Here is a 94,732-nt window from a genome sequence, read left to right as displayed (position 1 = left end):
GATGAAGTTAACATTATTAAATCTACTCATTTAGTTAAAGTGACTGATTTTAAATGAAAATCAGAATAGTATTCACTTAGTTTTACAAAAATCATTGCCCGAGAATACTGTTTTTACTGGGATTAAAATTAAGTACCCTAAATCAATGTTGTTTGGAAATATTAAGTGTTGAGGTAATGTCAATGGTGTTTATTCTTATCCATCATCAAATATTGAAAATGCTAGTTTAGTTCCATTATTATCAATGCCAATGAAACTAGTCCTAATGTACGAATATTTCAGTATTGATTTACCGAAAGTTTTTTACCATGAAGTATCGCCCAAAACTATATTCAAGGTAAAGATATTTTAGATTTAGTAAATAAGAATGGTTTAGAAAAAGTTTTATTAAATTATTTAACATATCGTTATAATTATGATAGAAAATTTCAAGGGGAAAATACGATGAAAAAGGTAATCCTAACAATAAAGCAGCTGAACTACGTCAAAAATTTGAAGGACAAAAACCCGAAGATGTTATTGATGGTTTATTTGAAAACTGAAAATTAGATAATTCTACATCTATTAATGATCAATCTGTTAAAAGATTTAAACAAATTATTTATATGCTTTCAAATTATACGTATAGCAAATATGCCATTAATAAAGGTTATAATGATGATGTTAAATTAATTGCTCCATATTATTTTGAATTAATATCAACCCCTAATTCAACAACAGAAATAGGATATGATTATTCGAACATTGTAAAGTTCAATTAAATTCATTATATTTTAATTTTAGTGATAACGCCCCCATTCCACCTGAACCAATAAATTATTGACAAAAGTTTATGCAAATGATAAACCATTTAATACAGTTGATAATAAGTATTATTTTGTTGTTTGAAAAACTAATAACTGAAATATTACTAAGTTTAAAAATAATACTTTAATAAATAGATGACATCCAAGTATTGAAATTGACAGTAAAAATGAAGATGAAAATTATAAATTAAATTTAGAATGAATAAGGGGACATGGAACAATCGTTATTCGCTCTTATAGTGTTATAAGTGATTGACCTGCTCCTAGATTTAAAACAATTTATCGATGAAATGGTATTGATGAACCTCTTAAACCTCAAATTATCCAAATACAGGACAAATTACAGATTGAAATTTAAAACAACAAAATAACATTAACAATGATGATAATGAAATTAAAATAAATTCTAAAAACAAAGATATTTCAGAAAACCCTATTTATAAATTAGAAGCAAATTATTTTAATTGATTATCAATAACAAATGAATTAGAAACAAACAATATTCCTTCTCTTATTCCAGCAGAAATTAAATTATCTGATGGCGAATATGGTAAATATTTAATTAGTTTAATTGTTTCTAATAACAAAATAGAAGACTATTTAGACTATTATTCACAACGATATAGATTACTTTATTCTAAAACATTTTGAATGGATATGACTAAAAATTTAGTTGTAGATAATATTAAAATAACTTATGATAAAAAATTATTTAATTTAAATCAAATTGAAATATCTGGTATATGAGGTTATGGAAGCTATGATATAAATATTTTTATTGAAAAACCAAATGAAAAAATTATTGAAGGAAAATATATAAACTTAGAATTAATCGAAAAAAACACAAATTGGAACTAAAGTCAGCGGAAAAGATAGAGATACATATTTACAATTAATAGAATTTAATGTTTGATATTTATATAAAAATGGTATTGAATATGAAAAATCTTATTCAAACATTGCGGTTGTTAATTTTCTAAAACAATCAAATAGTGTAATATTTTTATATCCATCAGTAAGAGAACAAATTAATATTGATAATTTACAACTATTTAATAAAAACAATGAAAAATTATCATTAATTACATTAGAAATATAAAAAAGTCATTTTAATAAATGACTTTTTTATTAATTAACTTTTATAATACCATCTTTACCAACAATTAAATTGGGCATATTTGTATCTAAATTTCATCGATAAATTGTTTTAAATCTAGGAGCAGGTCAATCACTTATAACACTATAAGAACGAATAACGATTGTTCCATGTCCCCTTATTCATTCTAAATTTAATTTATAATTTTCATCTTCATTTTTATTGTCAATTTCAATACTTGGATGTCATCTATTTATTAAAGTATTATTTTTAAACTTAGTAATATTTCAATTATTAGTTTTTCATACAACAAAATATCATTTATTATCAATTTGATTAAATGGTTTTTCTTGTGGTGCTATTCATTCTAAAATACCATCTTTTGTATCTATTTTGTATTTTTCTTTTTGTTTTTTTAATTGTTCTTCACTATATTGTGATGTATTACAAGCAACTAAACTGGTTGTACTTGTTCCAATTAAAGTTATTGTTCCTAAAAGACTTAATATTTTTTTCATATTTATCTCCTTTGTGTTTTTTATAAATTTTGATAATTTAATTAAAAATAGGAATAAACTCAATTTATTCCTATTATAAGAAATTTTAATTATTTATTATTTAATATTCTTATATTTAAAAGAAAAGCCATTAAAGCTGGAGAAATTCTACTAGAATTATCATTAACATGATCTCAAATTTGCACACCATTATTCATATTATTTACTCGTCTTATAAATTCTTGACTCATTGAACCTCAATTAGTTAATAAATTTGAGAAATAGCTTCTCCATGAAATAGGATTATTATTACGTTGAATCGTACTAATTATATTGTTAAATCTAAGTGATTCTGAAGTAGCTAAAATTATACGCATTAAATTTGATGATATATTTATTCTTTGTTGATTGCTATTATTAAAAGATGCTAAAAATCGAAAAGAACTAAATAATGATTGTGAAGAAATATTAAGATCTCCATCAGCGATTAAATTAGTATAACTTCCTCCAAAATTTAAATTAACATTAGTTAAATGATTAATTCCTAAATTTGTTCTATAAGTACTATCTGAAAAATAATAATATGTTCCATCAGCACTATTTTGTCTACCATTATCTTCTCTTAATATAAATCCTTGAAGATATAAATTTGATCTATCAAAAACTAATTCAACAGTATTATTTAAACTAGATAAACCTTGAAATTGTATACCTATAATAAAATATCCATTTTGGTTAGTTAAACGGTAAGTGCCGTTCGTTCTGCCAAATTGTTCTATTATTCCTTCTCTATTTAAATAATCTACAACACTAATTAAAGAATCATAATATTGACTAAGATTGTCATCTCATTCATCTATTACTAAATTTGGTGCATAATTATTTTGATTATTATTACTTGTTCGTCTAACTAATGGTCTAGTTATTAAATTAGGAAATTTTTCTATTAAAATATTTGGCTCTCACAATTTATCATTCATTATTATAAATTTTTCAGTATGAGGTCCGGTTGAAAGATTTCATACACGATTATTTAAATTATTTTTATAATGAAAAATTGTTGAATTTGCTTTTTCTGATCAAATATCAATAGAATAACCATTTTTATAATCAATACCATTTTGTAAATTATATTCTCTAATAATATCATTTAAAGATTTATTTTTATTAATAAAAATTGTTTTAACAATATTTTTATTTTCATCTGTAATACGAATAGTTACTGAAGTATCAAATTTATTATCAGCATATCCAAAACCACCAAATTCAATTTTTTTTGATAAAACATTAAAATCAATTCTTCCTCTTGATGGTCCCCATCCTCATTCTTCATGATTATCTTGAAAAGATATTCTTGTATCTGAATTATTGTAAGGATAACTTATATTAGCAACCAATGTTGGCATTGTAGTTCCACTAATAGTTAATACACTTAATAAACTTAAAAGTTTTTTCATTTCGTTATTTCCTTTATTTAATCTTGCAAATTTTTATCAAGACCTATTGACATTATATATATATATATATATATGCAAGTCAAGCATTTTTAAATATGTTTATTTTAGAAAGGAGGTGAATATATGTTTATTATTGTGATTATACTGCATTAATCTGGGCTCGCGGTGATTTTCGATAGTTTTGTGAAAAATAACTTAAAGTTTAAAAAAACTTTTGCCGCGCTTTTCAAAATACTTGGGAAAAATTCTAAGCGTTAAGCGAAGAATTTTATAAAGGTTCCCAAATTTGTTTGAAAGAATCTCAAAAATTTTTTTAACTTGTAAGTCATTTTATCACAAAAATTTAAGAAAATCAACCGCTCGCCCAATTCCTGCAAATGATTTTTTATAGTCTTAATGATATAATTAAATTATTTAAAGAAAGGAAGTATATTTAATTTATGTATAAAAAAGGAAATAAAGTTAATGTTAAAATAACAAACGTTACACCTTATGGTGCTTTTTGTAGAGCAGAAAAGGCTGATGGTTTAATCCATATTAGTGAAGTTTCAGATTACTTTGTTAAAGATATTAAAGATTTTTTTGATATTGGTGATGAAATTGAAGTTGAGGTGTTAGATTTTAATACAGTTAGAAAACATCTTAAATTAAGTTATAAAAATTGTCATCCTGAACTATTGAAAAATGATGATGGTAATGAAATACAAGAAAAATCACCTAGTTTAGAAAAGTCATTAAATACCAATTATTTAATAAATAAAAAGTAAATAAAATTTATAAATGTTAGAAGGTTTTAAAAACCTTTTTTATATTCCCATTTTAAAACGATATGGATAAGAACCATAAAACAAAGCATCATATGGGTCATGATACATTTTACTATCGGGTGTGTTTGTTTTGGTGTCACTAAATCTTAGTTCACTAATGCATTTATCTAAAAATGGAAAGTTATCTAATGTGCCATATATTTTGCCTTGAACAAACATTTTTCTTATTCATGTTACACGATTTATTATACCTGCTTCTTTATTAAGGGATGTCTGATGTTTTTTGGCTTTAAACATTTTAATTTTATAACCCAAATAAGGATAAATATCTTCTTGTAATTTTTGCATAAAGTCGTGGGCATTAATATCATAATGAAATGTAGCATATTCAAAATCATCAAATTTATCAAATGTATTAATTATTCATTGTCCATAATATTCAACTATTTCATTTAAATTCATTGTGTTTTTAGGTGTAACAACATTTTCTTCAATTAAATATTTATCATATTCATTATTTTCATTAATTTTATAACCACTAAATAAAAACACTGTATGGTCTTCACTACCATTAGCATAATCCACACCAATTGAATAACTATCAAATTGATACTGTTTTGTATTGGAATTATAAAAATCTTGTAAATTATACTCTTTAATATATTTACGATAATTTCGTAAAACATAAATACTGGGGTCATTATCGTTATATTCAAAACCGTAGTATTCAAGTTCAAATAAATCAGGTCGCCCTTCTTTATTTGCTAAAACAAGTTTTTTAGTAATATCAGGTATTTTATTTCATACAGAACCCATTGTTAATCGTAAATTAAAAATACCCAAACCATTAAATGCTTGTTTGTTTTCTGAATATACTTGGTTATGTTCTTTTAAAATATTTTTAATTCTTTCATTTAAGGGTAAATATGGGGTTACAAATTTTTCATAAAATACATGGTATTTATCAAAAGGATTAAAAGTAAATTGATTAGAATATGTTTTATGAAAATATGTTGTTACTGTTATATGTTGTTTTGCTATGTTATCTCATTCTTGAAATGTCCAAGATAATTCTTTTACAGGAATAGAATTATCTAGATTATATTGTTCATTATTATTTTCATCGGTATATTTTTCATAAGATACTTTTAAACTTTTAGAACGAAACATTGAAACTCTTAAATTATTATATCTTTTATCTAATTCTTTATCAGTTAAGATTTCTTTTTCTTCGGCATGTATCATTTCATCTGTTCACGCCGATATAATACCGCTACCTTTACCAACTTTACCCATAATTTTATTACCATTAGCATAACCCGCAAAAGCAATGCGAACACCACTAGGAAAAACAATCTCGCCGCCTTCTTTAACATTTTTAGGTCAAACAATACCATTTTCATTGTCGGGTCCTATATCAATCCCATATTTATCATATAGATAATTACAGACATTAATTGTATCGCCAAATGTAGTATCTTCGTGGGTGTTGGCATATCTTCGTAAAATATTAGATGAAGCATCTGTAAAATTACAAGCAAAAAATAATTTTTCTGCTAAATGATTTCATGTTTTATTAGTACCACGCCCCGCTGAAACAAACTTAAAAAAAGTTGGCGAAGTAAAATATCGGGCATAACTATCACCAACAAATTCTTTAAATACTTCTCAATCAAAACCAAAATTATAGTCACTAAAATTCAAATCATATTTTTTATTTAAATGTTCATAACTAGTAATTCGTTTTTTGTTATTAATTTTTGTAAAATCCTGCATTTTTCATGTACCCCCATTTTGATAAAATAATATTAAGTATTAAATATCATAATTTATTAACTAGCATAATTTAAAATATTTTTTTAATTAAGAAAGGAAATTATAAAATGGAATTAAAACAAAATTTATTAGGAAATTATAAAGAAAATAAAATAATAGAAACAAACAATGAAACTAAAAATTTCTTGATTGAAAGAGATAATGAGATATTTAAATTATATCAACAAGGAAAAATATTACAAGGATATAAGGTTGTATCAAAAATACCAAAAACAATTAAAACAGAAGATGGAGATATAAATTTAAAAAGACGAAGATATGTTAAATATGATGAAGAAAAAAATGAATATATAAACCACTATCCTTTGGATGAAGAATTAGGTTTAAAAAAATACCAAAGAAATGAACAAAATTTAATAAATAAAATTACTTCATTTTTAGGCGATGGAAAAAGATATAAAGATATTTTAGATACTGTCGAAAACGCTAATCTTAGTGAAAGAACAATATCTAATATTTTTAAAAATGCAGATTTAGAAGAAACCGATTACATTAGTAATAAAAATAACAATAAAATTAAAATTCCAAATAATGTTTTATATATTCAAATTGATGGGGCATTTGAACCTATGTGAGAAAATAAAAAAAGAGTTGAAAATAAAATATTTCTTTCAACTATGCATGTTGGTGTTGATGAAGAAAAATCAACAAAAAACAGAAAAAAAATGAAAAAGAAAAAAGGCGTTTTTCAAATGATGAATAAAAATCATAAGAATAAAAATGATAAATCTAATATTGATAATTTTATTGATAAAATTTTTAAATCAATGGATACTTATGATATTAATGAAGATACTAAAATATTAATATTAAGTGATGGTGAAAAACAAATTAAAAAAATTTATATAGCAATAAAAGCAAAAAATAAAAAAAACACCGTATCATATAGTTTAGATAAATTTCATTTAGTAAAAAGATTTAAAGAATTATTCCCAAATCGTAAGAAAAACCAAATTCATAGATTAAAATATAAATTATCAAAAATATATTTTTTTACTGGAAATTATGAAGTATTATTAGATTTTTTAATGTGTCATTTGCCCTATGTTATTGATAATAAAAAGAAAATTTTATTAGAAACTATTGAATTAATTAAAAATAATAAAGAAGGAATTGAAAATCAAGCATTAGAATATAATATTGGTTGTCACATGGAAGGTGATATATCACACTACATTAAGGCAGTTAAGGGGCGTGGCGCGAAAATATATTGTAAAGAAAAATTTATCAATATGTTAATTGCTTCAATGTTAAGACTTAATAGTAAAACAAATGAAGAAAAAATTGATAAAACTAATAAAAATAAAGAAAAAATTGAATTTAATATATTTAATTTAAATCAATCTAAAAAGCAATTTTTATCTTTATAAAAAATAAAAAACCTTTTAAAATTAGTAATAACTTTAAAAAGTATTTTTTAGTGTATCAAAATTCATAAATTTATAAATTATTTATTCAAATAAAAATTATGTTTTTAAAAAAGTTGAATTTTTTATAAATTTTGTTATCATTTAATTATAAGCGAAACTTAATTTGTTTCTAATTACTTAATTTTATTAAAAACCTCAAAATAATGTATACTACCGGGATTTTTGATTCTTTAAATAAAGCATAATCATGTTTTTTTCCGAGCGAAAAACTTGTTGCAATAATTTTTTTGGTTTCTTGTTCGATAATTACTTGTGTTTTGATCGTGTGTTTTTTCTTTTTACCAGAATAAGATTGTTTTTGTCTTTTTTTGGGCGTTGGATTGGAGTTTCGGTAGCATCAATAATAATAGTTTTATCATTAAAATAATCATTTATTAGTGCTTTTTTACCAGCAAGTTGTTGAAAATCAGAGTTTTTAATTAAAATATCTTCAATTCACTTAATATTACGATAACAATTAGCCTCACTAATATCAAAACTTTTACCAAGATGAAAATAAGTCTGATATTCTCGTCAATATAATAAAGTCATCAATAATCTATTTTCTAATGATAATTTATTAGTTTTACCACCTTTTTTAAATTTTTCTATTTCAGCAACTTTTAAAATATCTAACATTTTATTAAAAGTGGATTTTTTTATTCCTGTTAATCTTAACCATTCTCTATCATTAAGAGTATTAAATTTATTATTGTTCATATTTTTATGTCCTCATAAATTATATTTTATAATAATATTTTAATAAAAAAGGGTATCGCAAGAAGTCTATTAAATGTTATTACAAATACTGATTTAGGTGAACTACCTAATGATAACTCAGAAACAATTTTAGAAGTTATTCAAGAACTAAACGATATAGATATAAACCAAATACGAATTTCTTTTGCTCGCACTAATAATAATGGCAGTCAATCATGAATAATTCAACCAACTAGCGCCAATTCAATTTATTATGGTTCAAGAACTATTCATTTTCGTACTCATATTTTAACGCAGCAAGATTTAGATGAAATTTTAGGATCTCCATTAGAAAATGTTATTACAAACCCCGAATTAGGCGAACTACCTGATAATAACAAAGCGACCATTCTTGCTAAATTAAAAGAATTAAACCCCAAAATTACTAATATATATGATAATTTAGAAGTAGCAAATATTACCCCTAATTCAGCAATAATTACAAGTAATAATAAATATTATGGAGAAATAGAAGTAACCTTTACCATCAATAATAAAAGAAAACAACAATCCAACAATAACAACGGCGATGATTATCCCAATAAACGCCACAAAACAAATTCCACAACCACCCCAAAACCAGAAAATTCTAAAATAAGTGAAAACAAATTATCTAGTAGTTTAATAACAAAAAACATAAATTTAAATTGAAAAATAACTGGACAAATAACAAATGGTAAAAAAACCGAAATCAAACAAATAAATTTAATTAAATGGTCAGATTTTACAAATAATTTAAAAGAATTTAAAGAAAAATATAAACATATCAAATTTAATGATGTTATTGCACAAACCGACATAGTACACTATCAAACCGAGCGGGAGCTCAAAATGGAAAACGGCAATCTCAACGCCTACCCCGACTTAATCATCACAAAAAGTAATGATAGTGAAATTTATGTTGCATTTGAACGAACCCAAAAATCACCAAGTCGTTTTAAGAAAAAATTAGACGAACACACCAAATGACTACGCAAGGGCGGGCAAATATATTGAATTACCCCAACGCACAAACACTCGCCAATTGAATTCAACGCCAAATCGACAAAGATGACTTTAAAACAGAAAATCAAAAAGTCATAATTTGAAATACACAATAATTATGCTTGACAAGAATTAAACACCTACGAAATATGAAACAACTTAGATTAATAGACTTCTTGCGATACCCTTTTTTATTAAAATATTATTATAAAATATAATTTATGAGGACATAAAAATATGAACAATAATAAATTTAATACTCTTAATGATAGAGAATGGTTAAGATTAACAGGAATAAAAAAATCCACTTTTAATAAAATGTTAGATATTTTAAAAGTTGCTGAAATAGAAAAATTTAAAAAAGGTGGTAAAACTAATAAATTATCATTAGAAAATAGATTATTGATGACTTTATTATATTGACGAGAATATCAGACTTATTTTCATCTTGGTAAAAGTTTTGATATTAGTGAGGCTAATTGTTATCGTAATATTAAGTGAATTGAAGATATTTTAATTAAAAACTCTGATTTTCAACAACTTGCTGGTAAAAAAGCACTAATAAATGATTATTTTAATGATAAAACTATTATTATTGATGCTACCGAAACTCCAATCCAACGCCCAAAAAAAGACAAAAACAATCTTATTCTGGTGAAAAGAAAAAACACACGATCAAAACACAAGTAATTATCGAACAAGAAACCAAAAAAATTATTGCAACAAGTTTTTCGCTCGGAAAAAAACATGATTATGCTTTATTTAAAGAATCAAAAATCCCAATTTTAAAAAATACCAAATTAATAGTTGATAGTGGTTATCAAGGAATACAAAAAAATCACAATAATGTTCTAATACCTACAAAGAAAACAAAGAAAAACCCTTTAAACAAAGAACAAAAGCAATATAATAGACTAGTTTCAAAAATGAGAATTATTATTGAAAATATTTTTGCTATTCTTAAAAAATTTAAAATTATTACAGAAAAATATCGTAATCGAAGAAAAAGATTTGGTTTAAGATTTAATTTAATTGCCTCAATTTATAATTTACAATTATTATATTTAACATAAAATATTTATTTAAAATTAAATAATTTAAATAATAAATTAATTTTTCGTTGTGGAAAAATATTAAATTTTTAAATAAAAAACATAATTAATTAAAATTATATTTTTCTATTAGTATCTTTTTTACAAATATTTGCAATTTTTTAACAAGTAATGCAAGAAGTCTATTCTTACTTCACACCTTATATATTGTTATTTTATCATTTTTATAAAAATTATTGTCATAAAAAAAGATAAACATTTGTTTATCTATTTTTTTTGTTTTCTTCAATTAATCCATCTCTAATTTTTTTCTCATATGCAATGCAACCATCAATAACAGATGTTTCGGCATTTTTAGCAATACGAACTGGAATTTGGAAATAATCTGATAAAAATTCTTTAATTCCTGCGATTTGTCCACAGCCACCAGTAACTAAAATACCGTTAGCTACAGCATCACCAGCTAATTCAGCGGGTGTTTGTTCTAACACTTCAGTTATTAATTGTGTAATTGATGAAAAAACACTTATTAATAACTTTCTAATTTCTGAATCTAAAATTTCCGCTTCTTTTGGCATTCCTGTTACAACGTCTCTTCCAAAAATAATCATTTTTTTGTTTTCTTTTGTTTTATATAATGATCCAATTTGTTTTTTAATTTGTTCTGCTGTCACAACGCCAATTGAAATTGTATGTTTAGCGCGGATGTATTTTAAAATTTCTTCATCAATATAATTTCCGGCTGTTTTAATTGATTTGCTTTTAACAATTCCACCAGCTGAAATAATAGCGCAACTTGTTTTTCCACCACCAATGTCTAAAACAAAAGTTCCTTTTGGTGCAAAAATGTTTTCTCCGGCTCCTAGAGCAGCCATTAATGAATCTTCTTCAATTTTAACAAAATCTGCACCAATATTTTTACACATTTGGATTATTGCTCGTTTTTCTAAGTCTGTAACATTTTTTGGACATGCAATTAAAACAATAGCATTCTTTCATAAGTCAGCCACCTTTGCTTTTTTTCCTATTTGCTGAATAAATTCTTCAGCAATAGCTAAGTCTGTAACTGCTCCATTACGTAATGGTGTATAAATTTCAATTTTATCATGAGTTTTCCCAATTAACTTTTTAGCATCATATCCTAATGCAATTAGTTTATTAGTTCCAATTTCATATGCCATTACTGATGCTTCGTTGAAAATAATACCTCTCCCTGCAACATAAGCGATCGAATTAGTTGTCCCCAAATCTATAGCGATAAATTTACGAGGTGGCTTTGGTGAGATGTTGAATGTATTTTTCAATACGTCTGATATTGCCATCTTTAAAATGTCTCCTTCCGTTTATTGCTTAGTTAAAAACATAGCAATAATAAATAACATAATAATTTTCTTAAATATTAAACCCCTTAATAGTAATAAAAAATTCAATATCAAGTAATTTTATTATATATAAAATTAAGAGCAATTTGCAATTAAAAACAACAATTTAATTTTTTTTTTTTTTGGTGTTTTGTTTTATTTTATGCTCTTGTTAGAAAAAAAAGTATAATCTTAATATACTTTTAATTTTTATGCAATTTTGTATTCATTTGCTTCTAACAATTGGATTCTTTCAATTACAGCACCTAAGTTTTTTTCATATGTTTTAGCGCCATCAATTACACACATTAACGGATCATTTGCAGCTTTTACTTTTAATTGGAAAATTGATTCAAAATATTTAACAATTCCACGAATTAAAGCTCCGCCTCCACAAATTGTAATTCCATTTCTAATAACATCTCCTGCTAATTCAGGTGGTGTTTGTTCTAATACTTCAACTAATAAGTCTGTAATTCTTGAAAATGGTGCTAATAAAACGTTTTTAATTTCTTCAGGTTTAATCATTACTTCACGTGGTAATCCAGTAATAATATCACGCCCAAAGGCACGAACTGGTTTTTCATTAATTATTTTAACTAATGCTCCAATTTCTTTTTTAATTTGTTCGGCAGTTCTAATTCCAATTAAAACATTATACTCGGCACGAATGTATTTCTGAATTTCTTGATCTAAGTGTTTTCCAGCAACTTTAACTGATTTTGAAATTACAATATCACCTGCTGAAATAATTGCTATATCAGTTGTTCCTCCACCAATATCGATTACCAAGTTTCCTTGTGCTAATCCGATGTTTAAACCAGCTCCTAATGCTGCTAGTTTAACTTCTTCTTCAACTAAAACGTAACTTGCTCCCATATCTTTTGCGATTGCTCTTAAAGCACCACGTTCTAATTCTGTAACTCCACTTGGGCATGCTAATATTACTAGTGAATTTTTTCAAATTCCTGATAATTTTAATCTACTAAAAATGTGTTTTAATAAATCTTGGGCAGCATCCATATCTGAAATAACGCCATCAACTAAAGGTGTTACCATTCTAATATGTTCATGTGTTTTTCCAACCATTTTGTATGCTTCGTTCCCTAAGGTAATTAATGAGTTACTTAAGGTGTCATATGCCATCATTGAAGGTTCGTTATAAACAATCCCTTGTCCTGAAACATATGCTACTGTATTAGCTGTACCTAGGTCTAGAGCTAAAAATGAGTAATCTTTTCCAAATTTATAATTAGCCATATTTCTTTTTGCCTCCTACTCCTATATTTAAAATTTATCATTATTTTAATATAACAGTCTAGTATAATTATACTATAAAATTATGATAAATTAAACCAAAAAGATTTTTATGGGGGAAAAGGCGACAGTGGGAACATTCATTATTGTAGAAGGCAAAACAGATGCGGCAAAATTGAAAAGCATTTTTCCTGATCTTAAAATAATTGAAACTGGGGGGAGTGGAATTACAACAGAAAAGTTAGCATTAATTAAAAAAATTAGTTTACATAATAAAATAATAATTTTTACCGACCCTGATCATTCTGGTCAAAAATTGCGACAAATCATTAGTGATTATTTAGACAATAATTGTATTCATACTTTTATTGATAAAGTTGATGCAATTAGAGGAAAAAAGGTGGGGGTTGCAGAAGCTTCTATCTCCGCAATTAAAAATAGTATTAGCAATCTTATTACCTTTAGTAACAAGACTGGTGATAGTTTATTATGAAGTGATTATATTAATCTTGTTGATTCAAAATTAAAACGTCAAAAAATTATTAATTATTATAATTTATCTCTCATAAATAATAAAACAACATTTAAATATTTAAACTATATGAATATAACAAAAGATGATTTAATTAAAACTTTAGAGGAGAAATAATAATATGAAAAAACAAAATCAGGAAATGTGGGCAGAAGGAATTATTGCCAAAAAAAGTAAAGGCCAAAATTTTTTAACAAATTCTTATTTTATCAATAAAATTGTTAATAGTGTATTTGAATTTCCAAAAACCAATATTTTAGAAATTGGTCCGGGGATAGGAGCTTTAACCAATGAAATTTTATTAAAAGCAAATAAATTTGTTTGTGTTGAAATTGATCCTGATTTAGTAAAATATTTAACAGTAAAATTTCAAAATCAAAATTTTAAAATTATTGAAGCAGATATTTTAACACTTGATTTAGAAACATTGTTTGCAACTGAATTTCCAGATAATAATCCAATTAATATTATTTCAAATATTCCTTATTATATTACTTCTCCAATTATTTTTAAATTATTAAAAATAAAGAATCCAAAAGTAAAAGAAGTTGTTTTAATGATGCAAAAAGAAGTTGGTGATCGAATTATGGCTCAACCAAATTCAAGGGCGTATAATAATCTTTCGATTGTTTGTCAACTTTATAGTGATATTGAAAAAGTTTGTTTAGTTGGACGCAATAATTTTGTTCCTGTTCCTAAAGTCGATAGTGTTGTTCTAAAATTTAAACTAAATCGAAAATATCCTGATTTAAAAAATGAAGAAGATTTTATTGTATTTATTCGAGCAATGTTTGCGACAAAGCGAAAAACAATCTTAAATAATTTAGCAACTATTTTGCATAATAAAACATTGGCACAAAATATTTTATTAAAATTAAATTATTCTTTAACTTTACGATCAGAAAGATTAACCTTAAATGATTTTTATTTATTATATAATGAAGTTAAACAAAATGAGAAAGAAGGTCAATAATGCAAATTAAATCATATGGTAAATTTAATTTAACATTAAAAGTTTTTCGTAGAAATCGATGAAAAAAAATGCATCGAATTCAAAGTATTATTTTTCCTTATAAATTAGAATATGATATGCTTGAGGTTTTGCCTTATCAAGGCGTACAAACAATTTTTACTTGTAATAAAAAAGAACTTGATTGAAATAATAATACTGTTTTAGATGCTTATCATAAGTTCTTGATAGTATTTCCTAAATTTAAAACAATTTCGTTACATATTAATTTAATTAAAAACACAACAATTGGTTCCGGTTTAGGTTATTCGGCTAGTAATGCTGTTGCTGTTATTAAACTAATTTGTAATTTTTTTAAGATTAATTATTATTCAAAAAAAGTTAAAAAGTTAATTAAAAGTCTTAGTTCAGATGCTTTATTTTTTTACTTAGAAAGACCAGCAATTATTTCTGGCTGTGGTAATAAAATTACATATTTAACATCTAAACAAATTAAAAAATATGAAATTCCTAATCTTAAAGTTATTGATTCAAAAATTTCATCAATTACAAAAGATGTTTATCAAGAGTTTGATTATAATTATAACTATTATAAAACAAAGAAAAATACTAATACCTACTATAATATGCTGCAACAACCTGCTTTTAAAATTAATTCAAAGTTAAAAAAATTTTATATGACTTTAAAAAAAGAACACCAAAATGTTATGCTATCAGGTAGTGGGGGTGCTTTTTTAGTATGATAAATTAATTTTTGTAAGGTACCATACACATTTAAGAATTTAGCATAATACCGCGTAAAAGCGGTTTTTTACGTTTAAGAAGGAGAAATGTGATATGGAAAAAATTAACAGTATTATTAAACAAATAGAACAAGTAAAACAAATATGTGGTGATGATTTTAAAAAATGACCTAACAAAATGGCACATGAGACATTAAAAATGGTTTATGAAGAATTAAAAGAGGCAATTGATAATGGCAAAATATTGTAAAAAATGTCAATGTCCAGTAAATACGATTGATAGCGATTTATGTTTATTTTGTAAGGGAGGATACTAATAATGGCAAAAACAGTTATACAAATAAGCCAAGAGCAACAAATATATTTACAAGAAAGTTTAAGCAATAAAACATATAAAGATGTTTGTGATGAATTTATTGAATTATGTAAAAAATTAAGTTTAGATGATTATGAAAAAGGTAAATCAATGATGGAACATTTTAATAATTTTATCAATGCACAAATAGTAGGAAAACAAGAACTTTTAACTTGTCAACATTAGACTTCTTGCATTACTTGTTAAAAAATTGCAAATATTTGTAAAAAAGATACTAATAGAAAAATATAATTTTAATTAATTATGTTTTTTATTTAAAAATTTAATATTTTTCCACAACGAAAAATTAATTTATTATTTAAATTATTTAATTTTAAATAAATATTTTATGTTAAATATAATAATTGTAAATTATAAATTGAGGCAATTAAATTAAATCTTAAACCAAATCTTTTTCTTCGATTACGATATTTTTCTGTAATAATTTTAAATTTTTTAAGAATAGCAAAAATATTTTCAATAATAATTCTCATTTTTGAAACTGGTCTATTATATTGCTTTTGTTCTTTGTTTAAAGGGTTTTTCTTTGTTTTCTTTGTAGGTATTAGAACATTATTGTGATTTTTTTGTATTCCTTGATAACCACTATCAACTATTAATTTGGTATTTTTTAAAATTGGGATTTTTGATTCTTTAAATAAAGCATAATCATGTTTTTTTCCGAGCGAAAAACTTGTTTCAATAATTTTTTTGGTTTCTTGTTCGATAATTACTTGTGTTTTGATCGTGTGTTTTTTCTTTTTACCAGAATAAGATTGTTTTTGTCTTTTTTTGGGCGTTGGATTGGAGTTTCGGTAGCATCAATAATAATAGTTTTATCATTAAAATAATCATTTATTAGTGCTTTTTTACCAGCAAGTTGTTGAAAATCAGAGTTTTTAATTAAAATATCTTCAATTCACTTAATATTACGATAACAATTAGCCTCACTAATATCAAAACTTTTACCAAGATGAAAATAAGTCTGATATTCTCGTCAATATAATAAAGTCATCAATAATCTATTTTCTAATGATAATTTATTAGTTTTACCACCTTTTTTAAATTTTTCTATTTCAGCAACTTTTAAAATATCTAACATTTTATTAAAAGTGAATTTTTTTATTCCTGTTAATCTTAACCATTCTCTATCATTAAGAGTATTAAATTTATTATTGTTCATATTTTTATGTCCTCATAAATTATATTTTATAATAATATTTTAATAAAAAAGGGTATCGCAAGAAGTCTATTATTATTTGCAATTGATACTAAATTACTTTTAAATCTTCTAATTTCATTTTCATCTGAAAACTTACTTTTTATTCAATCAGTTGCTACATCTGTTCTTAAAAAATCAACAATATTTGTCATATTATTTTCCTCCTTTATTTATTTTAAAATTAATACCTTTAATACCAATTAATTTAGTATCTGTATTTGTATCTCATTGTGCTTTAATTGTGTTTTTAAATAACTTCTCATCAACAATTAAATATTTAATTAATTGCTTTAATTCATATTGATTAGCATTTTCTAAAAAATCATTATTAATTCCAATTACTTCAATATCTTTAATTAATAATTTTTCTTTAATTATATTAATACCAACTTTTTTAAGTTGTTTTGGATCAAGTGATTTATCAATTTGCTCAATTTTTTCCATGACGCGAACTTGTTCATCTTGAATTTAATCTATATCAAGACCCATATCTTCACTTAAATCATTAGCTTCTTCAATTAACACTTGTTTTTTTAATTCTTCTTCTTTAAATAATTGATCTTGCTTTATAAAACGAGCTTGTGTCATATTATTTTTAATTTCAATTTTATGATTTTGTAAATAATTTTCAAATGTAATAGTATTAGTACGAATTCGATTTAATTCATCTTTAAAATTTTTAATTAATTGTAATGGCTCACGAAATAATATATCAACTTTATCCATTGCAGCTGGCATATCTTTTAAATGAATATTTTCATATTGACTAGTATTTCAAAGATTACGATGTCGCATAATAAAATCTGCAAACTCCTCTCCATTTTCATCAATTCATTTTTTAATAGGTAATGCTAACATTGATAAGTTTTTAAAATCTGCTCCCGTTATTGAAAATGGGTATATTACATTTTTAATAGTATTTTTAACAATATCACTCATAATTATTCCTCTTTAACAATTTTCAATCGTAATAAATTTTTAATTCACTTGTTTTTGAAAAATTAAAATATAATTCTGATAATGTTAATATGTCAATAGAATTATCTTTTCAATAACACTTATATTTTTTATCTTTTCCTTTATTTCAATTTACACTAATAAATGTTAATCAAGCATTTTTTATATTCATTATTTCATTCTTCCTTTACTATCTAATTCCATTTTGAATTTACATCCATTTTTTGGTCTTTTTTTTCTATTGGTTTGATATGCAGATGTAATTCATAACAATATTTACAAAGACAGTGTTTTTCTAATTCCATAATTTCTTTATCTTTTTCTTCAAGTTTTTCTTTACATTCATACGAGACTTTTTGAACAATATCAGCATATATTTTTATTGATTCTTCGTGTGCTTGTAAAATATTATTTAATAAATGATAATAATTAATTTCTTGGTTAAATCAACCAGTTTCTTCATCTATATTTTCTTCTATTAATTCTTTAACTGTTTTATTCATTATCTTCTTCCTTACTTGGAATGGCAAGGGTTTTTTGGAAAAATTTTATGTAGAGTAAAGATTTTTATATTAGACTTCTTGCATTACTTGTTAAAAAATTGCAAATATTTGTAAAAAAGATACTAATAGAAAAATATAATTTTAATTAATTATGTTTTTTATTTAAAAATTTAATATTTTTCCACAACGAAAAATTAATTTATTATTTAAATTATTTAATTTTAAATAAATATTTTATGTTAAATATAATAATTGTAAATTATAAATTGAGGCAATTAAATTAAATCTTAAACCAAATCTTTTTCTTCGATTACGATATTTTTCTGTAATAATTTTAAATTTTTTAAGAATAGCAAAAATATTTTCAATAATAATTCTCATTTTTGAAACTAGTCTATTATATTGCTTTTGTTCTTTGTTTAAAGGATTTTTCTTTGTTTTCTTTGTAGGTATTAGAACATTATTGTGATTTTTTTGTATTCCTTGATAACCACTATCAACTATTAATTTGGTATTTTTTAAAATTGGGATTTTTGATTCTTTAAATAAAGCATAATCATGTTTTTTTCCGAGCGAAAAACTTGTTGCAATAATTTTTTTGGTTTCTTGTTCGATAATTACTTGTGTTTTGATCGTGTGTTTTTTCTTTTTACCAGAATAAGATTGTTTTTGTCTTTTTTTGGGCGTTGGATTGGAGTTTCGGTAGCATCAATAATAATAGTTTTATCATTAAAATAATCATTTATTAGTGCTTTTTTACCAGCAAGTTGTTGAAAATCAGAGTTTTTAATTAAAATATCTTCAATTCACTTAATATTACGATAACAATTAGCCTCACTAATATCAAAACTTTTACCAAGATGAAAATAAGTCTGATATTCTCGTCAATATAATAAAGTCATCAATAATCTATTTTCTAATGATAATTTATTAGTTTTACCACCTTTTTTAAATTTTTCTATTTCAACAACTTTTAAAATATCTAACATTTTATTAAAAGTGGATTTTTTTATTCCTGTTAATCTTAACCATTCTCTATTATTAAGAGTATTAAATTTATTATTGTTCATATTTTTATGTCCTCATAAATTATATTTTATAATAATATTTTAATAAAAAGGGGTATCGCAAGAAGTCTATTCAATTGGTGTTAAATAATTTAATTTGCTGTGAATTCGTACATTATTGTATCAATTAACATAGTCAAATAATTCTAATTTAAATTGTTCAATATTTTTAAATTTTCTGTTTTTAATTAATTCTGTTTTTAAAATTTTATAGGTTGATTCAGAAACAGCATTATCATAAGGACAGCCTGGTTTACTATAAGATTTTGCAACATTGTTTTTAGCTAAAAGATTGTAAATGATATTGTTATTAAATTCGCTGCCTTGATCAGTATGAAATATTTTAATATTATCTAAAGAAAAACTAAGCTTTTTAAAAGTATTTTCAACTAATTTGGCATCTTTATGAGAACTAACATCATAACCAATAACTTCACGATTAAATAAATCAATTAGAAAGCACACATAATATCATTTGCTATTGATAGCAACTTGTGTTAAATCACTGACAACAACTTCATGTAGTTTATAATTATTAAATTCTTGATTTAACAAATTATGATATTTGTATATAGCGTTTTTGTTACTTTGATGTTTATATTTAAGTTTTGTATAATTGGAAATTAAGTTATATCTTTGCATTATTTTACTAATTTTTATTCGTGATAATAAAATATTTTGTTGTGCTAACATAACTTTAATTTTTCTTGTGCCATAATTTTTACGACTTTTTAAGAAAATAATGATAACAGCATTATCAATAGTATGGTTTGATTTAGGATTATTTGATTTCAATTGATAATAAAACTTTGATCTAGGAACTTTTAGTGTTTTGCATAAATTAGTAATTGCATATTTTTCTTTGTTGTTTTTAATAATTACTATTTTTTGCCTATTATCAGTGTGGCTTGCTTTAAAATATCATTTTCCATTCGTAATTGTTTAATTTCTTTTCTTAGATGAATTAGTTCATTTTCTTCTGGGCTTCGATTATCTTTTGCTTTAAATGAACCAGAATTATTGAATTCATGAATTCATTTTCAAACTGTTGATTTACCGACCTGATAGTCACTGGACAATTGTTTTGCTGTTTTACCTGTTTTATAAAGACTAACAATTTGTTGTTTAAATTCATCGGTATAATGATTCTTTGCCATAATTACACCTCCATTTATTAATTTAATTATAATCCTTACTCCACATTATTGTTGTCCAATTTATCTTAACCCATCCATACTATTTAATTTCTCATATTTTGAATTGTCTTTTAATTTAATAGTTATATTTTTATCTCCTGTTATAAGATTCATTTTATTAACAATATAATCAAAATCTTCTTTATATAATTGTTTATCTTCATAATTATTTAATAAATGATGTAATCTTTTAATATCATCTATTTTTAATTTATTAAGTTCATATAAATTTTCAATTATTTTATTTTTTTCAATAATTTCTTTTTCTAATTTTTTAATTTTATCTTCTAAATGCATTTTATTAATTGTTTTAATTTCTATATTTGACATATTATTAATATCTTTCATTGTCATTTTGTTCATCCTCTTTACTTTCTAATTTCTCATATTTTAAATTATATGAATAATAATTCTTCTAATTTATTTCTTATAGCAGGTGTATTTGATAATGTTGTATTTCAATTTATATATAAGCAATTTGCACATCTTACATTAATATTTCCGGTAATATCACACATACTAACTATCTTAGTTAAATGTTTACACCCTGCATTGTGTTGTGTTTCATCCATTATTCTTGCTCCTTTTTATTTTTTAATTTGTCATAATCTGAATTTTCTTTTAAAACTCATATTTCTACATAATTTTTATAACTACCACTTATATCATGATAACCCACAGCAACATTATTTAGTTCAAAATCTTCTTTAAATAATTGTTTTTGTTGTAATTCATAATTATTAGATACAAGTTCCTCTCATTTATTTTCTAAATTTTTAATAGACTTCTTGCGATACCCTTTTTTATTAAAAATATTATTATAAAATATAATTTATGAGGACATAAAAATATGAACAATAATAAATTTAATACTCTTAATGATAGAGAATGGTTAAGATTAACAGGAATAAAAAAATCCACTTTTAATAAAATGTTAGATATTTTAAAAGTTGCTGAAATAGAAAAATTTAAAAAAGGTGGTAAAACTAATAAATTATCATTAGAAAATAGATTATTGATGACTTTATTATATTGACGAGAATATCAGACTTATTTTCATCTTGGTAAAAGTTTTGATATTAGTGAGGCTAATTGTTATCGTAATATTAAGTGAATTGAAGATATTTTAATTAAAAACTCTGATTTTCAACAACTTGCTGGTAAAAAAGCACTAATAAATGATTATTTTAATGATAAAACTATTATTATTGATGCTACCGAAACTCCAATCCAACGCCCAAAAAAAGACAAAAACAATCTTATTCTGGTAAAAAGAAAAAACACACGATCAAAACACAAGTAATTATCGAACAAGAAACCAAAAAAATTATTGCAACAAGTTTTTCGCTCGGAAAAAAACATGATTATGCTTTATTTAAAGAATCAAAAATCCCAATTTTAAAAAATACCAAATTAATAGTTGATAGTGGTTATCAAGGAATACAAAAAAATCACAATAATGTTCTAATACCTACAAAGAAAACAAAGAAAAACCCTTTAAACAAAGAACAAAAGCAATATAATAGACTAGTTTCAAAAATGAGAATTATTATTGAAAATATTTTTGCTATTCTTAAAAAATTTAAAATTATTACAGAAAAATATCGTAATCGAAGAAAAAGATTTGGTTTAAGATTTAATTTAATTGCCTCAATTTATAATTTACAATTATTATATTTAACATAAAATATTTATTTAAAATTAAATAATTTAAATAATAAATTAATTTTTCGTTGTGGAAAAATATTAAATTTTTAAATAAAAAACATAATTAATTAAAATTATATTTTTCTATTAGTATCTTTTTTACAAATATTTGCAATTTTTTAACAAGTAATGCAAGAAGTCTAATTAATTTATCTTTTTTAACAATTTCGTTTTCATGTGGTTGTATAATATCATCTAAATTAACATCATATATTTCTTTAACTGTTTTATTCATGTTTTATTTCCTCCAAATTCATATCCATAATTAAATTATCAATATACTCATAAGCACTATCTTCTGAATAACATTCTTCTAATGCTAAATTAAATAAATCTTCCTCTGTATAAAGTTTGCCTTCTTCATCTTTTCACATATTATTCATATCCTTGTCATTTAATATTTTCATTTTCTAAATCAATAATAGTTGTTCTAAAAGAAGAGTTTTCTTCCGCTGTAATTTTTGCTTCTTCTAATGTATAAAAAAATAAAGTATTTGTTGTATATTTAGTATTAATTACTAATAAGTATCTTTTATTCATAATTTATCACCTCGTAATCTGCTTCTTCATCTTCTAAATAATCACTAATTAAACCTTTAACTTCATTAATTTGATATCTTTTCAAATTCAAGTCAAAATTTATTGGCAACAAAACATTGCCCATCCATCGTTCTTCATTACCAAATTTAAGATATAAATTTAATTCTCAATTTTCATTATCACTATCAATTTGTGCATAAATAATATCTTTATTACTAATTTTTAATGCTTTATTATTAATTCATTTTTCATTTAAGTAATCACTAATACAATATGACATTTTTAATTCCTCCTAATTCTGTTTACCTAATGCTCAATGTTCATCAGTCATATCTTCAAATGATACTGAATAACTTTTAAGCATTAATTGATTTAATTTATTAATTAATTTTTTATTTAACTTTTTCATTTTTATTTAATTCCTTACTATTTTCTATTCTTGCTCTTTCATTAGCACGCTCAATTTTTTTCTTATGTAATTGCTTTTTACTTAAAAACTTTCAAGGTTTTTTATTTAATTTGTTCATAAATACCTCCGTTTGTTTAATAATAGACAGTTGTTTTTTTCTTTTGGCACCAGAGAGTTTTCTCTCTCTTCTTCCGCACCATTTCAGGTCAAAGCGTTCAGTTTTTAAAATAAATTTACTTGCATCTTGAAGAGCCTAATGCTATACGCAAATTTATTTATAAAGTCACTATCTCTATTTTTTATTGTCGTTCGATATTAACCTTGGACTTATCACGACTATCGTTTAGTTCTAATGAACCAACGCCGATTTACATTTTTCCTCATACACTATTTCAGTACTTGCCTCGGATGGCTGTGAGAATGAGTTTAAACTCATGTTCTTATGGAAGCACTTAGTTATTAAAATAACCGTCCCACTCTGCATTAAGTTGTTTTATAAAATCAAAGTTTTAAAAAACCAGTTTCATAATCAAACATAATTTTTGAATTTTCTAAGCGTTTATAAAATCGCTTTTGGTTTTTATCTTTTACTTTATTCAATAAATTTCTATGTTTTTCACAAGTTCATAAAACTTTATTTGATACAAATTCTTCGGTAATGAATGATATTGATTTATAGCAATCATTAACATCACATATTTTTTGTTGTTTAATTATCATTACCTCCTTTTAGGAGTTGTTTTATTTCAAATAAAAAAACAACCCTAACAAGAGTTGTTTTTTGGAGTTTCATCGTACACGATGCCATATAAATAACTAAATTGTAAAATTAATTACAAAAATAAAAAAATTTTTATAAAACTTTTTTTATTTTAAATTATTAAATTTGTTTTAGTTTTAAAAATCATATAATTAAAATTACTCTTTTGCTTTTTCTACTAATTCAATTTCATGTTGTAATTCTTTACTCATTAACTCTTTAGTTAAATATTCAGCCGTTGTTGGTAACTCTAAATCAATCTTTGAGAAATAAGATATTTCAATAACTCCCGTTTCTAATATAAAGTCAAAAACATGACCACCAGTATCTTTTGTTGCACTAATAAAGTGTAAATGGAAACCATGCACCCCTAACGTATTTGCAAAAGCAGGTGTCCAAAAGCCAATAATATCACCTATTACATTTTTGCTTGCAACTACCGCTTGATGAGCAGTTGCTTGTAACAATGTTGGATATGGTTTTTCTTGACGTGAAACTGTTCGTGTTTTCATTTCTAAAAATGAACCATTAATTTTAATTCCATAAAATAAATTAGAACTTGGTAAATTTTCAAGAATAATTTTTTGAACTGTTTCATAATTACTTTGTTGTGAAATAACAATTTTTTTATGTTGTTCAAAAAAGCCACTGAAGCAAAAGGTGTTGTCATATCTAAATTAACTAAATTAACCTTTCCATCAGCTTTTAATTGATAAGAATGACCATCTAAAACAACTAATTCACCATCCAAATGATCGAAAGTTCCTAAACCAAAATCACCTTGTTTTAATAAAGTGTGAAAATCAAGCACCCCATCAAAGTTACCAGACGCTAGACTTGTAATTGTTGAAAATTGATAAATTGTCCCATATTTTTGACTCATAACTAATAAATCTCTTTCTCTAATAATGTTTTTCCTAATAAAATATTTTCACTATAATCAACTGGGATATCAACAACAACTGGTTTATTAGCAGCAAAAGCTCTTTGCAAGACATCTTCTAATTCGCTTGGATGATTAACTCGCATTCCAATTACTCCAAAACTTTCAGCATATTTAACAAAATCAACTGGTCCCAATTCAACTCCTGATGTTCGGTTGTATTTCATATTTTGTTGAAAAGCCACCATATCAAAAGTTCCATCAGTTAAAATTAAATGAATAATTGGTAAATTTAAACGTACCGCAGTTTCTAATTCCATTGCTGAAAATAGAAAACCACCATCTCCTGACATTGAAATTACTTTTTTGCCAGGACGAACTAATGCTGCTCCAATTGCTCATGGCAAAGCAACTCCTAATGTTTGCATTCCATTACTAAATAATAATGTTCGCGGTTCATATGAACGAAAATGACATGCCATTCATATATACAATGACCCAACATCAACAGTGACCGTCATATCATCACTAATTAATTTTCGAACAGTATGAATAATATGTAACGGATGTGTTAAATCTGATTTTTCACTATGCTTTAGATTTTGACCATCTTCTAATTTTAATTTTAAATTATCTAAAATTTTATTTTCGTTTGCCGCTAATGATAACTTATCAAACCCAGCAGCAAATTTTTGAAGCGTCTTAGCAATATCACCAACAAGTTCTAATGTTGGCTGATAGTAATTATCAATATCAGCAATCACTTCATCAATATGAATAATTTTACTATCTTTATTTTTATTTCATACTTTTGGATCATATTCAACTGGATCATAACCAATTGCAATAACTAAGTCAGCACAATCTAACAGGATATCTCCTGGTTGGTTTTTAAATAGTCCAACTCGACCATAAAAATGTTGTTCTAAGTCTCGTGAAATAACTCCCGCCGCTTGAAAAGTTTCAACAACTGGCAATTTTGTTTTTTCAACAATTTTACGAATTGCAGCTGTTGTAATTGCGTCAGAAGAACGCATTCCCAATAATAGAACTGGCAATTTAGCCTGCTTAATTTCAGCAATTAAACTAATAATTTTCTCATCATATGCTGAACCTAAAATCATAATTTGATGAAAGAACTAACGCCTCATGCTGAATATCTTCGGCATTGAAAATATCTTGGGGTAACGAGACAAAAGCAGCCCCTTTTCGTCCTGTTGTTGCTTCTCGAAAAGCATTCGCCAATGCTTCTGAAATATTATTTGGATGAACTACTTCTTTACTATACTTTGTAATTGGTTGAAACAAAGCAGCATTGTCCATTGCCTGGTGTGTTCTTTTTAGACTATCTTCGCGACCAACATTCCCGGCAATCGCAACAACGGGATCACCTTCAGAGTTAGCTGTCACCAAACCTGTTGCAAGATTTGAAGCCCCCGGCCCACTTATAACTAAAACAACTCCTGGCTCACCAGTAATTCTTCCAACTGCTGCCGCTATAAAAGCAGCATTTTGTTCATGCCTTGTTAAAATTAATTCCGGACCACGATCAACTAAAACATCAAAAACCTTATCAATTTTAGCTCCTGGAATCCCAAAAATATATTTGACATTTTGGTTGATTAAAGTATCAACCACAATATCAGCACCTGTTTTTTTATTTTTACTCATTTCTATCCCTCCTGAGTTCTATAGTAAATATAACACCAGTATCATTTAACAATGAAACCTCAGAAAAAACATTTCAGATTTGAAATGTTTTTTAAGCTTTACCTTTGCAACCAAATCATGCTGTTAATTCATCAAATGTTGTTTTGATTGCTTCATAACCTGGCTTCAATAATTTACGTGGATCAAACCCTTTCCCATTTTCTGGTTTATCTTTCCCCGCTTCAATATATTGTCTTGTTGCCGCAGCAAAGGCAATTTGTAATTCAGTATTAACATTAATCTTGCTAATTCCTAATGAAATCGCTTTTTTAACTTGTTCTTGCGGAATACCACTTCCACCATGTAAAACCATTCCAATTTTAGCAGCGGTTTGAATATCTTCTAATGCTTGAAAATTTAATCCTGGCCATCCTGTTGGATAGGGTCCATGAATATTTCCAATTCCTGCTGCTAAGAAATCAATCCCTGTTGCAACCATTTCAGACGCTTCTTTTGGATCACCGATTTCACCAGTACCAACAACACCGTCTTCTTCACCACCAATTGTTCCAATTTCAGCTTCAACTGAAACGGCATTTGGTTTGGCATAAGCTACCACTTCTTTTGTATTTATCACATTTTCAGCAAACGGATGATGACTACCATCATACATTACTGAAGAAAATCCAGCATCAATTGCCTTTTTACAACTTTCTACTGATTGACCATGATCTAAATGTAATGCTACTGGAACCGTAATTTCCAATGAATCTAATAACGCATTAACCATTGCAACAACTAAGTTATAACCTCCCATATATTTAATTGCTCCTTCTGAAGCACCTAAAATAATTGGTGTATTTGTTGCTTGTGCCACTTCTAATAATGCTTTGGTTCATTCTAGATTATTAATGTTAAAATGACCAACCGCATATTTATTCTGGTGTGCTTTTTTAATCATTTCACTAGCATTAACTAGTTTTTTATGATATTTTTGTTCCATAATTTTTTCCCTTCTAAATATAAAATCTCACGTTATTATTATAAACTTTTTATTATAAAAAATCGTAACAAAACAAAGCATTTTCTTAATTTTATCCAATTTACCAAAACTTACCAAAAAAAGTAGAAAAAAGTAATGATTTTTAAAAATTTTACTCACTTTGCAAAATCCTATGTTATTATGAAATTACTATATGGCAATATATAGTAAACAAACAGAACTTATCATTACCTGATGGATGGGCCTCCTAAGAGGTAATACCCAAAGATAGGTATCCGTTAGTAAATAGTTTTTTCTAAAGGGCACTCCTTATCAAAGGAGTGCCCTTTTTTTATTTTAATTTTTGACAATAATTGCAATAGTAGGTTCCGCGTCCATTAACAAAAATTTTATCAACTTCGTTTTGACAATTAACACATTTCATTTTATTTCGCCCATGAACTTTTAACTGCTGAACAAATTTTCCATCCATTCCTGGTTCAGGATGATAAGTTGCAATTGTTGTTCCACCTTCATTAATTGCTTGTTGAAGAACAACTTTTGTATTATCAATAATATTTTGATAATCTTGATCAGTTAAGTTTTTTGTCTTTTCACCAGGATGAATTTTGGATGCAAATAAAACTTCGTTTGCATAAATATTTCCAATTCCAACAATGACATTTTGTTCTAATAATGTTGTCTTAATTGGTTGTGATTTATTTTTCCAAGCATTTTTTAAATATGAAACAGTAATTCTTTCATCAAATGGTTCATATCCCAATTTATTTAATGGGGCTTGTTCTAAATAAGTTCTTTTATCATATAGATGCATTGTCCCAAATTTTCTGGTATCGTGGTAACGCAATTGAAATTGATGATCAAGTTCAAATAAAACCATAATATGTTGTCATTTTCCCGGTTCATCTTTTTTTGTAAAAAAATATTTTCCTTCCATTCGTAAGTGACTAATTAAAACATAATCATCTAAAATAAAAAGTAAATGTTTTCCCATTCGATCAATTTGATTAATCTTTTGGCCAACAACTTCTTTAATAAAAATTTTTGAATCAGTTGGAGCTTTTATTATTTTATTTCAAAAAATTTGACAATCAGTAATTGTTTTTCCTACGACATATTTTGTTAAAATTCGACGGACCGTTTCTACTTCTGGTAATTCTGGCATATTCTTCCTTCTTTCTTATTAATAATTTAATTTTATTTTTATATACTATAAAAATCAAGATATTAGTTTAAGAACATTTTGAAACCTGCAAATAATTTACAAGTCTTTAAATTAATATGCAAATAATTTGATACAAATGGTTGCTAATGGTATTTTAAATGTTTTTCGCATAATATAAATATATGGTCCACAGAAAACATTTAAAATATTAAGAATTATAAGAAGGAATTATAAATATGAAAAAAATGATTATGTTTTTTTAAAAGGAATCCTAACTAACTGTCATCCCACAGTACAAGGTAACCCCCATTTTGATTTAGAAATTACTGATAAAAATAACTGAACATATACTGTAAACATTAATGTTCGTTCACGAATTAAACCACATGATGTTTTATATTTTATTAAACAAAATTATCAAAATGATATTGTTGATCGCTGTTTTAGTTTAGATGATACCGTTCATTCCAATTTAACAACAGGAGACGATGGATACTGCTTAGATTATTTAAAAGGTAAGTTATTTGACCATAATTTTGTTAATGTCTTACCATACGTTGGAGAAAAAGAGACAAGTGCATTAGAAACGTTATTTAGTCAGATGATCTCACCAACTTTAAATAATTCAAAATATAGAATTGGGATTTGAGGAATGAGTTATGGTGACCCAATTGATGGTGTTCACAATGTTCATATGAATCAAGGAAATGAACACAAATTTGCAAAAGAAAATGGAACATGACAAGACGGAGCATTTGCCATATACAATACTGAAACAGAAACTGTTGAAAATATTATCTTTATTATGTTCCAATCACAATGTACAACAACAGATGATGCTGGAAATTGTTTAAATAATTAATAAAAGACATTATAAAATAATCCAATGTTTTTTAACTATAAATATATCAAAAAACAAAAACTAATTTATTTAAAATGTATATTATACTATACATTAATTTAAGAACATTAAGATATAATAAAATTAAGAATTAGGAGGGATAGTTCTGCCAGAATGAGGAATCATTGTCTTAGTTATTAGTGTTATTATCATCTTTGCAATTGCTATTTATGTTCCAATTATGTATCGAATTAGAAGTGCAAAATTTAAAAAAGAACGAACATTTGATCGTCGAATAACTGTTGATAAGCTTAACGATAACCATCGCCACTTACTATTAGAAAAATCACTTAATCGTCCTTTTTACAATAAATATTTTACTAATTTAATAAACGAATACGAAGTTAAACCATTAAAAACAAAGATTGTTTTTAATTTAGATCTTTTTGAAAGCGATTATGCAAACATTATTGAAATGTTAGTTAAAGCAAGTGATAAGAAATATCAACCACTAATTAGTTATTTAATTGATAATGACTTAAACTTGTTAATAACAAATATTTTTTCAGAAGTTGCCAATCACTTTATTATTCCTAATTTGGAAGCTTTAAATGAACAATAAGAAATTATAAATTATGTTTCGGATGAATATTGTGCCCAATGAATTTTAGATTACCGCCAACAAACAATTAATTTTATTTGTAATACTTATTTGCCGCTTGTTTATCAAAATATTCTTGAATTAATTAAAACTACCGATGCTACAAAATATACTGATGAAATTGAAACAATTATTTCAACAAAATATCAAACAATAATTTTTAATAGTTTAGAAAAGAAATTTGTTAGTTTAGCAAACGAAATGATTACAAAGTTTGAAAAAATTGATAATAGCATTGATAATGAACAAGCAAAAGCAGATTTATTAGCTGTTTCTCAAAAATTTAGAGTTAATCTTGAAAAAATATATAATCAAAATTTTAATATTAATAAAATTGAAAAAATGCTGGAAAAATAAAAAGTACATTAAAAATACTAATTAATAATTAGTATTTTTAATTTTTATGCAAAAACAATATCTTAAAACCATTTTTTAAATACAATATTCAGAAAGGAGTCGCTTATTATGCAACAATATTATTTAATTTTAGAACAAAACAAAATCATTGAAACTGAACGTTTAATTCTGCGTCCAATTACCCCCCGCAGATGCCAGTAGCATCTTTGAATATAGCAAAGATATTGAGAACATAAAGTTTCTAGAATGAGCTCCCCACCAGAATATTATGGAAACAAGAAAAATAATTGCACAACTCTTTTTGATCCAACCACTAGGAAAATGAGCTTTAGAGTTAAAAGACACCCACCAAATGATTGGAATTATTGATTTACGGTTAGATTCAATGATGCCAAATGCAAAAATGGGCTATATTGTTAATAAAAAATATTGAGGAAACAATTATATTGTTGAAGCAGGGAAAGCAGTTATTAACCTAGCTTTTGAAAAAATGAAGTTAAAATAGACTTCTTGCGATACCCTTTTTTATTAAAATATTATTATAAAATATAATTTATGAGGACATAAAAATATGAACAATAATAAATTTAATACTCTTAATGATAGAGAATGGTTAAGATTAACAGGAATAAAAAAATCCACTTTTAATAAAATGTTAGATATTTTAAAAGTTGCTGAAATAGAAAAATTTAAAAAAGGCGGTAAAACTAATAAATTATCATTAGAAAATAGATTATTGATGACTTTATTATATTGACGAGAATATCAGACTTATTTTCATCTTGGTAAAAGTTTTGATATTAGTGAGGCTAATTGTTATCGTAATATTAAGTGAATTGAAGATATTTTAATTAAAAACTCTGATTTTCAACAACTTGCTGGTAAAAAAGCACTAATAAATGATTATTTTAATGATAAAACTATTATTATTGATGCTACCGAAACTCCAATCCAACGCCCAAAAAAAGACAAAAACAATCTTATTCTGGTAAAAAGAAAAAACACACGATCAAAACACAAGTAATTATCGAACAAGAAACCCAAAAAATTATTGCAACAAGTTTTTCGCTCGGAAAAAAACATGATTATGCTTTATTTAAAGAATCAAAAATCCCAATTTTAAAAAATACCAAATTAATAGTTGATAGTGGTTATCAAGGAATACAAAAAAATCACAATAATGTTCTAATACCTACAAAGAAAACAAAGAAAAACCCTTTAAACAAAGAACAAAAGCAATATAATAGACTAGTTTCAAAAATGAGAATTATTATTGAAAATATTTTTGCTATTCTTAAAAAATTTAAAATTATTACAGAAAAATATCGTAATCGAAGAAAAAGATTTGGTTTAAGATTTAATTTAATTGCCTCAATTTATAATTTACAATTATTATATTTAACATAAAATATTTATTTAAAATTAAATAATTTAAATAATAAATTAATTTTTCGTTGTGGAAAAATATTAAATTTTTAAATAAAAAACATAATTAATTAAAATTATATTTTTCTATTAGTATCTTTTTTACAAATATTTGCAATTTTTTAACAAGTAATGCAAGAAGTCTAATGAATTTTTGCTGAATGTGATATTGAAAACACCAATTCAGAACAAGCAATAATTAAAATGGGAATTGAATACTTAGGAATCTTACCGTGTCAAATTACAACAAATTATGGTCAAAATCGAAATCATAAAAATTACGGCATAAAAAATGCTGATATAATTTAATTTTATTTTAAATCATATCAACTTAAACCCGCTTTCATATCAACTAATAGTTTAACATCTAACGCTGTTGAATCTTCCATTAAAGTTTTAACAATTGATTTAACTTGCGCTAATTCATTTTGTGGAATTTCAAAAATTAGTTCATCATGAATTTGAGCAATTATTTTTGCTTTTAAATTTAATTTTAGAAATTCTTGATCAATATTTTTTAAAGCAATTTTAATGATATCGGCCGCACTACCTTGAATTGGCATATTCATAGCAATTCGTTTCCCAAATTCTCGCTGAATATAGTTACGATCATTGATTTCAGGAACATATCGTTTTCGATTAAAAATAGTTGTAACATAACCATTTTGTTTGCAAAATTCAACTTGACTATCAATAAAAGCTTTAATTGTGGGAAATTGCTGATAATAATTATTAATAATTTCTTTTGCTTTATAAACAGGAATATTTAAATCAGTTGCCAATCCAAATTCACTAATTCCATAAATAATTCCAAAGTTAACAGCTTTAGCACTACGGCGAATATTAGGCGTGATTTCTACTTTTGATAAATTAAAAATTTTCATTGCCGTATTAGTATGAATATCTTCATTATTATTAAATGCCCTAATTAAATCGGAATCTTTTGACATATGAGCTAGAATTCTTAATTCAATTTGTGAATAGTCACTTGATAATAAAATATTATCTGTTGTTGAAACAACAAAAATTTTTCGAACTTCTTTTTGAACTTCATCACGAATACTAATATTTTGCATATTTGGTTCAACCGATGAAAGCCGTCCGGTATTTGTTAACGTTTGTTTATAAATAGTATGGACTTTGCCATCATTAAAAATATACTTTTCCATTCCCTTTAGATACGTTGAATATAATTTTTGATACTTACGATAATCTAAAATCTTAGGAATAATTTGATGAGTATCCTTTATTTCCTCTAAAACTTCTTGGGCTGTTGAACCTTTTTTTCGATCAGGTAAAGAAAAATCACAATATAATAATTCTGATACTTGTTTTGGTGAATTGGGATTAATCTCTTTTTGAGCAATGGCATTAATTTCATTATTTAATTCTTGCACAATTTTTTCAATTCGTAATGTTTGAGTTGTTAACTCATGTTGGTCAACCTTTACACCATTAATTTCCATTCGTGCTAGTGCAAAAGCCGTTGGTAGCTCAATATTGTAATATAAATCATATTGTTGATTAGCCTTTAATAATTCAATAATCTTTGGCTGCAACTTATTAATATAAAATGCTTTTTGTCCAATAAACTGACTTAATTTAACAATATCAATTGGAATTTGTTTTTTAACCCCTTTCCCATAAAATAAATCATCGGTTAAAATTTGTTTTTTTTCAAATAAATTAATATACGTATCAAGAGTATTTTTTGCGTTAGAATTATAAACATATCCCGCCAACATCATATCATAACTAATATTTTGCACAGTAATATTATCACGCGCTAAAGCTACAATTAAACTTTTGGCATGATAAGTTATCTTTTGATAATTTTGGTTGTATAAAAACTGATGTCATAATTTATCATATTTAGCATGAATATAATCAAAATAAAAAATTCCTTTGGAATTAACGATCCCAAAACCAATAATTTCTGAAATGTGATAATTTTCATCAAATAGTTCTAAATAAACAGTAGTGTTGTCTTCATTATATTCTTCTTTTCATTCCTCAATAATTTCAACTTTTAACTCTGAATTTTGTAAATCATCTTTGTTATTAAATAATTTTGTAATAAAAGAATTCATATTATATTTTAAATAAAATTGCATTAAAACATCATAGTTCGGTTGAAATGGCGTAAACGCAAATTGCTTTAAATTAATATCACAAAAAATTGTGGCAACTTTTTTACACAATAATGCATCCCCTTTACTATTTAATAATTTTTGCTGTAATGCCCCTTTGATTTGATCAAGATTATCATATAAGTTTTCAATTGAATGATATTCTTGAATCAATTTTATTGCTGTTTTTTCACCAACACCACGAACTCCTTTCAAGTTATCAGAAGGATCGCCCATTAATCCTTTTAAATCAGGAACTTGTAATGGTTCAACCCCTCATTTTTCTTCTAAAGCCGTCTTATCAATAACATCGGCTGTATCACCTTGACGCGGGACCAAAATATTTGTTTTATCACTTATTAATTGATACAAATCTTTATCACTTGAAAAAATATCAACATAAAAGTTCTCTTTTTCTGCTTGTTGCGCCAAACATCCTAATAGATCATCCGCCTCATACCCCTCTTGTTCTAAATATGGGATTTGATAACTATCTAAAAATTCTTTTACAATTGGAAATTGTACGATTATTTCTTCTGGTGTCTTACTGCGTCCATCCTTATAATCAGTTAACAAATCATGACGAAAATTTTTTTTTCCTTTATCAAAAGCAACAACAACGCTATAATAATTATTTGATTTTAAAATTTTATTTAACATATTAGCAAAAGCATAAACAGCATTAGTTGGAGTTCCATCTAAACTTTTTAACATTTCACCATTATAAGCTGTAGCATAAAATGCTCTAAAAAGTAACGCATTCCCGTCAATTAACAATACTTTATTCATTTTATAATCTCCTCATTTATGTTAAATTATAGCCTAAATTAACTTTAAAATATACTTTAAAATTAATTTATCATGTGGAAACCACAGACATTTAAGAATTTAGTTCATACCGTTAATAAAATTATAACATTAAAATAAAAAACTGCCATTAATTTTTGGCAGTTATAAATTAAATTAGAATGATAATACCATATTTGGGCCAGCAATAGTACAATGGCCACTTTCAAGTACATCCATTCCAATTATTGCGTCAAATCCTTGGCTGGAAATATGTTCATTTCCGTGAACCATTGTAATCTTAGTTACAAATGAACTTGAGAATACTCGAGATTTTAATCCCTCAGGTGTTGATACTATTCCTTTTTGAAGGTCAGTTGGTAAATGTAAAGCAACCATATATGTATAAAATTCATCTTCTGAATTAGAACCAGTAGAAACTTTCATTTTTCCTCTTGACTCAAGTTTTAATTTTTCAACAATTTTAGTTGATATAACAGAATTTGTTGCACCAGTACCAGTATCTATTAGACTTCTTGCATTACTTGTTAAAAAATTGCAAATATTTGTAAAAAAGATACTAATAGAAAAATATAATTTTAATTAATTATGTTTTTTATTTAAAAATTTAATATTTTTCCACAACGAAAAATTAATTTATTATTTAAATTATTTAATTTTAAATAAATATTTTATGTTAAATATAATAATTGTAAATTATAAATTGAGGCAATTAAATTAAATCTTAAACCAAATCTTTTTCTTCGATTACGATATTTTTCTGTAATAATTTTAAATTTTTTAAGAATAGCAAAAATATTTTCAATAATAATTCTCATTTTTGAAACTAGTCTATTATATTGCTTTTGTTCTTTGTTTAAAGGGTTTTTCTTTGTAGGTATTAGAACATTATTGTGATTTTTTTGTATTCCTTGATAACCACTATCAACTATTAATTTGGTATTTTTTAAAATTGGGATTTTTGATTCTTTAAATAAAGCATAATCATGTTTTTTTCCGAGCGAAAAACTTGTTGCAATAATTTTTTTGGTTTCTTGTTCGATAATTACTTGTGTTTTGATCGTGTGTTTTTTCTTTTTACCAGAATAAGATTGTTTTTGTCTTTTTTTGGGCGTTGGATTGGAGTTTCGGTAGCATCAATAATAATAATTTTATCATTAAAATAATCATTTATTAGTGCTTTTTTACCAGCAAGTTGTTGAAAATCAGAGTTTTTAATTAAAATATCTTCAATTCACTTAATATTACGATAACAATTAGCCTCACTAATATCAAAACTTTTACCAAGATGAAAATAAGTCTGATATTCTCGTCAATATAATAAAGTCATCAATAATCTATTTTCTAATGATAATTTATTAGTTTTACCACCTTTTTTAAATTTTTCTATTTCAGCAACTTTTAAAATATCTAACATTTTATTAAAAGTGGATTTTTTTATTCCTGTTAATCTTAACCATTCTCTATCATTAAGAGTATTAAATTTATTATTGTTCATATTTTTATGTCCTCATAAATTATATTTTATAATAATATTTTAATAAAAAAGGGTATCGCAAGAAGTCTATTAAAGCTTTACAAGAAAAACCATCCTTTAAATTAATTTCTTTGTTGGAAACGGAAGTAACAACTAAATCAACTTCGAATCTTCTATTTTTAAGTGACGTTCAAATTTTAGGCATAAAAACTTAATCCCACAGATCCAAAATTATTCATTTTTGGATCTAAATCACTAATTTTTTGAACGATGAATTTTTTATCACTTAAATTTTCTAATGAATAAATATTAGCTTCATCATAATTAGAAAATTTTGCTACAAATTTTTTATCCGAAATTATAACAATATCCTCATTTTTTAAATTATATTTTTTAATTAATTCATTTTTATTATCATTAAATCATTTAAAATTTTCGTCAATATAATTCTTATTTTCACTTTTACTCATTTCACATCAACTCCTATTACATATTAATTATAACTTATTTTTTTAATTTTTAAATAATTTAAACCTAAAATAGCTAAAACAACATTCAGCTGCATTTATCATATCCAATTTATTTACACCAGTTTTTTCATCGCGAATATTAGTTTTCTCATTATTAATACAGTTAAATAATTCTTGATATAAATAACCATTCTTTTTTACTAATACTTCTTTGTCATTAAATGTTTTAAAAACATCTAAATTCTCACTAAAATAAATTTTTCCTTCGGCTAATAATCTTTTTCATTTATAATGTCGGTCTTGTACACTTCATCCTTTTGTTCCAGTAACTAAAATAGTAGAAAATCTTGTAATATCTAAATCCATATTTTTTCAATCATTATTTTAAAGTAGTGTTTTTCTAACAAAATGGCCAACTGTACGAGCATCATGCCCAATACGATAACTAAAGTCTTCCTTTAAGTTATGATAAATTTGTGATCAACTATTAATTTTATTAACCATACTATCAACTTTTTCAGTCATATCCTTAAATTCTGTACTTGATATTGATTGTTCTTCAAGAATATAAATTCCTTCAATAAATTCTTCCTTATCAAATTCAAATCCTATTAAAATTTGAGTGGCATCATCTTGCACTTTTATACTATCAGCATAATCTGCACCAATTTTAATTTTAGTAAATCAATATTTGTTCATGTCTTTTCAATAAAATTCTTTTGGATTAAAAAATTTGGCACCAGTAATTAAGTCTTTTTTGTAACTATAACGTTCAGGATTAAATTGACGCTCTCCCCCACGAAATAGTGAATCATATACTTCTGGTTTATTTTCATTTAATCAATTTCCTAAATCAAATACTCTTTGATTAAGATTTTTGTTATTTACTTTTGTAGTACCTCTGACAACTGTCACACCAATATCATTCATAAAAGTTTGATCATTAAAATATGATATATCATTATCATCTAGTTCTTTTTGGACTTCCTCTGTTAATGGAAAAATAGATTGGACGAATGTTTCATAAATAATATGATCAGCATTATGATTGTTAAAGCCAAAAATAATAATCTGTTCTTTTCGTAATTCCATTGTTACATCATCATCTGAATAACATAATTGTGGAACTACTTCTCTTGTAGTTGCAATATTTTTCCCACGTGAAATTTGAATTATCATATTGAATAATCGATACATGTATTCGTTTTCATCTAAAATTGTTGCATCTAGCGGAATTACCTCGTCTAAACCAAAAAAGGCATATTCCCCTATTGATGCATCTTGTCCTTCTCAAGTACTTCCGTTGTCAAAACCAACAACTTTAATTATTCTGCCATTCGGTCAAATATATTCAAATCTAGTGTCACTAACTTTTTTCTTTATTATTTTTTCTGAAATAGCTTCTTTGATTGTGACTTCATATTCTTCTAAATCATTAATAACTCTTGTCATTTTCTTATCGTAGTTATCTTTGGCTGATATGTAAGTATATCTTGCCAGTAGACAATTTCAATCTAAAAAATTGCATGTATAAAATAACGCTAATAAACAAATAAGATAAGATTTTCCAAACCCTTTTGCCCCAGTTAAAATTTTAAATATTGCTGATTTCGATATTGGCTCACAAAATTTAGCAATAAAAATTTTAGCTAATGCGTCAATGTTAAAATTACAGTTTTGTTCATCTCAATTTAAGTTAATTATTTCTTTTGTTTCCATGCCAATATAGATGCACTATTTTTCTTAAAAAGTCAATAAAATTACGCGCGAGCGCACTATGTTTTCAAAAAAAAATTTTTCTTGCGGCGAATTCTAAAAGTATGGAGTACTCTACAATTATTCAAATCTGTAAATCTTCATTCCATTCTGATTTACAGATATACATAATTCTCCACTATTTTTAAATTGGAGTCAAGGAAAATCTTTTTTTAGAAAACATGTGCGCGAACGCTCGTGGATTTTGGCAAATAAAAACCCTTATAATATAAGGGATATTAATGATCTAGATTGATCAGTGCTATCAAATAAACCAATTGCAAATTTAACTGTCTCATTATATTCATCAGTTAATTTAAACTCTCATAATTCATAACCCGAGATTGAACTAACTAATAATTCAGTGATATAAGATGGAGATTGTAACTTGAATTCGCCTTTGTTAGTAAGACTATCATTGTAAGAATCAAATTCAATTTTGCCACTACCATAGCTAGAGTATAATTGTTTGACTTCTTCATCTAAATTAGTAATTCGATGAACTAAGTATTTTGAATAGCTACCATTAGCTAACTGTTGATCTAAAGGCATTGTGGAAGGAATCGAACTAGTTTCTAACGAATTATTAATTTCCGGAAATGAAAAGTTATTATAGTCTAATTGATAAATATAGTTTTTTGAAATTATATCTTGGTTAAATTCAAAGCTATTTTCAGTAAAAATACCATAATTTGATTTTAATTTAACAACTATATCTTTATATTCATAATAGTCAGTTGCATCTGGACTTTCTAATGGATTAGTAACCTCAAAATAATATGGTAATAAAATTTTGTAATCGTCATTATCTCCTTTATTAATACAATAATTTGATTTTAAATTACTTGATAACATAGCTAATGCATTTTTAATTCGATTAACCATACTTTTATTTTCTAAAACTACTGTAGGATTTCTTTTTTTCATGCTATTCATAAATTTGTTACTACTGCATATCTATCTTGACCTTCAAATAAAGTTCTAATTTTATAAATTTTTTCACTATCTATTACTTCTACTCATTGATTATCATTTTTTATAAGTTTAACTGTATGTTCAAATTCTCTATCTTTTCAGTAACTGTATGTTAACATTGTTTTAAGTAACTCAAAAGCATCTGAAGAAGGAGTTGCACCATCGGGAATAATTTCAAGATTAATAATTGAATTCAATTTTGTTGTTTCTTGATATGGTACTAATCCATATGATGCAATTGATTGATATAAACTTTTAGCAGTACTATCAGAATTTTAAAAATCTGAATTAGGAAAAATTGTAACTTGATCTAAGTTTAATTCAAAAACTTTATTTCGACTAGTAAAAGGATTTTTTTGATAATAAGCTGTTCCAGTTCCACTATCAAAAGCCGGAACTTGATCATTTCCATCATAAACGGCATTAAATTTAATTCTTTTTGCTTTAGCAATTTGAATTGACGAGGGTGGTTGTGAACCACCAAGTTGTAAAAAATCTTGTAATGAAAACTCTTGATTGTATTTAATACCTTTTGAATCCAAAAAAGTGAAAATATCTTTTAAAGGGATAATTTGATTACCATTTCAAAAATCTGTCATCGAAATATTTGGTTCCAATTGCCATGGAAAAACTAATTTCGGAAAAAGGACTGTTCCATCTTTTGCAATCAAATTAGGAACTTTCCCCTGTTTATTTTTTAATTTTAAATTGCCAACATAACAACCATTGGGATACATAAAACTTAATTCAGTAATTTTATTAGTAAATGGCTTTGATAAAATTATTTTAATTAGCGATATTTTATAAGAACTCGTTAAATCCTTAATTTCACGAAAAATAAATGATGTTGAATCATTATTATTTTCAATATTAGGAATTTCCATTTCTTGATTTACAAATTTTTCAATGTTTTCAAAATTTTCAGTTGTAATCACTTCTTTTGTCAATAAATATAAGTAATCCGTATCAAATTGTTGTTCATCATTTTGAGTGGAAAAAACTAAACTAACTGTATTTTTTAAAATTGACTCAGAAGGATTAGTTGGATCTGCCAATTCATTTAAACTAAAGACATTATTTTGGGTTAAATATCCACGAATTTTTTGACCAAGTTCAATTTGTGTTGCACATATGGTTATTTTATTTGTTGAAGCTTTAATTCCATTTTTAATATTATTACCTGTTAATGAATAAAGCGGATAAATTCAATAATCTTTGACTTCATCTTCTGTATAAAATTGCGAATTATCTGCTTTTTCACGACGATTTAATTTTGCTTTAATACTTTCAACAAAATCATCGTTTAAATCATCAAATTGTTTATTTTCCATTATTAGTATCCTCCTGATTATTATTAATTGTTGGGGTATTTGTGATCATATTCATTGTTTGTAAAATATTTTTTTGGGTTGTTAAATCAATGTCTAAATCAACTGTTCAATCGCTAAAATCATAACCTTGTAATAAACTCCCTTCTTTTAAATTACATTCCTTTAGCATCATCAAAAATTTTTTTCCAAAATCTTGTAAAAAATTAACATATAACATTTTTTCGCGTTCAATAGCTGACGATACTAAAAATTGATTGGCTTGAATTTCAGCAGTTGTTTGTTGCGCAGATTTAATTTCATCAATATTTGGTATTCCTAAATCTGTTTTAATTTCATTTCAAATATCATTCCGTGTGTTACGCATTGTTTGCATTAAAGAGTTTGGTTGCCATATAACAACTGATTGGTTAAAAGGTAAAAAAACTTGGCCATCACCAACAATCGGTTTAATTCGAACCATTCCTTTTAATAACAAATAATTAATAAAATCATTATTATTTTTTTCTTCATTAGGATTATCTACTTGATCACTAGTAGTCATAATCCCTCCCTTTTCTCAATGAGGTAAAATAGCACTAATTTCTTCGTATTTTTCCATCATTTCTAACTTTGACTTAATTTTATGACAACGTGGTTTTTCATGTAAATCAACTGGCATTATTGCAACGGGCAAAAAACTTTGTGATAATGATTCAATTCGATCAAAACGATAATTTGCATAAGTTGCTGGCGATAATTCTTTTTTTGGTTTTTTAATTTCGCGGGTCTTTTGAATGTCCCAGACACTACGTGTAACACTAACTTTATTATTATTAACTGAATAAACTTCAGTTAAAGTATATAATGATAAACCATGAATAATATTATCTTGATAATTAACTGAAACCTCAAATATTTCACCATTTCGAGTATTTTTATAATTAACAAAGGCTGGTAAAATAATTGGTTCAGTAATAGCAATACGATTTTTATCAACACTTTCAGTTTGCAATTTATTAATAACTAAACTATAAATTCCATATCGTCCTGAGCGATATTTAGCCATTCATGATTTAAGCTCAAATTTACCCTTTTGTAAATATTTTAAAAATAAATCACGAACTGGTTTATTCTCTTGATTTTGGCCATTTTTAATTTTTCATTTAATTTCTTTGGTATCAAATAAATCAGCAAAATATTCATTAGACTTCTTGCATTACTTGTTAAAAAATTGCAAATATTTGTAAAAAAGATACTAATAGAAAAATATAATTTTAATTAATTATGTTTTTTATTTAAAAATTTAATATTTTTCCACAACGAAAAATTAATTTATTATTTAAATTATTTAATTTTAAATAAATATTTTATGTTAAATATAATAATTGTAAATTATAAATTGAGGCAATTAAATTAAATCTTAAACCAAATCTTTTTCTTCGATTACGATATTTTTCTGTAATAATTTTAAATTTTTTAAGAATAACAAAAATATTTTCAATAATAATTCTCATTTTTGAAACTAGTCTATTATATTGCTTTTGTTCTTTGTTTAAAGGGTTTTTCTTTGTTTTCTTTGTAGGTATTAGAACATTATTGTGATTTTTTTGTATTCCTTGATAACCACTATCAACTATTAATTTGGTATTTTTTAAAATTGGGATTTTTGATTCTTTAAATAAAGCATAATCATGTTTTTTTCCGAGCGAAAAACTTGTTGCAATAATTTTTTTGGTTTCTTGTTCGATAATTACTTGTGTTTTGATCGTGTGTTTTTTCTTTTTACCAGAATAAGATTGTTTTTGTCTTTTTTTGGGCGTTGGATTGGAGTTTCGGTAGCATCAATAATAATAGTTTTATCATTAAAATAATCATTTATTAGTGCTTTTTTACCAGCAAGTTGTTGAAAATCAGAGTTTTTAATTAAAATATCTTCAATTCACTTAATATTACGATAACAATTAGCCTCACTAATATCAAAACTTTTACCAAGATGAAAATAAGTCTGATATTCTCGTCAATATAATAAAGTCATCAATAATCTATTTTCTAATGATAATTTATTAGTTTTACCACCTTTTTTAAATTTTTCTATTTCAGCAACTTTTAAAATATCTAACATTTTATTAAAAGTGGATTTTTTTATTCCTGTTAATCTTAACCATTCTCTATCATTAAGAGTATTAAATTTATTATTGTTCATATTTTTATGTCCTCATAAATTATATTTTATAATAATATTTTAATAAAAAAGGGTATCGCAAGAAGTCTAATGTATTTTTTAAATCTAATACACCTTTATAACAACCACCATCATCTGTTAAAGGTGCAATTATTAAATCAGACAACATTAAAAAACTTAAAGATAATTCATTTATTGTTGGTGGGTAGTCAATCAACACATAATCATAACTATCAAAAGTTTTATCATTTTGCATATACAAAGTATCAGCTATTAAATGTTGGTCTTTTTCATTTGAATAATTTAAATTTAAAATAGCAGATACTTTGTTTAGTTGTTCTCCACCAACAATAATATCAATGTTTTTATATTTTGTTTCTTGTATAATTTGTGCTATTTTGATTAATTCTGGTTCTGTTAAAACAGACTTTATTGTTTTATTTTTATTATAAATATTATTAACTAAATTTAGTGTTAGGGTTGCTTGTGGGTCAAGGTCAATTAACAAGACCTTTGCCTCATCAAGTGCCAACTTGTAGGCAATATTTTTGCAAAGGGTTGTTTTTCCTGCCCCACACTTTTTGACTGCAAAATTAATCATCTTCATTATTACTATTCTCCAAATCTATATTAGACTTCTTGCGATACCCTTTTTTATTAAAATATTATTATAAAATATAATTTATGAGGACATAAAAATATGAACAATAATAAATTTAATACTCTTAATGATAGAGAATGGTTAAGATTAACAGGAATAAAAAAATCCACTTTTAATAAAATGTTAGATATTTTAAAAGTTGCTGAAATAGAAAAATTTAAAAAAGGTGGTAAAACTAATAAATTATCATTAGAAAATAGATTATTGATGACTTTATTATATTGACGAGAATATCAGACTTATTTTCATCTTGGTAAAAGTTTTGATATTAGTGGGGCTAATTGTTATCGTAATATTAAGTGAATTGAAGATATTTTAATTAAAAACTCTGATTTTCAACAACTTGCTGGTAAAAAAGCACTAATAAATGATTATTTTAATGATAAAACTATTATTATTGATGCTACCGAAACTCCAATCCAACGCCCAAAAAAAGACAAAAACAATCTTATTCTGGTAAAAAGAAAAAACACACGATCAAAACACAAGTAATTATCGAACAAGAAACCAAAAAAATTATTGCAACAAGTTTTTCGCTCGGAAAAAAACATGATTATGCTTTATTTAAAGAATCAAAAATCCCAATTTTAAAAAATACCAAATTAATAGTTGATAGTGGTTATCAAGGAATACAAAAAAATCACAATAATGTTCTAATACCTACAAAGAAAACAAAGAAAAACCCTTTAAACAAAGAACAAAAGCAATATAATAGACTAGTTTCAAAAATGAGAATTATTATTGAAAATATTTTTGCTATTCTTAAAAAATTTAAAATTATTACAGAAAAATATCGTAATCGAAGAAAAAGATTTGGTTTAAGATTTAATTTAATTGCCTCAATTTATAATTTACAATTATTATATTTAACATAAAATATTTATTTAAAATTAAATAATTTAAATAATAAATTAATTTTTCGTTGTGGAAAAATATTAAATTTTTAAATAAAAAACATAATTAATTAAAATTATATTTTTCTATTAGTATCTTTTTTACAAATATTTGCAATTTTTTAACAAGTAATGCAAGAAGTCTATTAAATTATTTGTTTGCAAAATAATTACATGACTCACACCCAGGAGTTATATAATAAGACTAATTAAATTTAGAAAGGTCTACTGGCTTAACTTCATCCTACTAACCGCCTTCCCAAAAAATATTTTCAGTGGCTTGTGGTGTTCGTCCATATCACAGTTGCTGGGACAACTCAAGATTTACACTTAATTCCCTAACTCTAAATAACTATATATTAAATTGTCTAAAAATATCATATCATATCATATTTTATTTATCTTGATAATAATTAATAACAAAAATTAAACTAAAAAAAGCAAAACTTCACCCAAAACTAATTAAACTTGGCAATCAAATATTATGTAACTCTGAAAAATATGTTAAATTTGGATATAAATTAGAATCTAAAATTCATTCTGGAACTGATCAAAAAAAGCACTACCCATAATTGATGACGAATAACTTGGTGTTAACAAATAACCAATAATATTTAAGATTTTATCACTACGAACAACTCCAATTGGGAAAAATAAGCCTGCTAAAAAAGCAAAAATTAAAAAAACAGAAATTGAGATTACTAAAATAACTTTTAAATCCTTCGAACAAAGCGCAATTAAAATTCCAATTAAAATCCCAATTTTAAAAAATACCAAATTAATAGTTGATAGTGGTTATCAAGGAATACAAAAAAATCACAATAATGTTCTAATACCTACAAAGAAAACAAAGAAAAACCCTTTAAACAAAGAACAAAAGCAATATAATAGACTAGTTTCAAAAATGAGAATTATTATTGAAAATATTTTTGCTATTCTTAAAAAATTTAAAATTATTACAGAAAAATATCGTAATCGAAGAAAAAGATTTGGTTTAAGATTTAATTTAATTGTCTCAATTTATAATTATTATATTTAACATAAAATATTTATTTAAAATTAAATAATTTAAATAATAAATTAATTTTTCGTTGTGGAAAAATATTAAATTTTTAAATAAAAAACATAATTAATTAAAATTATATTTTTCTATTAGTATCTTTTTTACAAATATTTGCAATTTTTTAACAAGTAATGCAAGAAGTCTATTATATCTTTCTGATAAAATTTCATTCATCAAAGTTGTTAATTGCCATTTCTTACTTTTTGCTTCTTTTCTAAATTCCTTAACCACTTGTGAATTGCATTTCATACGCGGCATAAAAGTAGAATTATCTAATTTTTTAAATTCTTTAACATCACTGAAACTTGATGTTTTATTTATTAAATTTTTAGTTATATTTGTTTTTTCTTTATCTATATTTGGCATAATTATTTTATTTCCTTTCTAAAATAATTATTTATACTTTAAATAGTAAATATAATTATTTTATACAAAATAATTATGATAATATTAATTATAAAATTTTATTACCATTTCCCGATGAAAATAACACTCAATGCACCACAGACGACGATTGCAAAACAAACAATTAAAAACCCTTATAAAATAAGGGTTTAAAATAGGGGGCTAGGCTAAATTATTTGATTTAAATTGCTCTAAATATTTTACAAGAATACTAATTTATATGATAAGATTATTTTATATCAAATATAACAACTTAGAAAAATATACTAATTATTTAATAAAAAATAATATTAAACATTCTGATACATTTATTAAGACTGAAAATGATTTAAGTAGTATTTGAGAGAACCCGTATTATTGGCGTCAGAAACAAGCATACGAAGAACTCATCAAGGAAATAAAATAAAGGGGGAATTAAAAAATGAAAAAAATTTTAAGCATATTAGGGACAGTTAGTTTAACTGTAACTGGAACAAGTAATATCATTGCTTGCCGTTCGGATGATAGAAATAATGATAAACAAGAAAAAGAAAACAATGATGATATAAAAACTTGAAATAAATTACAAGTTGAAGCAAAAAATATGTTTTTGAATGAACTAAAAAAAGAAGACATGGTTTATAAAATAAATGATAGTACATTATATGGTGAAGTTTCTAATACAAATCAATCAAAAAATGTTAATTTGACAGGAACAGAAAGTAATATTATTACACAAGTAATTGAAAATAAATTAGATAAAATTAATAATAAAATAAAAACTGAATATAATAATTTTTATTATAATTCTGAACCTATTAAAATTATTCAAAAAACATTTACTATAAATTATATTGATCCAAAGGCTTACAGTATTATTAATAATATTAATGTTAATGCTCATAATGTTAAAGGAATTAAAATAATATATGACTTACAATTTGAATTAACTTATAAAAATATTACAAATAATTTTAATCACAAATTTAATTTTATTATTACAACAAATAAAAATTTTATTTTAGACAAAATTTCGCAATTAGTTGATTATATTAAAACTCAAATTAATGATTTTTATGATAATCAAAATAATTCTAAAATAAAATTAGATAATTTAACAGAATATAATAATTTAAAGGGAGACATTGATATTTTTGATAACACACAAAATACTAAACTAGTAAATAAATATAATAATGATAAATTTTTATCCATTTTAAAAGCTAAATTAGCAATAAAACCAGAAGAAAATAATTTAAAAATAGATAATAATTTTTTAATTTCAGAAAATAACAACAATGAAGATATTTTTAATATATGGCGTGATTTTAAAGCAAAAAATCAAAAAGTTAGCACAGAAAAAGATATATTAGAAGAAAATTCTCTTTCAAAATGACTATTTAATGATAACAATTTAAAAAATAATGGAGATGATTTTGTTAATTTTTATTATAATGAAAATACAATAGAAAATGAATTAAAAATTAATTCTTTTTCTATTAATTTAAATGCTATTTCTATTTTTGGTCTTCCATTAATAAATAAACCTTTAAATAATCAAATTAACTTTTATATATCAAAACAGTCATTTAAAGATATAATAAAAGAATTTGGAAATTTAATTTATAATTTCTTTAAATACTTTGATACTAAACTAAATAATGATAAAACAATAACATTAAAAGTTGAACTTAACATTTATGATAAATTAAAAAACAATGACAAAGAATCTCAAAATAATTGATTTAATTCTTTAATTAAACAGTTTAAAAAAAATAATAACAGTTTAAAAAACATAGATAAGTTTAATTTCATTTTTTTAACTAATGATTTAATTCCAATAAAAGAAGAAAATAACAAAAAACATTTTGATAATAATCTTTCAATGCCAAATTGACATATAAAATTTACATATGGATCATCATTATTCAATAAACTTTATTATATTCCTTTAGCTAGCACAAATAATAATTCAATTTTTTATATAGAAATAAAATAGCGAGTATATACTCGCTATTTTATGTTATTTGAGATTTCGTAGGTGTTTAACTCTTGTCAAGCATAGTTATTAATTTGGTTTTCAATTCAATTGGCGAGTGTTTGGGTAGGGGTAATTCAATGGACTTTACCACCATTTATAAGGGTTTTTATAGAGTATTAAGTTAAATTATTCGGTTTAAATTGGTCTAAACATTTCACAGGAATACTAATCAATTTTTATGTTAATATTATTTTGTATCAAATAATGACTTAGCAACATAAAAAAATAATACAATTTCAGAAAGGAATACAGAAATGAAAAAACTTTTAAGTTTATTAAGTATATTAACTATTAGCGGAACTGCTGTCCCAACAGTTATGGCTGCTAGTCCTTATCAAAGACAAGAAAGCAGAAACAAAAGACAAACCAAACAACCACAACCATGACCTTCACGAATTCATTTATTAGACTTCTTGCATTACTTGTTAAAAAATTGCAAATATTTGTAAAAAAGATACTAATAGAAAAATATAATTTTAATTAATTATGTTTTTTATTTAAAAATTTAATATTTTTCCACAACGAAAAATTAATTTATTATTTAAATTATTTAATTTTAAATAAATATTTTATGTTAAATATAATAATTGTAAATTATAAATTGAGGCAATTAAATTAAATCTTAAACCAAATCTTTTTCTTCGATTACGATATTTTTCTGTAATAATTTTAAATTTTTTAAGAATAGCAAAAATATTTTAAATAATAATTCTCATTTTTGAAACTAGTCTATTATATTGCTTTTGTTCTTTGTTTAAAGGGTTTTTCTTTGTTTTCTTTGTAGGTATTAGAACATTATTGTGATTTTTTTGTATTCCTTGATAACCACTATCAACTATTAATTTGGTATTTTTTAAAATTGGGATTTTTGATTCTTTAAATAAAGCATAATCATATTTTTTCCGAGCGAAAAACTTGTTGCAATAATTTTTTTGGTTTCTTGTTCGATAATTACTTGTGTTTTGATCGTGTGTTTTTTCTTTTTACCAGAATAAGATTGTTTTTGTCTTTTTTTGGGCGTTGGATTGGAGTTTCGGTAGCATCAATAATAATAGTTTTATCATTAAAATAATCATTTATTAGTGCTTTTTTACCAGCAAGTTGTTGAAAATCAGAGTTTTTAATTAAAATATCTTCAATTCACTTAATATTACGATAACAATTAGCCTCACTAATATCAAAACTTTTACCAAGATGAAAATAAGTCTGATATTCTCGTCAATATAATAAAGTCATCAATAATCTATTTTCTAATGATAATTTATTAGTTTTACCACCTTTTTTAAATTTTTCTATTTCAGCAACTTTTAAAATATCTAACATTTTATTAAAAGTGGATTTTTTTATTCCTGTTAATCTTAACCATTCTCTATCATTAAGAGTATTAAATTTATTATTGTTCATATTTTTATGTCCTCATAAATTATATTTTATAATAATATTTTAATAAAAAAGGGTATCGCAAGAAGTCTAATTTAAAACAAAATAATTTTAAGTTTTATTTTAATGATAAATTAACTGATAATTTTAATGATTTAGATTTATTGTTTAAACTTTTAGATTATTTTTATTCTAATATTTTAAGAACTTTATTTGATGTTTTTAATTATAAAGAATATTTAATTTTTACTAGTTTAACTGGGAATTTAGGTTTTTCGTTTTTTGTAAAAAATGGTTTTTTATTATATCCTAAATCAATGATTTTTAATTTTTGAGTTTCTAATGGTACTGACCCACAATATCAAGTAAAATTGGCAAATGCTTTTAAAATAAATTCAAATGATAATTATTATTCTTATTTATCAAATTGAGATTATTTAACTGATGTATTGCCTGGTAATGGTAATGGTGGTTATGAAAGTAAGGTTAAAATGCTTGATATGACAACAGACACTAATAAATATCGTGGTTTTAATATAATTACTTTTCAAAGTAAAAATTTGCCTAGTAAATCTACTTTAAATCTTTTTGGGTTTAATTTTAGCATTTATAATGCTAGTGATTGAAATAATGAGATTAATGGTGGTGATATTTGAAATTTACCTTATAGTTCTTGTACTTGATATAATGTATTTTGTCATATAAAAAATGGTTTTATTTGAGCATTTAATAATTTGCCCGGCATTAAAGAGGTTGGAAAATATGCTAATGCATTAGTAAATACAATGCAAAATGTTAATTTGCTTTGAGATAATATTAGTAATTTTTTTGCTTTTGATATTGCTTTTAAATTATTGCTTGGGGCAATTATTACTCTTGCGATGTTAAATGGTATTTTGCGATTTTTATAAAAACAAAATGATACAAATATATATACATACATAGACCAAGAAAAAACAGGCAGCAAACAACACACGGTGCAAAAAATTTATTTTTACCCGTGTGTTGTTTGCGGGGGAGCGTTCGCGTAGCGACGCGGGGGCGTAGCCCCTTTCCTTGATGATTAAGAAATGAGGCAACATAAAAATGAAAAAAATGTTAACATTTATTATTACTGCTATTTTAACGGGGGCTTCTATAAGTACAGGAGCAAGTAGTATTAATCATATCAATCATGCAAAAAGTATTAATAATAAAATTGATAAAATTACAGAAGATTATTCATTAGAAGAAATGACTAAGAATTTTAGAATATTATCTAAGTGAACTGATTCAATTGGAATTGGAGTTGAAAGAGAAACAAATGAAGTATTTCTAGTTAAAGGGAATGATAATTTTGTTGCTTTAAACGTCAAAGTGACACCAGGGTGGTGGTTAAACAACAATTAGTATTTTCCTTTGACCAAACTAATTACATCATTAATTTGGGATCAAGTTTCGTTTTGGTTAATACATCAGGTGCGGTTAAAACCCTTAATGTGCCGTTTTCTGGTGTTTGAGATTTTATGGCAATTAATTCAAATTTAATGTTATATGTAGAAATTACTAATATTGGATTTAGTTCTGGTAATATGTACGAAATTGACGCACAAGGTAACTATAAATTTATTGGCTCTAATGTAGTAACTTTTTCAAAAGTTACAAATAATAGCTATATATATTCAGCAATTTTCTCAGATGGAAAAACATACAAAACTTATTTTGTTGATAAAGAAGCAGGGAAAGTTACTAGTTTTAATGGAATGGCAGATAACTTAGTAATGATTAATGATAATTGAGGAATTTCTCATGATAATTTTAAAAAAATCAGTATCTTTAAACCTTCAACTGGATTTACTAGTTTAGGGTTTTCATCTTCAACTTATGATAAATTCAATGATTCAAAAGGAAACATTGCAATCAATGGTAAAGGAAGTTTTATTGATGAAGATGGAAACTTGACAGCGACAGCAGATACTGGTGAAGAAAGATATTGGAATGGAAATGTAGCTTTTGGAATGTCAGGAGATACTTGCTGATTTTTAGCAGATAACGGTACTATTAGAATAATTCCTAATATGTTAACAAATAACTATGCTATGGTTAACGATAACATTATCATTATTGGTGCACAATCAATGGATATAAGTTATATTCTTAATGCCCGCGGTTATTTAACACCAGTTCCGCTAAAAGCGTTAGCAATGGATCGTTTTACACCAACTTCGGCTTTTTTAATTGATGAGCGTACTAGTAAAAATTATATTTTAACTTTAAAATAAATAAGAATAAAGTTTTAGTTTAAAATAATATCTTTAAAGAGGAAAGAATCTTTCAAAGATATTATTTTTATTTAATTACAATAAATTTATAAAAAAGTTAAATTCAGTTAATATGAATTTATTTTTTTATTTGGAAAGTAAAACTATTTCCTTTCTTTTCTCTTAAAAATATGTTAAAAATAAATTAGCAATGATATATTACATTGTTGGGGTCTTAAAAATCATAAATATAATATAAAAGGGAATATTCAATTGCCAAATAGAAATTAAAAATATAATAGGAGGAAACACACGATGAGAAAATTGCTCAGTTTTCTAACAGTATCAACGTTAATAACCACTTCAGGTACTTCTCTTGTCGCTTGTGCAAAAAAATACACTTTTGATAGTGATATTTGGGTTATTACTGATGCTGGAACAATTACTGATGCATCATTTAATGAATCAGCATGAGATGGAGCAAGTAAATACGTTGTTTTACAAAAAGATCCAAAAATTACCACTGCAGAGTGGAAAAAAAGTAATTGACGAGCTAGTTATTTTGAACCAGCAAGTCAAACCCCTTCTGATTTTAAAACAGCCTATGTAACGGCAAATATTGCCGGAGCTAAAACGATCATTTTACCAGGGTTTGTTCACGGTAATACAATTGGCTGATCAGCAGAAGTGGCACAAAATATTATTTATATTGATGGAAGTAGCCAAAATATTCACTTGGGAATGGATACAACAAGACCATTAGCAAAAAATATTATTGGAATAACTTATGAAGCTGAATCTTCTGGTTTCTTTGCTGGCATTGCAGCAGCTTTATGATTGAATGCTAATCAAGAGAGATATCCTGATGGTTTAAAAATTGCGACCTATGGTGGAATGGATAACCCTGATGCTGTTTCAAACTATATGTGAGGTTTTATTGTTGCAGCTGATATCCTCAATACAATTATTAATGATAGTAGTTTCCCAGAACTATATCAAATTAAAAATGATATTTTGAAACAAGTACAAAAAATGAATCCAAAGGTTACATCATTACAACCAATTGGAAAAGTTCAAAATGTTGTTAAAAGTAATGAATCATGATTTTCACAATCATTTGAGGTTGGGCAAGGCAAAGATATTTCTGATGAATTGATTTCTCGTAAAGCAAGTATTATTTTTCCAGTTGCTGGACCGCAAACACAAGATACAATTGATCGAATTAGATATAATAAATCAATGGCAAAAGTTATTGGGGTTGATACGGAGCAATCAAAAATTTATGGCGAAGAAATTGTTGTGACAAGTGCTTTAAAAGAAATTGCAACTTCAACTTCAGAAGCATTAAAAAATATTTATTCATCAACGTGTGGTTATCAAGAAGATAATAAAACATGAGATAATAGTAAAGCAACTCCTGACTGTTGAATTAATATTGATCAATCATCAATTCAACATCCGACTTGAACTGGAATTGAAAAAACAAAGGCAATTAATGATGATACTGTTGCATTCATTCATAACGAGACAGATCAACATGCAAAAGATACTGTTTTTGATAAAATTGTTGAAGTATTACAAGATGTGTATTCACGTGGGATTGAAGGACAACCACCGGTTGCTGTACAAGTATTTTCAAAAACATTAGCAAATACTTATCAAAGTAGTGATAAATTAAAAGATTATATTCTAAATGCAATTGAAGCAGCTTTATAAGAAAGGACACAGTAATGGCAAATAATAATGAATATGCAATTGAAATGAAGTCAATTACAAAAGTTTTTGGTGATTTAATTGCAAATGATGATATTACCCTAAAAGTTAAAAAAGGTGAAATTCATACTTTGATTGGTGAAAATGGGGCTGGAAAATCAACCTTAATGAGTATTTTATTTGGGTTATATGAACCAACAAAAGGTGAAATTCTTGTTAATGGAAAACCAGAATACATTAGCAACCCAATTAAAGCAAATAAATTAGGAATTGGGATGGTTCACCAACATTTTAAATTAATTGATATTTTTACTGTTTTAGACAATATTACATTAGGACATGAAAAAGTAGTTGGTAAAGTATTTCTTGATCGACAAAAAGAAACACGAGATATTGCCCAAATTGCGATTAAATATAATTTACAAGTTGATTTTCGTTCAAAGATTGCCAACATTTCAGTTGGGATGCAGCAGCGGGTAGAAATTTTAAAAATTTTATACCGTGGTGCTGACATTTTAGTTTTTGATGAACCAACGGCAGTATTAACACCACAAGAAATTGAGGGGTTATTAAAAATTATGTTAGATCTAAAAAAAGATGGAAAAACAATTATTTTTATTTCACATAAACTAGATGAAGTTAAAAAAATTGCTGATCGTGCGACGGTTATTCGTCGTGGAAAAGTTATTGAAACATTTGAGGTTAAAGATAAAAACGAAAAAGAAATTGCTGAAGCAATGGTTGGGCGGAATTTGGTTGCTATTAAAAATGATGGAAAAGCCCCACAAAAGGAAGCCTTATTAAAAATTGAAAATTTATCAGTAAAGAAAAAAGGATTAACGCGTTTAATGGCTTTAGATGATTTTAATTTAACGGTTCAGGCCGGTGAAATTGTTGCGATTGCCGGAGTGGAAGGAAATGGGCAAACTGAGTTAGTTAATGCTCTAGCAGGATTAGAAAAAGTAACATCAGGAAAAATAATTTTTAATGATATTAATGTTACGAAGAAAAGCATTTATGAACGTTATCAAAATGGAATGTCACATATTCCCGAAGATCGTCATAAGTATGGTTTGATTTTAGATTTTAATGCAATTGATAATGTTGTGTTACAAAATATTAATCAAGAACCATTTTCAAATTATGGTTTATTAGATAAAGCTGCAATTCAGTTATATGCCCAACAAATTGTTACAAAATATGATGTTCGTGGTGCTAACTCTGGTTTTGCGATGACAAGAGAACTATCTGGTGGTAATCAACAAAAACTAATTATTGGTCGTGAATTATCACGTCAGCATAATATTTTAGTTGTTGTTCAACCAACCCGGGGATTAGATGTTGGTGCGATTGAATACATTCATAATAAAATTTTAGAAGAAAAGGCACAAGGTAACGCAGTGCTCCTTGTTTCTTATGAATTAGAAGAAATTATTAGTTTAGCTGACCGCATTGTTGTTTTACATAATGGTCGGGTGACGGGTGAAGTTTTTGGAAACAAGGTTAAACGAGAAGAAATTGGCTTAATGATGGCTGGGACATATCAGCAGAAAGGAACTCAAATTGATGCAAAAACAAATTAAAAGTTATGGCTGATTGTTAAGACAAAAAACCAAAATTTTCTTTCGTTCAAATGAATTCAAAACAAAAATGAATTATTTTAAAGCATCTGTTTGTGCCATTATTGCGGGAGCTATTCTTAGTTTTATTATTATTGGTGCAAATGCTTCAAATCCATTGTTATTCTTTAGTTATGTTTTTCGTTTAGCTTTCCACCCTTTATTAAAAGACCAAACATTAACATATTGAGCAATCTATATTGTTGCGGGGTTAGCTGTTGCGGTTGGGTTTAAAGCGGGACTATTTAATATTGGAGTTCCCGGACAAATGCTCCTTGCTGGTAGTATGACAATTGTTTTAGGATTAAAAAATCCAGCTATTAGTCAGGGAGCTGGTGTTGTTGGGGCGTTGCTTATTTCAATTTTAGTTGGAGCAGCTTTAGCAGCAATTGCTGGTGCACTAAAAGCGTATTTTAATATTCATGAAGTTGTTTCAACAATTATGTTAAATTGAATTGTTTGATATGTGATGAAATGAATGTTTATGAATCCCGCGCATGGGATGTGAAATTCAAATCATAATTCAACAATTGATATTGTTACAGCTGCTCCTAATTTTAATTTAACATTAAATGGTCAAACCTGAATTATTCCATTTATTATTGCAATGTTATTATTACTAACAGCTATCTTCATTATGAATTATACAGTATTAGGATTTCGGATTAAAGCGGTTGGAAAATCAAGAAATGCTTCACTATATGCTGGAACAAACGTTCGTGCCTATATGATTGTGTCAATGGCCTTATCGGGTGGACTAGCTGGTGTTTTAGGAATGCTATATTATATGACTCAATCAACGGTCTTGCAGTTTACAACGGATGCTTTGCCGGTGGTTGGATTTGATGCGATTGCTGTTGCATTAGTTGCTTTTACTAATGGTGTTGCGATTTTACCAATTGCTTTATTATGAGGAATCATTAAAACCGCAGCGTTACAAGCAACGCAATTACCAGATTTTCAAATGTCAAAACAAATGGGACAATTAATTTTTGGGATTATTATTTATATGACCGCGATTTCGGCCCTATTTATTTACTTCAAACCAATTTTTTGAATTAGTCGTTGGTGAAATATTCGCCATCATGTTGATTGAAAACAAGAATATGATGAATATAAGCAACAAATTAAAACATATCAGAGACAAATCAAAACAATCAATAAAAGGTATCGAGTTAAAATCCATGAATTAAAACAGCAAGGAGATAAGGAATTAATTAAAGCTTATCGTGAAGAAATTAATGATGAATTAACATTATATGCTGGAAAGATTACAACTTTAAAAACAGAAATGCGTTTCTTTACAAATTCAAAATACAAAGAAGCAGCAAAAATTGGGCAACGAGGAATTGAAACAAAATATGATTTAGCCGTTTTTATTGCTCTTGGTTCAGCAATGGATCATTTTGTACAAGTAAAAAATGAATATTTATTAAAAAAACAACAAGCTAGTTTTTTAAAACGAAATTATGTTCAAACAGTTAAAAAATGTAAAGGACAAACAAAACAAAAACTTTCTCAACTTTATGGTCTACCGAAAAAAGATTTATATGCTAGATTAGTACAATTACAAACACAATATGGTGATTTAATCTTAAAACAAGAGGATGCCATTAAAAAGTTGCGTGAGAGTTATTATCCTGTTTTTGATGAAATTCAACAAAAATATTTAACTGATTTTAAAACATTGCAAAGTAAAGAAAAGGTTGTTACTAAACAATTAAATCAAGAAATTAAAAAACTAAAACATCAACAGTGGAAAGAAATGTGTCAGTTTAAAATAACAAATTACCAGACACGAAAAGAAATTAAACATGAATTAAAAGCAATTGATGTTAAATTAAAAAATGATCCTGGGATTCAAAAAGAAGTAATGATGTTAAAAAAAGATTTAACAATACAATTAACAACGATGAAACAACAATTTGATGTTGAAAATAAAGTTGTTAAAGAAAAACATCGGACAAATTTACCGCAGTGAAGAAATGAATTAAATCAGAAGTTAAATACAATTATTAAGGCTGTTGGTGAAGATAATAAAATTTTAAAAACAGAGTATCTTCGTCAGAAATCAGTATATCATAAGTCAGCACAAGAAGGAGGAAAAAACTAATGGAAGCAGTTTCACAATTATTTGCCAATGGTTCGGTCCTTTTTGCTGTATTATTAATTGCTGCAATGGCGGGGTTATATTCAGAACGAGCTGGTGTTATTAATATTGCGATTGATGGAATGATGATTATTGGGGCTTTAGTCTATGCATTGTTAGGAAAAGTTCTTTCACAATATGGAAATGGCATGCAAATCATTGCTTTATTAATTGCCACAATTGTTGGGGGAGCATTTGCCTTATTGCATGGTTTTGCTTCAATCACTTTAAAAGCACAGCAAGTAATTTCGGGGACAGCTTTAAACTTATTAGCAACAGGATTAGGATTATTCTTTGTTAGTATTCCAGCTTTAGCTGCCGGAAATATGATTCAAACTGGTTTTAGCACAATTGGAATCGATCGAGCAAAAATTATTAATATTTTTTTAATTATTGCAATTGTTCTAGCGATTTTTACCTTTGTTTTCTTTAGATTTACTAAAACAGGAATTCGTTACGCTGGATGTGGCGAAAATCCAAATGCAATTGATGCTTCTGGAATTAATGTAATTAAAACAAGGTATAAAGCGGTTATTATTTCAGGATGTTTAGCTGGTTTAGCTGGTGCAATGTTTACCCATTATGTTTCAGGTCAATTTCGTGGTGATGTACAAGGCCAAGGTTATATTACCTTAGCAATTATGATTTTTGGACAATGAAGAATTCAATATATTACCTTAGGATCTGTTTTATTTAGTTTCTTAATTGCGTTAGCAGGAACATTATGACGATTTACTGGTTGAAATATTGCTGATCCATCAAACCAATTGCTAAAAATATTACCATTTGTTTTAGCGTTAGTGACAATGGTCGCATTTTCTAAATATTCCAAAATTCCAAAAGCGTCAGGAATTCCCTTTGATAAGTCCCTGCGGTAAAAAAACAACTATTGGTTGTTTTTTTATTATGTTTAGTTAAATACTTGCTTTTTTATAATAATAATAATAATAATAATAATAGGAAACAAAAGGTATTGTTTTTCAGAGGAAACAAAATGAAAAAACTATTAACTATTTTTGCCATTTCGGCTATAAAAACAGGGGCCCAATTAATCTGGCGGGTTGTTATAAGAAAAATATTGTTAATGATTATGACAACTCAAATTTACAAAATGATATGATAAATTTAACTAAAATTTCTAGTAAAGTTAGTTCTGTTATTACTGATTATGATAATAATAGTAATTTGAAGGATTCAAATGCCTTTTCAGAATTGACCCCTTTTTATGATTTAGTTAATAAAGATCAGCAAAGTATCGAACTTGATAAAACAGACCCAAAGATTAGTTTGGGATTAGAAAACGTTGAGAATGGTTTTCGCTCTGTTTTTGATAATTTAAATTTTGAAATTATTCGAGAATATTCAAATTATTATTTGAATACGGTGCCATTAACATTTGATAAAAAACAAAGTAAATTTACGTTAAATTATATTGATTTAGATAAAATTGGTAAATTAACCAATACCCCAGTGGCGGGCGTTAAAGCGGTGCAATTACAATATAAGTTTGTGTTAAACTTGAGTTTTAAAAATTTAAATCAGTTAATGCCGTTTACGATTACTTATATTATTACAAATGAACCAGAAAAAATTCAAAAACTTTTACAAAATTCAATTCAAACAATGACTAAAATTTTAATTAGATTCTTTAATAATTATTAAAAAGTAGTTATTGATAGCAATGACAAGTTTCGTTCAATTTATACTAATTTTCAAATTAATTATAATATGGATGTTAAACCGTTGGATGACATTTTTGTTAGTAATTTAAAGAACATGATTAGAGAAGATTCTGAAATTGACCAATCAGTTCGTGATGCAATTGTATTTGACAATGGTGGAAATAAAAAATTAATGCGTTTAATTTCTGGAACAATAACCGCAGAAAATTCCGGTCAAATTCTAGAAAAAGATGATATTGGAAACTATCAACCCGCGCTTTGAGCTGGTGAAGGTCTTAACCCAATTGGTTTAACACCAGAAAATTTTGTGACAGAATATAAGAAAAGTTTACCAATTTTTAATGTTGATCATAACAATATGATGTTAGCAAAATTAAATGTTAATTTAAATTATATTTCACTATATGGTTTACCATTGGCAGGAACTTTAAAAATTAATAATCAAACTTTTGAAAGTAATATTTTAATTAGTCGCCAAGGATTAGATAGCAAATTAATTAATTTTGGGAAAATTATTGTAGCATTTCATAAATACTATAATGTTGAATTAAAAAAACGAGTTCTTGGAAGTAGTGATGCTAATAATTTTAAAAACACTAGTGTTTTTCATGTTGGGGATAGTCTTTTTGCAGAATTTAAAAATGATATTAGTAGTGCAAATAGAATCTTTAAAAAACTCTTAACTAATTTTAAACGTAGTAAGATAGGAAAAAATTTACCTGATATTGAATTATTCAATTTGCATAATCTAGTTAAGGACAAGTCATTATGAATTGGGGGACCAAATGATTATGAACCAACCCGTGACAAAATTGTTTTTAATTATAAAAACGCATCATTTTGCTTAGCATTTACTTTTGGCCAAGATCGGATGAATTCAATTTTTTATACAGAATATGGTTCAAATGCTGGAGATATTAATGTTCAGCATGGATGATGAGCATGAATTTTAATTGATAAATAATTAAGTTGCAAAACTTAATTATTTTTTAGTAAAATTAAGAAGACCTTAAAGGAGGTAAAACAGATGGCAGATTTTAATCCAAAATGTTTTAAATGTGTTGCAGAACAAGAAAAACAAGGAGTTGCTGGTGGCGCTGCGGGAGTTTTATTCGGAAAGATGAAACAAGCAATGGTTGGCGCAACTGATGATGAAATTTTTGTCTGTGACCGTCATAAGTAGTAAGGCTTGTGATAAAAAGTGAACAAAAAGATTTTAAAAAAGATAAGGAAATGGTCAAAATGATTGACTTTTCTTCTAAACCAATATAAAATTTATAAGCGTATATTGTGAAAAGTGAGGTTAATAATTAATGGCATTAAAAGAAAAAGAATTTGGGCACTATGCTAAAAGAATCGATTATACAAAAGTAAGTGGGAATTTAGATTTACCAAACTTAATTGAAATTCAAACTGAAACATATGATTGATTTAAGAAAATCGGTATTAGCGAAGTGTTCAGTGAGGTATTTCCAATTGTAGGACATGAGGGAAATATTTTTTTAGAGATGTTAAATTGAGAATTTAGAGAGCCGCGGCGAACTATTTCTCAAGCAAAAGATGAGTCAAAAATTTTTGAAGCACCAATTTATTCCAATTTAAAATTAACAATTAATTCAAAAGATTTAGAAGTAGAAAAATTAATTGTTAAAGGGGAACCAGAATTAATTAAATCATGAATTGAAGAACGTGTTGGACACATGATCACAATTTTAAAAAAATCACCAGATGTTATTTATTATGATATTCACTCTGGCGATGAAACAGCAACATGTACGGTAACAATTACGGAAAGACTAGAAGATAAGTTATTAGTGGATATTACAATTGAAAAAGAAGGAGAGGTCTTTTTTGGTGATTTTCCATTAATGACTGGAAAAGGAACTTTTATTGTTAATGGTTCAGAAAAGGTTGTTGTTTCACAATTGGTTCGTTCACCGGGAGCATATTATAAAATTGATTTAAACCGTAAAAATGGGGAAAATGTTTATTATGTTGATTTAATTCCATCACGAGGAATATGGTTAGAATTTGAATCAGATCATAAAAAAATTAAAGTGGGAAAAGAAGAACGCTTTGAAAATGTTTTTTATATAAAGATTGATAAATCTCGAAAAGTATCAGTTGCTAATTTCTTAACGGCATTAGGAATTGTTAAAGAGGATGCACTAGATATTTTTGGTGACAATAAATTAGTAAAAAGCACTTATGAATTAGATCCATATACCGGTGACATTGCTTATGATCAAAGTATTGCGGTTCAAGAAATTTATAAAAAAATTCGTTCAGGAGAAACCGCAACACCTGATGGTGCAACAAAATATTTATACGGATTATTATTTGATAAACGTAAATATGATTTAACAAAAGCGGGACGTTTTAAATTAGTTCAAAAATTATCTGTTGAAAACCGAATTTATAACAAAGTTTTAGCTGAGGATATTAAAGATGTTAATGGTAAAGTTGTTTTTAAAGAAGGAACTTTAATGGATAAAGAAGCCATTAATAAACTAAAAGGAGTTTTAAAAGCGGGAGCTTGTTTAGAAGAAGTTAAATTTAGTGATGAAGTTACTTGTTCAAAAAAAATTCAAAAAATTAAAGTTTATGTTGATAATGAAGTTCGCACGCGTGTAGCAAACATTATTGGAATTGATCCAAATGCAAATGATGAATATATTACTGTACCAGATATTTTGGCAACATTTTCATATTTATTAAATTTAACGGATGGAATTGGTGAAGTTGACGATATTGATCATTTAGGAAACCGTCGTGTTCGTACAATTGGAGAATTATTACAAAATCAATTTCGTATTGGTTTATTAAGAATTGAAAAAAATGTTAAAGAAAAAATGTCAACATCAAACTTATTCAAAATGAAACCATCAAATATTATTAATAATAAACCATTGTCTGCTATTATTGGAGAATTTTTCAATTTATCACAGTTATCACAATTTATGGATCAAACAAATCCATTAGCAGAGTTAACAAATAAGCGTAGGTTAACAGCGTTGGGGCCAGGAGGGTTATCAAGAGAACGTGCTGGATTAGAAGTGCGGGATGTCCATTACTCACATTATGGACGAATTTGCCCGATTGAAACACCAGAAGGACCCAATATTGGATTAATTAATAATTTAGCAACATATGCTAAAATTAATGCCTTTGGGTTTATTGAAACACCATATCGTCGTGTTATTGACTGCAAAGTTACTGCTGAAAATGATTATTTAACAGCAGATCAAGAAAAAAATTATGTTGTTGCACAAGCAAATATTCGTTTAAGTGATAAAGGTGAAATCTTAGATGAACAAGTAGTTGCACGATTCCAAGGTGAAAATATTATTGCAACGCGTAATGATGTTGACTATGTCGATGTTTCACCAAAACAAATTGTTTCAATTGCGACAAGTTGTATTCCTTTTTTAGAAAATGATGATGCTAACCGTGCTTTAATGGGAGCTAATATGCAACGTCAAGCAATTCCACTAATTTCACCAAATTCACCATATGTTGGGACAGGAGTTGAATATGCGGCAGCACGTGATTCAGGATTAGCGATTGTGTCACAATATGATGGTAGTATTGATTATGTTGATGCAACAAGAATTGTTTTAAAAACAAAAGAAGGGCTAAAGAATTATAATTTAGATACTTTTGTACGTAGTAATCAAGGAACTTCATTGACACATGTTCCATTAGTAAAACAGGGTCAAAAAGTTGAAAAAGGACAAGTTTTAGCGGATGGACCATCAATTGATAAAGGAGAGTTGGCATTAGGGCAAAATGTTGTTGTTGCCTTTACAACTTGAAATGGTTATAACTATGAAGATGCTATTATTGTTTCTGAACGCTTAGTTTCAGATGATGTTTTTACATCGATTCATATTGAAGAGTATACAATTGAACGCCGTCAAACAAAACAAGGAGGAGAAGAGATTACTCGTGAAATTCCAAATATTTCGGAGAATGCTCGTAAATTCTTAGATGATGATGGATTGGTCATTATTGGAACAGAAGTTAAACCAGGTGACATTTTAGTTGGAAAAGTAACACCAAAAGGTCAAACCCAATTATCACCAGAAGATAAATTGTTACAAGCAATTTTTGGTGAAAAATCAAAAAATGTTAAAGATAATTCATTACGTGTACCAAATGGTGGTGAAGGAATTATTCAAGCAATTAAACGTTTTCCTCGTGAAAAATATGAATTATCTGCTGATGTTTTAGAAGTCATTAAAATTTATATTGTTCAAAAACGAAAAATTCAAGAGGGAGATAAAATGGCTGGACGCCATGGAAACAAAGGGGTTATTTCAAAAATTTTACCATTAGAAGATATGCCCCATATGGAAGATGGAACCCCAATTGATATTATGTTAAATCCATTAGGAGTACCATCGCGGATGAATATTGGTCAGGTGCTAGAAATTCACTTAGGAATGGCGGCTAAAAAATTAGGACAAAAAGTTTCGACGCCAGTTTTTGATGGAATGACAAATGAAGAATTAATTGAAATTATGGAAAAAGCTAACATGAAAAACTTCGGGAAAGAAGTTTTAATTGATGGTCGTACGGGTGAAAAATTTGATAATCCAGTTTCGGTGGGAGTAATGTATATGTTGAAATTATCACACATGGTTGATGATAAATTACATGCCCGAAATGTTGGACCATACTCGTTAATTACACAGCAACCATTAGGAGGAAAAGCTCAAAATGGGGGACAACGTTTTGGAGAAATGGAAGTATGGGCGTTAGAAGCTTATGGTGCAGCATATACCCTACGAGAAATTTTAACAATTAAATCAGATGATATTAAAGGAAGAACTCGTGCTTATGAATCGATTGTAAAAGACAAAAAGATTCCTGAACCAGGGATTCCAGAATCATTTAATGTTTTAACTCGTGAAATTCAAGGATTAGGATTTAATATTCATATGATTGATGAAGAAGGAAACATTAAAAACATTAAAAGCTATGATGAATCAGATTATGTTGATGAAGATTTGTTGACCGATAATGATGAATTTGAAGATGAATTTGATATTGATAATTTTATTTTAAATACAAATCGGGAACCACAACAAGATGACATTTTAGATGGTTTTACTAAAATTGATGATGAATTTGATTTGCAAAATAATTTAGAAGAAGACTCTTATGGCAATGGTGATATTGAAAGCGAAATTGATTATGTTGATGATCAAGAAGAATTAAATTAAGGGGGGCAGAGAAAATGGCTGAAAATAATGAAAAAAATAATCGTATGATTAAAATCGGTTTAGCGAACCCTGAAGACATTCGTGGTTGATCATATGGTGAAGTAAAAAAACCAGAAACAATTAATTATAAAACTTTAAAACCAGAACGTGATGGTTTATTTGATGAAAAGATTTTTGGGCCAACTAAAAACTTTGAATGTGCTTGTGGGAAGTATAAAAAATCAAAAAATAAAGGAAAAATTTGTGAACGTTGTGGTGTTGAAATTACAGAAGCAATTGTTCGTCGTGAACGTATGGGTCACATCGAATTAGAAGAACCAGTTAGTCATATTTGAATGTTAAAAGCAGCGCCAAGTCGAATTGCATTAATTTTAGATATGAAAACAAAAGAATTAGAAGAAGTTGTTTATTTCGTGTCGTATATTGTCTTGGATGCTGGTGATGCTAAATCATTAAAACAAAAAATGGTTTTAGATTTAGGAAATGCCAAAACTTCAGCAGCAACTCGTCAACGTTTAACAAAAACATTACGAGAAATTTTAGATACGTTAGAACAAGGGACTATTGCTTATGAGGCTGGCGAAACAATGATTGAGGATTTAAAAAATACTTCATTACCTTTTTCAATGGATGAATGTGCACAGTTTATTAATCGCCATACTAATGCTTGTTTTGGAATTGGAGCTGAAGCAGTTGAAACATTATTAAAAAATCTAAATATTGATGATGAAATTGAAAAGATTAAACAAGATTTAAAAGATAAAAAAACACAATTAGATCAAAATAAATTAATGAAACGTTTAGAAGTATTAGACTCATTAAAAAAATCAGGTTCACGTCCAGAATGAATGATTCTGCGTGCAGTTCCAGTTATTCCGCCAGATATTCGACCAATTATTCAATTAGATGGTGGTCGTTTCACTACTTCAGAAATTAACGATTTATACCGTCGAATTATTATTCGAAACGAACGATTAAAAAAAGTTAAAGCAATGGGAGCGCCAAGTGTTATTGTTAATAATGAAAAAAGGATGTTACAAGAGGCTGTGGATGCATTATTAGATAATGAACGAAAAGCACGGCCAGTAACTGGAAAAGATAAACGACCATTAAAATCATTAACAAGTATTTTAAAAGGAAAACAAGGTCGTTTCCGTCAAAACTTATTAGGAAAAAGAGTTGATTATTCAGGACGTTCAGTTATTGCAATTGGGCCAGATTTAAAAATGTATCAATGTGGATTACCTCGTGATATGGCAATTACATTGTTTAAACCATTTGTTATTAGTAAATTAGTGAAGGATGATTTAGCAGCAAATATTAAAGTTGCTGAAAAATTAATTTTAAATCAAGATGACAAAGTGTGAGAAGTTTTAGAAGAAGTCATTAAATCACGACCAGTGTTATTAAACCGTGCGCCAACATTGCACCGTTTAGGAATTCAGGCTTTTGAACCAAAATTAGTTAAAGGAAAAGCAATTCGTTTGCACCCCTTAGTGACAACAGCGTTTAATGCCGACTTTGATGGTGATCAAATGGCGGTTCATGTTCCGATTACCGATGAAGCTGTTGCTGAAGCACGTAGTTTAATGCTAGGAAGTCGTAATATTTTAGGACCAAAAGATGGAAAACCAATTGTAACGCCAACCCAAGATATGGTGTTAGGAAATTATTACTTAACATATGAAGAAAAAGGACAATTGGGTGAAGGAACAATTTTTAAAGATTTAAACGAAGCAGTTATTGCTTATGAAACTGGGGCCGTAGCCTTACATACCTTAGTTGCAATTCCTGCTAGTGGTTTTGCTAATAAAAAATTCAAACCTGAACAAATGGATGATTATATTATTACAACACCAGGAAAAATTATTTTTAACCAAATTTTTAAAGAAGAGTTTCCATATTTAAATGAACCAAATGTTCAAAACTTGACAGCATTACCAGCTCGTTCATTAATTAAGGATAATGTTAATTTAGTTGAGTATTTAGAAAAATGGGAGGTCAATCCACCATTTAAGAAAAAAGACTTATCAAACATTATTGATCGTTACTTTAAACTTTATGGAGCAAATAAAACCGCTGAAATGTTAGATAACATGAAAAACTTAGGGTTTAAATACTCAGGTAAATCAGGGGTAACTGTTTCAGCGGGCGATGTTAAGGTTTATGATAAAAAACAAGAAGAGTTTAAAGAAGCAGATAATAAGGTTAAAGAAATTAATGAATACTTTAAAATGGGAATGTTAACAGGTCGTGAAAAACAACATCGAATTATTAACGTATGATCAAAAGTAAAAGATAACATTCAAACAGAATTAGAACATATTTTACGAGAAGATCCTAAAAACCCAATCTTTATGATGGCTGATTCAGGAGCACGGGGGAATGTTTCAAACTTTACGCAGTTAGTTGGGATGCGGGGATTAATGAACAACCCGAAAGGAGATATTATTGAATTACCAATTAAATCTTCGTTCCGAGAAGGATTAACCGTATCCGAGTTCTTTATTTCAACCCACGGGGCACGAAAAGGGATGGCTGATGTGGCGTTAAAAACTGCGGATTCAGGTTATTTAACAAGACGTTTAGTTGACATTTCACAAGAAATTATTATTACAATAAAAGACTGTAATGCTCGTCGTGGTTTTGTTGTTTTTGATATTATTGAACAAAAACACTCAAATATTATTGTGCCATTATTTGACCGTTTAGTTGGGCGTTATAATTTAAAAGATATTAAATTAAAAAATGGTAAAGTAATCGCAGCGAATACATTGTTATCAGAAGAAGATAGTGCAGCGATTGTTGCTAGTGGGATTAAAGAAGTGATAATTCGTTCAGTTTTAACTTGTGAAGCTGAAAAAGGAATTTGTCAACGTTGTTATGGAAAAAACCTTGCGACAGGAATGGAAGTTGAAATTGGTGAAGCAGTTGGGACAATTGCGGCCCAATCAATTGGAGAACCAGGGACACAGTTAACAATGCGTACTTTCCATACTGGAGGGGTTGCTGGTGGAGCTGATATTACCCAAGGGTTACCACGGATTAAAGAATTATTAGATGTTACAACACCAAAAGGATCAATTGCTGTTATTTCAGAAATTGATGGAGTTATTAGTGACATTCGTGATGAAAGTGGAATTCATACCATTTATGTTGCATCAGATAGTGATGAACGAAAATATAAAACACAATATAATGCCGTTTTACGAGTTAAAATTGGTGATAAAGTTGTTCGTGGACAAAAGTTAACGGAAGGTTCAATTAATATTAAAGAATTATTAGAAGTTGCTAAGATTGAAGATGTTCACAATTACATTTTAAAAGAAGTTCAACGTGTTTATCGTTTACAAGGGATTGAAATCTCAGACAAATATATTGAAATTATTGTTAAACAAATGTTGAATAAAGTTAAAATCATTGATGCTGGTGATACTGATTTATTGCCAGGTGAAATTATAACAATTAAACGCTATCGTAATGAAACAATTAAAGCAGTTCGTTCAATGAAAAAACCACCAACTGCTAAACATGTTATTTTTGGAATTAAGAAAGCACCATTAGAATCAGAGTCATTCTTATCGTCCGCTTCATTCCAAGATACAACGCGTGTGTTAGTTAAAGCAATTATTAAAGGAAAAGTTGATCGTTTAGAAGGCTTAAAAGAAAATATTATGTTAGGACATTTAATTCCAGCTGGAACAGGATTAAAAAATCCGAAAGATATTATTCCAGCCGGAATTGCGGCAAAAGCTGAAGAATATTAAAAAAAGACCGTCTGGTCTTTTTTTATGATAAACAGTTAAATAATTATTGACTTAATTTTGGGTTTTATGTAATATTATATATGGATTGTATTCTTTGATACACTCGGATATGTGAAAAAGAAAGGAGCAAGTTTAATGCCAACAATTAACCAATTAGTTCGTAAACCACGTAAAGAAAAAGTGTGAAAAACAAAAGCCCCCGCTTTAAATAGAGGGCTAAACTCTTTACAAAAAAAACCAACTGATGTAACCTCACCACAAAAAAGAGGAGTTTGTACTCGTGTTGCGACAATGACACCAAAAAAACCAAACTCAGCGTTACGAAAATATGCCCGTGTTCGTTTAACAAACGGAATGGAAGTAACAGCATATATTCCAGGTGAAGGTCATAACTTACAAGAACATAGTGTTGTTTTAATCCGTGGAGGAAGGGTTAAAGACTTACCAGGGGTACGTTACCATATTATTCGTGGAACGTTGGATACTGCCGGAGTTAATAACCGTCAACAAGGACGTTCACTATATGGTACAAAAAGACCAAAAGCAACTAAAGCTTAGATAAAAAGAAAGGAGGAGTTTTATGCGTAAACGCCAAGCAGAGAAAAGAGATGTTTTACCAGATCCAATTTATAGTTCAAAATTAGTGACTCGTGCAATTAATAAGATTATGATTGATGGGAAAAGGGGAGTTGCTCAAACAATTTTATATGGAGCATTTGATATTGTAAAAGAAAAAACAAATAGTGAACCATTAGAAGTGTTTAATAAAGCAATTGAAAACATCACACCACATTTAGAACTAAAAGTTCGTCGAATTGGGGGAGCTAATTACCAAGTCCCAATTGAAGTAAATGATGATCGTAAAGTTACTTTAGGATTAAGATGATTAATTAATTATGCAAGATTACGTAATGAAAAAAGTATGATTGATCGTTTAGCAAATGAAATTATTGATGCCTCAAATGGTATTGGTGGGTCAGTAAAGAAAAAAGATGATACACATAAAATGGCAGAAGCAAATAAGGCTTTCGCCCATTATCGTTGATAAGAAACATAGAAAGGAATCTAAAAATGGCAAGAGAATATTCTCTAGAAAATACGAGAAATATTGGAATTATGGCGCACATTGATGCTGGGAAAACTACAACAACAGAGCGGATTTTATTCCATACTGGTAAAATTCATAAAATTGGAGAAACACATGATGGGGCTAGTCAAATGGACTGAATGGCCCAAGAACAAGAGCGTGGAATTACAATTACTTCTGCGGCAACAACAGCCTTTTGAAAAAATATGCGTTTAAATATTATTGATACTCCAGGTCACGTTGACTTTACTGTGGAAGTAGAAAGATCATTGCGAGTATTAGACGGAGCAGTTGCTGTTCTTGATGGACAATCAGGAGTTGAACCCCAAACAGAAACCGTTTGAAGACAAGCAACAACTTATGGGGTACCACGAGTTGTCTTTGTTAACAAAATGGATAAAATTGGAGCTGACTTTTTATACTCAGTAAAAACAATTCATGACCGTTTACAAGCAAATGCACATCCAGTGCAAATCCCAATTGGCGCAGAAGATCAATTTTCAGGAATCATTGATATTGTGGAACGTAAAGCTTACCATTACGATGGAGCAGCAAATGAAGAAGCCCAAGAAATTCCAATTCCTGATGATTTAAAAGATTTAGTGGAAGAATATCGTACAAGATTAATTGAAGCAGTTGTTAATTTCAATGAAGAGTCAATGCTAAAATACTTGGATGGTAATGAAATTACAATTCCTGAAATTAAAAGTGCAATTCGTGCGGCAACATTAACGGGAGACTTTTTTCCAGTCTTTTGTGGAAGTGCCTTTAAAAATAAAGGAGTTAAATTACTGTTGGATGGGGTAATTGACTACTTACCTTCGCCAGTTGATATTCCAGCGATTAAAGGAGTATTAGCAAACGGAACAGAAGTTGAACGTCATGCAAATGATAGTGAACCATTTTCAGCGTTAGCATTTAAAATTATGACTGATCCTTTTGTTGGAAAATTAACATTTTTCCGAGTTTATTCAGGAGTATTAAAAAAAGGAAGTTCTGTTTTAAACTCAACAAAAGATAAGAGTGAACGAATTGGACGGTTATTAAAAATGCACGCTAATAATCGTGAAGAAATTGAAGAAGTTTATGCGGGTGATATTGCTGCTGCAGTTGGGCTAAAGTTAACAACAACGGGAGATACTCTTTGTGATGAAAAAAATGAAGTAATCTTAGAATCAATGGTTTTCCCAGAACCAGTTATTAGTTTAGCGTTAGAACCAAAAACAAAAGCAGACCAAGAAAAAATGAGTTTAGCATTACAAAAATTAGCAGAAGAAGATCCAACATTTAGAACATGAACAAATGAAGAAACAGGGCAAACAATTATTTCTGGAATGGGTGAGTTGCACTTAGACATTCTAGTTGATCGAATGAAACGTGAATTTAAGGTGGAAACCAATGTTGGAGCACCACAAGTTTCATATCGTGAAACCTTCAAAGATAGCGCGGAAGTAGAAGGAAAATACATTAAGCAATCAGGAGGACGTGGACAATATGGTCACGTATGAATTAAGTTTGAACCAAACCATGATAAAGGTTTTGAATTCGTTGATGCAATTGTTGGGGGAAAAATTCCCAAAGAATTTATTGGTTCTGTTAAAAAAGGAATTGAAGAATCAATGCAAACTGGTAAATTAGCAGGGTATCCAATGATTGATATTAAAGCAACTTTATTTGATGGGTCATATCATGATGTCGATTCATCACAAATGGCGTATGAATTTGCTGCTAGTTTAGCTTTAAAAGAAGCGGCAAAAAAATCTAAACCAGTTATTTTAGAACCAATTATGGCGGTTGAAGTTACTGTTCCAGAAGAATACTATGGAGATGTAATGGGGAACTTATCATCACGTCGTGGTCAAATCGAAGGAAATGATCAACGTGGAAATGCCCAAGTTGTTAAGGCAAAAGTTCCATTATCAGAAATGTTTGGATATGCAACTGATTTACGAAGCTTTACACAAGGGCGAGGAACATACACAATGTTATTCTCACACTATCAAGAAGCACCAAAATCAGTTACCGAAGAAATTATTAAAAAAGCTGGAAAATCAGCTGAATAAGGTTATTACACCGATGGTTTTTATCCACCATTATTAAAAAAGGATTGCAAAGCAAGACAAATTAATTTAGAATAGTTATGACATTTGTATATTAAATATAGGAGGAAAAGATTAAAATGGCAAAACAAAAATTTGATAGAAGTTTACCACACATAAACGTTGGAACAATTGGTCACGTTGACCACGGTAAAACAACTTTAACAGCAGCTATTACGACTGTATTAGCTAAAAAAGGATTTGCAGAAGCACAAGGATATGATAATATCGATAAAGCACCTGAAGAAAAAGAACGTGGAATTACAATTAATACTTCACACGTTGAATACCGTACTGAAAAAAGACATTATGCTCATGTTGACTGTCCAGGCCATGCCGATTATGTTAAAAACATGATTACAGGGGCCGCACAAATGGATGGTGCGATTTTAGTTGTTGCGGCAACTGATGGGCCAATGCCTCAAACAAGAGAACATATCTTATTATCAAGACAAGTTGGTGTACCAAAAATGGTTGTTTTCTTAAACAAATGTGACATGATGGGTGACGATACTGAAATGATCGACTTAGTTGAAATGGAAGTTAGAGACCTATTAAGTGAATACGGATTTGATGGAGAAAATAACCCAGTTATTAGAGGATCAGCGTTAAAAGCACTTGAAGGTGATCCTCAATGAGAAGAAAAAATTATGGAATTAATGGATGCAATTGATACTTGAATTCCAGAACCAGAAAGAGATATCGCAAAACCATTTATGATGCCAGTTGAAGATGTTTTCACAATTACAGGACGTGGAACAGTTGCAACAGGACGTGTTGAACGTGGGGTTGTTAAAGTTAATGAAGAAGTTGAAATTATTGGATTAAAAGAAGACACTAAAAAAGTTGTTGCAACAGGTTTAGAAATGTTCAGAAAATTATTAGATGACGCTAAAGCTGGAGACAATGTTGGGATTTTATTACGTGGAGTAAACCGCGACGATGTTGAACGTGGGCAAGTTATTGCAAAACCAGGTTCAGTTAAACCACATAAAGAATTTAAAGCACAAGTTTATGTTTTAAGTAAAGAAGAAGGAGGGCGTCATACACCATTCTTCGGAAATTACCGTCCACAATTTTATTTCCGTACAACTGATGTTACAGGTTCAATTAAATTACCAGCTGGAGTAGAAATGGTTATGCCAGCTGATAATGTTGAAATGACAGTTGAATTAATTGCCCCAGTTGCGATTGAAGAAGGAACAAAATTCTCAATTCGTGAAGGTGGTCGTACAATCGGTGCCGGAACAGTTGTTTCAATTATTAAATAATTAACTTTTTTAAAAATAGCTCAAGTACGAGCTATTTTTTATTATTTAAAATTTTATCTTGTTTTTATTATTATTTTCTTATATAATGATTAACAAATAGGCCCGTAAAGGAGGAACAAAAATGGGATATAATCCAACAGTAAATAATGCAGAAGTTGCAGCAAAAAGTAGTTTTTTTGGCAAATTCTTTGTTTATATTTGGTTTATTTTAATTTTTCCAATTTTCTTATTTATTTTATCAAGAAATAATTTGATTCGTAATAAAGAAAAAATTGAGGAAACAGCATCAGATATTGACGTTCAATTAAAGCGAAGAGTTGATATGTTAACAAAATTAATTGACAGTACAAAACAATATATGAAGTATGAAAAAGATACTTTGACAGCAGTTGTTGAGCTAAGAAATAAAACTAATCAAAACTTAAATGTTAAAGAATTAGATAAGGTTAATAATGCAATTACTAGTCAAGCGGGGAAAATTAATGTTTTATTAGAAAATTATCCAGATTTAAAAGCAAACAATAGTGTTATTGAATTACAAACAGGAATTAAAGATTGCGAAGACAATATTGCTGCTGCTCGTCGTTTTTATAATTCAGCAGTTCGTGATTTTAATGCAAGTTTAAAAACTTGGCCATCAAATGTTGCGGCAAGTTCATTACGTTTAAACACGTTCTTATATTTTGAAGCAGATGCTGTTGATTGTCAAGATGTTAAAATAGATTTAGGACAATAATTAGTTGTTCCTAATTCTATTTTTTAAATTAATGGGGGAATTAAAAGGAAGCAATGGAAAATAATATATTACCTTTAGAAGCGGTTGTTACACAAGAGTTTACCGACCTGGTTATGAAATATAAATTAACAAATATTAATTTTAAATATTTTAAAAAGCGCTATATGTTTTTGAATTGGTTTTTAGTAATAATTACATTTTTATTATGATTTTTATTAATAATAACTTTTATTAAGCTTAGTTTGTTCTTTTTAGCAGCTCTAAATTCGGTGGGAATTACTGGTCAAGTTCTCATTTTTCTTGCTAGTTTAGGTTCGTTAAGTGGTGCTGGATATTTAACATTTAAATATTGAAAAGCAATTAAATTACAAAAACTTATTATTCAAGAATTACCCTTAGCAAAATTCTACCAAACAGAATTAGATGCTATCACAACAAAGAAATATCAAGTTGACACCGTTAAAAAAGAGTTTGATCTTTTTCCCCATGTTGGAGTCCCAGCAAAAAGTGAAATTAGACAAGATTATGTTATTAACTTTCAAACAACAAATGTTAATTATTCGTTTGGAACTTTAACCCGTAAAGAAGTAATTGATATGGGGAAAAGCAAAGATATTATTTATACACGTTATCCATATTTAATAATTGATGTTAATGAACCATGAATGTTAATTGCGACAATTAAGGCAATGCGAACTTTTTTAAAAATCTTTAAATCAAAAGATAATGCGGACTTAGAATCAACAGAATTTGAAAAAATATTTGCTGTTAATGCAAATGATCAAATTCTAATTCGAAAACTATTAACCCCAAAAGTAATGGTTAATCTAATTGAATTAGCTAATAACAATAAGAAAATCCCCTTAATGCAATTTGATGGTGGTTATATTACAATTGCTTTCAATAATTATAATGTTAATAGTTTTAATGATATAACGGGGATGTTGCTTGGTTTTTCTTTTGTTGGAACTTACCAAAAAGCGATAACCAATGTTGTTAATGTTATTCGTAATGATTTAGAATGATTATTAAAATCATTGCAGTTAATTGAGGCCTATGATTTTAAGAATTAGGTTTTGATGGGGGAATTGGTCGGTTTAAGATAATTAAATTTACTGTATTAAAATCACCAATAATAGAACAACTTCATAAGGCATAACCAAAACCAGCATATCATAATTGTTTAATTGCATTGTTAAAAGTTGTTTTTAAAATTAGTTGGATTGAAACAATTGTTAAAAAGAAAAAAACAAGGGTAATAATAAAAACAAAAATATAAAAGTAAAAACTTAGACTTAATCTATTTTTTTCACTATTATAACAATAAATTTTTGAAAAAACAAAGGGGTTTTTGATAATTAAATAGTTAATAAATAATAGCAACAAATTAATGACAATAAAAATTGAACAGTACATTAATTTATCTTGGGCTGACATTTTTTTCTGTAATAAAAAGATAATTAAAAAGATAATTGTAACCAACCCTAAAGCGGCAAGAAGCCATAACAAATGCCACTTTATTTTTTTAAGATAGCTACGAATATTAATAATTTCCATTTTGAACTCCTTTTCTGCTAGTTATTTATATCTTACTATAAATTGATAAGATAATATTATTTTTTCGGTTTTTATGGTTAAATATAAATGAAAACCTAAGGAGGACATTTATGTATAAAGTAATTAAAGTAACCCCGTTTTTTTCTGAACGATTATGAGGGGGCCACAAGTTGAAGGATTTTGGGTTTCAATTACCAACAAATGATTTATATGGCGAAGCATGAGTTATTAGTGCGTTAGATAATGGTATGAGTTATATTGCAACTGGCCCAGAGCAAGGAACGTCATTAAAATCATTTTATAAAAACCATCCTGAATATTTTGGCACTACGGAAAGCGAGTTTCCGTTATTGTCAAAAATTATTACAGCAAATGATTATTTATCGGTGCAAGTGCATCCTGATGATGAATATAGTTTAAAGCACAATAAGATGTTGGGAAAACCAGAATGTTGATATATTCTTGATTGTCCATCTGATGCCACAATGATTTATGGTCATCAAGCACAAACCAAAACGGAATTGATTACAATGGTGGAACAAAAAGTATGAGAACAATTATTTACTAAAGTAAAAGTTAAGAAAGGTGATTTTTTATATGTCCCACCGGGAAAAGTTCATGCAATAACACCGAGAGTGACTGTTTTTGAGTTACAGCGTTCATCCGATGTGACATATCGTTTTTATGATTTTAATCGAGCCGATAAAGACGGGAACTTGCGTCCCTTACATTTGCAAGAGTGTTTTGATGTAACAACAGTTCCAGATTCAAATGAACAAGTCCAACATATTATAGAAGGAATATTGGTTGATAATCAATATTTTACCTTACACTTATTAACAAAAACGCAGGTCCTTGATTTATCATTAGTGCAATGAGGGAAAGTAACAGTTGTTGAAGGGGAAATTACAATTGGAACAGAAACGCTTAAAGCTGGTGAATCAGCAATTATTGTTGATTTAAATCAAAAGATTACGGTTAAGGTTAATGGGAAAGCCTTACTAAGTTATAAGAAATAAGTGGTTTATTCAAAACCATTTTTTATAGAAAAAAATTCCAGTTTTTTTAAAAAAATAGATTTTTTTAAGTATTTTTTTGATATAATAGACTTCTTGCATTACTTGTTAAAAAATTGCAAATATTTGTAAAAAAGATACTAATAGAAAAATATAATTTTAATTAATTATGTTTTTTATTTAAAAATTTAATATTTTTCCACAACGAAAAATTAATTTATTATTTAAATTATTTAATTTTAAATAAATATTTTATGTTAAATATAATAATTGTAAATTATAAATTGAGGCAATTAAATTAAATTTTAAACCAAATCTTTTTCTTCGATTACGATATTTTTCTGTAATAATTTTAAATTTTTTAAGAATAGCAAAAATATTTTCAATAATAATTCTCATTTTTGAAACTAGTCTATTATATTGCTTTTGTTCTTTGTTTAAAGGGTTTTTTTTGTTTTCTTTGTAGGTATTAGAACATTATTGTGATTTTTTTGTATTCCTTGATAACCACTATCAACTATTAATTTGGTATTTTTTAAAATTGGGATTTTTGATTCTTTAAATAAAGCATAATCATGTTTTTTTCCGAGCGAAAAACTTGTTGCAATAATTTTTTTGGTTTCTTGTTCGATAATTACTTGTGTTTTGATCGTGTGTTTTTTCTTTTTACCAGAATAAGATTGTTTTTGTCTTTTTTTGGGCGTTGGATTGGAGTTTCGGTAGCATCAATAATAATAGTTTTATCATTAAAATAATCATTTATTAGTGCTTTTTTACCAGCAAGTTGTTGAAAATCAGAGTTTTTAATTAAAATATCTTCAATTCACTTAATATTACGATAACAATTAGCCTCACTAATATCAAAACTTTTACCAAGATGAAAATAAGTCTGATATTCTCGTCAATATAATAAAGTCATCAATAATCTATTTTCTAATGATAATTTATTAGTTTTACCACCTTTTTTAAATTTTTCTATTTCAGCAACTTTTAAAATATCTAACATTTTATTAAAAGTGGATTTTTTTATTCCTGTTAATCTTAACCATTCTCTATCATTAAGAGTATTAAATTTATTATTGTTCATATTTTTATGTCCTCATAAATTATATTTTATAATAATATTTTAATAAAAAATGGTATCGCAAGAAGTCTAATAAGTGAGTATATTTTAAAGGAGGAAAAAACTATATGTATAATAAAATTTTTAATGAGAAGCATATCATTTTAGATTCAACCGCAAAGACTAAAGAAGAAGCTTTTTTAGAACTTGCTAAGTTGGCTGAAACATTAGGGTATGTTTCTGACCCGAACGAACTTGTTAAAGGTTTTGAGGCTCGTGAAAAAGAATCTTCAACAGGTTTTGAAGATGGTTTTGCAATTCCGCATGCGCGGATTAAAGCAGTTAAAAAAGAAGCAGTTTTGTTTATTCGTTTTAAAGATGCTATTGATTGAAAAGCAATGGATGGAAAACCAACAAAAGTGGCAATTGCCTTAATTATTCCTGAGGGTAAATCAGGTGATATTCATTTAGGAATATTAAGTGAAGTTACTCGAAAATTAATGGATGAAAACTTTAAAAAAGAAATGAAAGTTGAAACAAATAAGGACAAAATTCAAGCAGCATTATTAGCTGGTTCTGATCAAAACGATACGAAAGAAACTACTAAACCAACTGGTGAAAAACCGTTGATTTTAGCAATGACAGCTTGTGCAACAGGAGTAGCGCATACTTTCCTGGCTGCTGATAAATTAAATCAAACTGGTTCAAAATTAGGATATGATATTAAAGTTGAAACGCATGGGGCAGAAGGAATTCGTAACGATTTTACTGAAGCAGAAATTAAACGAGCAGAAGTAATTATTGCGGCAACTGATATTGGTCTTGATATGGCAAGATTTGGTGGAAAAAAGGTATATATTTGCCCTGTTGCTAAAGCAATTAAAGACCCTGAAGGAGTTATTAATGCTGCTTTAAAGGAGGGAAAAACTACACCAGTTGGAGAGTTTGCAACAAAAAGTGGTGGTAATAATGGTCAGAAAGTTGGAGTTATGAAACACTTGATGGCAGGGGTATCATATATGGTGCCAATTGTTATCTTGGGGGGATTTTTATTGCTATCTCATTAGGATTGGCGAAAGCAATTTATGGTCCTAATTATGAAAACTTCCACGGTTCTTCAAAAGGGATGGGTTGAATTCCTGACCCAGCAGGAGGAACAACACATTGAGGAGAGTTATTCTATACTGACCCATTAACTGATCCTAAGAACTTTTTCTATTATTTAAATATTTTGGGGGGATCAGCATTTACGTTAATGATTCCTGTTTTAGGAGCATTTATTGCTAACTCAATTGCTGGTCGTTCTGCAATTGCGCCAGCAATTGTTGTTTCATTTATTGGTAACAATGCTGCTAACTTTTATCCTTTACCAGGGATTGAAGCAGTTAATACGCCAACTGGATTTATTGGAGCGATTGCGGCTGGATTAGCTGTTGGTTATACCGTTAAATGAATTAATACATGAAACGTGCCAAAAGGTTTAAAACCAGTAATGCCAATCTTCTTTATTCCAATTGTTGTTGGATTTATTTATGGAATGATTATGATGTTCGTAATTGGTTCAGCAGTTGGATGAGTAATGGGAAAATTCCAAGAATGAATTTCAAAAACATGAGGAAATACTTCAAATGCTGCTAATGTTGCAATTGGATTAGCCTTTGGTCTATTAATTGGGGCAATGGCTGGATTTGATATGGGAGGACCAGTTAATAAAGTTGCTTTCTTAGCATGTACTGGTTTAATTGGTTCAAAAATTTATACTCCAATGGGAGCAATGGCAGTTGCAATCCCAGTTGCACCAATGGGAATGGGAATTGCAACATGAATCTTTAAACCATTTTATAATGAAGAACAACGAACAATGGGTTCAACAGCGTTCTTTATGGGTTGCATCGGAATCTCAGAAGGAGCTATTCCGTTTGCGGTAAATGATCCAAAACGTGTTATTCCAAGTAATATTGTTGGATCAGCGATTGCTGGTGGATTAGCTGGAGCAGTAGGGATTGCTGATTTAGCTGGACATGGTGGTCCAATTGTTGGGTTCTTATCCGCTTTAGGTCGTGGAAACGGTGACACTGGTGTTTATGGTTGAGCTGGTGCTTGAGGATGAACATTATTAGCATTCTTATTTATGGCGATTGGAGCGTTAATTACTGCCTTTATGTATGGATTTTGACAAATTGCTGATAAAAAACGTACTGGTGAAACAATTTCAATGAAACAATTTGTTTTAAAAACACGTTCTGATAAAGTTGCTGCTGATAAAAAAATTAAAGTAGCTAAAAAAGAGAACAAAAACAATATCGCTAAAAAACAATAGACTTCTTGCATTACTTGTTAAAAAATTGCAAATATTTGTAAAAAAGATACTAATAGAAAAATATAATTTTAATTAATTATGTTTTTTATTTAAAAATTTAATATTTTTCCACAACGAAAAATTAATTTATTATTTAAATTATTTAATTTTAAATAAATATTTTATGTTAAATATAATAATTGTAAATTATAAATTGAGGCAATTAAATTAAATTTTAAACCAAATCTTTTTCTTCGATTACGATATTTTTCTGTAATAATTTTAAATTTTTTAAGAATAGCAAAAATATTTTCAATAATAATTCTCATTTTTGAAACTAGTCTATTATATTGCTTTTGTTCTTTGTTTAAAGGGTTTTTCTTTGTTTTCTTTGTAGGTATTAGAACATTATTGTGATTTTTTTGTATTCCTTGATAACCACTATCAACTATTAATTTGGTATTTTTTAAAATTGGGATTTTTGATTCTTTAAATAAAGCATAATCATGTTTTTTTCCGAGCGAAAAACTTGTTGCAATAATTTTTTTGGTTTCTTGTTCGATAATTACTTGTGTTTTGATCGTGTGTTTTTTCTTTTTACCAGAATAAGATTGTTTTTGTCTTTTTTTGGGCGTTGGATTGGAGTTTCGGTAGCATCAATAATAATAGTTTTATCATTAAAATAATCATTTATTAGTGCTTTTTTACCAGCAAGTTGTTGAAAATCAGAGTTTTTAATTAAAATATCTTCAATTCACTTAATATTACGATAACAATTAGCCTCACTAATATCAAAACTTTTACCAAGATGAAAATAAGTCTGATATTCTCGTCAATATAATAAAGTCATCAATAATCTATTTTCTAATGATAATTTATTAGTTTTACCACCTTTTTTAAATTTTTCTATTTCAGCAACTTTTAAAATATCTAACATTTTATTAAAAGTGGATTTTTTTATTCCTGTTAATCTTAACCATTCTCTATCATTAAGAGTATTAAATTTATTATTGTTCATATTTTTATGTCCTCATAAATTATATTTTATAATAATATTTTAATAAAAAATGGTATCGCAAGAAGTCTAATAAGTGAGTATATTTTAAAGGAGGAAAAAACTATATGTATAATAAAATTTTTAATGAGAAGCATATCATTTTAGATTCAACCGCAAAGACTAAAGAAGAAGCTTTTTTAGAACTTGCTAAGTTGGCTGAAACATTAGGGTATGTTTCTGACCCGAACGAACTTGTTAAAGGTTTTGAGGCTCGTGAAAAAGAATCTTCAACAGGTTTTGAAGATGGTTTTGCAATTCCGCATGCGCGGATTAAAGCAGTTAAAAAAGAAGCAGTTTTGTTTATTCGTTTTAAAGATGCTATTGATTGAAAAGCAATGGATGGAAAACCAACAAAAGTGGCAATTGCCTTAATTATTCCTGAGGGTAAATCAGGTGATATTCATTTAGGAATATTAAGTGAAGTTACTCGAAAATTAATGGATGAAAACTTTAAAAAAGAAATGAAAGTTGAAACAAATAAGGACAAAATTCAAGCAGCATTATTAGCTGGTTCTGATCAAAACGATACGAAAGAAACTACTAAACCAACTGGTGAAAAACCGTTGATTTTAGCAATGACAGCTTGTGCAACAGGAGTAGCGCATACTTTCCTGGCTGCTGATAAATTAAATCAAACTGGTTCAAAATTAGGATATGATATTAAAGTTGAAACGCATGGGGCAGAAGGAATTCGTAACGATTTTACTGAAGCAGAAATTAAACGAGCAGAAGTAATTATTGCGGCAACTGATATTGGTCTTGATATGGCAAGATTTGGTGGAAAAAAGGTATATATTTGCCCTGTTGCTAAAGCAATTAAAGACCCTGAAGGAGTTATTAATGCTGCTTTAAAGGAGGGAAAAACTACACCAGTTGGAGAGTTTGCAACAAAAAGTGGTGGTAATAATGGTCAGAAAGTTGGAGTTATGAAACACTTGATGGCAGGGGTATCATATATGGTGCCAATTGTTATCTTGGGGGGATTTTTATTGCTATCTCATTAGGATTGGCGAAAGCAATTTATGGTCCTAATTATGAAAACTTCCACGGTTCTTCAAAAGGGATGGGTTGAATTCCTGACCCAGCAGGAGGAACAACACATTGAGGAGAGTTATTCTATACTGACCCATTAACTGATCCTAAGAACTTTTTCTATTATTTAAATATTTTGGGGGGATCAGCATTTACGTTAATGATTCCTGTTTTAGGAGCATTTATTGCTAACTCAATTGCTGGTCGTTCTGCAATTGCGCCAGCAATTGTTGTTTCATTTATTGGTAACAATGCTGCTAACTTTTATCCTTTACCAGGGATTGAAGCAGTTAATACGCCAACTGGATTTATTGGAGCGATTGCGGCTGGATTAGCTGTTGGTTATACCGTTAAATGAATTAATACATGAAACGTGCCAAAAGGTTTAAAACCAGTAATGCCAATCTTCTTTATTCCAATTGTTGTTGGATTTATTTATGGAATGATTATGATGTTCGTAATTGGTTCAGCAGTTGGATGAGTAATGGGAAAATTCCAAGAATGAATTTCAAAAACATGAGGAAATACTTCAAATGCTGCTAATGTTGCAATTGGATTAGCCTTTGGTCTATTAATTGGGGCAATGGCTGGATTTGATATGGGAGGACCAGTTAATAAAGTTGCTTTCTTAGCATGTACTGGTTTAATTGGTTCAAAAATTTATACTCCAATGGGAGCAATGGCAGTTGCAATCCCAGTTGCACCAATGGGAATGGGAATTGCAACATGAATCTTTAAACCATTTTATAATGAAGAACAACGAACAATGGGTTCAACAGCGTTCTTTATGGGTTGCATCGGAATCTCAGAAGGAGCTATTCCGTTTGCGGTAAATGATCCAAAACGTGTTATTCCAAGTAATATTGTTGGATCAGCGATTGCTGGTGGATTAGCTGGAGCAGTAGGTATTGCTGATTTAGCTGGACATAGTGGTCCAATTGTTGGGTTCTTATCCGCTTTAGGTCGTGGAAACGGTGACACTGGTGTTTATGGTTGAGCTGGTGCTTGAGGATGAACATTATTAGCATTCTTATTTATGGCGATTGGAGCGTTAATTACTGCCTTTATGTATGGATTTTGACAAATTGCTGATAAAAAACGTACTGGTGAAACAATTTCAATGAAACAATTTGTTTTAAAAACACGTTCTGATAAAGTTGCTGCTGATAAAAAAATTAAAGTAGCTAAAAAAGAGAACAAAAACAATATCGCTAAAAAACAATAGACTTCTTGCATTACTTGTTAAAAAATTGCAAATATTTGTAAAAAAGATACTAATAGAAAAATATAATTTTAATTAATTATGTTTTTTATTTAAAAATTTAATATTTTTCCACAACGAAAAATTAATTTATTATTTAAATTATTTAATTTTAAATAAATATTTTATGTTAAATATAATAATTGTAAATTATAAATTGAGGCAATTAAATTAAATCTTAAACCAAATCTTTTTCTTCGATTACGATATTTTTCTGTAATAATTTTAAATTTTTTAAGAATAGCAAAAATATTTTCAATAATAATTCTCATTTTTGAAACTAGTCTATTATATTGCTTTTGTTCTTTGTTTAAAGGGTTTTTCTTTGTTTTCTTTGTAGGTATTAGAACATTATTGTGATTTTTTTGTATTCCTTGATAACCACTATCAACTATTAATTTGGTATTTTTTAAAATTGGGATTTTTGATTCTTTAAATAAAGCATAATCATGTTTTTTTCCGAGCGAAAAACTTGTTGCAATAATTTTTTTGGTTTCTTGTTCGATAATTACTTGTGTTTTGATCGTGTGTTTTTTCTTTTTACCAGAATAAGATTGTTTTTGTCTTTTTTTGGGCGTTGGATTGGAGTTTCGGTAGCATCAATAATAATAGTTTTATCATTAAAATAATCATTTATTAGTGCTTTTTTACCAGCAAGTTGTTGAAAATCAGAGTTTTTAATTAAAATATCTTCAATTCACTTAATATTACGATAACAATTAGCCTCACTAATATCAAAACTTTTACCAAGATGAAAATAAGTCTGATATTCTCGTCAATATAATAAAGTCATCAATAATCTATTTTCTAATGATAATTTATTAGTTTTACCACCTTTTTTAAATTTTTCTATTTCAGCAACTTTTAAAATATCTAACATTTTATTAAAAGTGGATTTTTTTATTCCTGTTAATCTTAACCATTCTCTATCATTAAGAGTATTAAATTTATTATTGTTCATATTTTTATGTCCTCATAAATTATATTTTATAATAATATTTTAATAAAAAAGGGTATCGCAAGAAGTCTAATCATCAAAACGAAGTTAAGCAAATAAAAAATTAATAACGAATGTTATTAATTTTTTATTTTTGTGTATAATGGTAGATATTATAAAGGAGGAAAATTAAGTGATGTTAATGGTAAAATCATTGTTTGATGTTCTTCCGTGATGAGCAGCATTATTAATCGTCATTGTAATTTTAGCAATTGTTGTTGGGCTTGTTTTGTTCTTTAAACGAAAAACAGATCAAATTGAAAATCATAGTGAAAGAGTCAAGATTGAAAGTTTATGACAGAAAATTCGTAAAAACCATAAGAAGAAAAAAACAGAAAAACTAGCAGTAAAGCAAAAGGCAAAAAAGAAAAAGCAAAAGTAACAAATGGAGGCGCCAATGAGTTTAATGAGTTATAGTTTTGGTGGTTGGAACGGACCTTGAGGTTTTTTTGACCCCTTAGGTAGTCAATGAGCACAACCGAATGGACCTGTTACTTTTGAAATTGAATTTGGTGTTGGTTTAAGTATGGTTGTTGTTTTATTACTATTAGTTTTTTATTACCAAAGTTTAATGCGAAGTTAGCAACAAGGAGTGCTTTTCGTTATGCTTTGGGTAGTTATTTAATTTTTGCATTATTAATTTTTTTGATTATTAAAAGTCATTTATTAGACTTCTTGCATTACTTGTTAAAAAATTGCAAATATTTGTAAAAAAGATACTAATAGAAAAATATAATTTTAATTAATTATGTTTTTTATTTAAAAATTTAATATTTTTCCACAACGAAAAATTAATTTATTATTTAAATTATTTAATTTTAAATAAATATTTTATGTTAAATATAATAATTGTAAATTATAAATTGAGGCAATTAAATTAAATCTTAAACCAAATCTTTTTCTTCGATTACGATATTTTTCTGTAATAATTTTAAATTTTTTAAGAATAGCAAAAATATTTTCAATAATAATTCTCATTTTTGAAACTAGTCTATTATATTGCTTTTGTTCTTTGTTTAAAGGGTTTTTCTTTGTTTTCTTTGTAGGTATTAGAACATTATTGTGATTTTTTTGTATTCCTTGATAACCACTATCAACTATTAATTTGGTATTTTTTAAAATTGGGATTTTTGATTCTTTAAATAAAGCATAATCATGTTTTTTTCCGAGCGAAAAACTTGTTGCAATAATTTTTTTGGTTTCTTGTTCGATAATTACTTGTGTTTTGATCGTGTGTTTTTTCTTTTTACCAGAATAAGATTGTTTTTGTCTTTTTTTGGGCGTTGGATTGGAGTTTCGGTAGCATCAATAATAATAGTTTTATCATTAAAATAATCATTTATTAGTGCTTTTTTACCAGCAAGTTGTTGAAAATCAGAGTTTTTAATTAAAATATCTTCAATTCACTTAATATTACGATAACAATTAGCCTCACTAATATCAAAACTTTTACCAAGATGAAAATAAGTCTGATATTCTCGTCAATATAATAAAGTCATCAATAATCTATTTTCTAATGATAATTTATTAGTTTTACCACCTTTTTTAAATTTTTCTATTTCAGCAACTTTTAAAATATCTAACATTTTATTAAAAGTGAATTTTTTTATTCCTGTTAATCTTAACCATTCTCTATCATTAAGAGTATTAAATTTATTATTGTTCATATTTTTATGTCCTCATAAATTATATTTTATAATAATATTTTAATAAAAAAGGGTATCGCAAGAAGTCTATTTAAAGAATCAAAAATCCCAATTTTAAAAAATACCAAATTAATAGTTGATAGTGGTTATCAAGGAATACAAAAAAATCACAATAATGTTCTAATACCTACAAAGAAAACAAAGAAAAACCCTTTAAACAAAGAACAAAAGCAATATAATAGACTAGTTTCAAAAATGAGAATTATTATTGAAAATATTTTTGCTATTCTTAAAAAATTTAAAATTATTACAGAAAAATATCGTAATCGAAGAAAAAGATTTGGTTTAAGATTTAATTTAATTGCCTCAATTTATAATTTACAATTATTATATTTAAAATAAAATATTTATTTAAAATTAAATAATTTAAATAATAAATTAATTTTTCGTTGTGGAAAAATATTAAATTTTTAAATAAAAAACATAATTAATTAAAATTATATTTTTCTATTAGTATCTTTTTTACAAATATTTGCAATTTTTTAACAAGTAATGCAAGAAGTCTAATGAATTTGTATTGCCATCGATGAAGCTCACTTATTGATTAATGAAAACAATACCTTAGCGTTGAATTTCTTATTTGAAATGACAAAACGCATTCGAAAATATAATGGTATTTTATATATTATGACGCAAAATATCAACGACTTTATGGGCAATGCGAATATTAAAACGCAAACCCAAGGAATAATCAACAACTGTTTATATCAGTTTGTTCATCATTTAGCGGCAAGCGATTTACAAGATTATGATAATTTAATTGCCACTAGTGGGCGATTAAATCAATATCAAAAAGATACGATTGCAACCGCACCAACGGGAACATGTCTGTTTTCGATTGGTGCTAATAACCGAATGCTGTTAAATGTTGAAGCAAGTGAAATAGAACAAGAAGCATTTAGTTAGGAGTAAAATTTATGCGGAAAATAAAACAATGATATAAAAAACTTAATAAATTTGAAAAAGTAATCTTTTGAATTATTTTTGCTATATTAACTTTTTTCTTGCTAGTTGCTTTAATTAATATTACTATTTCGCTTGGCTATGCAGGAATAAAATTAAAAGCAGTTACTTGACAAACCTTTTCAACTGCTTATAGCAAAGATATTTGCTTTAAAATTTCAGCAATTATCAGCACTATCGTTGTGCTTGTCGTTGCTGGTTTTATTGGTTATCAAAAATGACAACACTTTGATATGTTTGATTATGAACAAAAGAAAAAAGCAAAACAAAAAGAACAAGAATTTAAACAAATTCAACAAAGTAATTTGCTTAAATTAAATAAAAACTTTGGTTTAATAAAATCAAATTTAACTCAACATACTCTCCTAGTTGGTACAACTGGGAGCGGTAAAACAACGACATTAATGCAAATTATAAAAGAGTTAAGGTTTAAATTCCGTGAAACCACAATTATTATTGATGGAAAAGGGGATGTTGATTTAATTGAAAAAATTAAACAACAATACCCTAACGCTTTTATTTGAGAAATTGGTGGCACAACGGAATATAAACCATTTGCAAATAAAAATAAAGTTATTTTAGCGGATAAAATAATGTCGTTGTTTGACTTTTCCGAACAGTATTATCAAAATTTAGCACATAATTATTTATTACTATTGCTTGATACACTTTTAAAAAATGATATAGCTATTACTTTTGATAATTTAGTTAAATATTTTCCTATTAAACAATTAGAAAAATTAATTGCTTTTAATGACAATAGCATTTCGTTATTATCAAATTTTGATTAAAAAGACATTAACAGTCTTTTTAATCAATTAAATGTTTACAACACACAACTAAACAATAGTTTGGGCAATAAAAATACTTTGTTAGAATTGATTACTAAACATAAAACGATTTTGTTTAGTAATCAATTCGTTGATGTATCCCAAACTAGCGGGTTCAGTTGGTAAAATCATTATCCAAGACTTAAAAGAATTAACCACGCTAAAACCAGTTAATCAAAAAATTAACATTGTTTTAGATGAGTTTAATGTCTTTGCGAGTGAAACGATTATCAACTTGATAAATAAGTCGCGTAGTTTTAATTATCAGTGTTTCTTATCTTCCCAAACAATCAATGACCTAAAAACAAACAATATGAATTTAACAGATACCATTTTTGGAAATGTTAGCACTATTGTTTGTCACTCATTGAAAGACCCAAACACGGCCGAATATATAGCAAGTGTATTTGGCACCCAAGAAACCGAAAAACTAACTCGACAACTTGATTTTAAAAACAACACGGCTGATATGGGGTCGGTGCGTTCGGTGGATGAATTTATTGTTCATCCGAATGACCTTAAAAACCTTAAAATCGGGGAATGCTATTTAAAAACCACTCTACCGAGTGGCAAGTTATTTATTAAAAAAATTCAAGTTGACCCAACTTATTTAGATAATTTATTTTAACAATTAAATAAATAATACACTCTACCTGTGCTATAATAAACACAACTAAATAAACGAAAAGAAAAATGACACGCAAGTCATTCTTCTATACACCTATTAAGCGGGGACAACCACTTAACTAGGGCTTATTAATTTAACCCCACCTTTTGGTAGGTCAGTTAAATTATAACATTTTTTAATTTTTGTGTATAGGTAGAATGATAAAAAAGTCATCTACCTATTTTTTTATTTATGAAAATATTTATTAGAAAGGACATGATGTTATGCGCAGAGCAAGTTATATTGATACAAAAATTGATTATGATCAAAATGATGTTCAAAAAGAACAACGTCGGGTAAAGCAATACCAAATCGAACACCACCCTGGTCGCCTTGCTTTAAAACAGTGAGAGAAACAGTGAAAAAGTGGTTGATTTGAAAACTTAACTAAAGAAAAACAAAAAGAATACAAACTAATAACCAACAAATTGGCGTTAGAAAAGAAAAAGTTTGAATTGGTAAGAGTTCGTCAGGAATGAAAACGTAGCTGATACAGCAATTTAGACAAAGAAAAACAACGCGAATATAAAAAACGCGTTGAACAAATCAAAAAAGAACACAATTTATAAATCATAAATTTTTACCTTTAAATTAGCGTTTAAACTAACCAAAAGAAGGGATTACATTTTGGAAAATATCAACGCTAATAAGGGGGTTAAATTCGCTCAAAACCAAATAAAGGAACAGAAATTATGGAAAATTTAGTACAGCAAGCAGAACAAGTCAATTACCACTTTGTGGAGATAAATGGATTGAACTATAAAGTTATTAATCAACTTGACAAGAATAAACATGTCTCTAATTTTTACATTCCGAAAAAATATGTTCGCCAACACCCTACCCGCGAAACTAGCTACAAAGTCAAAATTTATGACAAATTTATTTGTGTACCAAAAATAATGTGTTTTATTGATAAAACTGGTAAATACTTTTTGGTTGGCATTGATATGTTATTTACCTACTGAATTTATAACACAAGAGATAATAACAAATATCGTTTAGCAGGTTATCAAGCGATTTGCAACACTGCAATTAAAGAATTGCATTATTTAACTAGACTTCTTGCGATACCCTTTTTTATTAAAATATTATTATAAAATATAATTTATGAGGACATAAAAATATGAACAATAATAAATTTAATACTCTTAATGATAGAGAATGGTTAAGATTAACAGGAATAAAAAAATTCACTTTTAATAAAATGTTAGATATTTTAAAAGTTGCTGAAATATAAAAATTTAAAAAGGGTGGTAAAACTAATAAATTATCATTAGAAAATAGATTATTGATGACTTTATTATATTAACGAGAATATCAGACTTATTTTCATCTTGGTAAAAGTTTTGATATTAGTGAGGCTAATTGTTATCGTAATATTAAGTGAATTGAAGATATTTTAATTAAAAACTCTGATTTTCAACAACTTGCTGGTAAAAAAGCACTAATAAATGATTATTTTAATGATAAAACTATTATTATTTATGCTACCGAAACTCCAATCCAACGCCCAAAAAAAGACAAAAACAATCTTATTCTGGTAAAAAGAAAAAACACACGATCAAAACACAAGTAATTATCGAACAAGAAACCAAAAAAATTATTGCAACAAGTTTTTCGCTCGGAAAAAAACATGATTATGCTTTATTTAAAGAATCAAAAATCCCAATTTTAAAAAATACCAAATTAATAGTTGATAGTGGTTATCAAGGAATACAAAAAAATCACAATAATGTTCTAATACCTACAAAGAAAACAAAGAAAAACCCTTTAAACAAAGAACAAAAGCAATATAATAGACTAGTTTCAAAAATGAGAATTATTATTGAAAATATTTTTGCTATTCTTAAAAAATTTAAAATTATTACAGAAAAATATCGTAATCGAAGAAAAAGATTTGGTTTAAGATTTAATTTAATTGCCTCAATTTATAATTTACAATTATTATATTTAACATAAAATATTTATTTAAAATTAAATAATTTAAATAATAAATTAATTTTTCGTTGTGGAAAAATATTAAATTTTTAAATAAAAAACATAATTAATTAAAATTATATTTTTCTATTAGTATCTTTTTTACAAATATTTGCAATTTTTTAACAAGTAATGCAAGAAGTCTATTATATATGGCATTATGTAGTAAATCGTAAAGGCTTGATTCCACTTTTTGTCAAAACTAATTATTAAAATAACTTAAATAATTTGATATAATAATTAAAAGTTATAGTTTTTTTATTAACACATAAAAATAGTAGAGAATAGAGATGAAAGAATTATGTTGATTGTTTATAAAATTAAATTTTATTATAAAATTGCCCTTCTAATTAATTTTTTGCATACAAAATGTTTATGTTTATTTCGTAAGATACATATCCCGCCTAAATTTTAGTTTTTAAATTTTAAATAAATATAACTAAAAGCAAAGAGGGAAAAAACAATGAAAAAACTATTAAGTATTTTAGGGACAATAACATTAGTTGGAACTGTTGCGCCAAATGTTGTTGCTTGTCATAACAAAAAAAATCTTAGCAACGAAAGTATTACAGCAAAAGACATTAAAGTCTTTAATAGACTTCTTGCATTACTTGTTAAAAATTGCAAATATTTGTAAAAAAGATACTAATAGAAAAATATAATTTTAATTAATTATGTTTTTTATTTAAAAATTTAATATTTTTCCACAACGAAAAATTAATTTATTATTTAAATTATTTAATTTTAAATAAATATTTTATGTTAAATATAATAATTGTAAATTATAAATTGAGGCAATTAAATTAAATCTTAAACCAAATCTTTTTCTTCGATTACGATATTTTTCTGTAATAATTTTAAATTTTTTAAGAATAGCAAAAATATTTTCAATAATAATTCTCATTTTTGAAACTAGTCTATTATATTGCTTTTGTTCTTTGTTTAAAGGGTTTTTCTTTGTTTTCTTTGTAGGTATTAGAACATTATTGTGATTTTTTTGTATTCCTTGATAACCACTATCAACTATTAATTTGGTATTTTTTAAAATTGGGATTTTTGATTCTTTAAATAAAGCATAATCATATTTTTTCCGAGCGAAAAACTTGTTGCAATAATTTTTTTGGTTTCTTGTTCGATAATTACTTGTGTTTTGATCGTGTGTTTTTTCTTTTTACCAGAATAAGATTGTTTTTGTCTTTTTTTGGGCGTTGGATTGGAGTTTCGGTAGCATCAATAATAATAGTTTTATCATTAAAATAATCATTTATTAGTGCTTTTTTACCAGCAAGTTGTTGAAAATCAGAGTTTTTAATTAAAATATCTTCAATTCACTTAATATTACGATAACAATTAGCCTCACTAATATCAAAACTTTTACCAAGATGAAAATAAGTCTGATATTCTCGTCAATATAATAAAGTCATCAATAATCTATTTTCTAATGATAATTTATTAGTTTTACCACCTTTTTTAAATTTTTCTATTTCAGCAACTTTTAAAATATCTAACATTTTATTAAAAGTGGATTTTTTTATTCCTGTTAATCTTAACCATTCTCTATCATTAAGAGTATTAAATTTATTATTGTTCATATTTTTATGTCCTCATAAATTATATTTTATAATAATATTTTAATAAAAAGGGTATCGCAAGAAGTCTATTATAAATATATCTCATAACAGTTTTTTCAGATTTTACATTATTTAAAATATCTAATGAATATTTTAAATAATTTTTCCATTTTCAGTTAATGTTTGTATTTTCATTAAGTGTATTAATCTTTTTCTGTATCTTTGTTAATAACAACATAATAACTACTTTTGTTTTTTGCATTATCTTCTGTTTCTATTAAATATTGACCTTGATAAGTATCTAGTTGTGAACCATCAAGTTTAATATCATTTGTTAAATCAATAGTATCTTGCTCCCCATTTTTTTGTCAATTTTCATCACAACTGTACACAACCCCTGTTATCACACTATTTGCTTACTTGCTGTTGGTTTAACTAGTATGATAGTATTTTTACTATTTGCATAGTAAAATGTATTAACTTGGTTTGTGATATTACTTGTATAAATTTGAAAAATGATTAAAAGAAATAAATTTATATGATAATTTATTAAATATTTTATAAAACATTCTGAAAATTTTACTACAAGTGAAAATGATTTTAATAGCATTTGGGAGAACCCATATTATTGGCGGCAAAAACAAGCCCATGAAGAACTCATCAAGGAAATCAAATAACAATGAAAAAAGTAGAGAATAAAGATACTAAAAATCATAATTTAATGATTGTTGATGTTGATTTACAAAAGTGTTTGAATTGTAGTTTCACCATTCAAAAAGTGGATGATGAGTGATTTACGATTAACACGGGAAATAAAAACTGCGGTAAAAAATAACAATTTGGGTATAATTTCCTTACCAAGATATTTTTATCTTTGGTATCTAGCCCAAATGTATCAAATATAGTAAATATCAAAATGTATTAAATGCAAATTTTTTCTATATTTTTTGTGCCAAATATTAAAATTAAAAAACTATAAACAATATTGTTTATAGTGATATAATATTTATGTAATTAAATATTTTTAATAAAAATTTGGTGATACTAAATTGTCTAGTAAACAATTTAGTATCGTGGAAACACTAGCTTGTCACTAGTGTTTCCACCGACAATTTTTAACATATTTCTTGGTAGTATTTCTGTGGTACTACTGTGAAATATGTTTAAAAATTGCGTGTGGGAATAGTGCAGTGGTGTTATTCTCTTTTTTTGTTAAAAAGAGAATTCAGAAAGGAAATAACGAAATGAAAAAATTACTAAGTATCTTAACCATAACAACATTGACGGCGAACGTTCCTGCTCCGTTGCTTGCCAACACATCTTTAACTCGTAATAAACGCGATGTTATAACATCTAATTCCAACAACGACTACCTACCATTAAATAAAATAAAAAATATTAATAGTACATTTTTATTATAGTTGATAGTAAAGATAATGTATATTTTGGAACAGCTGATGGTGCATATAAGTTGTTCGCGGGGTCAGACACTGCAACTAAAATTGATAGTATTATTGGCTATGTTAATAATATTGTAATTGATAACAACGATAATGTTTATTTTGCAACAAACAATGGTGCGTTTGTGTTGAAACACGGGGAAACAACACCAACCAAAATTGATGGTATAAGTGGTAATGTTCTTTCTATTGCGATTAATAGTAAAGATAACATTTATTTTGGGACAGCTGATGGAGCTTTTGTGCTTAAACAGGGTTCTACAACTGCAACAAAAATAAATGGTATCAGTGATGATAGAACAATTATAGTTGATAGTAAAGATAATGTATATTTTGGAACAAATAATGGTGCATATAAGTTGTTCGCGGGGTCAGACACTGCAACTAAAATTGATAGTATTATTGGCTATGTTAATAATATTGTAATTGATAACAACGATAATGTATATTTTGGGACAAGTGATGGTACGTTTGTTTTGAAACAGGGTTCAGACACACCAACCAAAATTGATGGTATAAGTGGTAATGTTCTTTCTATTGCGATTAATAGTAAAGATAACATTTATTTTGGGACAGCTGATGGAGCTTTTGTGCTTAAACAGGGTTCTACAACTGCAACTAAAAATGAAAATATTAATAGATATGTTTGATTTATTGACATTGATAGTAAAGATATGTATATTTTGGGACAGATATGGGGTTTATAAATTAACTCCGATTGTTAAACCAACACCACCTGCGCACGTACCTGAATTAAGTAATAAATTATCTCACATTGAAATTGCATTTATTGCAATTGTTCAAGTATTGGTGTGGTGTACTTGTTCTTGGTACTTATTTTTTATATAAATATATAAAAAATAACAAGAAACGATAGAAAGAAGGTAATAAAAACTTTGATAAATAGCAATTTATATAAAAAAACCATATCTATTTATAGATATGGTAAAATAATATAAATAAGTAGTTTGTATCTCCTTACTTTTGCTAAAATTTAATAAAGTGATACTAAATTGTCTTGTAAACAATTTAGTATCTTGGAAACACTAGCGACAAACTAGCGTTTCCACAGACAATTTTAACATATTTGATGGTGTTATATGCTTTGTGGTGCTGTCAAATATGTTGGAAAATTGCATGTGGGAATAGTGCGGTGGTGCTATTCTCTTTTTTGTTAAAAAGAGAATTCAGAAAGGAAATAACGAAATGAAAAAATTATTAAGTATCTTAACCATATCAACCTTGACAGCAAGCATTCCCACTCCGTTGCTGGCCAATGCACCACTAACTCGTGTCAAGCGCGATGTTAGTGCTTTGACATCTAACGCAAACAACAACTACCTACCAATAAAAAAAAATAATGGTATTAGTGCATGAATAAACGGAATTATCATTGATAGTTCAAATAGTATTTATTATGCTACTGATACTGGTGCGTATAAGTTGTCTGCGGGTTCAGACACACCAACCAAAATTGATGGAATAAGTTGACCAACATACCCATCGCAATATTATTATCTTTCTTATAAAGGTAATACTTTTGTTGGCCTAGAACATAAAAAAGCAATTAAAATAAATTGCTATGAACTCCCCATCAAGATATGTTGATCAAATGACTTTGTAGTCAAACTGATATTGAGAACTATCAAACGGAGCGGGAGTTAAAAATGAAAAACGGCAATTTAAATGTCTACCCTGATTTAATCATCATCAAAAATGATGATAGTGAAATTTATTTTGAATTTGAACGCACCCGCAAGTCACCCGACCGGTTTAAAACGAAATTAATTAACTTGCGTGACTGGCTTGTTGATGGTGGTAAAATTCATTGAATTACTCCAACCCAAACACTCACAAATTGAATTAAAAATCAAATCAACACTATTGGCACTTATCCAATACAAACACACCTACGAAATATGAAACAACGA

At 26.9% G+C, this 94,732-nt stretch carries 122 protein-coding genes, 4 pseudogenes and 1 riboswitch; of the genes and pseudogenes, 65 read left to right on the top strand and 61 right to left on the bottom strand.

Features of this window, described 5'->3' with window-relative positions:
- Positions 1-94: 94 nt before the first annotated feature.
- From MSROBK_RS10525 to MSROBK_RS10515, 3 genes are all read left to right on the top strand, one after another.
- Positions 95-352 carry a hypothetical protein gene (locus MSROBK_RS10525; protein WP_159373283.1) on the top strand — a complete coding sequence of 86 codons (258 nt, stop codon included), beginning with the start codon at positions 95-97 and terminating at the stop codon, positions 350-352.
- Between the two features lie 253 nt (positions 353-605).
- A complete protein-coding gene (locus MSROBK_RS10520) occupies positions 606-761 on the top strand; it encodes a hypothetical protein (protein ID WP_159373282.1) in 156 nt (51 codons plus the stop codon).
- A gap of 58 nt (positions 762-819) precedes the next feature.
- Positions 820-1,164, top strand: coding sequence for a hypothetical protein (locus MSROBK_RS10515; RefSeq protein WP_159373281.1), 345 nt, complete (start codon positions 820-822; stop codon positions 1,162-1,164).
- 97 nt (positions 1,165-1,261) lie between these two features.
- Here MSROBK_RS10515 and MSROBK_RS12215 read toward each other — a convergent pair whose 3' ends face one another.
- A complete protein-coding gene (locus MSROBK_RS12215) occupies positions 1,262-1,393 on the bottom strand; it encodes a hypothetical protein (protein ID WP_265575299.1) in 132 nt (43 codons plus the stop codon).
- 64 nt (positions 1,394-1,457) lie between these two features.
- On the opposite strand from MSROBK_RS12215, the gene MSROBK_RS10510 reads away from it, so the two are divergent.
- On the top strand, positions 1,458-1,664 hold the full coding sequence (locus tag MSROBK_RS10510; protein ID WP_227991277.1) for a hypothetical protein: 207 nt from the start codon (positions 1,458-1,460) through the stop codon (positions 1,662-1,664).
- 270 nt (positions 1,665-1,934) lie between these two features.
- Here the strand turns inward: MSROBK_RS10510 and MSROBK_RS10505 are convergent, their stop codons facing one another.
- The gene (locus tag MSROBK_RS10505; RefSeq protein WP_040094561.1) at positions 1,935-2,420 is read right to left on the bottom strand and encodes a lipoprotein; all 486 of its coding nucleotides are present in this window, start codon (positions 2,418-2,420) and stop codon (positions 1,935-1,937) included.
- An 89-nt stretch (positions 2,421-2,509) separates the two neighbouring features.
- A complete protein-coding gene (locus tag MSROBK_RS10500; protein ID WP_040094559.1) occupies positions 2,510-3,856 on the bottom strand; it encodes a ribosome-inactivating family protein in 1,347 nt (448 codons plus the stop codon).
- A gap of 440 nt (positions 3,857-4,296) precedes the next feature.
- Here MSROBK_RS10500 and MSROBK_RS10495 point away from each other — a divergent pair, with 440 nt between their 5' ends.
- Entirely contained in the window at positions 4,297-4,623 is a 327-nt protein-coding gene (locus tag MSROBK_RS10495) for a S1 RNA-binding domain-containing protein (protein WP_040092749.1), read from the top strand.
- 39 nt (positions 4,624-4,662) lie between these two features.
- Here the strand turns inward: MSROBK_RS10495 and MSROBK_RS10490 are convergent, their stop codons facing one another.
- Positions 4,663-6,399, bottom strand: coding sequence for a hypothetical protein (locus MSROBK_RS10490; protein WP_040094557.1), 1,737 nt, complete (start codon positions 6,397-6,399; stop codon positions 4,663-4,665).
- 107 nt (positions 6,400-6,506) lie between these two features.
- On the opposite strand from MSROBK_RS10490, the gene MSROBK_RS10485 reads away from it, so the two are divergent.
- Positions 6,507-7,829 (top strand): Mbov_0401 family ICE element transposase-like protein, encoded by a 1,323-nt coding sequence (locus tag MSROBK_RS10485; RefSeq protein WP_040094555.1) that lies wholly within the window; start codon positions 6,507-6,509, stop codon positions 7,827-7,829.
- Between the two features lie 169 nt (positions 7,830-7,998).
- Here MSROBK_RS10485 and MSROBK_RS12410 read toward each other — a convergent pair whose 3' ends face one another.
- Genes MSROBK_RS12410 through MSROBK_RS10470 form a run of 3 tightly spaced genes read right to left on the bottom strand, consistent with a single transcriptional unit; the run spans position 7,999 to position 8,830 of the window.
- The gene (locus tag MSROBK_RS12410; RefSeq protein WP_369123228.1) at positions 7,999-8,151 is read right to left on the bottom strand and encodes a hypothetical protein; all 153 of its coding nucleotides are present in this window, start codon (positions 8,149-8,151) and stop codon (positions 7,999-8,001) included.
- A complete protein-coding gene (locus tag MSROBK_RS10475) occupies positions 8,136-8,588 on the bottom strand; it encodes an IS5 family transposase (RefSeq protein WP_040092446.1) in 453 nt (150 codons plus the stop codon). Before MSROBK_RS10475 ends, MSROBK_RS12410 begins: the two co-directional genes overlap by 16 nt.
- A gap of 26 nt (positions 8,589-8,614) precedes the next feature.
- Positions 8,615-8,830: a hypothetical protein gene (locus MSROBK_RS10470; RefSeq protein WP_133165088.1), complete on the bottom strand. Its 216-nt coding sequence runs from the start codon at positions 8,828-8,830 to the stop codon at positions 8,615-8,617.
- A 628-nt stretch (positions 8,831-9,458) separates the two neighbouring features.
- On the opposite strand from MSROBK_RS10470, the gene MSROBK_RS10465 reads away from it, so the two are divergent.
- From MSROBK_RS10465 to MSROBK_RS14470, 3 genes are all read left to right on the top strand, one after another.
- A complete protein-coding gene (locus tag MSROBK_RS10465; RefSeq protein ID WP_040094551.1) occupies positions 9,459-9,710 on the top strand; it encodes a hypothetical protein in 252 nt (83 codons plus the stop codon).
- A 138-nt stretch (positions 9,711-9,848) separates the two neighbouring features.
- Positions 9,849-10,301, top strand: coding sequence for an IS5 family transposase (locus MSROBK_RS14475; protein ID WP_040092446.1), 453 nt, complete (start codon positions 9,849-9,851; stop codon positions 10,299-10,301).
- Complete coding sequence (locus MSROBK_RS14470) at positions 10,286-10,684, top strand: transposase family protein (RefSeq protein ID WP_242441474.1); 399 nt, start codon at positions 10,286-10,288, stop codon at positions 10,682-10,684. Before MSROBK_RS14475 ends, MSROBK_RS14470 begins: the two co-directional genes overlap by 16 nt.
- 242 nt (positions 10,685-10,926) lie before the next feature.
- Here MSROBK_RS14470 and MSROBK_RS10455 read toward each other — a convergent pair whose 3' ends face one another.
- Together MSROBK_RS10455 and MSROBK_RS10450 are read right to left on the bottom strand one after the other, a co-directional pair.
- On the bottom strand, positions 10,927-11,985 hold the full coding sequence (locus tag MSROBK_RS10455) for a rod shape-determining protein (RefSeq protein ID WP_040094545.1): 1,059 nt from the start codon (positions 11,983-11,985) through the stop codon (positions 10,927-10,929).
- A 249-nt stretch (positions 11,986-12,234) separates the two neighbouring features.
- The gene (locus MSROBK_RS10450; RefSeq protein ID WP_040094543.1) at positions 12,235-13,284 is read right to left on the bottom strand and encodes a rod shape-determining protein; all 1,050 of its coding nucleotides are present in this window, start codon (positions 13,282-13,284) and stop codon (positions 12,235-12,237) included.
- A gap of 127 nt (positions 13,285-13,411) precedes the next feature.
- Between MSROBK_RS10450 and rnmV the strand changes: the two genes are divergently transcribed.
- The 5 genes from rnmV to MSROBK_RS10425 all read left to right on the top strand — a co-directional run bounded on the left by rnmV (position 13,412) and on the right by MSROBK_RS10425 (position 16,067).
- On the top strand, positions 13,412-13,930 hold the full coding sequence (rnmV, locus tag MSROBK_RS10445) for a ribonuclease M5 (RefSeq protein WP_052443561.1): 519 nt from the start codon (positions 13,412-13,414) through the stop codon (positions 13,928-13,930).
- Positions 13,931-13,934: 4 nt separating this feature from the next.
- Positions 13,935-14,786, top strand: coding sequence for a 16S rRNA (adenine(1518)-N(6)/adenine(1519)-N(6))-dimethyltransferase RsmA (rsmA, locus tag MSROBK_RS10440; protein ID WP_040094538.1), 852 nt, complete (start codon positions 13,935-13,937; stop codon positions 14,784-14,786).
- On the top strand, positions 14,786-15,529 hold the full coding sequence (locus tag MSROBK_RS10435) for a GHMP family kinase ATP-binding protein (RefSeq protein WP_040094536.1): 744 nt from the start codon (positions 14,786-14,788) through the stop codon (positions 15,527-15,529). Before rsmA ends, MSROBK_RS10435 begins: the two co-directional genes overlap by 1 nt.
- A gap of 91 nt (positions 15,530-15,620) precedes the next feature.
- Positions 15,621-15,776: a hypothetical protein gene (locus MSROBK_RS10430; RefSeq protein ID WP_157944260.1), complete on the top strand. Its 156-nt coding sequence runs from the start codon at positions 15,621-15,623 to the stop codon at positions 15,774-15,776.
- A gap of 69 nt (positions 15,777-15,845) precedes the next feature.
- Positions 15,846-16,067 (top strand): hypothetical protein, encoded by a 222-nt coding sequence (locus MSROBK_RS10425; protein ID WP_040094534.1) that lies wholly within the window; start codon positions 15,846-15,848, stop codon positions 16,065-16,067.
- A gap of 161 nt (positions 16,068-16,228) precedes the next feature.
- On the opposite strand, the gene MSROBK_RS14465 is transcribed toward MSROBK_RS10425, so the two are convergent.
- The 12 genes from MSROBK_RS14465 to MSROBK_RS10375 form a co-directional block, all read right to left on the bottom strand.
- Positions 16,229-16,627 (bottom strand): transposase, encoded by a 399-nt coding sequence (locus tag MSROBK_RS14465; protein WP_416375431.1) that lies wholly within the window; start codon positions 16,625-16,627, stop codon positions 16,229-16,231.
- A complete protein-coding gene (locus MSROBK_RS14460; RefSeq protein ID WP_040092647.1) occupies positions 16,612-17,064 on the bottom strand; it encodes an IS5 family transposase in 453 nt (150 codons plus the stop codon). Before MSROBK_RS14460 ends, MSROBK_RS14465 begins: the two co-directional genes overlap by 16 nt.
- A gap of 26 nt (positions 17,065-17,090) precedes the next feature.
- Entirely contained in the window at positions 17,091-17,255 is a 165-nt protein-coding gene (locus MSROBK_RS10415) for a hypothetical protein (protein WP_157944259.1), read from the bottom strand.
- A 1-nt stretch (position 17,256) separates the two neighbouring features.
- Positions 17,257-17,547, bottom strand: a complete 291-nt coding sequence (locus MSROBK_RS10410) for a hypothetical protein (protein ID WP_040094530.1) — start codon at positions 17,545-17,547, stop codon at positions 17,257-17,259.
- A 24-nt stretch (positions 17,548-17,571) separates the two neighbouring features.
- Positions 17,572-18,042 (bottom strand): hypothetical protein, encoded by a 471-nt coding sequence (locus MSROBK_RS10405; RefSeq protein ID WP_040094528.1) that lies wholly within the window; start codon positions 18,040-18,042, stop codon positions 17,572-17,574.
- 212 nt (positions 18,043-18,254) lie between these two features.
- Positions 18,255-18,563, bottom strand: coding sequence for a hypothetical protein (locus tag MSROBK_RS10400; protein WP_040094523.1), 309 nt, complete (start codon positions 18,561-18,563; stop codon positions 18,255-18,257).
- Positions 18,564-18,797: 234 nt separating this feature from the next.
- A complete protein-coding gene (locus MSROBK_RS14455) occupies positions 18,798-19,196 on the bottom strand; it encodes a transposase family protein (protein WP_242441474.1) in 399 nt (132 codons plus the stop codon).
- Positions 19,181-19,633, bottom strand: coding sequence for a transposase family protein (locus tag MSROBK_RS14450; RefSeq protein ID WP_040094520.1), 453 nt, complete (start codon positions 19,631-19,633; stop codon positions 19,181-19,183). The genes MSROBK_RS14455 and MSROBK_RS14450 overlap by 16 nt, the downstream gene beginning before the upstream one ends.
- Before the next feature lie 66 nt (positions 19,634-19,699).
- Complete coding sequence (locus MSROBK_RS10390) at positions 19,700-20,479, bottom strand: IS3 family transposase (protein WP_242441499.1); 780 nt, start codon at positions 20,477-20,479, stop codon at positions 19,700-19,702.
- Between the two features lie 32 nt (positions 20,480-20,511).
- On the bottom strand, positions 20,512-20,787 hold the full coding sequence (locus tag MSROBK_RS10385) for an IS3 family transposase (RefSeq protein WP_040093310.1): 276 nt from the start codon (positions 20,785-20,787) through the stop codon (positions 20,512-20,514).
- Positions 20,788-20,847: 60 nt separating this feature from the next.
- Positions 20,848-21,180, bottom strand: a complete 333-nt coding sequence (locus MSROBK_RS10380) for a hypothetical protein (protein WP_040094516.1) — start codon at positions 21,178-21,180, stop codon at positions 20,848-20,850.
- Positions 21,181-21,221: 41 nt separating this feature from the next.
- Positions 21,222-21,398: a hypothetical protein gene (locus MSROBK_RS10375; protein WP_159373279.1), complete on the bottom strand. Its 177-nt coding sequence runs from the start codon at positions 21,396-21,398 to the stop codon at positions 21,222-21,224.
- A gap of 278 nt (positions 21,399-21,676) precedes the next feature.
- Here MSROBK_RS10375 and MSROBK_RS14445 point away from each other — a divergent pair, with 278 nt between their 5' ends.
- Positions 21,677-22,129, top strand: a complete 453-nt coding sequence (locus MSROBK_RS14445; RefSeq protein WP_040092446.1) for an IS5 family transposase — start codon at positions 21,677-21,679, stop codon at positions 22,127-22,129.
- Positions 22,114-22,512 (top strand): transposase family protein, encoded by a 399-nt coding sequence (locus tag MSROBK_RS14440; protein ID WP_242441474.1) that lies wholly within the window; start codon positions 22,114-22,116, stop codon positions 22,510-22,512. The genes MSROBK_RS14445 and MSROBK_RS14440 overlap by 16 nt, the downstream gene beginning before the upstream one ends.
- 85 nt (positions 22,513-22,597) lie before the next feature.
- On the opposite strand, the gene MSROBK_RS10365 is transcribed toward MSROBK_RS14440, so the two are convergent.
- The 10 genes and pseudogenes from MSROBK_RS10365 to mutM all read right to left on the bottom strand — a co-directional run bounded on the left by MSROBK_RS10365 (position 22,598) and on the right by mutM (position 28,943).
- The gene (locus MSROBK_RS10365) at positions 22,598-22,768 is read right to left on the bottom strand and encodes a hypothetical protein (protein WP_157944258.1); all 171 of its coding nucleotides are present in this window, start codon (positions 22,766-22,768) and stop codon (positions 22,598-22,600) included.
- Positions 22,761-22,907, bottom strand: coding sequence for a hypothetical protein (locus MSROBK_RS10360; RefSeq protein ID WP_157944257.1), 147 nt, complete (start codon positions 22,905-22,907; stop codon positions 22,761-22,763). The genes MSROBK_RS10365 and MSROBK_RS10360 overlap by 8 nt, the downstream gene beginning before the upstream one ends.
- A 1-nt stretch (position 22,908) precedes the next feature.
- A complete protein-coding gene (locus MSROBK_RS10355) occupies positions 22,909-23,073 on the bottom strand; it encodes a hypothetical protein (protein ID WP_157944256.1) in 165 nt (54 codons plus the stop codon).
- A complete protein-coding gene (locus MSROBK_RS10350; RefSeq protein ID WP_040094515.1) occupies positions 23,066-23,353 on the bottom strand; it encodes a hypothetical protein in 288 nt (95 codons plus the stop codon). The genes MSROBK_RS10355 and MSROBK_RS10350 overlap by 8 nt, the downstream gene beginning before the upstream one ends.
- A gap of 112 nt (positions 23,354-23,465) precedes the next feature.
- Positions 23,466-23,600, bottom strand: coding sequence for a hypothetical protein (locus MSROBK_RS12210; RefSeq protein ID WP_255516852.1), 135 nt, complete (start codon positions 23,598-23,600; stop codon positions 23,466-23,468).
- 365 nt (positions 23,601-23,965) lie between these two features.
- Positions 23,966-24,202 carry a hypothetical protein gene (locus MSROBK_RS10345; RefSeq protein ID WP_040094513.1) on the bottom strand — a complete coding sequence of 79 codons (237 nt, stop codon included), beginning with the start codon at positions 24,200-24,202 and terminating at the stop codon, positions 23,966-23,968.
- A gap of 198 nt (positions 24,203-24,400) precedes the next feature.
- Positions 24,401-25,125 (bottom strand): annotated as a pseudogene (gene budA / locus MSROBK_RS12205) (acetolactate decarboxylase).
- Between the two features lie 2 nt (positions 25,126-25,127).
- Positions 25,128-26,796, bottom strand: a pseudogene (alsS, locus tag MSROBK_RS10335) (acetolactate synthase AlsS).
- Positions 26,797-26,887: 91 nt separating this feature from the next.
- The gene (gene fba, locus MSROBK_RS10330; protein ID WP_040094511.1) at positions 26,888-27,778 is read right to left on the bottom strand and encodes a class II fructose-1,6-bisphosphate aldolase; all 891 of its coding nucleotides are present in this window, start codon (positions 27,776-27,778) and stop codon (positions 26,888-26,890) included.
- Between the two features lie 331 nt (positions 27,779-28,109).
- A complete protein-coding gene (gene mutM, locus MSROBK_RS10325; RefSeq protein ID WP_040094509.1) occupies positions 28,110-28,943 on the bottom strand; it encodes a DNA-formamidopyrimidine glycosylase in 834 nt (277 codons plus the stop codon).
- A gap of 178 nt (positions 28,944-29,121) precedes the next feature.
- On the opposite strand from mutM, the gene MSROBK_RS10320 reads away from it, so the two are divergent.
- The 6 genes from MSROBK_RS10320 (at position 29,122) to MSROBK_RS14430 (ending at position 32,209) form a co-directional block, all read left to right on the top strand.
- Entirely contained in the window at positions 29,122-29,805 is a 684-nt protein-coding gene (locus tag MSROBK_RS10320) for a DUF2278 family protein (protein ID WP_308506897.1), read from the top strand.
- Between the two features lie 220 nt (positions 29,806-30,025).
- Positions 30,026-30,406, top strand: coding sequence for a hypothetical protein (locus MSROBK_RS10315; protein WP_040094504.1), 381 nt, complete (start codon positions 30,026-30,028; stop codon positions 30,404-30,406).
- Between the two features lie 90 nt (positions 30,407-30,496).
- Positions 30,497-30,802, top strand: a complete 306-nt coding sequence (locus tag MSROBK_RS10310) for a hypothetical protein (RefSeq protein WP_040094502.1) — start codon at positions 30,497-30,499, stop codon at positions 30,800-30,802.
- 268 nt (positions 30,803-31,070) lie between these two features.
- On the top strand, positions 31,071-31,307 hold the full coding sequence (locus MSROBK_RS10305; RefSeq protein ID WP_052443559.1) for a GNAT family N-acetyltransferase: 237 nt from the start codon (positions 31,071-31,073) through the stop codon (positions 31,305-31,307).
- A 66-nt stretch (positions 31,308-31,373) separates the two neighbouring features.
- A complete protein-coding gene (locus MSROBK_RS14435) occupies positions 31,374-31,826 on the top strand; it encodes an IS5 family transposase (protein ID WP_040092446.1) in 453 nt (150 codons plus the stop codon).
- Complete coding sequence (locus MSROBK_RS14430) at positions 31,811-32,209, top strand: transposase family protein (protein ID WP_416375430.1); 399 nt, start codon at positions 31,811-31,813, stop codon at positions 32,207-32,209. The genes MSROBK_RS14435 and MSROBK_RS14430 overlap by 16 nt, the downstream gene beginning before the upstream one ends.
- Positions 32,210-32,538: 329 nt before the next feature.
- Here MSROBK_RS14430 and polA read toward each other — a convergent pair whose 3' ends face one another.
- From polA to MSROBK_RS10240, 14 genes are all read right to left on the bottom strand, one after another.
- Positions 32,539-35,145, bottom strand: coding sequence for a DNA polymerase I (gene polA, locus MSROBK_RS10295; protein WP_040094498.1), 2,607 nt, complete (start codon positions 35,143-35,145; stop codon positions 32,539-32,541).
- Positions 35,146-35,319: 174 nt separating this feature from the next.
- Positions 35,320-35,589 (bottom strand): hypothetical protein, encoded by a 270-nt coding sequence (locus MSROBK_RS10290; protein WP_040094496.1) that lies wholly within the window; start codon positions 35,587-35,589, stop codon positions 35,320-35,322.
- Between the two features lie 245 nt (positions 35,590-35,834).
- Positions 35,835-36,224 (bottom strand): transposase family protein, encoded by a 390-nt coding sequence (locus tag MSROBK_RS14425; RefSeq protein WP_416375043.1) that lies wholly within the window; start codon positions 36,222-36,224, stop codon positions 35,835-35,837.
- The gene (locus tag MSROBK_RS14420) at positions 36,209-36,661 is read right to left on the bottom strand and encodes an IS5 family transposase (protein ID WP_040094493.1); all 453 of its coding nucleotides are present in this window, start codon (positions 36,659-36,661) and stop codon (positions 36,209-36,211) included. The genes MSROBK_RS14425 and MSROBK_RS14420 overlap by 16 nt, the downstream gene beginning before the upstream one ends.
- Positions 36,662-36,837: 176 nt before the next feature.
- The gene (locus MSROBK_RS10280) at positions 36,838-37,110 is read right to left on the bottom strand and encodes a hypothetical protein (protein ID WP_040093591.1); all 273 of its coding nucleotides are present in this window, start codon (positions 37,108-37,110) and stop codon (positions 36,838-36,840) included.
- A 42-nt stretch (positions 37,111-37,152) separates the two neighbouring features.
- Positions 37,153-37,476 carry a hypothetical protein gene (locus tag MSROBK_RS10275; protein WP_040094491.1) on the bottom strand — a complete coding sequence of 108 codons (324 nt, stop codon included), beginning with the start codon at positions 37,474-37,476 and terminating at the stop codon, positions 37,153-37,155.
- An 18-nt stretch (positions 37,477-37,494) separates the two neighbouring features.
- Positions 37,495-38,829 (bottom strand): hypothetical protein, encoded by a 1,335-nt coding sequence (locus tag MSROBK_RS10270; RefSeq protein ID WP_040094488.1) that lies wholly within the window; start codon positions 38,827-38,829, stop codon positions 37,495-37,497.
- Between the two features lie 258 nt (positions 38,830-39,087).
- Positions 39,088-39,801, bottom strand: a complete 714-nt coding sequence (locus MSROBK_RS10265; RefSeq protein WP_040094486.1) for a hypothetical protein — start codon at positions 39,799-39,801, stop codon at positions 39,088-39,090.
- Positions 39,768-40,037 (bottom strand): hypothetical protein, encoded by a 270-nt coding sequence (locus MSROBK_RS10260; protein WP_040094484.1) that lies wholly within the window; start codon positions 40,035-40,037, stop codon positions 39,768-39,770. Before MSROBK_RS10260 ends, MSROBK_RS10265 begins: the two co-directional genes overlap by 34 nt.
- 78 nt (positions 40,038-40,115) lie before the next feature.
- Complete coding sequence (locus MSROBK_RS10255; RefSeq protein WP_040094481.1) at positions 40,116-41,171, bottom strand: hypothetical protein; 1,056 nt, start codon at positions 41,169-41,171, stop codon at positions 40,116-40,118.
- A complete protein-coding gene (locus tag MSROBK_RS10250) occupies positions 41,161-42,216 on the bottom strand; it encodes a hypothetical protein (protein ID WP_040094479.1) in 1,056 nt (351 codons plus the stop codon). Before MSROBK_RS10250 ends, MSROBK_RS10255 begins: the two co-directional genes overlap by 11 nt.
- Positions 42,217-42,517: 301 nt before the next feature.
- Complete coding sequence (locus tag MSROBK_RS14415) at positions 42,518-42,916, bottom strand: transposase family protein (protein WP_416375038.1); 399 nt, start codon at positions 42,914-42,916, stop codon at positions 42,518-42,520.
- Complete coding sequence (locus MSROBK_RS14410; RefSeq protein WP_040092446.1) at positions 42,901-43,353, bottom strand: IS5 family transposase; 453 nt, start codon at positions 43,351-43,353, stop codon at positions 42,901-42,903. Before MSROBK_RS14410 ends, MSROBK_RS14415 begins: the two co-directional genes overlap by 16 nt.
- Positions 43,354-43,372: 19 nt before the next feature.
- Positions 43,373-43,939: a ParA family protein gene (locus MSROBK_RS10240; RefSeq protein ID WP_105629034.1), complete on the bottom strand. Its 567-nt coding sequence runs from the start codon at positions 43,937-43,939 to the stop codon at positions 43,373-43,375.
- 93 nt (positions 43,940-44,032) lie between these two features.
- Here MSROBK_RS10240 and MSROBK_RS14405 point away from each other — a divergent pair, with 93 nt between their 5' ends.
- Positions 44,033-44,485 carry an IS5 family transposase gene (locus tag MSROBK_RS14405; RefSeq protein WP_040094474.1) on the top strand — a complete coding sequence of 151 codons (453 nt, stop codon included), beginning with the start codon at positions 44,033-44,035 and terminating at the stop codon, positions 44,483-44,485.
- Positions 44,470-44,868, top strand: a complete 399-nt coding sequence (locus tag MSROBK_RS14400; RefSeq protein WP_242441474.1) for a transposase family protein — start codon at positions 44,470-44,472, stop codon at positions 44,866-44,868. Before MSROBK_RS14405 ends, MSROBK_RS14400 begins: the two co-directional genes overlap by 16 nt.
- A gap of 219 nt (positions 44,869-45,087) precedes the next feature.
- A riboswitch (cobalamin riboswitch) is annotated at positions 45,088-45,273 on the bottom strand.
- Positions 45,274-45,414: 141 nt separating this feature from the next.
- Here the strand turns inward: MSROBK_RS14400 and MSROBK_RS11935 are convergent.
- A complete protein-coding gene (locus MSROBK_RS11935) occupies positions 45,415-45,663 on the bottom strand; it encodes a hypothetical protein (RefSeq protein ID WP_052443558.1) in 249 nt (82 codons plus the stop codon).
- On the opposite strand from MSROBK_RS11935, the gene MSROBK_RS12260 reads away from it, so the two are divergent.
- A complete protein-coding gene (locus tag MSROBK_RS12260) occupies positions 45,563-45,925 on the top strand; it encodes a transposase family protein (RefSeq protein ID WP_308506896.1) in 363 nt (120 codons plus the stop codon). The two genes, MSROBK_RS11935 and MSROBK_RS12260, sit on opposite strands and share 101 nt — an antisense overlap.
- A 90-nt stretch (positions 45,926-46,015) precedes the next feature.
- Here the strand turns inward: MSROBK_RS12260 and MSROBK_RS10225 are convergent, their stop codons facing one another.
- Positions 46,016-46,315, bottom strand: a complete 300-nt coding sequence (locus tag MSROBK_RS10225) for a hypothetical protein (protein WP_040094473.1) — start codon at positions 46,313-46,315, stop codon at positions 46,016-46,018.
- A 460-nt stretch (positions 46,316-46,775) separates the two neighbouring features.
- Between MSROBK_RS10225 and MSROBK_RS10220 the strand changes: the two genes are divergently transcribed.
- Positions 46,776-48,332 carry a lipoprotein gene (locus MSROBK_RS10220; RefSeq protein ID WP_040094472.1) on the top strand — a complete coding sequence of 519 codons (1,557 nt, stop codon included), beginning with the start codon at positions 46,776-46,778 and terminating at the stop codon, positions 48,330-48,332.
- 296 nt (positions 48,333-48,628) lie between these two features.
- Positions 48,629-48,823: a hypothetical protein gene (locus tag MSROBK_RS10215; protein ID WP_040094471.1), complete on the top strand. Its 195-nt coding sequence runs from the start codon at positions 48,629-48,631 to the stop codon at positions 48,821-48,823.
- A 249-nt stretch (positions 48,824-49,072) separates the two neighbouring features.
- Here the strand turns inward: MSROBK_RS10215 and MSROBK_RS14395 are convergent, their stop codons facing one another.
- Complete coding sequence (locus MSROBK_RS14395; RefSeq protein ID WP_416375429.1) at positions 49,073-49,231, bottom strand: transposase family protein; 159 nt, start codon at positions 49,229-49,231, stop codon at positions 49,073-49,075.
- A 94-nt stretch (positions 49,232-49,325) separates the two neighbouring features.
- Positions 49,326-49,778: an IS5 family transposase gene (locus MSROBK_RS14390; RefSeq protein ID WP_040092446.1), complete on the bottom strand. Its 453-nt coding sequence runs from the start codon at positions 49,776-49,778 to the stop codon at positions 49,326-49,328.
- Positions 49,779-49,918: 140 nt separating this feature from the next.
- Between MSROBK_RS14390 and MSROBK_RS10205 the strand changes: the two genes are divergently transcribed.
- The 18 genes from MSROBK_RS10205 to MSROBK_RS10125 all read left to right on the top strand — a co-directional run bounded on the left by MSROBK_RS10205 (position 49,919) and on the right by MSROBK_RS10125 (position 74,418).
- Positions 49,919-50,665, top strand: a complete 747-nt coding sequence (locus MSROBK_RS10205; protein ID WP_052443557.1) for a spiroplasma phage ORF1-like family protein — start codon at positions 49,919-49,921, stop codon at positions 50,663-50,665.
- 175 nt (positions 50,666-50,840) lie between these two features.
- Entirely contained in the window at positions 50,841-51,143 is a 303-nt protein-coding gene (locus tag MSROBK_RS10200; RefSeq protein WP_040094468.1) for a hypothetical protein, read from the top strand.
- Positions 51,144-51,196: 53 nt separating this feature from the next.
- Positions 51,197-52,015, top strand: a complete 819-nt coding sequence (locus MSROBK_RS10195) for a hypothetical protein (RefSeq protein WP_133165087.1) — start codon at positions 51,197-51,199, stop codon at positions 52,013-52,015.
- Between the two features lie 294 nt (positions 52,016-52,309).
- Positions 52,310-53,710, top strand: a complete 1,401-nt coding sequence (locus MSROBK_RS10190; protein WP_040094464.1) for a BMP family ABC transporter substrate-binding protein — start codon at positions 52,310-52,312, stop codon at positions 53,708-53,710.
- Between the two features lie 14 nt (positions 53,711-53,724).
- Complete coding sequence (locus tag MSROBK_RS10185; RefSeq protein ID WP_040094462.1) at positions 53,725-55,290, top strand: ABC transporter ATP-binding protein; 1,566 nt, start codon at positions 53,725-53,727, stop codon at positions 55,288-55,290.
- Positions 55,274-57,439: an ABC transporter permease subunit gene (locus tag MSROBK_RS10180; protein ID WP_040094460.1), complete on the top strand. Its 2,166-nt coding sequence runs from the start codon at positions 55,274-55,276 to the stop codon at positions 57,437-57,439. The genes MSROBK_RS10185 and MSROBK_RS10180 overlap by 17 nt, the downstream gene beginning before the upstream one ends.
- Entirely contained in the window at positions 57,439-58,353 is a 915-nt protein-coding gene (locus MSROBK_RS10175; RefSeq protein ID WP_040094458.1) for an ABC transporter permease, read from the top strand. Before MSROBK_RS10180 ends, MSROBK_RS10175 begins: the two co-directional genes overlap by 1 nt.
- Positions 58,354-58,591: 238 nt before the next feature.
- Positions 58,592-59,137, top strand: coding sequence for a hypothetical protein (locus tag MSROBK_RS10170; protein ID WP_105629031.1), 546 nt, complete (start codon positions 58,592-58,594; stop codon positions 59,135-59,137).
- 66 nt (positions 59,138-59,203) lie between these two features.
- Positions 59,204-60,121 (top strand): hypothetical protein, encoded by a 918-nt coding sequence (locus MSROBK_RS10165; RefSeq protein WP_133165086.1) that lies wholly within the window; start codon positions 59,204-59,206, stop codon positions 60,119-60,121.
- A gap of 63 nt (positions 60,122-60,184) precedes the next feature.
- Positions 60,185-60,340: a hypothetical protein gene (locus MSROBK_RS11200; protein WP_168226818.1), complete on the top strand. Its 156-nt coding sequence runs from the start codon at positions 60,185-60,187 to the stop codon at positions 60,338-60,340.
- A gap of 130 nt (positions 60,341-60,470) precedes the next feature.
- Positions 60,471-64,385, top strand: coding sequence for a DNA-directed RNA polymerase subunit beta (gene rpoB / locus MSROBK_RS10160; RefSeq protein WP_040094455.1), 3,915 nt, complete (start codon positions 60,471-60,473; stop codon positions 64,383-64,385).
- Positions 64,386-64,399: 14 nt separating this feature from the next.
- Positions 64,400-68,152, top strand: coding sequence for a DNA-directed RNA polymerase subunit beta' (gene rpoC / locus MSROBK_RS10155; RefSeq protein ID WP_040094453.1), 3,753 nt, complete (start codon positions 64,400-64,402; stop codon positions 68,150-68,152).
- Between the two features lie 135 nt (positions 68,153-68,287).
- The gene (gene rpsL, locus MSROBK_RS10150) at positions 68,288-68,710 is read left to right on the top strand and encodes a 30S ribosomal protein S12 (protein WP_040094450.1); all 423 of its coding nucleotides are present in this window, start codon (positions 68,288-68,290) and stop codon (positions 68,708-68,710) included.
- A 22-nt stretch (positions 68,711-68,732) separates the two neighbouring features.
- On the top strand, positions 68,733-69,200 hold the full coding sequence (gene rpsG, locus MSROBK_RS10145) for a 30S ribosomal protein S7 (protein ID WP_040094448.1): 468 nt from the start codon (positions 68,733-68,735) through the stop codon (positions 69,198-69,200).
- A 23-nt stretch (positions 69,201-69,223) separates the two neighbouring features.
- Entirely contained in the window at positions 69,224-71,302 is a 2,079-nt protein-coding gene (gene fusA, locus MSROBK_RS10140) for an elongation factor G (RefSeq protein ID WP_040094446.1), read from the top strand.
- A gap of 116 nt (positions 71,303-71,418) precedes the next feature.
- Positions 71,419-72,609 carry an elongation factor Tu gene (tuf, locus tag MSROBK_RS10135; RefSeq protein WP_040094444.1) on the top strand — a complete coding sequence of 397 codons (1,191 nt, stop codon included), beginning with the start codon at positions 71,419-71,421 and terminating at the stop codon, positions 72,607-72,609.
- 121 nt (positions 72,610-72,730) lie between these two features.
- A complete protein-coding gene (locus MSROBK_RS10130) occupies positions 72,731-73,345 on the top strand; it encodes a LemA family protein (protein WP_040094441.1) in 615 nt (204 codons plus the stop codon).
- A 53-nt stretch (positions 73,346-73,398) separates the two neighbouring features.
- Positions 73,399-74,418 (top strand): DUF3137 domain-containing protein, encoded by a 1,020-nt coding sequence (locus MSROBK_RS10125; RefSeq protein WP_105629029.1) that lies wholly within the window; start codon positions 73,399-73,401, stop codon positions 74,416-74,418.
- Here the strand turns inward: MSROBK_RS10125 and MSROBK_RS10120 are convergent.
- Positions 74,408-74,902: a hypothetical protein gene (locus MSROBK_RS10120; protein WP_040094439.1), complete on the bottom strand. Its 495-nt coding sequence runs from the start codon at positions 74,900-74,902 to the stop codon at positions 74,408-74,410. The genes MSROBK_RS10125 and MSROBK_RS10120 overlap by 11 nt on opposite strands.
- Before the next feature lie 110 nt (positions 74,903-75,012).
- On the opposite strand from MSROBK_RS10120, the gene MSROBK_RS10115 reads away from it, so the two are divergent.
- Positions 75,013-75,921 (top strand): type I phosphomannose isomerase catalytic subunit, encoded by a 909-nt coding sequence (locus MSROBK_RS10115; protein WP_040094436.1) that lies wholly within the window; start codon positions 75,013-75,015, stop codon positions 75,919-75,921.
- A 249-nt stretch (positions 75,922-76,170) separates the two neighbouring features.
- Here the strand turns inward: MSROBK_RS10115 and MSROBK_RS14385 are convergent.
- Positions 76,171-76,568, bottom strand: a pseudogene (locus tag MSROBK_RS14385) (transposase family protein).
- Entirely contained in the window at positions 76,553-77,005 is a 453-nt protein-coding gene (locus MSROBK_RS14380; RefSeq protein WP_040092446.1) for an IS5 family transposase, read from the bottom strand. The pseudogene MSROBK_RS14385 and the gene MSROBK_RS14380 overlap by 16 nt, the downstream one beginning before the upstream one ends.
- Positions 77,006-77,109: 104 nt before the next feature.
- Between MSROBK_RS14380 and MSROBK_RS11930 the strand changes: the two genes are divergently transcribed.
- The gene (locus tag MSROBK_RS11930; protein WP_227991265.1) at positions 77,110-78,048 is read left to right on the top strand and encodes a fructose PTS transporter subunit IIA; all 939 of its coding nucleotides are present in this window, start codon (positions 77,110-77,112) and stop codon (positions 78,046-78,048) included.
- Between the two features lie 2 nt (positions 78,049-78,050).
- Entirely contained in the window at positions 78,051-79,301 is a 1,251-nt protein-coding gene (locus MSROBK_RS11925; RefSeq protein ID WP_227991266.1) for a PTS fructose transporter subunit IIC, read from the top strand.
- 161 nt (positions 79,302-79,462) lie between these two features.
- Here MSROBK_RS11925 and MSROBK_RS14375 read toward each other — a convergent pair whose 3' ends face one another.
- Both MSROBK_RS14375 and MSROBK_RS14370 read right to left on the bottom strand, forming a co-directional pair.
- A complete protein-coding gene (locus MSROBK_RS14375) occupies positions 79,463-79,861 on the bottom strand; it encodes a transposase family protein (protein WP_416375428.1) in 399 nt (132 codons plus the stop codon).
- Complete coding sequence (locus MSROBK_RS14370; protein ID WP_040092446.1) at positions 79,846-80,298, bottom strand: IS5 family transposase; 453 nt, start codon at positions 80,296-80,298, stop codon at positions 79,846-79,848. Before MSROBK_RS14370 ends, MSROBK_RS14375 begins: the two co-directional genes overlap by 16 nt.
- Positions 80,299-80,402: 104 nt before the next feature.
- On the opposite strand from MSROBK_RS14370, the gene MSROBK_RS11920 reads away from it, so the two are divergent.
- Together MSROBK_RS11920 and MSROBK_RS11915 are read left to right on the top strand one after the other, a co-directional pair.
- Positions 80,403-81,341: a fructose PTS transporter subunit IIA gene (locus tag MSROBK_RS11920; protein WP_227991265.1), complete on the top strand. Its 939-nt coding sequence runs from the start codon at positions 80,403-80,405 to the stop codon at positions 81,339-81,341.
- A gap of 2 nt (positions 81,342-81,343) precedes the next feature.
- Entirely contained in the window at positions 81,344-82,594 is a 1,251-nt protein-coding gene (locus MSROBK_RS11915) for a PTS fructose transporter subunit IIC (protein ID WP_227991260.1), read from the top strand.
- 161 nt (positions 82,595-82,755) lie between these two features.
- Here the strand turns inward: MSROBK_RS11915 and MSROBK_RS14365 are convergent, their stop codons facing one another.
- Both MSROBK_RS14365 and MSROBK_RS14360 read right to left on the bottom strand, forming a co-directional pair.
- Positions 82,756-83,154 carry a transposase family protein gene (locus MSROBK_RS14365; RefSeq protein ID WP_242441474.1) on the bottom strand — a complete coding sequence of 133 codons (399 nt, stop codon included), beginning with the start codon at positions 83,152-83,154 and terminating at the stop codon, positions 82,756-82,758.
- On the bottom strand, positions 83,139-83,591 hold the full coding sequence (locus MSROBK_RS14360; protein ID WP_040092446.1) for an IS5 family transposase: 453 nt from the start codon (positions 83,589-83,591) through the stop codon (positions 83,139-83,141). The genes MSROBK_RS14365 and MSROBK_RS14360 overlap by 16 nt, the downstream gene beginning before the upstream one ends.
- 172 nt (positions 83,592-83,763) lie before the next feature.
- Here MSROBK_RS14360 and MSROBK_RS10085 point away from each other — a divergent pair, with 172 nt between their 5' ends.
- Both MSROBK_RS10085 and MSROBK_RS10080 read left to right on the top strand, forming a co-directional pair.
- Complete coding sequence (locus MSROBK_RS10085) at positions 83,764-84,009, top strand: hypothetical protein (protein WP_227991582.1); 246 nt, start codon at positions 83,764-83,766, stop codon at positions 84,007-84,009.
- 15 nt (positions 84,010-84,024) lie between these two features.
- Positions 84,025-84,210: a hypothetical protein gene (locus MSROBK_RS10080; RefSeq protein ID WP_133165085.1), complete on the top strand. Its 186-nt coding sequence runs from the start codon at positions 84,025-84,027 to the stop codon at positions 84,208-84,210.
- A gap of 248 nt (positions 84,211-84,458) precedes the next feature.
- Here MSROBK_RS10080 and MSROBK_RS14355 read toward each other — a convergent pair whose 3' ends face one another.
- Both MSROBK_RS14355 and MSROBK_RS14350 read right to left on the bottom strand, forming a co-directional pair.
- Positions 84,459-84,857: a transposase family protein gene (locus MSROBK_RS14355; RefSeq protein ID WP_242441474.1), complete on the bottom strand. Its 399-nt coding sequence runs from the start codon at positions 84,855-84,857 to the stop codon at positions 84,459-84,461.
- On the bottom strand, positions 84,842-85,294 hold the full coding sequence (locus MSROBK_RS14350; protein WP_040092647.1) for an IS5 family transposase: 453 nt from the start codon (positions 85,292-85,294) through the stop codon (positions 84,842-84,844). The genes MSROBK_RS14355 and MSROBK_RS14350 overlap by 16 nt, the downstream gene beginning before the upstream one ends.
- An 18-nt stretch (positions 85,295-85,312) precedes the next feature.
- Between MSROBK_RS14350 and MSROBK_RS10070 the strand changes: the two genes are divergently transcribed.
- From MSROBK_RS10070 to MSROBK_RS10035, 8 genes are all read left to right on the top strand, one after another.
- Positions 85,313-85,675, top strand: a complete 363-nt coding sequence (locus MSROBK_RS10070) for a transposase family protein (protein ID WP_084217931.1) — start codon at positions 85,313-85,315, stop codon at positions 85,673-85,675.
- 243 nt (positions 85,676-85,918) lie between these two features.
- Complete coding sequence (locus MSROBK_RS10065; RefSeq protein WP_133165084.1) at positions 85,919-86,239, top strand: hypothetical protein; 321 nt, start codon at positions 85,919-85,921, stop codon at positions 86,237-86,239.
- An 11-nt stretch (positions 86,240-86,250) separates the two neighbouring features.
- Positions 86,251-87,087 (top strand): type IV secretion system DNA-binding domain-containing protein, encoded by an 837-nt coding sequence (locus MSROBK_RS10060; RefSeq protein WP_040092665.1) that lies wholly within the window; start codon positions 86,251-86,253, stop codon positions 87,085-87,087.
- A 133-nt stretch (positions 87,088-87,220) separates the two neighbouring features.
- Complete coding sequence (locus MSROBK_RS10055; RefSeq protein ID WP_040092664.1) at positions 87,221-87,754, top strand: TraM recognition domain-containing protein; 534 nt, start codon at positions 87,221-87,223, stop codon at positions 87,752-87,754.
- Between the two features lie 263 nt (positions 87,755-88,017).
- Entirely contained in the window at positions 88,018-88,362 is a 345-nt protein-coding gene (locus MSROBK_RS10050; protein ID WP_040092663.1) for a hypothetical protein, read from the top strand.
- A 123-nt stretch (positions 88,363-88,485) separates the two neighbouring features.
- The gene (locus tag MSROBK_RS10045; protein WP_040092662.1) at positions 88,486-88,890 is read left to right on the top strand and encodes a hypothetical protein; all 405 of its coding nucleotides are present in this window, start codon (positions 88,486-88,488) and stop codon (positions 88,888-88,890) included.
- Positions 88,891-89,275: 385 nt separating this feature from the next.
- The gene (locus MSROBK_RS14345; RefSeq protein ID WP_416375027.1) at positions 89,276-89,752 is read left to right on the top strand and encodes a transposase family protein; all 477 of its coding nucleotides are present in this window, start codon (positions 89,276-89,278) and stop codon (positions 89,750-89,752) included.
- Positions 89,753-90,233: 481 nt separating this feature from the next.
- Positions 90,234-90,407 carry a lipoprotein gene (locus tag MSROBK_RS10035; protein ID WP_159373277.1) on the top strand — a complete coding sequence of 58 codons (174 nt, stop codon included), beginning with the start codon at positions 90,234-90,236 and terminating at the stop codon, positions 90,405-90,407.
- 120 nt (positions 90,408-90,527) lie between these two features.
- On the opposite strand, the pseudogene MSROBK_RS14340 reads toward MSROBK_RS10035, so the two are convergent.
- The 3 genes and pseudogenes from MSROBK_RS14340 to MSROBK_RS10025 form a co-directional block, all read right to left on the bottom strand.
- Positions 90,528-90,893 (bottom strand): annotated as a pseudogene (locus MSROBK_RS14340) (transposase family protein); the annotation flags it as partial.
- 16 nt (positions 90,894-90,909) lie between these two features.
- Positions 90,910-91,362 (bottom strand): IS5 family transposase, encoded by a 453-nt coding sequence (locus MSROBK_RS14335; RefSeq protein ID WP_040092446.1) that lies wholly within the window; start codon positions 91,360-91,362, stop codon positions 90,910-90,912.
- Between the two features lie 182 nt (positions 91,363-91,544).
- Positions 91,545-91,748: a hypothetical protein gene (locus MSROBK_RS10025; protein WP_040092659.1), complete on the bottom strand. Its 204-nt coding sequence runs from the start codon at positions 91,746-91,748 to the stop codon at positions 91,545-91,547.
- A gap of 272 nt (positions 91,749-92,020) precedes the next feature.
- Here MSROBK_RS10025 and MSROBK_RS11195 point away from each other — a divergent pair, with 272 nt between their 5' ends.
- The 5 genes from MSROBK_RS11195 to MSROBK_RS10005 form a co-directional block, all read left to right on the top strand.
- Entirely contained in the window at positions 92,021-92,176 is a 156-nt protein-coding gene (locus MSROBK_RS11195; RefSeq protein WP_168226814.1) for a hypothetical protein, read from the top strand.
- A gap of 409 nt (positions 92,177-92,585) precedes the next feature.
- A complete protein-coding gene (locus MSROBK_RS10020; protein ID WP_159373276.1) occupies positions 92,586-92,762 on the top strand; it encodes a hypothetical protein in 177 nt (58 codons plus the stop codon).
- Positions 92,763-92,812: 50 nt separating this feature from the next.
- A complete protein-coding gene (locus MSROBK_RS10015; protein ID WP_159373275.1) occupies positions 92,813-93,508 on the top strand; it encodes an NHL repeat-containing protein in 696 nt (231 codons plus the stop codon).
- 499 nt (positions 93,509-94,007) lie between these two features.
- Positions 94,008-94,466, top strand: a complete 459-nt coding sequence (locus MSROBK_RS10010; protein ID WP_159373274.1) for a hypothetical protein — start codon at positions 94,008-94,010, stop codon at positions 94,464-94,466.
- A 2-nt stretch (positions 94,467-94,468) separates the two neighbouring features.
- On the top strand, positions 94,469-94,732 hold a 264-nt coding region (locus tag MSROBK_RS10005; RefSeq protein WP_159373273.1), incomplete at its 3' end, for a hypothetical protein.

The sequence above is a fragment of the Spiroplasma poulsonii genome (assembly GCF_009866525.1).
In the GTDB taxonomy this organism is placed as follows: domain Bacteria; phylum Bacillota_I; class Bacilli_A; order Mycoplasmatales; family Mycoplasmataceae; genus Spiroplasma; species Spiroplasma poulsonii.
Note: the sequence above shows the minus strand (reverse complement) of the source record. Positions and strands in the feature narration are given on the sequence as shown.